The sequence below is a fragment of the Caballeronia sp. INML2 genome, assembly GCF_023631365.1.
GTDB lineage: Bacteria > Pseudomonadota > Gammaproteobacteria > Burkholderiales > Burkholderiaceae > Caballeronia > Caballeronia turbans.
In genome coordinates, this window is record NZ_JALQDH010000015.1 from 1 (window position 1) to 108374 (window position 108374).

Annotated in this window: 128 protein-coding genes, 3 tRNA genes and 2 pseudogenes (1 of these 133 running past the window's edge); 73 read left to right on the plus strand and 60 right to left on the minus strand. The window is 62.7% G+C overall.

Annotation, left to right across the window (positions count from 1 at the left end):
• Positions 1-174 precede the first annotated feature (174 nt).
• Entirely contained in the window at positions 175-1374 is a 1200-nt protein-coding gene (locus tag NCT32_RS04900) for an amino acid aminotransferase (protein WP_061120146.1), read from the minus strand.
• A 377-nt stretch (positions 1375-1751) separates the two neighbouring features.
• Here NCT32_RS04900 and uvrB point away from each other — a divergent pair, with 377 nt between their 5' ends.
• The 6 genes from uvrB to NCT32_RS04930 all read left to right on the plus strand — a co-directional run bounded on the left by uvrB (position 1752) and on the right by NCT32_RS04930 (position 7918).
• Entirely contained in the window at positions 1752-3848 is a 2097-nt protein-coding gene (gene uvrB / locus NCT32_RS04905; RefSeq protein WP_061120145.1) for an excinuclease ABC subunit UvrB, read from the plus strand.
• Positions 3849-4213: 365 nt separating this feature from the next.
• The gene (locus tag NCT32_RS04910; protein WP_061120144.1) at positions 4214-4759 is read left to right on the plus strand and encodes an iron transporter; all 546 of its coding nucleotides are present in this window, start codon (positions 4214-4216) and stop codon (positions 4757-4759) included.
• 55 nt (positions 4760-4814) lie between these two features.
• The gene (locus NCT32_RS04915) at positions 4815-5147 is read left to right on the plus strand and encodes a cupredoxin domain-containing protein (RefSeq protein WP_061120143.1); all 333 of its coding nucleotides are present in this window, start codon (positions 4815-4817) and stop codon (positions 5145-5147) included.
• 67 nt (positions 5148-5214) lie between these two features.
• Positions 5215-6066, plus strand: a complete 852-nt coding sequence (locus tag NCT32_RS04920) for an FTR1 family protein (protein WP_061120142.1) — start codon at positions 5215-5217, stop codon at positions 6064-6066.
• On the plus strand, positions 6063-7466 hold the full coding sequence (locus tag NCT32_RS04925) for a 4Fe-4S binding protein (RefSeq protein ID WP_250476517.1): 1404 nt from the start codon (positions 6063-6065) through the stop codon (positions 7464-7466). The genes NCT32_RS04920 and NCT32_RS04925 overlap by 4 nt, the downstream gene beginning before the upstream one ends.
• Positions 7467-7504: 38 nt before the next feature.
• A complete protein-coding gene (locus NCT32_RS04930) occupies positions 7505-7918 on the plus strand; it encodes a heme-binding protein (protein WP_061120140.1) in 414 nt (137 codons plus the stop codon).
• Between the two features lie 295 nt (positions 7919-8213).
• Here the strand turns inward: NCT32_RS04930 and hemP are convergent, their stop codons facing one another.
• The 4 genes from hemP to NCT32_RS04950 form a co-directional block, all read right to left on the minus strand.
• Positions 8214-8462 (minus strand): hemin uptake protein HemP, encoded by a 249-nt coding sequence (gene hemP / locus NCT32_RS04935; protein WP_061120139.1) that lies wholly within the window; start codon positions 8460-8462, stop codon positions 8214-8216.
• Positions 8463-8607: 145 nt separating this feature from the next.
• Complete coding sequence (locus NCT32_RS04940) at positions 8608-9096, minus strand: SRPBCC family protein (protein ID WP_061120138.1); 489 nt, start codon at positions 9094-9096, stop codon at positions 8608-8610.
• 40 nt (positions 9097-9136) lie between these two features.
• Positions 9137-9535, minus strand: a complete 399-nt coding sequence (locus NCT32_RS04945; RefSeq protein WP_061120137.1) for an OsmC family protein — start codon at positions 9533-9535, stop codon at positions 9137-9139.
• Between the two features lie 134 nt (positions 9536-9669).
• On the minus strand, positions 9670-10542 hold the full coding sequence (locus NCT32_RS04950) for a pirin family protein (protein ID WP_061120136.1): 873 nt from the start codon (positions 10540-10542) through the stop codon (positions 9670-9672).
• Positions 10543-10708: 166 nt separating this feature from the next.
• On the opposite strand from NCT32_RS04950, the gene NCT32_RS04955 reads away from it, so the two are divergent.
• Complete coding sequence (locus NCT32_RS04955) at positions 10709-11671, plus strand: LysR family transcriptional regulator (RefSeq protein WP_061120135.1); 963 nt, start codon at positions 10709-10711, stop codon at positions 11669-11671.
• Between the two features lie 326 nt (positions 11672-11997).
• Here NCT32_RS04955 and NCT32_RS04960 read toward each other — a convergent pair whose 3' ends face one another.
• The 9 genes from NCT32_RS04960 to NCT32_RS05000 all read right to left on the minus strand — a co-directional run bounded on the left by NCT32_RS04960 (position 11998) and on the right by NCT32_RS05000 (position 19520).
• The gene (locus tag NCT32_RS04960) at positions 11998-12420 is read right to left on the minus strand and encodes a biopolymer transporter ExbD (protein ID WP_061120134.1); all 423 of its coding nucleotides are present in this window, start codon (positions 12418-12420) and stop codon (positions 11998-12000) included.
• Positions 12421-12437: 17 nt separating this feature from the next.
• Positions 12438-13184 carry a MotA/TolQ/ExbB proton channel family protein gene (locus NCT32_RS04965; protein ID WP_061120133.1) on the minus strand — a complete coding sequence of 249 codons (747 nt, stop codon included), beginning with the start codon at positions 13182-13184 and terminating at the stop codon, positions 12438-12440.
• 34 nt (positions 13185-13218) lie between these two features.
• Entirely contained in the window at positions 13219-13959 is a 741-nt protein-coding gene (locus NCT32_RS04970) for an energy transducer TonB (protein ID WP_061120132.1), read from the minus strand.
• Positions 13960-14283: 324 nt separating this feature from the next.
• Positions 14284-14520: a bacterioferritin-associated ferredoxin gene (locus NCT32_RS04975; protein ID WP_061120131.1), complete on the minus strand. Its 237-nt coding sequence runs from the start codon at positions 14518-14520 to the stop codon at positions 14284-14286.
• 175 nt (positions 14521-14695) lie between these two features.
• A complete protein-coding gene (gene murI / locus NCT32_RS04980; protein WP_061120130.1) occupies positions 14696-15577 on the minus strand; it encodes a glutamate racemase in 882 nt (293 codons plus the stop codon).
• 4 nt (positions 15578-15581) lie between these two features.
• Positions 15582-16058: a bacterioferritin gene (gene bfr / locus NCT32_RS04985; protein WP_014190999.1), complete on the minus strand. Its 477-nt coding sequence runs from the start codon at positions 16056-16058 to the stop codon at positions 15582-15584.
• Between the two features lie 204 nt (positions 16059-16262).
• On the minus strand, positions 16263-17786 hold the full coding sequence (locus NCT32_RS04990) for a fumarate hydratase (RefSeq protein WP_061120129.1): 1524 nt from the start codon (positions 17784-17786) through the stop codon (positions 16263-16265).
• Between the two features lie 49 nt (positions 17787-17835).
• Positions 17836-18423 carry a TIGR00645 family protein gene (locus NCT32_RS04995; RefSeq protein ID WP_061120128.1) on the minus strand — a complete coding sequence of 196 codons (588 nt, stop codon included), beginning with the start codon at positions 18421-18423 and terminating at the stop codon, positions 17836-17838.
• Positions 18424-18593: 170 nt separating this feature from the next.
• On the minus strand, positions 18594-19520 hold the full coding sequence (locus NCT32_RS05000; protein WP_061120160.1) for a DMT family transporter: 927 nt from the start codon (positions 19518-19520) through the stop codon (positions 18594-18596).
• Between the two features lie 333 nt (positions 19521-19853).
• Here NCT32_RS05000 and acs point away from each other — a divergent pair, with 333 nt between their 5' ends.
• From acs to NCT32_RS05020, 4 genes are all read left to right on the plus strand, one after another.
• Positions 19854-21836, plus strand: a complete 1983-nt coding sequence (gene acs, locus NCT32_RS05005) for an acetate--CoA ligase (protein ID WP_061120127.1) — start codon at positions 19854-19856, stop codon at positions 21834-21836.
• Between the two features lie 77 nt (positions 21837-21913).
• Positions 21914-22237: a DUF4212 domain-containing protein gene (locus NCT32_RS05010; protein ID WP_061120126.1), complete on the plus strand. Its 324-nt coding sequence runs from the start codon at positions 21914-21916 to the stop codon at positions 22235-22237.
• Positions 22234-24258 (plus strand): sodium:solute symporter family protein, encoded by a 2025-nt coding sequence (locus tag NCT32_RS05015; protein ID WP_061120125.1) that lies wholly within the window; start codon positions 22234-22236, stop codon positions 24256-24258. Before NCT32_RS05010 ends, NCT32_RS05015 begins: the two co-directional genes overlap by 4 nt.
• 43 nt (positions 24259-24301) lie before the next feature.
• Positions 24302-24391 (plus strand) — tRNA-Ser (locus NCT32_RS05020).
• 494 nt (positions 24392-24885) lie between these two features.
• Here NCT32_RS05020 and NCT32_RS05025 read toward each other — a convergent pair.
• The 3 genes from NCT32_RS05025 to NCT32_RS05035 all read right to left on the minus strand — a co-directional run bounded on the left by NCT32_RS05025 (position 24886) and on the right by NCT32_RS05035 (position 26255).
• Complete coding sequence (locus NCT32_RS05025; protein WP_061120124.1) at positions 24886-25182, minus strand: hypothetical protein; 297 nt, start codon at positions 25180-25182, stop codon at positions 24886-24888.
• Between the two features lie 98 nt (positions 25183-25280).
• On the minus strand, positions 25281-25658 hold the full coding sequence (locus tag NCT32_RS05030; RefSeq protein WP_250476518.1) for a hypothetical protein: 378 nt from the start codon (positions 25656-25658) through the stop codon (positions 25281-25283).
• 120 nt (positions 25659-25778) lie between these two features.
• Positions 25779-26255: a hypothetical protein gene (locus tag NCT32_RS05035; protein ID WP_250476519.1), complete on the minus strand. Its 477-nt coding sequence runs from the start codon at positions 26253-26255 to the stop codon at positions 25779-25781.
• Between the two features lie 120 nt (positions 26256-26375).
• On the opposite strand from NCT32_RS05035, the pseudogene NCT32_RS05040 reads away from it, so the two are divergent.
• Positions 26376-26750: pseudogene (locus NCT32_RS05040) on the plus strand (inorganic phosphate transporter); the annotation flags it as partial.
• 11 nt (positions 26751-26761) lie between these two features.
• Here the strand turns inward: NCT32_RS05040 and NCT32_RS05045 are convergent.
• Together NCT32_RS05045 and NCT32_RS05050 are read right to left on the minus strand one after the other, a co-directional pair.
• Positions 26762-27253, minus strand: a complete 492-nt coding sequence (locus NCT32_RS05045; protein WP_061120120.1) for a hypothetical protein — start codon at positions 27251-27253, stop codon at positions 26762-26764.
• A 155-nt stretch (positions 27254-27408) separates the two neighbouring features.
• Complete coding sequence (locus NCT32_RS05050) at positions 27409-27684, minus strand: hypothetical protein (protein ID WP_061120159.1); 276 nt, start codon at positions 27682-27684, stop codon at positions 27409-27411.
• Between the two features lie 238 nt (positions 27685-27922).
• Here NCT32_RS05050 and NCT32_RS05055 point away from each other — a divergent pair, with 238 nt between their 5' ends.
• Together NCT32_RS05055 and NCT32_RS05060 are read left to right on the plus strand one after the other, a co-directional pair.
• Positions 27923-28495 (plus strand): hypothetical protein, encoded by a 573-nt coding sequence (locus NCT32_RS05055; protein ID WP_061120119.1) that lies wholly within the window; start codon positions 27923-27925, stop codon positions 28493-28495.
• A 295-nt stretch (positions 28496-28790) separates the two neighbouring features.
• Positions 28791-29528: a DUF2968 domain-containing protein gene (locus NCT32_RS05060; protein WP_250476522.1), complete on the plus strand. Its 738-nt coding sequence runs from the start codon at positions 28791-28793 to the stop codon at positions 29526-29528.
• Between the two features lie 63 nt (positions 29529-29591).
• Here the strand turns inward: NCT32_RS05060 and NCT32_RS05065 are convergent, their stop codons facing one another.
• On the minus strand, positions 29592-29816 hold the full coding sequence (locus NCT32_RS05065; RefSeq protein WP_061120117.1) for a hypothetical protein: 225 nt from the start codon (positions 29814-29816) through the stop codon (positions 29592-29594).
• A gap of 85 nt (positions 29817-29901) precedes the next feature.
• Between NCT32_RS05065 and NCT32_RS05070 the strand changes: the two genes are divergently transcribed.
• The gene (locus tag NCT32_RS05070) at positions 29902-30144 is read left to right on the plus strand and encodes a hypothetical protein (RefSeq protein WP_061120116.1); all 243 of its coding nucleotides are present in this window, start codon (positions 29902-29904) and stop codon (positions 30142-30144) included.
• A 52-nt stretch (positions 30145-30196) separates the two neighbouring features.
• Here NCT32_RS05070 and NCT32_RS05075 read toward each other — a convergent pair whose 3' ends face one another.
• On the minus strand, positions 30197-30703 hold the full coding sequence (locus tag NCT32_RS05075; RefSeq protein WP_061120115.1) for a PRC-barrel domain-containing protein: 507 nt from the start codon (positions 30701-30703) through the stop codon (positions 30197-30199).
• Between NCT32_RS05075 and NCT32_RS05080 the strand changes: the two genes are divergently transcribed.
• Positions 30695-31495, plus strand: coding sequence for a ribonuclease HI family protein (locus NCT32_RS05080; RefSeq protein ID WP_250476523.1), 801 nt, complete (start codon positions 30695-30697; stop codon positions 31493-31495). The genes NCT32_RS05075 and NCT32_RS05080 overlap by 9 nt on opposite strands.
• A gap of 59 nt (positions 31496-31554) precedes the next feature.
• On the opposite strand, the gene NCT32_RS05085 is transcribed toward NCT32_RS05080, so the two are convergent.
• The gene (locus NCT32_RS05085) at positions 31555-32304 is read right to left on the minus strand and encodes an SDR family oxidoreductase (protein WP_061120113.1); all 750 of its coding nucleotides are present in this window, start codon (positions 32302-32304) and stop codon (positions 31555-31557) included.
• Positions 32305-32593: 289 nt separating this feature from the next.
• Between NCT32_RS05085 and NCT32_RS05090 the strand changes: the two genes are divergently transcribed.
• The 4 genes from NCT32_RS05090 to NCT32_RS05105 all read left to right on the plus strand — a co-directional run bounded on the left by NCT32_RS05090 (position 32594) and on the right by NCT32_RS05105 (position 36576).
• The gene (locus NCT32_RS05090) at positions 32594-33691 is read left to right on the plus strand and encodes a porin (protein ID WP_061120158.1); all 1098 of its coding nucleotides are present in this window, start codon (positions 32594-32596) and stop codon (positions 33689-33691) included.
• Between the two features lie 66 nt (positions 33692-33757).
• Complete coding sequence (locus tag NCT32_RS05095; protein WP_061120112.1) at positions 33758-34390, plus strand: LysE family translocator; 633 nt, start codon at positions 33758-33760, stop codon at positions 34388-34390.
• Positions 34391-34915: 525 nt separating this feature from the next.
• Entirely contained in the window at positions 34916-36460 is a 1545-nt protein-coding gene (locus NCT32_RS05100; protein WP_061120111.1) for a peptide MFS transporter, read from the plus strand.
• Positions 36461-36499: 39 nt separating this feature from the next.
• Positions 36500-36576: transfer RNA gene (locus tag NCT32_RS05105), tRNA-Met, on the plus strand.
• A 315-nt stretch (positions 36577-36891) separates the two neighbouring features.
• On the opposite strand, the gene rpsU is transcribed toward NCT32_RS05105, so the two are convergent.
• The 4 genes from rpsU to NCT32_RS05125 form a co-directional block, all read right to left on the minus strand.
• The gene (gene rpsU, locus NCT32_RS05110; protein WP_006999077.1) at positions 36892-37104 is read right to left on the minus strand and encodes a 30S ribosomal protein S21; all 213 of its coding nucleotides are present in this window, start codon (positions 37102-37104) and stop codon (positions 36892-36894) included.
• 164 nt (positions 37105-37268) lie between these two features.
• Entirely contained in the window at positions 37269-37577 is a 309-nt protein-coding gene (locus NCT32_RS05115) for a 2Fe-2S iron-sulfur cluster-binding protein (RefSeq protein WP_086961388.1), read from the minus strand.
• 26 nt (positions 37578-37603) lie between these two features.
• A complete protein-coding gene (locus NCT32_RS05120) occupies positions 37604-38197 on the minus strand; it encodes a YigZ family protein (RefSeq protein ID WP_061120109.1) in 594 nt (197 codons plus the stop codon).
• A gap of 53 nt (positions 38198-38250) precedes the next feature.
• Positions 38251-38790 carry a GNAT family N-acetyltransferase gene (locus tag NCT32_RS05125; RefSeq protein WP_061120108.1) on the minus strand — a complete coding sequence of 180 codons (540 nt, stop codon included), beginning with the start codon at positions 38788-38790 and terminating at the stop codon, positions 38251-38253.
• Positions 38791-39065: 275 nt separating this feature from the next.
• Between NCT32_RS05125 and NCT32_RS05130 the strand changes: the two genes are divergently transcribed.
• The 13 genes from NCT32_RS05130 to NCT32_RS05190 all read left to right on the plus strand — a co-directional run bounded on the left by NCT32_RS05130 (position 39066) and on the right by NCT32_RS05190 (position 52996).
• Positions 39066-40652 carry an EAL domain-containing protein gene (locus NCT32_RS05130; protein WP_061120107.1) on the plus strand — a complete coding sequence of 529 codons (1587 nt, stop codon included), beginning with the start codon at positions 39066-39068 and terminating at the stop codon, positions 40650-40652.
• A gap of 49 nt (positions 40653-40701) precedes the next feature.
• The gene (locus NCT32_RS05135; RefSeq protein WP_061120106.1) at positions 40702-41100 is read left to right on the plus strand and encodes a hypothetical protein; all 399 of its coding nucleotides are present in this window, start codon (positions 40702-40704) and stop codon (positions 41098-41100) included.
• A 286-nt stretch (positions 41101-41386) separates the two neighbouring features.
• Complete coding sequence (locus NCT32_RS05140) at positions 41387-42076, plus strand: ABC transporter permease (RefSeq protein WP_061120157.1); 690 nt, start codon at positions 41387-41389, stop codon at positions 42074-42076.
• Between the two features lie 23 nt (positions 42077-42099).
• A complete protein-coding gene (locus NCT32_RS05145; RefSeq protein WP_061120105.1) occupies positions 42100-42834 on the plus strand; it encodes an ABC transporter permease in 735 nt (244 codons plus the stop codon).
• Between the two features lie 18 nt (positions 42835-42852).
• Entirely contained in the window at positions 42853-43680 is an 828-nt protein-coding gene (locus tag NCT32_RS05150; protein WP_061120104.1) for an ATP-binding cassette domain-containing protein, read from the plus strand.
• Positions 43681-43726: 46 nt separating this feature from the next.
• Positions 43727-44704 (plus strand): GlxA family transcriptional regulator, encoded by a 978-nt coding sequence (locus NCT32_RS05155; protein WP_250476537.1) that lies wholly within the window; start codon positions 43727-43729, stop codon positions 44702-44704.
• 131 nt (positions 44705-44835) lie between these two features.
• A complete protein-coding gene (locus NCT32_RS05160; RefSeq protein ID WP_061120155.1) occupies positions 44836-46062 on the plus strand; it encodes an aspartate aminotransferase family protein in 1227 nt (408 codons plus the stop codon).
• A gap of 16 nt (positions 46063-46078) precedes the next feature.
• On the plus strand, positions 46079-47125 hold the full coding sequence (gene aruF, locus NCT32_RS05165) for an arginine/ornithine succinyltransferase subunit alpha (protein ID WP_061120154.1): 1047 nt from the start codon (positions 46079-46081) through the stop codon (positions 47123-47125).
• On the plus strand, positions 47122-48153 hold the full coding sequence (astA, locus tag NCT32_RS05170) for an arginine N-succinyltransferase (RefSeq protein WP_061120103.1): 1032 nt from the start codon (positions 47122-47124) through the stop codon (positions 48151-48153). Before aruF ends, astA begins: the two co-directional genes overlap by 4 nt.
• A 12-nt stretch (positions 48154-48165) precedes the next feature.
• Positions 48166-49638 carry a succinylglutamate-semialdehyde dehydrogenase gene (gene astD / locus NCT32_RS05175; RefSeq protein ID WP_061120102.1) on the plus strand — a complete coding sequence of 491 codons (1473 nt, stop codon included), beginning with the start codon at positions 48166-48168 and terminating at the stop codon, positions 49636-49638.
• A 15-nt stretch (positions 49639-49653) separates the two neighbouring features.
• The gene (gene astB, locus NCT32_RS05180; protein ID WP_061120153.1) at positions 49654-51003 is read left to right on the plus strand and encodes an N-succinylarginine dihydrolase; all 1350 of its coding nucleotides are present in this window, start codon (positions 49654-49656) and stop codon (positions 51001-51003) included.
• On the plus strand, positions 50987-52003 hold the full coding sequence (gene astE, locus NCT32_RS05185; protein WP_061120101.1) for a succinylglutamate desuccinylase: 1017 nt from the start codon (positions 50987-50989) through the stop codon (positions 52001-52003). The genes astB and astE overlap by 17 nt, the downstream gene beginning before the upstream one ends.
• Positions 52004-52180: 177 nt before the next feature.
• Positions 52181-52996, plus strand: a complete 816-nt coding sequence (locus NCT32_RS05190; RefSeq protein WP_096031959.1) for an ABC transporter substrate-binding protein — start codon at positions 52181-52183, stop codon at positions 52994-52996.
• 116 nt (positions 52997-53112) lie between these two features.
• On the opposite strand, the gene NCT32_RS05195 is transcribed toward NCT32_RS05190, so the two are convergent.
• The 4 genes from NCT32_RS05195 to NCT32_RS05210 are packed head-to-tail and all read right to left on the minus strand — an operon-like array spanning position 53113 to position 57886.
• On the minus strand, positions 53113-53976 hold the full coding sequence (locus NCT32_RS05195; RefSeq protein ID WP_061120100.1) for an HlyD family secretion protein: 864 nt from the start codon (positions 53974-53976) through the stop codon (positions 53113-53115).
• Positions 53977-54016: 40 nt separating this feature from the next.
• Positions 54017-54220, minus strand: coding sequence for a DUF1656 domain-containing protein (locus NCT32_RS05200; protein WP_061120151.1), 204 nt, complete (start codon positions 54218-54220; stop codon positions 54017-54019).
• The gene (locus NCT32_RS05205) at positions 54207-56372 is read right to left on the minus strand and encodes an FUSC family protein (RefSeq protein ID WP_061120099.1); all 2166 of its coding nucleotides are present in this window, start codon (positions 56370-56372) and stop codon (positions 54207-54209) included. The genes NCT32_RS05200 and NCT32_RS05205 overlap by 14 nt, the downstream gene beginning before the upstream one ends.
• A 2-nt stretch (positions 56373-56374) precedes the next feature.
• A complete protein-coding gene (locus NCT32_RS05210) occupies positions 56375-57886 on the minus strand; it encodes an efflux transporter outer membrane subunit (protein WP_061120098.1) in 1512 nt (503 codons plus the stop codon).
• 168 nt (positions 57887-58054) lie between these two features.
• Between NCT32_RS05210 and NCT32_RS05215 the strand changes: the two genes are divergently transcribed.
• Together NCT32_RS05215 and NCT32_RS05220 are read left to right on the plus strand one after the other, a co-directional pair.
• The gene (locus NCT32_RS05215; protein ID WP_061120097.1) at positions 58055-58993 is read left to right on the plus strand and encodes a LysR family transcriptional regulator; all 939 of its coding nucleotides are present in this window, start codon (positions 58055-58057) and stop codon (positions 58991-58993) included.
• Between the two features lie 117 nt (positions 58994-59110).
• On the plus strand, positions 59111-59299 hold the full coding sequence (locus NCT32_RS05220; RefSeq protein WP_061120096.1) for a hypothetical protein: 189 nt from the start codon (positions 59111-59113) through the stop codon (positions 59297-59299).
• Positions 59300-59316: 17 nt separating this feature from the next.
• Here the strand turns inward: NCT32_RS05220 and NCT32_RS05225 are convergent, their stop codons facing one another.
• The 5 genes from NCT32_RS05225 to wrbA all read right to left on the minus strand — a co-directional run bounded on the left by NCT32_RS05225 (position 59317) and on the right by wrbA (position 63523).
• Positions 59317-60027, minus strand: a complete 711-nt coding sequence (locus NCT32_RS05225; protein WP_061120095.1) for an SOS response-associated peptidase — start codon at positions 60025-60027, stop codon at positions 59317-59319.
• 54 nt (positions 60028-60081) lie between these two features.
• A complete protein-coding gene (locus tag NCT32_RS05230) occupies positions 60082-60885 on the minus strand; it encodes a metallophosphoesterase (RefSeq protein ID WP_061120094.1) in 804 nt (267 codons plus the stop codon).
• Positions 60882-62336 carry an FAD-binding oxidoreductase gene (locus NCT32_RS05235; protein WP_250476527.1) on the minus strand — a complete coding sequence of 485 codons (1455 nt, stop codon included), beginning with the start codon at positions 62334-62336 and terminating at the stop codon, positions 60882-60884. The genes NCT32_RS05230 and NCT32_RS05235 overlap by 4 nt, the downstream gene beginning before the upstream one ends.
• Positions 62337-62495: 159 nt before the next feature.
• Positions 62496-62906: a DUF2069 domain-containing protein gene (locus NCT32_RS05240; protein WP_061120092.1), complete on the minus strand. Its 411-nt coding sequence runs from the start codon at positions 62904-62906 to the stop codon at positions 62496-62498.
• On the minus strand, positions 62903-63523 hold the full coding sequence (gene wrbA / locus NCT32_RS05245) for an NAD(P)H:quinone oxidoreductase (RefSeq protein WP_061120091.1): 621 nt from the start codon (positions 63521-63523) through the stop codon (positions 62903-62905). Before wrbA ends, NCT32_RS05240 begins: the two co-directional genes overlap by 4 nt.
• Positions 63524-63619: 96 nt before the next feature.
• Here wrbA and NCT32_RS05250 point away from each other — a divergent pair, with 96 nt between their 5' ends.
• Positions 63620-64927 (plus strand): YihY family inner membrane protein, encoded by a 1308-nt coding sequence (locus NCT32_RS05250; protein WP_061120150.1) that lies wholly within the window; start codon positions 63620-63622, stop codon positions 64925-64927.
• A gap of 28 nt (positions 64928-64955) precedes the next feature.
• Here the strand turns inward: NCT32_RS05250 and NCT32_RS05255 are convergent, their stop codons facing one another.
• The 3 genes from NCT32_RS05255 to NCT32_RS05265 all read right to left on the minus strand — a co-directional run bounded on the left by NCT32_RS05255 (position 64956) and on the right by NCT32_RS05265 (position 67580).
• Complete coding sequence (locus tag NCT32_RS05255) at positions 64956-65276, minus strand: Mpo1-like protein (protein WP_061120090.1); 321 nt, start codon at positions 65274-65276, stop codon at positions 64956-64958.
• Positions 65277-65403: 127 nt separating this feature from the next.
• Positions 65404-66246, minus strand: coding sequence for an alpha/beta fold hydrolase (locus NCT32_RS05260; RefSeq protein ID WP_061120089.1), 843 nt, complete (start codon positions 66244-66246; stop codon positions 65404-65406).
• The gene (locus NCT32_RS05265) at positions 66243-67580 is read right to left on the minus strand and encodes an O-acetylhomoserine aminocarboxypropyltransferase (RefSeq protein WP_061120149.1); all 1338 of its coding nucleotides are present in this window, start codon (positions 67578-67580) and stop codon (positions 66243-66245) included. The genes NCT32_RS05260 and NCT32_RS05265 overlap by 4 nt, the downstream gene beginning before the upstream one ends.
• Positions 67581-67820: 240 nt before the next feature.
• On the opposite strand from NCT32_RS05265, the gene NCT32_RS05270 reads away from it, so the two are divergent.
• From NCT32_RS05270 to aroC, 3 genes are all read left to right on the plus strand, one after another.
• Entirely contained in the window at positions 67821-68273 is a 453-nt protein-coding gene (locus NCT32_RS05270) for a CBS domain-containing protein (RefSeq protein WP_061120088.1), read from the plus strand.
• A 210-nt stretch (positions 68274-68483) separates the two neighbouring features.
• A complete protein-coding gene (locus NCT32_RS05275) occupies positions 68484-70421 on the plus strand; it encodes an MFS transporter (RefSeq protein ID WP_061120087.1) in 1938 nt (645 codons plus the stop codon).
• Between the two features lie 58 nt (positions 70422-70479).
• Entirely contained in the window at positions 70480-71586 is a 1107-nt protein-coding gene (aroC, locus tag NCT32_RS05280) for a chorismate synthase (protein WP_061120086.1), read from the plus strand.
• Positions 71587-71655: 69 nt separating this feature from the next.
• Here aroC and NCT32_RS05285 read toward each other — a convergent pair whose 3' ends face one another.
• The gene (locus NCT32_RS05285; RefSeq protein WP_061120085.1) at positions 71656-73329 is read right to left on the minus strand and encodes an electron transfer flavoprotein-ubiquinone oxidoreductase; all 1674 of its coding nucleotides are present in this window, start codon (positions 73327-73329) and stop codon (positions 71656-71658) included.
• 204 nt (positions 73330-73533) lie between these two features.
• Here NCT32_RS05285 and NCT32_RS05290 point away from each other — a divergent pair, with 204 nt between their 5' ends.
• Both NCT32_RS05290 and NCT32_RS05295 read left to right on the plus strand, forming a co-directional pair.
• A complete protein-coding gene (locus NCT32_RS05290; protein WP_061120084.1) occupies positions 73534-74307 on the plus strand; it encodes an SDR family oxidoreductase in 774 nt (257 codons plus the stop codon).
• Between the two features lie 41 nt (positions 74308-74348).
• Positions 74349-74786 carry a thioesterase family protein gene (locus tag NCT32_RS05295; RefSeq protein ID WP_061120083.1) on the plus strand — a complete coding sequence of 146 codons (438 nt, stop codon included), beginning with the start codon at positions 74349-74351 and terminating at the stop codon, positions 74784-74786.
• A 24-nt stretch (positions 74787-74810) separates the two neighbouring features.
• Here the strand turns inward: NCT32_RS05295 and NCT32_RS05300 are convergent, their stop codons facing one another.
• Complete coding sequence (locus NCT32_RS05300) at positions 74811-75356, minus strand: LuxR C-terminal-related transcriptional regulator (protein ID WP_061120148.1); 546 nt, start codon at positions 75354-75356, stop codon at positions 74811-74813.
• 220 nt (positions 75357-75576) lie between these two features.
• Here NCT32_RS05300 and NCT32_RS05305 point away from each other — a divergent pair, with 220 nt between their 5' ends.
• From NCT32_RS05305 to NCT32_RS05375, 15 genes are all read left to right on the plus strand, one after another.
• Complete coding sequence (locus NCT32_RS05305) at positions 75577-76281, plus strand: CoA transferase subunit A (protein WP_061120082.1); 705 nt, start codon at positions 75577-75579, stop codon at positions 76279-76281.
• Positions 76282-76283: 2 nt separating this feature from the next.
• Positions 76284-76925 carry a CoA transferase subunit B gene (locus NCT32_RS05310; protein WP_061120081.1) on the plus strand — a complete coding sequence of 214 codons (642 nt, stop codon included), beginning with the start codon at positions 76284-76286 and terminating at the stop codon, positions 76923-76925.
• A 212-nt stretch (positions 76926-77137) separates the two neighbouring features.
• Complete coding sequence (locus NCT32_RS05315; protein WP_061120080.1) at positions 77138-78058, plus strand: alpha/beta fold hydrolase; 921 nt, start codon at positions 77138-77140, stop codon at positions 78056-78058.
• A gap of 62 nt (positions 78059-78120) precedes the next feature.
• The gene (locus tag NCT32_RS05320) at positions 78121-78474 is read left to right on the plus strand and encodes a RidA family protein (protein ID WP_250489933.1); all 354 of its coding nucleotides are present in this window, start codon (positions 78121-78123) and stop codon (positions 78472-78474) included.
• A gap of 35 nt (positions 78475-78509) precedes the next feature.
• Positions 78510-80732, plus strand: coding sequence for a bifunctional (p)ppGpp synthetase/guanosine-3',5'-bis(diphosphate) 3'-pyrophosphohydrolase (locus NCT32_RS05325; RefSeq protein ID WP_061120078.1), 2223 nt, complete (start codon positions 78510-78512; stop codon positions 80730-80732).
• A 96-nt stretch (positions 80733-80828) separates the two neighbouring features.
• Positions 80829-80905: transfer RNA gene (locus NCT32_RS05330), tRNA-Val, on the plus strand.
• Positions 80906-81199: 294 nt separating this feature from the next.
• Positions 81200-83107 (plus strand): threonine--tRNA ligase, encoded by a 1908-nt coding sequence (thrS, locus tag NCT32_RS05335; protein WP_061120147.1) that lies wholly within the window; start codon positions 81200-81202, stop codon positions 83105-83107.
• A gap of 47 nt (positions 83108-83154) precedes the next feature.
• Complete coding sequence (gene infC / locus NCT32_RS05340; RefSeq protein ID WP_075583873.1) at positions 83155-83682, plus strand: translation initiation factor IF-3; 528 nt, start codon at positions 83155-83157, stop codon at positions 83680-83682.
• A gap of 235 nt (positions 83683-83917) precedes the next feature.
• Positions 83918-84115: a 50S ribosomal protein L35 gene (rpmI, locus tag NCT32_RS05345; RefSeq protein WP_006052501.1), complete on the plus strand. Its 198-nt coding sequence runs from the start codon at positions 83918-83920 to the stop codon at positions 84113-84115.
• 28 nt (positions 84116-84143) lie between these two features.
• On the plus strand, positions 84144-84503 hold the full coding sequence (rplT, locus tag NCT32_RS05350; RefSeq protein ID WP_008350196.1) for a 50S ribosomal protein L20: 360 nt from the start codon (positions 84144-84146) through the stop codon (positions 84501-84503).
• Between the two features lie 202 nt (positions 84504-84705).
• A complete protein-coding gene (pheS, locus tag NCT32_RS05355) occupies positions 84706-85719 on the plus strand; it encodes a phenylalanine--tRNA ligase subunit alpha (protein WP_061120077.1) in 1014 nt (337 codons plus the stop codon).
• Between the two features lie 79 nt (positions 85720-85798).
• Positions 85799-88231, plus strand: coding sequence for a phenylalanine--tRNA ligase subunit beta (pheT, locus tag NCT32_RS05360; protein ID WP_061120076.1), 2433 nt, complete (start codon positions 85799-85801; stop codon positions 88229-88231).
• Between the two features lie 65 nt (positions 88232-88296).
• Complete coding sequence (locus NCT32_RS05365; protein WP_061120075.1) at positions 88297-88701, plus strand: integration host factor subunit alpha; 405 nt, start codon at positions 88297-88299, stop codon at positions 88699-88701.
• An 87-nt stretch (positions 88702-88788) separates the two neighbouring features.
• Positions 88789-89169, plus strand: coding sequence for a MerR family transcriptional regulator (locus tag NCT32_RS05370; protein WP_061120074.1), 381 nt, complete (start codon positions 88789-88791; stop codon positions 89167-89169).
• A gap of 171 nt (positions 89170-89340) precedes the next feature.
• Positions 89341-89940, plus strand: coding sequence for a short chain dehydrogenase (locus NCT32_RS05375; RefSeq protein ID WP_061120073.1), 600 nt, complete (start codon positions 89341-89343; stop codon positions 89938-89940).
• On the opposite strand, the gene NCT32_RS05380 is transcribed toward NCT32_RS05375, so the two are convergent.
• From NCT32_RS05380 to NCT32_RS05395, 4 genes are all read right to left on the minus strand, one after another.
• Positions 89930-90286 (minus strand): hypothetical protein, encoded by a 357-nt coding sequence (locus NCT32_RS05380; RefSeq protein WP_143756384.1) that lies wholly within the window; start codon positions 90284-90286, stop codon positions 89930-89932. The two genes, NCT32_RS05375 and NCT32_RS05380, sit on opposite strands and share 11 nt — an antisense overlap.
• Positions 90287-90413: 127 nt before the next feature.
• Positions 90414-90668, minus strand: a complete 255-nt coding sequence (locus tag NCT32_RS05385) for a hypothetical protein (RefSeq protein ID WP_061120071.1) — start codon at positions 90666-90668, stop codon at positions 90414-90416.
• A 263-nt stretch (positions 90669-90931) separates the two neighbouring features.
• The gene (locus NCT32_RS05390; protein ID WP_250489934.1) at positions 90932-92059 is read right to left on the minus strand and encodes a tyrosine-type recombinase/integrase; all 1128 of its coding nucleotides are present in this window, start codon (positions 92057-92059) and stop codon (positions 90932-90934) included.
• Positions 92056-92304, minus strand: coding sequence for a DUF4224 domain-containing protein (locus NCT32_RS05395; protein ID WP_250489935.1), 249 nt, complete (start codon positions 92302-92304; stop codon positions 92056-92058). The genes NCT32_RS05390 and NCT32_RS05395 overlap by 4 nt, the downstream gene beginning before the upstream one ends.
• 180 nt (positions 92305-92484) lie before the next feature.
• Here NCT32_RS05395 and NCT32_RS05400 point away from each other — a divergent pair, with 180 nt between their 5' ends.
• Both NCT32_RS05400 and NCT32_RS05405 read left to right on the plus strand, forming a co-directional pair.
• Entirely contained in the window at positions 92485-92709 is a 225-nt protein-coding gene (locus NCT32_RS05400; protein ID WP_250489936.1) for a hypothetical protein, read from the plus strand.
• A gap of 4 nt (positions 92710-92713) precedes the next feature.
• The gene (locus NCT32_RS05405; RefSeq protein ID WP_250489937.1) at positions 92714-93322 is read left to right on the plus strand and encodes a DNA ligase; all 609 of its coding nucleotides are present in this window, start codon (positions 92714-92716) and stop codon (positions 93320-93322) included.
• Positions 93323-93327: 5 nt separating this feature from the next.
• Here NCT32_RS05405 and NCT32_RS05410 read toward each other — a convergent pair whose 3' ends face one another.
• The 9 genes from NCT32_RS05410 to NCT32_RS05450 form a co-directional block, all read right to left on the minus strand.
• Positions 93328-93603, minus strand: coding sequence for a hypothetical protein (locus NCT32_RS05410; RefSeq protein ID WP_250489938.1), 276 nt, complete (start codon positions 93601-93603; stop codon positions 93328-93330).
• On the minus strand, positions 93596-94510 hold the full coding sequence (locus NCT32_RS05415; protein ID WP_250489939.1) for a hypothetical protein: 915 nt from the start codon (positions 94508-94510) through the stop codon (positions 93596-93598). The genes NCT32_RS05410 and NCT32_RS05415 overlap by 8 nt, the downstream gene beginning before the upstream one ends.
• A complete protein-coding gene (locus NCT32_RS05420; protein ID WP_250489940.1) occupies positions 94507-95379 on the minus strand; it encodes a hypothetical protein in 873 nt (290 codons plus the stop codon). The genes NCT32_RS05415 and NCT32_RS05420 overlap by 4 nt, the downstream gene beginning before the upstream one ends.
• Positions 95376-96602 carry a DNA cytosine methyltransferase gene (locus tag NCT32_RS05425; RefSeq protein ID WP_250489941.1) on the minus strand — a complete coding sequence of 409 codons (1227 nt, stop codon included), beginning with the start codon at positions 96600-96602 and terminating at the stop codon, positions 95376-95378. Before NCT32_RS05425 ends, NCT32_RS05420 begins: the two co-directional genes overlap by 4 nt.
• A 201-nt stretch (positions 96603-96803) precedes the next feature.
• Complete coding sequence (locus NCT32_RS05430) at positions 96804-97001, minus strand: hypothetical protein (protein WP_250489942.1); 198 nt, start codon at positions 96999-97001, stop codon at positions 96804-96806.
• On the minus strand, positions 96998-97297 hold the full coding sequence (locus NCT32_RS05435) for a hypothetical protein (protein WP_250489943.1): 300 nt from the start codon (positions 97295-97297) through the stop codon (positions 96998-97000). Before NCT32_RS05435 ends, NCT32_RS05430 begins: the two co-directional genes overlap by 4 nt.
• Positions 97298-97326: 29 nt before the next feature.
• Positions 97327-97593: a hypothetical protein gene (locus NCT32_RS05440; protein ID WP_250489944.1), complete on the minus strand. Its 267-nt coding sequence runs from the start codon at positions 97591-97593 to the stop codon at positions 97327-97329.
• An 11-nt stretch (positions 97594-97604) separates the two neighbouring features.
• A complete protein-coding gene (locus tag NCT32_RS05445; protein WP_250489945.1) occupies positions 97605-97868 on the minus strand; it encodes a hypothetical protein in 264 nt (87 codons plus the stop codon).
• Positions 97869-97911: 43 nt separating this feature from the next.
• Positions 97912-98106, minus strand: a complete 195-nt coding sequence (locus NCT32_RS05450; protein ID WP_250489946.1) for a hypothetical protein — start codon at positions 98104-98106, stop codon at positions 97912-97914.
• A gap of 581 nt (positions 98107-98687) precedes the next feature.
• On the opposite strand from NCT32_RS05450, the gene NCT32_RS05455 reads away from it, so the two are divergent.
• A complete protein-coding gene (locus NCT32_RS05455; protein WP_250489947.1) occupies positions 98688-98984 on the plus strand; it encodes a hypothetical protein in 297 nt (98 codons plus the stop codon).
• A gap of 78 nt (positions 98985-99062) precedes the next feature.
• On the opposite strand, the gene NCT32_RS05460 is transcribed toward NCT32_RS05455, so the two are convergent.
• The 4 genes from NCT32_RS05460 to NCT32_RS05475 are packed head-to-tail and all read right to left on the minus strand — an operon-like array spanning position 99063 to position 99694.
• Positions 99063-99212 (minus strand): hypothetical protein, encoded by a 150-nt coding sequence (locus NCT32_RS05460; protein WP_250489948.1) that lies wholly within the window; start codon positions 99210-99212, stop codon positions 99063-99065.
• Between the two features lie 22 nt (positions 99213-99234).
• The gene (locus tag NCT32_RS05465; RefSeq protein WP_250489949.1) at positions 99235-99375 is read right to left on the minus strand and encodes a hypothetical protein; all 141 of its coding nucleotides are present in this window, start codon (positions 99373-99375) and stop codon (positions 99235-99237) included.
• Positions 99372-99542, minus strand: a complete 171-nt coding sequence (locus tag NCT32_RS05470) for a hypothetical protein (RefSeq protein ID WP_250489950.1) — start codon at positions 99540-99542, stop codon at positions 99372-99374. Before NCT32_RS05470 ends, NCT32_RS05465 begins: the two co-directional genes overlap by 4 nt.
• 11 nt (positions 99543-99553) lie before the next feature.
• Entirely contained in the window at positions 99554-99694 is a 141-nt protein-coding gene (locus NCT32_RS05475) for a hypothetical protein (protein WP_250489951.1), read from the minus strand.
• A gap of 501 nt (positions 99695-100195) precedes the next feature.
• On the opposite strand from NCT32_RS05475, the gene NCT32_RS05480 reads away from it, so the two are divergent.
• A complete protein-coding gene (locus NCT32_RS05480) occupies positions 100196-100420 on the plus strand; it encodes a hypothetical protein (RefSeq protein WP_250489952.1) in 225 nt (74 codons plus the stop codon).
• A 49-nt stretch (positions 100421-100469) separates the two neighbouring features.
• Here NCT32_RS05480 and NCT32_RS05485 read toward each other — a convergent pair whose 3' ends face one another.
• The 3 genes from NCT32_RS05485 to NCT32_RS05495 all read right to left on the minus strand — a co-directional run bounded on the left by NCT32_RS05485 (position 100470) and on the right by NCT32_RS05495 (position 102848).
• Positions 100470-101249: a DUF1828 domain-containing protein gene (locus NCT32_RS05485; RefSeq protein WP_250489953.1), complete on the minus strand. Its 780-nt coding sequence runs from the start codon at positions 101247-101249 to the stop codon at positions 100470-100472.
• Entirely contained in the window at positions 101246-101704 is a 459-nt protein-coding gene (locus NCT32_RS05490) for a hypothetical protein (RefSeq protein ID WP_250489954.1), read from the minus strand. The genes NCT32_RS05485 and NCT32_RS05490 overlap by 4 nt, the downstream gene beginning before the upstream one ends.
• A gap of 100 nt (positions 101705-101804) precedes the next feature.
• Entirely contained in the window at positions 101805-102848 is a 1044-nt protein-coding gene (locus NCT32_RS05495) for a S24 family peptidase (protein WP_250489955.1), read from the minus strand.
• Between the two features lie 53 nt (positions 102849-102901).
• Here NCT32_RS05495 and NCT32_RS05500 point away from each other — a divergent pair, with 53 nt between their 5' ends.
• From NCT32_RS05500 to NCT32_RS05555, 13 genes and pseudogenes are all read left to right on the plus strand, one after another.
• Positions 102902-103165 (plus strand): YdaS family helix-turn-helix protein, encoded by a 264-nt coding sequence (locus NCT32_RS05500; RefSeq protein WP_250489956.1) that lies wholly within the window; start codon positions 102902-102904, stop codon positions 103163-103165.
• Positions 103166-103243: 78 nt separating this feature from the next.
• Entirely contained in the window at positions 103244-103468 is a 225-nt protein-coding gene (locus NCT32_RS05505) for a hypothetical protein (RefSeq protein WP_250489957.1), read from the plus strand.
• The gene (locus NCT32_RS05510) at positions 103465-103659 is read left to right on the plus strand and encodes a hypothetical protein (RefSeq protein ID WP_250489958.1); all 195 of its coding nucleotides are present in this window, start codon (positions 103465-103467) and stop codon (positions 103657-103659) included. Before NCT32_RS05505 ends, NCT32_RS05510 begins: the two co-directional genes overlap by 4 nt.
• A gap of 144 nt (positions 103660-103803) precedes the next feature.
• The gene (locus tag NCT32_RS05515; RefSeq protein ID WP_250489959.1) at positions 103804-104025 is read left to right on the plus strand and encodes a hypothetical protein; all 222 of its coding nucleotides are present in this window, start codon (positions 103804-103806) and stop codon (positions 104023-104025) included.
• The gene (locus NCT32_RS05520; protein WP_250489960.1) at positions 104022-104210 is read left to right on the plus strand and encodes a hypothetical protein; all 189 of its coding nucleotides are present in this window, start codon (positions 104022-104024) and stop codon (positions 104208-104210) included. The genes NCT32_RS05515 and NCT32_RS05520 overlap by 4 nt, the downstream gene beginning before the upstream one ends.
• A gap of 23 nt (positions 104211-104233) precedes the next feature.
• Positions 104234-104908 carry a phage antirepressor KilAC domain-containing protein gene (locus NCT32_RS05525; RefSeq protein WP_250489961.1) on the plus strand — a complete coding sequence of 225 codons (675 nt, stop codon included), beginning with the start codon at positions 104234-104236 and terminating at the stop codon, positions 104906-104908.
• A gap of 1 nt (position 104909) precedes the next feature.
• A complete protein-coding gene (locus tag NCT32_RS05530; RefSeq protein WP_250489962.1) occupies positions 104910-106085 on the plus strand; it encodes a replication protein in 1176 nt (391 codons plus the stop codon).
• Positions 106082-106615, plus strand: coding sequence for a DUF1064 domain-containing protein (locus tag NCT32_RS05535; RefSeq protein WP_250489963.1), 534 nt, complete (start codon positions 106082-106084; stop codon positions 106613-106615). The genes NCT32_RS05530 and NCT32_RS05535 overlap by 4 nt, the downstream gene beginning before the upstream one ends.
• A 68-nt stretch (positions 106616-106683) precedes the next feature.
• On the plus strand, positions 106684-107022 hold the full coding sequence (locus NCT32_RS05540) for a hypothetical protein (RefSeq protein ID WP_250489964.1): 339 nt from the start codon (positions 106684-106686) through the stop codon (positions 107020-107022).
• Positions 107019-107387: a DUF4406 domain-containing protein gene (locus tag NCT32_RS05545; RefSeq protein ID WP_250489965.1), complete on the plus strand. Its 369-nt coding sequence runs from the start codon at positions 107019-107021 to the stop codon at positions 107385-107387. Before NCT32_RS05540 ends, NCT32_RS05545 begins: the two co-directional genes overlap by 4 nt.
• Positions 107384-107788: pseudogene (locus NCT32_RS05550) on the plus strand (hypothetical protein); the annotation flags it as partial. The gene NCT32_RS05545 and the pseudogene NCT32_RS05550, both read left to right, overlap by 4 nt.
• A 455-nt stretch (positions 107789-108243) precedes the next feature.
• Entirely contained in the window at positions 108244-108369 is a 126-nt protein-coding gene (locus NCT32_RS37235; RefSeq protein ID WP_284508488.1) for a hypothetical protein, read from the plus strand.
• Positions 108366-108374: the 5' end (the start) of a hypothetical protein gene (locus NCT32_RS05555; RefSeq protein WP_034474013.1), read on the plus strand. Its footprint extends 240 nt past the window's final position; only the first 9 of its 249 coding nucleotides appear in the window; its start codon is at positions 108366-108368; the stop codon falls past the right edge of the window. Before NCT32_RS37235 ends, NCT32_RS05555 begins: the two co-directional genes overlap by 4 nt.

The window sequence follows — 108374 nt, forward strand, 5'->3', positions numbered from 1 at the left end:
GCCCGCGCTTTCTCCTTGAGCAGCGCATCGAGCTTTTTTAGGTACGCCACCTCCGCGCGCAGGTATTCGTTCTCCTTCGCCATGAAAAACACCCCAAAGGTTGGATCGGTATCCAACTTTTGGGGTCAGTTCAGAAGGGCGCCATTTTTTATTTTGATGCTGCCTGGGCCGCTTTTACTTCAGCACAGCTGCGACGGCGTTCGCGACAGCATCGATGTTGCGCGTGTTCAGCGCGGCCACGCAGATACGGCCGGTGCTCACGGCGTAGATGCCGAATTCTTCACGCAGACGATCGACTTGCGCCGCTGTCAATCCCGAGTACGAGAACATGCCGCGCTGCTTGTTGACGAACGAGAAGTCGCGATCGACGCCGCTCGCCTTCAGGCGCTCGACGAGACCGTTACGCATCGCGCGAATGCGATCGCGCATTTCGCCCAGTTCCTGCTCCCAAGTGGCGCGCAGTTCCGGCGACGCCAGCACGGCCGCGACGATCGAGCCGCCGTGCGTCGGCGGATTCGAGTAGTTGGTGCGGATCACGCGCTTGAGTTGCGACAGCACACGGGTCGATTCCTCCTTGCCCGTCGTGATGATCGACAGCGCGCCGACGCGCTCGCCGTACAGCGAAAACGACTTCGAGAACGACGACGATACGAAGACGTTCAGATCGGCGGCTGCGAAGAGACGCACGGCGGCCGAGTCCGCATCGATGTTTTCCGCGAAGCCCTGATAGGCCATGTCGAGGAACGGCACGAGATTCTTCGCCTTCACCACTTCCACGATCTGCTTCCACTGGTCGTCCGACAGATCGACGCCCGTCGGGTTGTGGCAGCACGCGTGCAGCACGACGACGGTGCCCGGCGCGTAGCTGTTGAGCGCCGCGAGCATGCCGTCGAAGTTCACGCCGTGCGTGGCGGCTTCGTAGTACGGGTAGTTGACGACCTCGAAACCTGCGCTCTCGAACAGCGCGCGGTGGTTTTCCCAGCTCGGATCGCTGATTGCGACGATCGCGTTGGGATTCACGCGTTTCAGGAAGTCCGCGCCGATCTTGAGCGCGCCGGTGCCGCCGAGCGCCTGCGCCGTCACGACGCGGCCCGCGGCGATCAGCGGCGAGTCATCGCCGAGCAGCAGTTTTTGCACGGCGGCGTCATACGCCGCGATGCCGTCGATCGGCAGATATCCGCGGGGCAGCGCGGCGTCGACGCGTGCTTTCTCGGCTTCGCGCACGGCGCGCAAGAGCGGAATCTTGCCTTCCTCGTTCGTGTACACGCCGACGCCCAGATTGACTTTGGTCGTGCGCGTATCGGCGTTGAAGGCTTCGTTGAGGCCCAGGATCGGGTCGCGGGGAGCGAGTTCGACGGCAGAGAAAAGAGACATGATCTATCGGCAGTGAGGGAAGGACGTGCGGCAGGATGCAAACGGACGATGCGTGCGCCCCCGGTAACATCGCAAGAGGCGCAGAGCGCGGCGAAATACGGCTCGGGGCCGCTGCGCCCAGTCGCACATTGTAGCGAATCCAGCGAGGCTTTTTGGGCGATTATGGTGCGAATGCGCGTGCTTTTCGCCCTTTTTTGCACCGGAAGCCGTGCGAATGTCGACTAAAAGGGCGCGAATGGGCGCGCTTGAGATTGGTGATCGTTGCCCAATCTGTTGACGATCAGCCTTCCGAATCCCGGTCACGTCATGGCGAGCGCGCGTATTGCGTACGACGCTAAAATGCTTGTTTGCGCAGGCGTTGACTCTCTCGATCTCTCATGTCCGACACTCTCATCGCATCACCCGAAGAACTGGACGAATCGAAGTTCGTCACGTTCAAAGATTCGCCGTTTCAGCTCTATCAGCCGTATCCGCCCGCAGGCGATCAGCCCACTGCGATTGCGACGCTCGTCGAAGGCGTCGAGGACGGCCTTTCGTTTCAGACGCTGCTCGGCGTGACCGGCTCCGGCAAGACCTTCACGATGGCGAACGTGATCGCGCGCCTCGGCCGACCGGCGATCGTCTTCGCGCCGAACAAGACGCTCGCGGCGCAACTCTATGCGGAATTCCGCGAGTTCTTTCCGCGCAATGCCGTCGAGTACTTTGTCTCGTACTACGACTATTACCAGCCCGAAGCGTACGTGCCGCAGCGCGACCTTTTCATCGAGAAGGATTCGTCGATCAACGAGCACATCGAGCAGATGCGGCTTTCGGCCACGAAGAGCCTGCTCGAGCGGCGCGACGTGGTGATCGTCGCGACCGTGTCGGCGATTTACGGTATCGGCAATCCGTCCGAATACCACAAGATGATTCTCACGCTGCGCACCGGCGACAAACTCGGCCAGCGTGACGTCATCGCGCGTCTGATCGCGATGCAGTACACCCGCAACGAAGCCGATTTCCAGCGCGGCTCGTTCCGCGTGCGCGGCGACACCATCGATATTTTCCCGGCGGAGCACGCCGAAATGGCGGTACGCGTCGAGCTTTTCGACGATGAAATCGAATCGATGATGCTCTTCGATCCGCTCACCGGCCGCGTGCGCAACAAGATTCCGCGCTTCACGGTCTATCCTTCGTCGCACTACGTGACGCCGCGCGACACGGTCATGCGCGCGATCGAAACCATCAAGCTCGAACTGCGCGAGCGGCTCGAGTTTTTCCACGGCGACGGCAAGCTCGTCGAAGCGCAGCGGCTGGAGCAGCGCACGCGCTTCGACCTGGAAATGCTCCAGGAACTCGGCTTCTGCAAGGGCATCGAGAATTACTCGCGGCACTTTTCGGGCGCGGCGCCGGGCGAGCCGCCGCCGACGCTCGTCGACTATCTGCCGCCCGACGCGCTGATGCTGCTCGACGAATCGCACGTCTTGATCGGCCAGTTGAACGGCATGTACAACGGCGACCGCGCGCGCAAGGAAAATCTCGTCGACTACGGCTTTCGCATGCCGTCCGCGCTCGATAACCGGCCGCTCAAGTTCAACGAGTTCGAGCGCAAGATGCGTCAGGCGATCTTCGTCTCCGCGACGCCCGCCGACTACGAAAAGCAGAAGGCGGGGCAGGTGGCCGAGCAACTCGTGCGGCCGACCGGTCTCGTCGATCCGGAGATCGAGGTGCGTCCGGCGCGCTCGCAGGTCGACGACGTGCTTTCCGAGATCAATGCCCGCGTCGCCGTGCATGAGCGCGTGCTCGTCACCGTGCTCACGAAGCGCATGGCCGAGCAGCTGACCGAATTTCTCGCCGATCACGGCGTGAAGGTGCGCTATCTGCATAGCGATATCGACACCGTCGAGCGCGTGGAGATCATCCGCGACCTGCGGCTCGGCACGTTCGATGTGCTCGTCGGCATCAACCTGCTGCGCGAGGGTCTCGATATTCCCGAGGTGTCGCTCGTCGCGATTCTCGACGCCGACAAGGAAGGCTTCCTGCGCGCCGAGCGCTCGCTGATCCAGACGATCGGCCGGGCGGCGCGTAACGTGAACGGCAAGGCGATTCTCTACGCCGACAACATGACCGATTCGATGACGCGCGCCATCGGCGAAACCGAGCGGCGGCGCGCGAAGCAGATCGCGCACAACGAGAAGATGGGCATCACGCCGCGCGGTGTCGAGAAGCGCATCAAGGACATCATCGATGGCGTCTATAACGCCGACGATGCCCGCGCCGAGCTCAAGGAAGCGCAGGCGCGCGCGAAGTTCGAGGACATGTCGGAGAAGCAGATCGCGAAGGAAATCAAGCGCCTCGAAAAGCAGATGATGGATCACGCCAAGAACCTCGAATTCGAAAAGGCGGCGCAGACCCGCGACCAATTGGCGCTTCTTCGACAGCGCGTGTTCGGCGCGAACGTCGGCGATCACGTGAGCGGCATCGGCGGAAAGTAGTCGAGATGTAAGTGGTTTGCGCGGTGAAACGCGAAAAGACGCGGCGGAGCGGAAGATTCGCCGCGTTTTTTTATGTGCGCGGAAATCGCGATTTCGCGAAAAGCCTTACTGCGTCTAGGTCTGTAAGTTTGCTCAAATTGTTGAGCGTGTCGAACGATGCTAAACTGACGAACATTGAGAATGGTTCGTATTAACGTTCACAGTGTTGTGCTAACGCGCAACTGCGGCACTGCGATGCGGGCGGTCAATCGGCACGCATTGCCCCGGCCGGCGCGTCGCTTTCAGCCGTGGCGTGAAGGTTCGGAATCTCTGTGGCACGGCTCGCGTGGCACGCGCGCCAATCGATAACAACAAGGAGTTTTTTGATGGGTTCAACGTTGATGCGCGGCCTCGTCGCCGCCGCAGGTCTCACGGCGATGATGGCAGCATCGGCTGCCGAATATCCGATCGGCAAGCAGCACATCGAGGGCGGCATGGAAACGGGGGCCGTGTATCTCCAGCCGATCACGATGGCGCCGGAAGGCATGATGCGCAAGGCATCGGATTCGGACATCCACCTCGAGGCGGACATTCACGCGGTCAAGAACAACCCGACCGGTTTCGCCGAAGGCGACTGGATGCCGTATCTGAACGTGACGTATGAACTCACGAAGGTCGGCACGACGCAGACCCTCAAGGGCGACCTGATGCCGATGGTCGCGAGCGACGGCCCGCATTACGGCGACAACGTGAAGCTCTTCGGCCCGGGCAAGTATCACCTCAAGCTGCACATCTCGCCGCCTTCGCAGGACGGTCACATGGCGTTCGGCCGTCACACCGACAAGGAAACGGGCGTCGGTCCGTGGTTCAAGCCGTTTACGATCGAATACGACTTCCCGTTCGCGGGCATCGGCAAGAAGGGCGGTTACTGATCGTCGCAGGCGCCCGGCATCCCGGTCCGGGCGCACTCATCTTCAGGAAGTACGCATGAAACTGAAAATTCAGGTGGCCGCGCTCGCGATGTCCGTGTTCGCCTCCGGGATCGCATTCGCCGCCGACCTGCCGACGTTCAAGCTCGAAATGAACGACGGCAAGCTCAACCCGGCGCGTATCGAGGTGCCGGCGGGGCAGCGCATCAAGATCGAAGTGCACAACATCGGCAAGGGCGCAGCCGAGTTCGAAAGCGTGCAGTTGCGCAAGGAAAAAGTGCTCGCGCCGGGCGCCGATTCGTTCGTCGTGATCGCGCCGCTGGACCCGGGCGAATACAAGTTCTTCGACGACTTTCATCAGACCGCGCAGGGCGTGATCGTCGCGAAGTAACCGCCGTGCCGGCACGAGACGTGATGTCGCGCGCGGCCGATCGAACTGGAATTGCTGGAGGTTTGGAATGGGGCAGGTACTTTTCATCGTGTGGCGGGAGAGCGTCGAGGCGTTGCTCGTCGTCGGCATTCTCTACGCGTGGCTGAAGAACGGCGACCATCAGGCGCGCCGTGGCCTGCCTTATCTCTGGGCCGGCGTCATCATCGGTCTGCTCGCGGCCGTGGCGCTGGGCGCGGCGCTGATCGGCTTCACGGAAGTGCTGTCGGGCAATGCGCAGGATTATTTCCAGACCGCGATGGTGCTGGTCGCGTGCGTGCTGATCGTGCAGATGGTTCTGTGGATGAAGCGCCACGGCCGCACGCTCAAGCGCGACATGGAATCGTCGCTGCAAAAGAGCACGCAGGACGGGCACTGGTGGGGCATCGCGCTGCTCGTCGCACTCGCGATCGCGCGTGAGGGGAGCGAAACCGCCGTGTTCCTCTACGGCGTCGGGTTCGGCCAGTCGGGGCACGTCGACGTGTCGCAGTATGTCGCCATCATCATCGGTTTCGGCCTCGCGCTGCTGACCTTCTATGTGCTGCAGCTCGGCGGCAAGATCTTCTCGTGGCGCTCGTTCTTCCGCGTCACCGAAATCATGCTGCTATTCCTCGCTGCGGGCCTCTTCGAGACGGGCGTCGACAAGCTGATCGACATGGAAGTGCTGCCGGTCATCGTCAATCAGGTGTGGAACACGTCGTGGCTGCTCGACGATTCGAGTACCTTCGGTTCGCTCGTCGCGACGCTCACCGGTTATCGCGCGCATCCGGCAGGCATGAACCTCGTTGCGTATGCCGTGTACTGGATCGTCATCTATCTCCTCATGCGCCATTCGAACAGCCAGATGGCGCAGAAACAAAAGGCGGCGAGCCGTCCAGCATGAGCTCTGTAATGCCTAGACCGGGCCGGCTGCAACAAGTCGGCCACTGGATGCAACGTCACGGCAGTGCGATCCGCATGATCCAGTGGGTCGTCGTGGCCGTATATGCATTTCTGATCGTCGTGCCCGCCGTGATGCCGCTGCCCGACGGCTCCGCGCACCTCTGGAGCAATCTCACGCTCGCCGCGCAGTTCGTGTTCTGGGGCATCTGGTGGCCGTTCGTGCTGCTTTCGATGGTGATGCTCGGCCGCGTCTGGTGCGGCGTGCTGTGTCCAGAGGGCGCGCTGTCCGAGTTCGCGAGCAAGTTCGGCCGCGGCTGGGCAATTCCACGCTGGATGCGCTGGGGCGGCTGGCCGTTCGTCGCGTTCGGGTTGACGACGATCTACGGCCAGATGGTCAGCGTCTATCAGTATCCGAAAGCGGTGCTGCTCGTGCTTGGCGGCTCGACCGTGGGCGCGATGATCATCGGCGTGCTGTATGGCCGCGAGAAGCGCGTGTGGTGCAAGTATCTGTGCCCGGTGAACGGCGTGTTCTCGCTGCTCGCGCGGCTCGCGCCGTTCCACTACAAGGTCAGCGAAGACGCGTGGCGCCGCTCGTACAAAGAGGGCGAGCACGGGCATCGCGTCATTCCGATCAACTGCGCACCGCTCGTCCCGCTGCGCAACATGAAGGGCGCGGCCGACTGCCACATGTGCGGACGATGCAGCGGCCATCGCGATGCAATCGCTCTCACGTGGCGCTCGCCGTCGGAAGAAATCGTGAAGCTCGGCGACAAGGCCGCGAATCCGTGGGACACCGCGCTGATTCTGTATGGCCTGCTCGGTATCGCGATCGGCGCGTTCCACTGGACGGTGAGCACGTGGTTCGTCGATCTGAAGCAATATCTCGCCGCGTGGCTGATCGATCGCAACATTCTCTGGCCGCTCGATACAACCGCGCCGTGGTTCCTGTTCACGCACTACCCTGAGCAGAACGACGTCTTCTCGTGGCTCGACGGGACGATGGTCATCGGCTATATCGTCGCAACGGGGATCGTGTACGGCACGGCGTTGCTCGCGCTCCTCGCGATGAGCACGCGCATGCTCGGCAAGATGAACGCGACGCGCCTGCACCATCTGACGCTCGCGCTGATCCCGATTGCGGGTGTCGGCGTGTTTCTCGGCCTTTCCGCGACGACGGTGTCGCTCTTGCGTGCCGAGCATTTGCCGTTGTGGTGGGTGCCGGGGCTGCGCCTCGGTTTGCTCGGCGCGGCGAATCTCTGGAGCGCGTGGCTCGCGTGGCGCGTGACGAACCGCTACACGTCGACGCTTGGTTCCCGCGTCCTTGCGATGGTATGGTTTGTCTCGGCGCTGGCCGTCGCGGACAGCGCGTGGTACCTGATGTTCTGGGGCTTCACCCGATAAACCGTCCACGCCGTCACGTGCGGCAACGAGAGCGAGAAGTGAGAACCAAACCCGTACTGACCGACGAAGACGTCAAGACCATGGCCGCCGCCGCCGAGGCGCATGCCAGGGAGCACAACTGGAACGTGACGATTGCGATCGTCGACGATGGCGGACATCTGCTGCATCTGCATCGTCTCGACGGGGCGGGCGCGAGCACCGCCGAGATGGCGACGGGCAAGGCGCGCACCGCCGTGCTCGGCCGCCGTGAGACCAAGGTCTACGAAGACACCATCAAGCAGGGCCGCACGGCATTTCTCAGCGCGCCCATGACCGCGATGCTCGAAGGCGGCGTGCCGATCTTCGTGGGCGCGGATATCGTCGGAGCAGTGGGCGTGTCGGGCGTGAAGTCGGATCAGGATGCACAGATCGCGAAGGCGGGCATCGCGGCGCTGGGCATCGAGAACGTCTGATCGGCGGCAGCGCGCTTCCTTCCATCAGTCGCGGCAAACGAAAACGGCACGCCTTCCGTGGAAGCGCGTGCCGTTTGCTCGATCATCATTTGCGTGGCATGCCTGAGAGGCATATCGCACAAGCGCGGGAACCAAAAAAAGCGGCTTCGCTTGCTATCGACGACTGGCTGGTGTTTGCACGAAGGGGTCTAAATTCTCGCGTGCAAGTCGTCCTCGCTGGCTAAGGCCAAACACCTCTTGGCGAGGTGGTCCCCACAATACCCGGTAGTAACGCTGTTCTTGCCTGACTGCCGCCTTACTTCGTCAGGATCAGTTTGCCCAGACGTGTCGCGCGCAACTGATAGGTCTCCCCGTTATGCACGATGCTCACATGGCTGCGTCCCTGCAGCAGCGCGTCGCTCCTGAGCGAGCGTTCAACATTGCTGTCCGCTGCGTGGGCAACGTGAACCGTAGTCACGGTGGTCGCTTTAGGGCGGGTGATCGCGGCGTCGCGGACAGCCGGGCGGCGCAGCCTGAGCGTGGAGGATCGCGGCGTGTCAGTCATGTCGGAATGTGCGTTCGTTGATTCGATGGTCTATAGTAAATGATAACTATTCCTATTTGCAAACAGACTTTCCGATTGAAGCGCAAAACTCGATAGGCAATCTCGATGCAGCAGCGACACAGTCTCTGCCGCGTCGGAGAAACGCTCAATGCAGCGGGCTTTCGTCTTTGCGCGCGTGCACGAACTGGCGAATCAGCCGCACGGTATCGATATCCGATTCGCGATAAGCCGACTTCACGATCTCCTGCGTCTGACGCTCGTCGGGCGTCGCGTTCTCGTTCTCGGGCAGCGTCGTGCTGTAGGTGAAGCGCAGGAATAGCTGAAGCGCGTCAGGCTGCTCGATGGCCATCGTGAGCGAGCCGCCGACGTACTCCGCAGTCGGCAGGATGTCATAGCGCACGCTCGAACCGGGCGTGAGCGTTACGCGATCGCGCACGGTGGCCTGGCCGTAGTGCAGCTCGCGCTCCATCGTGTCGCCATCGCGCGAGAGGATGTCGCAGCTATCCAGCCCCAGCACGAACAACTGCGGCTGCTCCGCACGCAGGACGAGCCCTTCCCAAAGCTGTTCGGGCGTGAGCGACTCGACGAGCGGGTTGAGCGGATCGTTGATCTGGATAAGGTGTTCGAAATTCAAGACGACGGTTTCCTTGGACGTTCGTGGTGCCTGCGATGCATCACTGCGGCGTGAGCCCGGAGTCGATGCGAATCGCGCCGGACAGGACCTTGTGCATCGGGCACGCATTGGCAATTTGCAAGAGCCGTTCCCGCTGTTCACCGGACAACGCGCCCTGAAGCGCGATGCGGCGATCGATGTTCGTGCCTTCCGCTGTGCTTTTCATCGACAACTCGACGTGGACGGCTTCCAGCGGCCATTCCTTGCGCTTCGCGTACATCTTCAGCGTGATGGACGTGCACGCGCCGAGGCTCGCGAGCAGCAGTGAAGCCGGTTCCGGGCCAGTGTCGCCGCCGCCGATGCTGGCCGGCTCGTCGGCGATCCACGCGTGTGTGCCATCCGCGAGGCGGACCTGATAGTCGATATTGCCGATGTCGGCGGTCACGGAAGGTCCGGCCATGCGTTGCTCCTCGTTGTAATAGGGGACTGCAAGAATGACGAAAACGGTGCGGCAAGAACGGTCATTGTGACGCAATGTGTCCGTTCATGCCGCACCGTCTCGTTGATTCCGCTCCAGTACGTGGGCGACGGCGCTCAGTGCGTGATCGCGCCCATCCGGCCTGCCTGAAAGTCCACCACGGCCTGACGGATTTCGTCCTCGGTGTTCATCACGAAGGGGCCGTAGCGCACGACCGGCTCCTTCAGCGGCACGCCGCCGATCAGCAGAAGCTCGACCGGCTCATCACCGGCGGCGAGTGCGATCGTATCGCTGTCGTCGCGAAAGATCACCATTTGCTGCGCACGCACCGGCTGGCTTTGCGGGCCGTACAGCCCCGTGCCCGACAGCGGATAGGCGAACACGCGGTAATCGCGCGGCACGGCCAGCTCGATCTTCGCACCGGGCTTCAGCGAAAAGTGCTGATACAGGATCGGCGTGCGCGTTTCGATGGCGGCTTTCACGCCGAGTGCCTCGCCCGCAATGACCTTCACACTGACCTTTCCGTCTTCGCTCGTCGCGACGGGAATCTGCGTCGACGGAATCTCCTGATAGTGCGGCGCGATCATCTTGTCGCGGCGCGGCAGGTTCACCCAGAGCTGCAGGCCGTGTACGCGGCCGCCGCGGCGTGTGAATTCCTCGGCCGGCATTTCGCTATGCACGACGCCCGCGCCGGCGGTCATCCATTGCACGTCGCCGGGCCGCAGCGTGCCCGAATGCCCCGCCGAATCCTTGTGGCCGAACTCGCCTTCGAGCATGTACGTCACGGTTTCGAAGCCGCGGTGCGGGTGATCGGGTGCGCCCTTCGCCTCGCCGGGGGCATAGTCGGCGGGCCCCATCTCGTCGAGGAGAAGGAACGGGTCGAAATCCATCAGAAGACGGGTCGGAAACGGGCGATGCACGACGAACCCGCCGCCTTCGATGGTGCGGGTCGCCGGAATGATGCGTTCGATGCTGCGGCTGATGGACATGGTTGCCTCGCGTCGCGGATACAGAAGTAAGGGAATAGCGATGAATTTGAAACACTGGTCTATTATATGGGCCGCGTTTCGCGGTAAAAGACGCTGCGGCGCAATGGATTGTCGCGCTGGCGATAACGAACGCGTCAATCCGAATTCCCAGCCTCAACGAGCGACCATGAAAGCCGACTCGCATGACCTGAACGATCTGATGTATTTCTCGCACGTGGTCGAACACGGCGGATTTTCAGCTGCCGAGCGCGTGCTCGGCATCTCGAAGTCGCGACTGTCGCGGCGTGTGTCCGAGCTCGAGGCGTCGCTCGGCGTGCGGCTGCTGCAACGCTCGACGCGCAAGCTCGCGCTGACCGAAGCCGGACAGCTTTTCTACCAGCACTGTCAGGCGATGCTCGCGGAAGCGCAGGCGGCGGTCAATGTCGTGCAAAGCCTGCGCGATTCGCCGCGCGGAACGGTGCGCGTGAGCGTGCCGGTGACGATCGCGCAGACGTTTCTCTCCGCGGTGATGCCTGATTTCATGCATCGCTATCCGGAGGTGCGCATCGTTTTGCGCGTGACGAATCGTGTCGTCGATCTGTTCGAGGATGCGATCGATGTGGCGCTGCGCGTGCGCTCGGAGCCGCCCGCGAGCTCGAACGTCGTCGCACGGCCGTTGTGGCGCACGGAGCAGATGCTCGTCGCGGCGCCGTCGCTGCTCAAGTCGAATGCGCCGCCGATGACGCCCGCCGAGCTCGCCCAATACGACACGATCGACACGCCGTCCGCCGATGGCCGCCACGTCTACCGGCTGATCGCGCCTGACGGCACGCGCCACGAGTTCGAGCACGAGCCGCGGCTCGTCACGGCGGACCTGTCGATGATCCGTGAAGCCGTGATGCGCGGCGTCGGCATCGCGGCGCTGCCAGAAATGATGTACGGCGCGCCGCTGCGAACGGGCCAACTCTCGCCGGTGATGCCGGGCTGGACGTTTCCGTCGCCGCAACTCTATGCAGTCTTTCTGTCGCGCCAGGGCATGGTCCCGGCAGTGCGCGCGTTTGTCGATTTTCTCGTGGAGTCGATCGGCAGCGGCCAGCGCTTCCCAGGAGAATGTCCTGTTCAGGAAGCGCCCGAACGGGAAACAGTTTGACCGCATCGGCGTCTGTCATTGGTTTATGACATTGAAGCGCGCGTTTGCGATGGTCAGATTCAATTGATGGCGAGCAGTCGCAGCGGTATATTGAAGCTCCCTTCGCTAAGGAGCTCCTTATGCGAAAACTCACGGCTGCTCTGATAGTTAGCCTGATAGGGTTGATTGCGCTGTCCGTGTCGACCACGGCTGCCGCATGTGACGGGACTTCCGGTTCTGGCTACTCGAACCCAAAGTGACCGCCTCACCCGAATGCGCCGAGTGCGCACGAAAAAAGGCCTTCATCTGACGATGAAGGCCTTTTACTTTGAGGCTTGCGCGAGCGCTTACTTGCCGCTCTTCGGCTCCGTGACGAAACCGATCTTCGTGAGTCCGCCGGCCTGCGCCGCCGACATCAGATCGGCGACTTTCTCGTAGGCCACCTGACGGTCCGCGCGCAGATGGATCTCCGGCTGCGGATTCTGCTGCGATGCCTGCGCGATGCGCGCCTCGAGCGTCGCTTCGTCGATCGGCTGATCGTCCCACAGCGTCGTGCCGTCGGCTTTGATCGCGATATTTACGTGCGCGGGCTTCTCGTCCTGCGGCTGGCTGCTCGCGTGCGGCAGGTCGATCTTCACCGCGTGATGCATGGCCGGGATCGTGACGAGGAAGATGATCAAGAGAACCAGCATGACGTCGACGAGCGGCGTCATGTTGATCTCGCTCATCATGCCGTCGTCTTCATCTCCGGCGAAAGGGCTCATGGCCATGATGCGAACCTCCGCGCTTACGACGCGCGCGTCGCGAGACGCAGGCTGTCTGTCGAGGCGTTCGTCGCGCGCTTGGTCGACGAGAGCTTCGAGCCCGTGACGAAGAATGCGTGCAGGCCGTGCGCGAAGCGGTTCAGCTTCGTGACGATGCCCTTGTTCGCGCGGGTGAGGGCGTTGTAGCCGAGCACAGCCGGAATTGCGACGAAGAGGCCGAACGCGGTCATGATGAGCGATTCGCCGACGGGGCCCGCGACCTGATCGATCGACGTCTGGCCTGTCGCGCCGATCGTCAGAAGCGCGTGATAGATACCCCAGACGGTGCCAAAAAGACCGACGAACGGCGACGTGGACCCGATCGACGCGAGCACCGCGAGACCCGCCTGCATGCGGCCGACGCCTTCATCCATCACGTCCTTGAGGCAGCGCGTGATCCAATCCGACACGTCCATGCGGTCGTGCAGATGCGGCTGCGTCTGATGATGATGGTCGGCGGCTTCCTGTCCGGCGAGCGCGAGCGCGAGGAACGGGTTGTCCGCGGGGCTGGACGACTGGCTGCCGAGCTTCTTGATCCCGTCGTTGAAGTCGTCGGAATGCCAGAACGCCTGTTCGGCGTTCTTGGTCAGGCGCTTCAGGCGCACGACATTCCATGCTTTCACGATGATCACCGTCCACGAAAGCACCGACATGATGACGAGCGCGAGCGCGATGCCCCGCGTCACGAAGTCGCCTTGCGCCCAGACGTGCGCAATCCCGTAGTTTTGCATTTTCCCGTTCCTTCTCTGAATCTAAAAAAATCGATCAGTCGTTCAGACTGAAAACGAATGGCACCGTGGCGGTCGCGCGAATCGCTTCGCCATTTTCCTTATAGGGGCTGCACGCGCTGCCGCGTACGGCCTCGAGCGCCGCGTCGTCGAGCCGCGACGAACCGCTGCTCTTTTGCAGCGTGACGTTTTCGATTTTGCCGGACAGCCCCACCGTCAGCCGGATGACAGCCGTGCCGGTTTCGCCGCGGCGCCTGGACATCGACGGATAGTCTGGCTGCGCGATGTTACAACTGAGGTGCGCGACGTTCTTCGGCGCGGCGAGATCCATGCTCGGCTTGCCGATGGCGGGCGCGGCGGGCGCGGCGGGCTGCGGCGCGGGCTGCGGCGGGGCGGGCGGCGTGGGTTCGGGCGCAGGCGCGGCAATTTGCGAGGGCGCCTCGGCGACCGGCATCGGCGTGGGCTTCGGCTCGACTTTCGGCTTGACCTTCGGCTTGGGCTGCGGCTTCGGAACGGGCTGCGGAACCGGCTTCGGCGGCGGCGGCGTTTCGACGGCGACCGGCTGCGGCGCCGGCTGCGGCGTTTCGCTGATCAGTTGGGCGGTGATCGATTTGGCTTCGATCGGGCGCGGCAGCGGCTCGCGGTGCATCGTCAGCGCGACGCCCAGAAGCGCGGCGTGAATGATGACGACAGCGGCGCACGCCGCGACGACGCGCGGATTGGCGTTTGCGGCTGGCGCGGTCTGAAACGCGGCGGGAGTGGTGGTCGGGGACTGCATTGTTATTGGGTGCCTGCGGTACTGCGTGAATGCTTGCTGGTGAGGCTGCCTTTCAACTCAGAGTCCAACGACAGCGCAGGCACGGTGCAAAAGAAACCAAGCGACGTCATGTTCGAAAAATCAGCAGGGAAATGAACAGGGTGGCCACGAAACCGATCAGCAGTTCCATCTTTCCCTCCAGGGGTAAGGGGTTGCTCGGCTGGCTCGAAGTGACCGGAAGTTCGAAGGTAACCTGGCTTGCTGGAGACGAGAAACGACTTGACGGCGCGACCGGACAAGCCGCGGGCGCCGTCGTTGTGCTGCGTCACGGCCGCGCGGGACGCTTCAGGCGGCCTGGCGTTCGTAGAACGTGAGGGGTGCCACGTGTTCGCGCTGCTCGACCCCGCAGCGGGACGAACACACACCGCTTTCTGCCATCACGTCGCGAACGCTCGGCTCGCATTTTCCGCAGCACAGCGCCACGCCGAGCTCGAATTGCAGTTCGTCGAAAGAGTCCAGTCCCTCGGCGATAGCGGCGCGGATCTTTCGGTCGGACACTGATTTGCAGACACAGACAATCATGATCGTTCGCGATAGCTTGCGTTAATGCGAATTATTATCATTCGTTATGCGCGCCTTTGCAAGCGGGGTTCTGTGTTTTTTGTAACACAGCGCGCAAGTAGGCGGGTTTATTGCCAGGCGTCTTGTCCGGCGGGCGAAAGCGCGCGTGTGAAAGAGCGCGGCGCGAGGAAAACCCTCAGACGATGTCGGGTTCAGCGAGACGCGTTCGGCGTGATGGGATATCCACATGCTCGACTTTCGCGTCGAGTTGAAGCAGGGCCGCGGCGAGCTGGCGCTGAGTTTCGCCATCGGCGGTGGAATAGAAGCGGGGCAGGGTTTCGGGTGGCGTGCTCACGCTTTTCTGCGCATGCGCGTCCAGCAGGCGATCGAGTTGCCGAGCGATCGCCACGCTCGTATCGATGATCTGCAGTCGCTCCCCGGCGATGTCACGAATCGCGCGATCGAGAAAAGGGTAATGCGTGCAGCCGAGCACGAGCGTGTCCGCCCCGGCGTCGAGCATGGGCGCGAGATAGCTTTCGAGCAGCGCCATCAGCGCGGGCGACGACGTGTCGCAACGCTCGACGGCCTGAACCAGCCCATGTCCCGCCTGACAGATGAACCGGCAATCTCCCGCGTACCGGTCGAGCAGTGACTGAAAGCGCGCGGAGCGCAATGTGACGGCCGTGGCGAGTACGCCGACCACACGCGACTTCGACACAGCCGCCGCGGGCTTCACCCCCGGCTCGACGCCGACGAGCGGAATCGGCAGGCGCTCACGCACGAGCGCGATCGACTGGGCGGTGGCGGTATTGCATGCGACGACGAGCGCCTTCGCGCCTTGCCCGACGAGCCATTCGCCGATCGCCATCGTGCGGTCGACGATGAAATCGTCGTCGCGCTCGCCGTAGGGCGCGTGGCGCGAATCAGCGACGTAGATCAGACGTTCGTGCGGCAGCGTCGCGCGTACGGCGCGAAGCACCGACAACCCGCCGAGACCGGAATCGAAAATGCCGACCGGCGCGCTCGCGTCTGACGCGGCACGCCCGTTCGGCTTCTGGGAAGGCACTGCGCCGGGCATGCGGTTACTCGTGATCGCCCATCATGGTCTGCTGGTAGTTCTGGATGCCGACCTTGTCGATCAGATCGAGTTGCGTTTCCAGCCAGTCGATGTGCTCTTCGGTGTCGTGCAGGATCTTTTCGAATATTTCGCGCGAGACGAAGTCGCGCACCGACTCGCAATACGCGATGGCTTCCTTGCAGGTGGACTGGGAAATCTGCTCGAGCTTCAGATCGCATTCGAGGATTTCCTTGGTCTCTTCACCGATCAGCAGCTTGTGCAGGTCCTGCAGATTCGGCAGTCCGTCTAGCATGAACACGCGCTGGATCAGCCAGTCGGCATGCTTCATCTCGCCGATCGATTCGTCGTACTCGTGCTTGTTCAGCTTCTCGAGGCCCCAGTGCTGATACATCCGGGCGTGCAGGAAGTATTGATTGATCGCGGTCAGTTCGTTCTTCAACTGCGCGTTCAAAAATTCGATGACTTTCGCGTCGCCTTGCATGATTTTGATTCCTGTTCTAAACGTGGGGCTTTTGAAAAGATAAACCTTGAGCGTGGCAATGCCAAGGTTGAGAAGAAATTTTTTGTTTCGATGAAACCGGGAATGAAAACCTTTCTCAGCTGGCGGCGTTGCAAAGAAAAGAGCCGGGTGGATCGCCCGGCTCGTGCCCATCAGTAGCGGTGGCAAACCGCCGTCAAGCGGCAATCAAGCCGTCGCGACCGGAATTTTGCCGATCTTCGCCTGCCATTCTGCGGGGCCCGTCTTGTGGACCGACGTGCCGGTCGAATCGACGGCGACCGTCACCGGCATGTCCTGCACGTCGAATTCATAGATCGCTTCCATGCCGAGGTCTTCGAACGCGAGCACCTTCGCCTCGCGGATCGCCTTTGATACGAGATACGCCGCGCCGCCGACCGCCATCAGATACGCGGCCTTGTGATTCTTGATCGCCTCGATCGCGACCGGGCCGCGCTCGGCCTTGCCGATCATCGAGATGAGGCCGGTTTGCGCGAGCATCATCTCGGTGAACTTGTCCATGCGGGTGGCCGTGGTCGGGCCCGCCGGGCCGACGGCTTCGTCGCGCACCGGATCCACCGGACCGACGTAGTAAATCACGCGGTTCGTGAAATCCACCGGCAGCTTTTCGCCCTTGGCGAGCATGTCGGCGATGCGCTTGTGCGCGGCGTCGCGGCCCGTCAGCATCTTGCCCGACAGGAGCAGCGTCTGACCCGGCTTCCACGACGCGACTTCTTCCGGCGTCAGCGTGTTCAGATCGATGCGCTTGCTGGTTTCCGTGTTCGGCGCCCAGGTGACCTTCGGCCATGCGTCGAGCGGCGGCGCTTCGAGCTTCGCCGCGCCCGAGCCGTCGAGCGTGAAGTGCGCGTGGCGCGTGGCCGCGCAGTTCGGGATGATCGCGATGGGCTTCGACGCCGCGTGCGTCGGCGCCGCCATGATCTTCACGTCGAGCACGGTCGCGAGGCCGCCGAGACCTTGCGCGCCGATGCCGAGCGCGTTCACTTTCTCGTGCAGTTCGACGCGCAATTCTTCGATCCAGTCCTGCGGTCCGCGCGCGATGACGTCCTGAATATCGATCGGGTCCATCAGCGATTCCTTCGCCATGACCATCGCCTTTTCAGCAGTGCCGCCAATGCCGATGCCGAGCATCCCCGGCGGGCACCAGCCGGCGCCCATCGTCGGCACGGTCTTCAGAATCCAGTCGACGATCGAATCCGACGGATTCAGCATCGCGAACTTCGACTTGTTCTCCGAGCCGCCGCCCTTGGCCGCGACCTGGACGTCGACCTTGTCGCCCGGCACGATCTCGTAGTGGATCACGGCCGGCGTGTTGTCCTTCGTGTTCTTGCGGCCGCCTTCGGGCGGACTTACGATCGATGCGCGCAGCACGTTGTCCGGGTTCAGGTAACCGCGGCGCACGCCTTCGTTGATCATGTCGGTGACCGACATCGTCGCGCCGTCCCAGCGCACATCCATGCCCACTTTCACGAACACCGTGACGATGCCCGTATCCTGGCAGATCGGGCGCTTGCCTTCGGCGCACATGCGGCTGTTGGTCAGGATCTGCGCGATCGCGTCTTTCGCGGCGGGGCTCTCTTCCAGCTCGTAGGCGCGGCCGAGCGCCTGAATGTAGTCGAGCGGATGGTAGTAGCTGATGTATTGCAGCGAATCGGCGATGCTCTGAATCAGGTCTTCCTGCTTGATGACGGTCATGGCTTGGGCTCTGGGGGACGAAATTTTTGCGTGCGTTCTATCGGACGCTTCAGTCGAGCGCGCTTCGGGGCGCGATGGTCTCGCTGTGAAAGTGCTTCGGATGCGTGTGCGTGGTCAGCCGGTCGACGTACGCCATGATGAGCGCGGAAACGAGGAACGCGACGTGGATGACAACCTGCCACAACACCGTGTGGAACGTGTGCTGGTCAGGGTTGATGAAGGTTTTCAGCAGGTGGATCGACGAGATGCTGATGAGCGCCATCGACAGCTTCACTTTCAGCACGCCCGCGTTGACGTGATCGAGCCACTCGGGTTCGTCGGGATGACCTTCGACGCCGAGGCGCGACACGAAAGTCTCATACCCGCCGACGATCACCATGATGAGCAGATTGGAGATCATCACCACGTCGATCAGGCCGAGGACCACGAGCATGATGTTGGTTTCGTCGAGCGTCATTGCGTGCGTGACGAGGTGCCACACTTCCTTCAGGAACAGCACGACGTAGACGCCTTGCGCGACGATGAGGCCCAGGTAGAGCGGCACCTGGAGCCAGCGGCTCATGAAGATGACTTTCGGCAGCACTTTCATCGAGCCGGACTGAGGGGGCGAGGCGGGAGAATGCTTGGGAGCGGACATGGGCGGCTTTTCAGTCGAGGCAGGTCGGACCGGACACGATGACAGGCGAATATGACGAACAAAACGTGCGATGCGCCGGCAAACGCGCGCTTGAGCGCAATTGCGGTGTCAGGAAGCCCGTTATTGTAGCGCGTCACCCGGCGCGCCTGCCGAAAGCTTTCAGAATTCGCTTAACGGTTGAGCCGTTCCTGAAGGACCGTTTCCCGCGGCACGGAGCCGGCGGAGCGCGGTTTGAGGCTCGCGAGCGCGATGCCCGTCACGACACACGCGAGCGCGACGCCGTGCGCGAGCGTCGGCCGCTCGTCGAGGAAAGCGATGCCGTAGAGCGCCGCCGCGACGGGCAGAACGGCACAGAACACGCCGGCGAGACTGCCGTCGACGTGACGTATGCCTTTCATCCACAGCCAGAAGGAGAAGACACTGGCGGAGAGTCCATACCATAAGACGAGCGCCCACGTGTCCCAGGCGACGCTGGCCCAGTCGAAGTGCGCGAGCGAGGTCGCGCCCGATCCGACGACGGGCAGCATCAGCAGCAGACCGATGGCGTGCGTGTACGCGCAGATGTCGATGGCGGGCAGCGTCTGCGTGAGACGGCGCGACAGGATCACGTAAAGCGATTCGCAGCACACCGCGCCGAGCACCATCAGATTGCCGGGCAACGAGCTCGCGCCCGTGTCGCCGGCCTGAGCGACGTTGATGACGAGCACGCCCGCGATAGCCAGCCCGATCGACGCGAGCGCGCGGCCGCCCGGCTTCTCTTTCAGGAAGATCCACGCGAAGAGCGCGACCACGGCCGGGATCGTGCTCGTGATGACGCCCGCCGCGACCGCGCTCGTGCGCGCGACGCCGTTGAGCATCAGCAACGTGAATCCGAACGTGCCGAACAACGCCTGCAGGAAAAGATTGATCCACTCGCCGCGCGCGACGCGCTTCATCTTCGACCAGCGCAGGAGCGGCCAGAGCACCGCCAGCGCAATCACGAAGCGCAGCAGGGCGAAGAGCGGCACGGGAACGAAAGCGACGATCGACTTGCCGATGCCGACGTTGCTTCCGACGAGCAGCATGGCGCCGATGAGTAAGAGGGCGTAGCGATTCAAGCTGGATACCGCGCGCATAGTTCAGTTACGATTGTGGGGACGCATTGTAGAAGCCCCGCGGACTCCGTGTATACCCCGTGCCCGTTGGATCGGCCACGTAAGAAGCGGGTAAGTTCAACGGCTTATCTTGAAATCAATGCAGGATGTCATGGGCGCGCGAATGTGACCTGACATGCTGTTCGTGCCGCCCCGGCACGGTTCAAGGAGACAAGGTCGGACACGGGAACGCCGCGCGCATCCCGCGTTCGAACCTCATAAACATGCGGCGCACGCAACCCATTCAGCGATGTGCGCGCCGCCGGATTTTGGAAACACCATCAGGAGAGGTTGTCGATGTCTGCGATCGAATCGGTTCTTCAGGAAAAACGTGTGTTCCCGCCGTCAGCCAAGGCAACTGCGGGCGCCGCAATCTCCGGCATGGACGCCTACAAGGCGCTTGTAGCGGAAGCGGAGCGTGATTACGAAGGCTTCTGGGCGCGCGTCGCGCGCGAGACGCTCGCCTGGCACAAGCCCTTCACGAAGGTGCTGGACGAATCGAAGGCGCCGTTCTACACGTGGTTCGAGGACGGCGAGCTCAATGCGTCGTACAACTGTCTCGACCGTCACGTCGAAGCGGGGCGTGGCAACGAGAACGCGATCATTTTCGAAGCCGACGACGGCACCGTCACCAACGTCACCTATGCGGAGCTGCTCGAGCGCGTCTGCCGCCTCGCCAATGCGCTCAAGAAGCGCGGCGTCAAGAAAGGCGACCGCGTGGTGATCTATCTGCCGATGTCGGTGGAAGGCGTGGTCGCGATGCAGGCGTGTGTGCGCATTGGAGCCACGCATTCGGTCGTGTTCGGCGGCTTCTCGTCGAAGTCCCTCAACGAACGTCTCGTCGATGTCGGGGCGGTCGCGCTCATCACCGCCGACGAGCAGATGCGCGGCGGCAAGGCCCTGCCGTTGAAGAGCATCGCCGACGAAGCGCTCGCCGCGGGCGGCTGCGAGAAAGTGAAGGACGTCATCGTGTATCGCCGCACGGGCGGCAAGGTCGCATGGACCGAAGGCCGCGACGTGTGGCTGCACGAGCTCGTCGAGAACGAACCGGCGAAGTGCGAGCCGGAGTGGGTGAGCGCGGAGCATCCGCTCTTCATCCTCTATACGTCGGGTTCGACGGGCAAGCCCAAGGGCGTGCAGCACAGCACGGCGGGCATCCTGCTGTGGGCCGCGCAGACGATGAAGTGGACCTTCGACGTGAAACCGGGCGATGTCTTCTGGTGCACGGCGGATATCGGCTGGATTACCGGGCACAGCTACATCGCCTATGGACCGCTCGCGATCGGCGCGACGCAGGTGATGTTCGAAGGCGTGCCGACATATCCGCACGCGGGCCGTTTCTGGGAGATGATCGCGCGCCACAAGGTCACGATCTTCTACACGGCGCCCACGGCCATCCGCTCGCTCATCAAGGCGTCGGAAGCGGACGAGAAGGTGCATCCGAAGAGTTTCGACCTGTCGACGCTGCGCATTCTCGGCACCGTGGGCGAGCCGATCAATCCGGAAGCGTGGATGTGGTATCACGAGAACGTCGGCAAGGGGCAATGCCCGATCGTCGATACATGGTGGCAGACCGAAACCGGCGGCCACATGATCACGCCGCTGCCGGGCGCGACGCCGCTCGTGCCGGGATCGTGCACGCTGCCGTTGCCGGGCATCATGGCGGCGATCGTCGATGAGACCGGCCAGGACGTGCCGAACGGGCAGGGCGGCATTCTGGTCGTGAAGCGCCCCTGGCCGTCCATGCTGCGCAACGTCTGGGGCGATCCGAAGCGCTATCAGACGAGCTACTTCCCCGAGGAACTCGGCGGGAAGCTGTATCTCGCCGGCGACGGCGCGGTGCGCGACAAGCAGACCGGCTACTTCACGATCATGGGCCGTATCGACGACGTGCTGAACGTCTCCGGTCACCGTCTCGGCACGATGGAAATCGAGTCGGCGCTGGTCGCCAATCCGATGGTCGCGGAAGCGGCGGTCGTCGGCCGGCCGGACGATACGACGGGTGAAGCCGTGGTCGCGTTCGTCGTGCTGAAGCGCACGCGTCCGGAGGGCGACGAAGCGAAGCAGATCGCGACCGAGTTGCGCAACTGGGTCGGCAAGGAAATCGGCCCGATTGCGAAGCCGAAGGACATCCGCTTCGGCGAGAACCTGCCGAAGACGCGCTCGGGCAAGATCATGCGTCGCCTCTTGCGCTCGCTCGCGAAGGGCGAGGAAATCACGCAGGACGTGTCGACGCTGGAAAACCCCGCCATCCTCGATCAGCTCGGCGAAGCGCGCTGATCTCGCGACGGCCGCTGCCCGATGCGGGCGCGGTCGATCCTTATTGCCGATGCCATGCGGTTTTGTTAAAAAGCCGCATGTCCGATTTCTCCCCGACGCCCGCCGCACCGCCGCCCGTATCGGCGGCGATGGCGCGCGCGCATCGACGCTACTGGCGTTTCAACGTCGCGCTGATTGCCGTGCTGATGACGATCGGCTTTGTCGTCTCCTTCGGCGTGCCGCTTTTCGCGCAGCGTTTCCAGCACGCGCGCGTTGCGGGCTTTCCGCTGCCGTTCTACTTCGGCGCGCAGGGCGCGATTCTCGTCTATGTCGCGCTGATCCTCGTCTATATCGTGCTGATGCAAGTCGCCGATGCGCGTTTGCTGCGCGCCGCCCGATCGGAACAGGGCGACGCGGCATGAAGCTCACGAACCGGCTCATCCTTTCCTACGCGCTCTATACGCTCGGCTTTTTGCTTTTCATCTTCCTGATGGAGCGCATCGAGCGCACGACGGGGCCGGGCATGTGGATCGGCTACGTGTTCCTGTTCGTGCCGATCGCGGTGTATGCGGTGATCGGACTCCTGTCGCGCACGTCCGATCTCGTCGAATACTATGTGGCCGGGCGGCGCGTGCCGTCCGCGTTCAATGGCATGGCGACCGCCGCGGACTGGCTCTCGGCCGCGTCGTTCATCGGTCTGGCGGGCTCGATCTACGCGAGCGGCTACGATGGCCTCGCCTATGTGATGGGCTGGACGGGCGGCTACTGCCTCGTCGCGTTCCTGCTCGCGCCCTACGTGCGCAAGCTCGCGCGCTACACGATCCCCGATTTTCTCGGCACGCGCTTCTCCAGCAATCTCGTGCGCGCGCTCGCGGCGGTCGCGGCGATTCTCTGTTCGTTCGTGTACCTGGTCGCGCAGATCCAGGGCATCGGATTGATCGCGTCGCGCTTCATCGGCATCGAGTTTTCGATCGGCATCTTCTGCGGCCTCGCGGGCATTCTCGTGTGCTCGTTTCTGGGCGGGATGCGCGCGGTGACATGGACGCAGGTCGCGCAATACATCATCCTCATCAGCGCGATGCTGATTCCGGTGTCGATGATCGCCCATCGCGAAGGGCTGGGCTGGTTTCCGCAATTCAACTATGGGCGCGTGATGGAGCGCGTCGAAGCGCTCGAGCGGGCCGTCGCCGTCTCACCCGAGGAAGCGCGCGTGCGTGCCGATTATCAGCGTCAGGCCGCGCGGATTCAGCAGCGCATCGACGCGTTGCCGCGGTCGTTCCACGACGAGCATGCGCGGCTCGTTGCCGAGATTGCCGAATTGCGGCGGCACAACAGCCCGCTGCGCGAGATCAACGAGCGTGAGCGCGAGCTCGCGGCGTTTCCGCGCGATCCCGCCGATGCGCAAGCCAAATGGTCGCGCGAACGCGACGCGCTGATCGATCGCCTCGCCGCGCCCGTGCCGATGACCGAGGCGTTCGCGCCCGGCTCTTCCGTCGACGAAAGTCCGCGCGTGCATCAGGTGAACTTCCTGTCGTTGCTCTTGTGCCTGTCGATCGGCACGGCGAGCCTGCCCCACATCCTGACGCGCTATAACACGACGACGTCGGTCTCGTCTGCGCGGCGTTCGGTCGGCTGGACACTGTTCTTCGTCGCGCTCTTTTATTTGACGGTGCCGGTGCTCGCCGTGCTGATCAAGCACGAGATATTGACGGGACTGGTCGGTCATCGCTTCGCGGATCTGCCGCAGTGGGTCACGCAGTGGCGGCGCGTGGAGCCGTATCTGATCCGTATCAGCGATGTGAACGGCGACGGCATCGTGCGCTGGGCCGGCATCCAGATGCAGCCGGACATGGTGGTGCTCGCGGCGCCCGAGATTGCCGGATTGCCGTATGTGATCTCCGGCCTGATCGCGGCGGGCGCGCTGGCGGCCGCGCTCTCGACGGCGGACGGCCTGCTGCTCACGATCGCCAACGCGCTGTCGCACGACGTTTACTACTGCATGGTCGATCGCCACGCAACCAGCCAGCGGCGCGTGACGATCTCCAAGATTCTGCTGCTGGGCGTGGCTTTGCTGGCTTCGTATGTGGCGTCGCTCAATGAGGGCAACATTTTGTTTCTCGTGGGCGCGGCGTTTTCTCTTGCGGCGTCGAGTCTCTTTCCGGCGCTCGTGCTCGGCGTGTTCTGGAAGCGGACGACGCAGCGCGGCGTCGTCGCGGGGATGATTGCGGGGCTCGTCGTGTGCGTGTACTACATCGTGTCGACGTATCCGTTCTTCGTGCAGCTGACGGGTTTCGCGGGGCCACGCTGGTTCGGCATCGAGCCGATCAGTTCGGGCGTATTCGGCGTGCCGGCGGGGTTCGCGGTGGCGATCGCGGTCAGTCTTCTGGACCGCAAGCCCGATGCGTACACGCGCGCGCTCGTCGATTACATTCGTCATCCATAGGGGCTGGCGCACGCGCGGGAAGTTGGTATAATCGCGGTCTTCCGGAGAGATGGATGAGTGGTTTAAGTCGCACGCCTGGAAAGCGTGTATAGGGTAAAACCTATCGGGGGTTCGAATCCCCCTCTCTCCGCCAGAATCTTAAGCCCTTGATCATCAAGGGCTTTTTTACGCGCATTGATTTCGATGTGCATAAGCCAGACGCGAACACAGACGCGACCCATCAGCACAGCAGCGTTCGCTTGGTTCCCACCTGCAACCCTGCCCACTTTCATCGTTTTCTTGGCTCGTCCCCGCATCTGCGAGCGCGCATTATCGACGACTCACTTGATAATTCGAAAATTCGGATAACTACGCAAGACGAACGGCGCGCGCGGTCATAGCAAGGCGGGCACGCTATTGACAAGGACTGGGGGAAAGAGAGAAAGGCCGAAAATCGATGTCGTAAGAGTAGTGGGCGCCGGTATGGCTGCGCCTCTAATAATGCTCGATGAACTCTCGCACATGGCAGGGCGCAGCGGCCCATGCAACCCACCTCTTACGACATTCAGAAGGATAGTCGATGCGGGGAAGAAAGGAATCGGATTAGTCGCGTTATGTGAGCGACGAACCTTTCAGCCGCGGTACGACTCAGCGGCGCGCCGGTTTCCGGGCGAACGCCGCAATCGGATCGTCGTCCGGTGTGTTCACTGCGGTCTGAACGGGTGCCTTGTGCGCCGTGTGCTTGATTTTCTGCGGTGCAACAGACTTTTGCGGGTTGCGGACGACTTCCGCGCTGGATACCCAGTGCTCGGTGTATCGCGCGCTGGCGGGTGCGGCGCTCGAAAAGAGCGCCACGGCGACCGGTATCAGGATAATGCTGGGTGTTCGCATGGCTGTGATGTTGGTTTGACGGTACGGCATCGCGAAACGGTGCAGGCGCGGCATGCCGTGTGCCCGGTGTAGAGGAAAAGCCCGTGCGGGGCACGGGCATCGGATCGATCCCGTTCGCGTCCCTGGCGACACGCGAGCGAGGTGAAAAAAGCTCAGTGCGAGGTCATGATCATCTGAGCGGTCTGGTTTTCGGCGTCGTAGTGCAAGGCGGCGTTCGCGGCCTGCGCCTCGTGAATCAGAACTTCGCGCGCGGCTTGGGCGCCTCGCTCATAATCCGATTTCGCCGCGTGTTCCTCGAGGGCGGCGATGAGCGGCAACTGCTCCTCCGCGACCGAACGCATCAGATTCAGAATGTCGCGGCGCATCGATTCGGGATACGAGCAGAGTTGTTCGAAACCGCCGGGCGCCGAAACGATATTCACGAGCGACATGAGCAGCCGGGCGCGGTTGGCGCAATGCTCGCTGATCTGCACCGATTGCGAAAGCGTGACGTAGCCGTTTGCGTCGACGGAAATCTGCAGTTCCTTCATCTTGTGAGTCTCTTGCAAAGAACAGAAGGGCTGCATTTAAGCGGCTTCAGCGGTAAAAAACGCTCGGACGAATCCTATTACCCCTGCGCGCGACGATCCTTTACCTTCGTATGCGATTGCTCACGCAAAGCGTCGCACGAGCGTACGCCAGAAAGCGCGCCAGCGGCCCGGCGCGACGACGCGCGACGCATCCATGTCGCGCTGCCAGGTCGCGTTTTCTCGATCGTCACGCGCCGACGTGACCAGTGTCCCGAAGTACATGGCGAAGCTCCTTTGCGGGTATCGATGACGGAAGGCGTCGCCCTGCGCGACAGCCATCCGCTCAGGATGCCGATGCATCGGCAGCCGCGAAACCCCGATGACGGCGGCCGCCGGATGGATGGGGCGCAGCCGCCGCGCGGAGATGGACGAAAGGACGGCGCGCGAGGCCGAACGAGGCAGCGAGCGCAGGCGCCTGAGCGCCGCGCGCGATTCGTCGCGGGCTGTCTTGTCGAGCCAGCGCACCGCTTCGTCGACGGCGTCCTTGTCTTGCAGCGCCGGCGCGACACGCCGCAACGCTGCCTCGCCCGCGGGCACGTCGTGGAGTCGCACAAGCACGGCCTGCGCCGCGAGCAGTTGCGCCATCGTTGCCTGCTCGAGCTTTTCGCGCCGGTGCTCGAGCGCGGGCATCGTCATAACATTGCGCGGCATCAAAGAAGCGGCGACGAAATTGCATTCGATCACGCAACGAAGTTCATTCCCACGTGGGTGAAGGTCGCGGTGGCGATCGCGCTCGGCCTCGGCACGATGGTCGGCTGGAAGCGCATCGTCGTAACCGTGGGCGAGAAGATCGGCAAGCAGCATTTGACGTACGGGCAGGGCGCGTCGGCTGAAATGGTGGCGATGCTAACGATTGGCGCGGCGGATGCCTGCGGCCTGCCGGTCTCGACGACGCACGTGCTGTCTTCGGGCGTCGCGGGGACGATGGCCGCCAACGGGTCGGGGCTGCAATGGAGCACTGTGCGCAGCCTCGTGCTCGCGTGGGTGTTGAGGCTCCCGGCCTCGATCGCGCTGGCGGCCGGCCTTTACTGGGCCTTCCGACATCTCTTCTGAGGCCTGGAAGTTCAGGCGTTCGCAGGGCGGCCGGTCTTGACCGTTTCGAGCGCTTTGATCGCTTCGATGAGACGCTTTTCGGGCGCGGCGTCGAGCATAGCCAGCGCGGCGCGCAGAAGTTCGCTCTTCTTCACGCGCACGCCGTTCTTCTGGCACTTCTCCTTGAGCGTGGCGATCTTCGCGTAGTCCGATTTAGGCATCGTGAAGCTGTCGCGCACGACCTTTTCCTTTTTCACGCGTCTGGGTTTTGCGTCGGACTTGGGCTGACTCTCGACGGTCTTCTTCGCTGCGGCGGCTTCGACCGAAGAGGTCTTCGCGGCCGGCTTTGCGGCGGGCGCTTTCGCGGGTGGTTTCTTCGTAGTCTTCGGCGTCGCGGCGGCCTTTGTATGCGTTTTCTTGCCTGTGTTTTTGTCCACTTTCCCGGGAGCCTCGGTCTTGTCAGCGGCGCGGTTCGGGGAAGGGAACGCCTTCCTGGTCGGTGCCTTGACTTGCGGTGTACTCATCCGTTTTCTCCTCATGTGTGGAGAAAACAGTATATACGGTTTTTAGGCGCGCATTCCCGGTCGCACGGGGGAACGCGGGTCGCCCGGACAGTGGACCGCGTCCCCGCAAAAGCGCCGGCGCGCGGCCGGCGTCGTGGACAAAAACATCTGCCGGGTTATTGCTTTATCGTCCCGGTCGATTGCGACCCCTGCGACTGATTCGGCGACATGCCTTGTTCGCGTTGCTGCATGAGCGTGCCGCTGCCCGATGTGCCGGACTGCACGCCGCCTTGCGACGCATCGCCCGTGCGCGGACTCGGCATCGGCTCGCTCTTGCCTGGCTGCATTTGCTGCTGGCGCTGCATCAACTGATCGCGTGACATTTCCTGCGAAAGCGCCGCAGTGCTGGCGAGCGCGAGAAGCGCGCCGGCGATCATCATGGGGGTTCTCATATCCGTCTCCTTTGAGGTCGGCGCCAGTCGCGCCGCTTGCATTCTTGTTAGCATCGAACGTGCCGCGCTGAAGTCGCATTAGGATTGTCCTTATTTATGTCTGAAACGACGATAAAGGCCGATAAACGGATAGCATATTCAACAGGCAATCAAGGGCGCGGTCTATTACAATTCGCGATCCAAACAATCTCGAACTCACTGAATCCGACTCAAAGGGCTGAACGCCACGGAGTATTTCATGTCGATCACATTGAACGATTTACTGGAATGGCGCGATCGTTTGCCCGAACCGTCGGGCGAAGAAGCGCAGATGGTGGGCGCGTTGATCACGCGCCGCGAGGCGGAGTTGCGTATCCGTATCGCGGATTTGATCGCGTCGGTCAGCCAGCGAGAAAACTGGAAACTGCAACGCTGCGCGGCAATTGCCCGGCGCGCGGAGCAGGCGCCGATTCACTATCTCGAATCGATTCACAAATTTTTTCAGGATCGCGACGAAGGAACGCATCGTTTCGAAACGCCCGCTGTTCTTTCCGACTTCTTCACGGAAAATCGACCGGAGCCGCAGGTGCCTCGTGCGCCCGTGCAGAAGTCTTTCGTGGCCACTGGCAGAGCCGGCACGCCCGCCCCGATCATCGACCTGCACGGCGTGATGGGCACGCTGGAATCCCGGGTCGCCAATACGCCGGGCATTGCGTGCGGCATACAGGGCATCAGGATCATGCGCATGGTCGCGCTGATGTCGAAAGCGCGCTCCGCCCAGATCGCAAAGTTGAGAATGAGCGGCACGCAGGCGTCTTATCGTCACTCGTGAAGTTCGGCCATTATTCGTCGCGTTCTGATTTCGTCGCTTTAGGTTTTATGGTGTATTACTTGTCGGACCCGCATACCGCATCGGCGTTTCATTGCACTTCGTTTGAAACGGCGGGGGTATTGCCTATACTTCATTCGACGGCTTACTGGATCGAAAACTAATGGCCGTCGTTCGTCATGCAGAATAATCGCGTTCTGCATTCAGGAAACTCGAATAACACATGTTGCGGTCCTGTTTTCCGCCAAGGTCACTGCATGACGGCGGGTCCTGAAAATGGATCTGCCAGGGAGCCATCGTGAAAAGTCTGCTGAGCAGAAGAGGGAGCTTGCTCGACAATGCGCCATCGTTTCTGGTGCGCCAGAAAGCGCACAATCCAATCCGCTTCCCCGCGCCTGAAATTCACGCGGAAGACGTGCCCAAGAACGAAGAGGTCCCGTTAGCCCCGTCTTCGACGCGCGTGACGCCGCTGCGGCCTGCCGCGGTTCCGCTTCAGCAATCCGGCAAGCAGGCGTTGCAAGCTGCGCAACTCGCCGAGGTCGAATGGCTCGTTCAGCAAGGCTCGCTTTCGACGTTTCGCACATTTCAGAGCTTTGGATATTCCGCGAGTCTGATGTTTTATCCGCGCGAGCTGATTTATTACGCCGTGCTGTATCACGAGGGCGCCGTCTGGCGGGTGCTCAAGGCCGGCGACATCGACGCGGCGGAGCCGGCGTTCCGGCATTTCGTCGAACAGGCAATGCGTCTTGCCGACGCCGAAATGCGGCGCGCGCATCTCGAGGCCCAGAACGAGCAGTTCTCGCGTCTCATTGCGGAGTCCGAGGCACAGATCGAACGCGTGCGTGTCGATCTGCATCGAGGCGGCGAGCAGGATCAGGAAGTCGCGCTCAAGCAGCAGGAAGTGCGCAAGGCGCTCGCGCAACTGGAAGGGCGACGCGTCGCCGCGCAGACGCAACTAAACAAACTACAGCGCCAACGTCATCAACTCGATGCGACCATCAACGAGAGCGTGCCGCATCTGCCGCCCATACGGTGACATTCCGTCAGATTCATCCGAAGAAAACGTTCCGATCTCGCGTAGAATCGCCCCTTCGTGCAGCTAGTCGATTCTTTCGGCATACTCCGCAACGAACTTCGCAATGTATGTGCTGAGCCCGCGTCCGGCGCGGGCGAGTTGCTTCATTTCCTCGACGCGCGTGCGACCGGGCACGCGATAGTCATACAAGTATGTCCCGCCGCTGACGAAGCGCACCTTGATGCCGTCGCGCAGGATGTCGAATGCTTCGACGCCCGAATTGCCGGCTAGATTTCGATAGGGTTGCATGGCGTCTTCAAGCCGAAACGTGCGCAAACGATTGCGCGTTCAAGGCTGGCCTAAAGTTTCATCGGCCGGGACCGTTAAGGGTGTCATGGATAAAGATCAATTCCCGTTCCTCGACTCGGACGACCCACACTTTCAGCACGCACGCGCGCTGAGCCTCTCGGTGGGTGCGATTCGACGTGCGCAGGGCAAGTGCAGTCCCAACGACTTCCCGGTCGGCTCGCTCGAATGGCACTTCGCCATCGAGGACTTCGCGGGCGACGTCCTGCGCGCGCTGATGGACGAGACCGAAAACATCGACATTCAAGTCGGAGAGCGTCCGCGCGATTGAACGCGCGCACGCCCTTTGCACCTTCCTGCCGCCATTGCGCGGCGATCCGCGTTTATAGCTTCACGCCGCCCGCTTCCGGCGCATCCACGCCGCCTGGCGGAATTGCGCCGCTCGGGCCGACGTCGCTCACGCGGTCGTTCGACCAGTACGGCTCGCGTCCGTAGTGCTGATGCACGGTGCTCGCCCAGACGCGGTCGGCCATCGACGGCCACGAATCCTTGTCGAAGCCCGGCGAGTTGCGCACCTGTTCGGCTGTTGCGTCGATCCGGAAGCAGCGGTTATCGGTATCGAGCGTGAGCGCGCTCCAGGGCACGGCCAGCAGCTTGTCGCCGATGCCGAGAAATCCGCCGCTCGACAGCACCGCATACGCCACGCGTCCGCTCGTCACATCGAGCATGATTTCCTTGAGCGAGCCGACGTCGTGGCCGTCGCTGCTCATCACTGAATTGCCGTCGAGCGTGCTCGCCGCCATGACGTCGGGTCCGGGGCCCGCGGCTGTCGCTGCGCCCTTGCCAACGATCTTCGCGCCTGCCGAAGACGGCTCGGTCGATTGAATCATGATCCGCTCCTTGACCGGTTGTGTAGACGCATTCCGATCAGCAACGGCCGTACCCATGACGCGTCGCGCGTGTCTGCTAAGCTCCGGGTTCGTTCAATCCTGCCGCTGCCCATGATTGCTTTCGAGGAACTGCTCGCCGTCGCGTACAAGAAGGAGCGCATGCAGAGCCGGCGGCTCGCCAGGGGCGCGGGAATATCCGAGCACGCGGCGCTCGTCAGGACACTGGAGAAAGCGGCGGACGGACAGTCCTTGCGCAATCTGATCGATGCGCGCCGCGCCGCGCAAACCCGACACGCGGATGCGCTGCGTTCGCGCGAAAGCCTTCGGGCCGAGCGCGCGGGCCAGGCGAAGCGGCGTAATGCCGAGGTCGACGCCGACGGATGGCGCGGCTGGTTCGACGGCTCTGCGCTGCCGAACCCGGGTCGGCTCGGGATCGGCGGCGTGCTCGTCGGGCCGCGGGGAGAAACCATTGAGATCAGCGTCGCCGCCGGCACGGGCGACAGCAGCGCGGCGGAATATCTCGCGCTGATCGCCGTGCTGGAGGCGGCAGCGCGCGCAGGCGCCACGGATGCGGTGATCTACGGCGACAGCCGTGTCGTGATCGACGACGCAAGCGCGCCGGACGGCGCGGGCATTCGGTCGCTTGCGCACCATGCGGGGCGCGTCCGCGAGCTTGTCGCGCGGATCGGCGATGTGCGGCTGCAGTGGATACCGCGCGCCCGCAACGTGCGCGCCGACGCGCTATCGCGCGGGGCGCTCGGTTCGTCGCGCGCGGCGGTCGAAGCGGCCTGATGGCGGTTCAAGTCCGCCATAAGAAAGTCATAAGCTGCGAAATTCAATAATCGCTTAAGTCAGTTCAGATCGCGGACATCCGCTGTCGGCGTATCGCCGAATGCATCGCTCAATAGATAGTCGGCGACCTTGCGCGCGGACTCCTCGGGCGTCGCGAGCTGGCCATCGCGCTTGAGTGCGTCGAAGCGTTCGCGCATCGGAAAGCGGTCGAGGCCCGTGCCGCGGATTTCGGCTTGCATGTCGGTGTCCACGACGCCCGGCGCGACGCTGCAGATGCGCAGCGCGCGATTGCCGTCGAGTGCGACCGCGCGCGCGTGATGATCGAGCGCCGCCTTAGTCGCGCAGTAGATGCTCCAGCCGGGATAGGCGTTGCGTGCCGCGCCGCTGGAAACATGGACGATGCGCGTATCCGTGGCCTGCGCGCTCGCCTGGACCACGGCCGCGGCAAGCATCAGCGGGGCGGCCACATTCACGCTGACCGCGCGCGCGACGGCGGCCGGCTCTTGATCCGCGAGACTGCCGACCGGCGCGAGCATCCCCGCGTTGTTGACGAGCAGCACGCGCGCCGCTCCGGAGACGAAGCCCGACAAAGTTTCACCCGACAGCCATTCGGTGAGTTTCGGCAGATCGGCCAGATCCAGTTCGATTTCGTGAAGCCGGCCGGGATGGCGCGCGGCGAGTTCGTCGTTGCGCTTTCGGGAAATCGCAAGCACGTCGGCGCCTTGCGCGAGCAAAGCTTCCGCGAGCGCGGCGCCGAGTCCGCGGGTGTGGCCGGTGAGGATGGCGCGAATCTGACTGGACATGGGCATGGGCGTGATGAGGTTGGCTGAAGTCGTCCGATTCTAGCGGCATGCGCCTGCACGTGCCGTCTACGCCCAATCGCGACGATCCGGCAACATGAAAACGCGTCGAGAACGGTCGAACGTTGGTTCCAGGACACAGCGGCGGGACGGGACTTTTTTCTGACTGACAAACCCTGTCGCAAAATTGACAATCCACTTGAAACGAAAACCGCTGGAGACTTTCATGCCGAACCGCCCCAAAGCGTCCCGAACTGCGTCGTCGATCGCCGAGGGCCGCCATGCCGCCGCGCCCGACATGCGCTCGCTCGCGTTTTCGGTCGCGGTATGCGCGATGCTCATCGGCTCGCCGGCGGCGGTCTGGGCACAGAGCTCGGTGCAGCTCTACGGCGAACTCGACGCCGGCGTCGCTTATACCAGCAACGTGGGCGGCCACTCGCAGTATCGTCTGACGAGCGGCACCATCGACGGCAGCTACTGGGGACTGCAAGGTTCCGAGGACCTGGGCGGCGGCGCGCGCGCAATCTTTCGGCTCGAGCGCGGCTTGTCGGTCGCGACGGGCGAAGGTCTCAACGACCATCCGATGTATGTCGGCATCGGCACGGATACGCTCGGAACGGTCACCTTCGGCAGCCAGTACGATTCGATTCACGATTATTTCCAGACCTTCACGCTCACCGGCAACACGGGCGGCACCGCGTTCGCCCACGTGCTCGATAACGACAACGCGAATAACTCGTTCCTTGCCTCGAACTCCGTCAAGTACACCAGCGCGAATTACGGCGGCTTCAGCTTCGGTGGCCTCTACGCGTTCTCCAACGAGGCGGGCGCGTTCTCGGACAACCGCGCGTACAGTGTCGGGGCGAACTACTCGATCGGATCGTTCAATGCGGGCGCGGCCTACTTGCACAACAACGGGCGCGGCAACACGACGATCGGCGCATACGATTCGCTTACGCTGCCCGGCTCCGGCAACACGGTCTTCAACGCGAACGTACAGCGGCAGAACACGTTCGGCATTGGCATGAGCTACGAGTTGGGCGAATTCACGCTGAGCGGCGCGTTTTCCCGCGCGATCAACTCCGGCGTGACCGATGCGGACACCGGCGACGCGATGCCGTCGCTCGCGCTCAACAACTACGAGATCAATGGCATCTACAAGCTGACGCCGGCCATCCAGTTGTCGGGAATGTACGTCTACACCAGCGGCGGCGGAGCGCACTGGCACGAGGGGGCGTTGCAGGTCGACTATCTGCTGTCCAAGCGCACGGACGTGTATCTCGAGTCGATCTATCAGCGCGCGTCGTCGGGCGCGCCGGCGATCATCAACACCAACGATCCGTCGAGCGGCCGCAATCAACTGATGCTGAGCACGGGCATCCGTCATCGTTTCTGAGACTTTTGAGGGCGTCGTGCGCGTGATAACTTAGCCGTCTGTTTTCCGCTGGTCAGCAGGTGCCCCATGTCGCTCCAGACCTTTTCGATCTTCCTGCCCGCATGCTTCGCTATCAACATGGCGTTCGGGCCGAACAACGTTCTGTCGCTGTCGAACGGCGCGCGCGATGGCGTGCGCGCTTCGGTGCTGGCGTCGTCGGGACGGATCGTCGCGTTCGCGATCATGATCGCCATCGCGGGACTGGGGCTCGGCGCGCTGCTGCTGGCGTCGCAGACCCTTTTCACCGCGATCAAGCTGGCCGGTGCGGCCTATCTCGTCTGGATCGGCGTGAAGCTGATGCGGTCGGGGCCGTCGCTCGTCGTCAAGGAAGAGGGTGTGGCGCGCGGCCCTGTGAGTCTCGCGCGGCTCACCAAGCAGGAGTTCTGGGTCGCTGCCGGAAATCCGAAAGCGATACTCGTGTTCACCGCATTCTTCCCGCAGTTCGTCGATCGCAGCGCGTACGCGACGAGCTTCGCGATCCTCGGCGCGACGTTCCTTCTGCTCGAACTGGTGGCGATCGTCATTTACGCCGCCCTGGGTGCGCGCCTGGGTTCGCTTTCGCGCGGCGCGCGTAGCTTCGTCTGGTTCAATCGCGTAAGCGGGGCGCTCATGATCTGTTTCGGTGTCATGCTCGCATTCGTACGCCGCCCTGCGACTTGATTCCCGTGTATCGAAATCGCATTAATCGCGCCGATTATTACGTTGACTCATGGAGAATGACGACGTAATAAGTCCTTAGCGCTATCCGCGAGTGACCCGAATCACAAATAACAACAAAATGCGTCGCTCGTGAATCGCAATACGCTTGCTTTTCGCTGAACCCAGCGACGCGCGTGAAGCGACCCTTCGGTGCGTTCGATATCTGCAACGATCGATTCTCGCCACACGCGAGAATCGCGTCAGGAAAATAGAAGTTCAATGAAAAGTTCAACCACTTGCATATGCGGCCAGGCCGCGTCGCGCGCGCAACTCTCGCACCTCCCCGATATGCTTCACCGCCACGTCTCTTGATTGCAAGCAGACATTCGTCTGCAATCTGCGATAATTTTGAGTTTTACTCGCGGATAATCGCACCCGCGATCGCCACATGCCCTGATCCGCGCGTCTCGTTCATTTGGTTATTTCTTGCGATCGGAAGCTTGGTTTGCGCCGATTCGCTTATTGTTGTCCGAAGGATTTTCTCCGATGCTTACTCACTCGTCCGGCACCTCGCAGACGCGCTCGTTCACGACTGTTTTTCTGATCGAAATGTGGGAGCGCTTCGGCTATTACGGCATGGCTGCGTTGCTCGTGCTGTTCATGGTCGACAAGATCGGGTTCGCCGATGACCACGCCAACCTGACCTGGGGCGCGTTCACCGCGCTCGTGTTTTCGGCGCCGTCGATCGGCGGCTGGATCGGCGACAAGGTGCTCGGCGCGCGCCGCACCATGACCGCCGGCGGGATCGTGCTCGCGCTCGGCTATCTGATGCTCGCGCTGCCCATCGACACGCTCGGTTTCATGTATGCGTCGCTCGGCGTGATCGTCGTCGGCAACGGGCTTTTCAAATCGAACGCGGCGAATCTCGTGCGCCGCATCTACGAGGGCGACGATGCGCGCATCGACAGCGCGTTCACGATCTACTACATGGCCGTGAACATCGGCTCGACCTTCTCGATGCTCGCGACGCCGTGGATCAAGGATCACTGGGGCTGGCACGCCGCGTTCGCCGTGTGCTGCGGCGGCATGGCGCTCGGCCTGCTCAATTTCGCGTTGATGCGTCGAACGCTCGCGCACATCGGCTCCGCGCCGGACGATCAGCCCATTTGCTGGAAGCACGCGTTCGCGGTGGCGGCGGGCGGCATCGCGCTCGCGGCATCGACCGTGTTCGTCCTGCAGCACAAGGCGGTGGCCGTCGCGTGCGTCTACGCGGCGGGCGTCGCGATTCTGGGCATCTTCGGCTACATGCTCACGAAGTGCGACCGCAGCGAGCGCGCCGGGCTCGTCGCCGCGCTGATCCTCACGCTCCAGGTCATTCTGTTTTTCGTCTTTTATCAGCAGATGTCGACGTCGCTCACGCTGTTCGCGCTCCGCAACGTCGATCCGTCGTTCGCGATCGGCGGCGTCGAGCTGTTCACATGGAGCGCCGCGCAGTTCCAGGCGCTCAACCCGATCTGGATCATGCTGCTGAGCCCGATCCTCGCGTTCGTCTACACGCGACAGGCGCGCCGCGGCCGCGATATTCCCGTGGCGGCGAAGTACGCACTGGGCTTCGTCGTCGTCGCGGTCGGTTTCTTCGTCTTCGGTCTGAGCGGACGTTACGCGATCGACGGGCGCGTGTCTTCGTGGTTCATGGTGGCGGGCTACGGTCTTTATTCGCTTGGCGAACTGCTCGTGTCGGGCCTCGGCCTCGCGATGATCGCGCGTTACGTGCCGGTCCGCATGAGCGGTTTCATGATGGGCGCGTATTTCGTCGCGACGGGCGTTTCGCAGTATCTCGGCAGCGTCGTGGCCAACTTTGCGCGCATGCCGTCGGGCAATCTCGAGCCGCTGCAATCGCTGCCGCTCTACACGCATCTGTTCGTCGGGCTCGGCTGGCTTGCGGCGGGCGGCGCGGCGGTCGCCGTGGCACTCCTGCCCGTGCTCGGCAGACTGTCGCGGGCGCATCAGCGTGCTGTGGAGGAGGCCGTGAACGCCGTAGCGAAAGAGCGTGCGCAGCCGGCGGCACGATTGAGTGCAAACAACGTTTGACTTCGATGAATGCTTCGGTCTATAATTTAATTCTTCAGACGCGGGGTGGAGCAGTCTGGCAGCTCGTCGGGCTCATAACCCGAAGGTCGTAGGTTCAAATCCTACCCCCGCAACCAAATCGTCAAGCAAAGAGCCCGGTTCATCCGGGCTCTTTGCTTTTCCGCGCTCGTTTTTTTCGTGCCTAGCACCGGCTAACCTATTCGCGCGAGCTCTCCAACAGAAAATTCATCCCCAAGCACGAAAAGCCTGCATGAGCTTTCACTCATGCAGGCTTTGTGCGATCTTGCCAACTTGTTTCGACTGGGGCGCAACCGAAAGTGCGCAAATCCGCGAGCTTTCACGCGACCTGCGCGCGAAACCGCGACCCGATCGATCTCAGGTTGCGATGCCGATCCTGTCAGGATGGACGAGGGCAGTATGCCCTGCGTCGATCAATAGAATTTCTTCGGCAGTTGCGCGCGACGAATCTGCTTGCGCAGGCGAGCGACAGCAGCAGCTTTCTTGCGCTTGCGCTCGGTCGTCGGCTTTTCATAGGCCATGCGGGACTTGAGCTCTTGAATCAGGCCCGTGCGTTCGACGGTACGGCGGAAACGACGCATGGCGACGTCGAAAGGCTCGTTCTCTTTCAACAGTACTTTAGTCATTGAAATCTCGGTTGATCTGGCCCTGCCAGAATTTAGGGCAAAACGCAATTGTACACTTTTTGAGAGTCGGCCTGCACGCACTTTGTACGAAGACATGCACGCGCGGACTCGGGAATCACATCGTAGGTCGTTGAATCGAGACGACAATCCCGGAATACCCGGGTTCAGAAGCCGCGCGAGCGCACAGGGCGCGAATCGGGTACGGCCTCGCGCGCGTCGGGCTGTTCGATCGTCACGTCCGATTGCGCGAGCGCCACGCACGGCAGAATCCATCCCTCGGCCTGTTCCTCCGACGTCAGTCCCGGCCATTCGACGCGATACGCGATGTCACCATCGACGAGCCGGCACATGCATGCGCGGCACGTGCCGTTGCGGCACGATCGCGGCAGCGACAGTCCCGCTTGCAGCGCTGCTTCGAGCAGCGTGACGCCGTCTCTCACCGCGACGAAGTGCCCGGCGGGCTCGATGACCATCGCGAAGGCGCGCGGCGCGTCGTCGGTCACGCTTTCACCTCGACACCCGCGCGGCCATGGGTGAGATCGCGCAGTTCGGCGGCCGCCGGTTCGCGCGCCGCCGCTGGCATGCGCACGACGAGGCGCACGGTCATGCCGTATTCGCTCTGCACGAGTTCCGCGTCGTGCTGCTCGATCCAACGCCGCACGCGCGCTTCGTCCGCGTAGTCGATGTCGATGCCGATCAACCCGCGCTCGATGCGCTCGATGCGTTCGGCCAGTTGCATCGCGCTGGCGATCGCGTCCGTATAGGCACGCACGAGCCCACCCGCGCCCAGCTTGATGCCGCCGTAATAGCGCACGACGGCGGCCAGCACGCCGTCGACTTCGTGATGCCGCAGCACTTCGAGAATCGGCCGGCCGGCGGTGCCGGAAGGCTCGCCGTCGTCGGACATGCCCGACTGACCGCCCGCGAGCAGCGCCCAGCAGACGTGCGTGGCGGCCGGGTGCTCGGCGCGCAGGCGCCCGAGTTCGCGCATGGCTTCATCGCGGTCCGCAACCGGCAGCGCGAGCGCGATGAAGCGGCTCTTGCGGATGTCGATTTCGGCGCTGACGGCAGAGGCGAGGGTGTACGTTGGCAAAGCAGAAAATGCGCAGAGGCAAAAGGCGAATCATAGCCGCTCAGCGCGACCGGTCATGCCGGGGCGTGCGGGGCCGCGTTCAGCGCGCGCTGCATGAGCACGGTGTCGACCCATCGTCCGTGCTTGAAGCCGACATCGCGCAGCACGCCGGCATGCTCGAAGCCGAGCTGCGCATGCAGCGCGATCGATCCCGCGTTGCCGCTGTTGCCGATCACCGCGATCATCTGCCGCCACGGGCCGCGCCCGCATCGTTCGATGAGCGCCGTGAGCAGCGCGCGCCCGATGCCGCAGCGGCCGAAACCCTCGGCAACATAGACCGAATCCTCGATCGTATGGCGGTAAGCCGAGCGCGGCCGGTAGGCCGACGCATACGCATAGCCCGCCAGTCGGCCATCGAGTTCCGCGACGAGATAGGGCAAACCCGCCGCCGCGATTGCCGCGTGACGCGCGCGCATCTCGTCGACGGAAGGAGCGATCTCCTCGAAGGTCGCGAGCGCGTGCTCGACGTAGTGCGAATAGATGCGCGCGATGGCGTCGAAGTCCCCGGGCGCGGCGTCGCGCACGAGCGGACGGGGGCGGTCGTGTGAGTCCATAGATATCGTTCGATGCAAGGAAAACGCCGTTTCTGGTCATGCCATTTTCGCACGGCGCGCAGTCGGCAAAAAAAGGGCCTGCGGGCCGTGCGGAAGCCCACCAAAAGGTTGAGTTTTCGGGCAAAGAATTCGTTGAACCGGGCGATGCCCGGCCCCTACACTAGGTCGTTTGTCCGAGACTCTCGCATGAGCGGCGCAAGACGAGCCGACGCAGTCGAGCAGGAAACGAAAAACGCGGCGCGCGACATGGCTCGCGCCGCGGTCCATCACACGCAATGAACAACATTCAACGTGGTGCCTTGGCGGCGCTTCTGATCGTCATCGTGGTAATCGCGGCGCTGGCGCCGGCGGGGATCGGCTTTTTGTTCGCGCAGCGCAGCCAGCGGCATGACGAGGCCGAGCGCCTGAACATGGTCGCCGAGGCCGCGCTCTATCGCGCCGAGGAGCTCACGCGGCGTCTTTCCGGTGCGCTCGGGGAGATCGGCAAGGTGGCGGCGACGCCATGCTCGCCGCCGTATCTGAAAGAACTGCGGCGTATCGCGCTCACGCATGAGCAAGTGCGCGATGCGGGCGCATACGATCACGCTGGCCGCTGGCAGTGCTCGTCGCTGCTCGGCGCGGTGTCGGCGGGCGTGCTCGACGGTCTCACGTTGCCGCCGCCGGACTGGCGCTCGCGCGACGGCGTGATGGCGTGGTATGGCCTGTCGCGCCTGCCGGGCGGCAAGTCTTCGCTCGTGATGGGCCGAAACGGTTTTTACATCGCCGCCGATCCATCGCTTTACATCGACGCGCTCGATGCGAACGACGACGTCGCGAGCGGCGTCGCCGTCATCAACACGGACGTGAGCCGCGTGATCGCGACCACGCCCGCCACCGATGCCAACGCCATCCTCGCCGCGTATCGCACCGCGCCGCCCGTGCGCGACTGCGCGCCGTACGTCGTGCGCCGCTCCGTGTCGATGCCGCTCGCGGTCGTCGTGAGCGCGCCGCATCAGACGCTGCATCAGCGCCTGCGCACGCTGCCCTGGGGCTGGCTGCTCGGCGGCGTCGTGGCGGGGCTCCTGTTCGCGAGCTGGGCGGCGTTCTTCGTCGTGCGCCGGCTTTCGCCGCGCGGCCAGCTGAGCGACGCGGTGCGGCGGCACCAGTTCATCGTCGCGTATCAGCCGATCGTCGATCTCGCCACGCGACGCTGCGTCGGCGCCGAAGCGCTCGTGCGCTGGAAATATCACGATCGCATCGTGCGGCCCGATCAATTCATCCCGCTCGCGGAGCATCGCGGGCTGATCCAGGCAATCACGGATCAGGTGCTCGACACGATCCTGCTGGAACTCGGCGACTTCCTCAGGCGCTATCCGGAGTATTACGTGTCGGTGAACCTCTCCGCGCAGGATCTCACGACGCGTCGCTTTCTCGACGTGCTCGGCCCGGCGATCGCGCGGCAAGGCGTGCGGCCGGCGCAGATCCGCATCGAGGCGACCGAGCGCAGCTTTCTCGACGCCGATGCCGCCAAGGAAGTCATCAGCGCGTTCCGGGAAGCAGGCCACGCCGTCTATCTCGACGATTTCGGCACCGGCTATTCGAGCCTCTCGCACTTGCAGAACTTCCGCATCGACGGCCTGAAGATCGACAAGTCCTTCGTCGATACCGTCGGGCAGGACGCGGCGTCGAGCAGCGTCGCCTCGCACATCATCGACATGGCCGTGACGCTCGATGTGCAGGTGATCGCCGAAGGCATCGAGCGCGAGGAGCAGGCCGCGTATCTGCAGGCGCGCGGCGCGCAGTACGGACAGGGCTGGTTCTTCTCCGCGCCGCTTTCGGCGGCGGAATTCATCCGGTATGCGGGCAGGACGCGCGGCGCTTGATCGATACCGAAACGTCCTCACTTAAGTCGTTTCCAGACGAGGCACGATCATGAACGACCAGACAGCCACCGCTTTCCTGCGCGACGTGCGCCATCCGCTGCTTGCGCTTCATCGCAGCGTTCTTGCGCATCTGCGCGCGCGCCACGAGGCCGAGTTCGGGCCGGTGTCGCCGGGCGAATTCCTGCAGATCGTGATCAACGGTTCGGCGTATCGCTGGCTTACGCCGCTTTCGACATTGATCGCCGCCATCGACGACGTGCTCGACGACGACGAAGCCACCGCCGACGCGCACATCGCACATGCGAAGGCGGTTGCCGACATGTTCAGCGCCGGGACGCGCGATCCTGTTTTCGCGGAGCAGTTCCTGCCCTTGCTGCAGGATAGCCCGGAGGTCGCCGTGGCGAACGGGCAGGTCGCGCAGCACGTGCGGAGCGTCGCGCGCGCGTAGAGCGCCTGCGCGCGGTCTATCGAAAATGCGACCTGAAAAATGCAAATTTCGTCGGCCGCGCATGTGCGGGTTTTCCTGTCTGTCGCACGCGGACAGCATTGCGCGGCGGGCAGATGACGGCGCCGCCGCGCGCTTCGTTCTCATGCTGCGTCGCAGCAAACATGGTCCAACGTCATTGAGCGATTGATTTTCGCTTGCGAGTATCGCCGCCAATCGCCGGAGCGCGCCTTTGCATCGCGCGCTCCGTTTCTTTCCGGTCAACACGAAAAGACGTTGGAGGCGACTCTTGAACCTGTACGGCTTTGCTCCGCTCCTCTGGGCGGGCGCCAAAGAGACGCTCGCGCTCGCGGTGCTGTCTCTCGCGGTATCGGTGCTGCTCGGCCTGGCTGGCGCATCCGCGAAACTTTCGCGTCACGCTCCGTGGCGCGCCATCGCGACCGCGTACACGACGCTCATCCGCTCGGTGCCCGATCTCGTATTGATGCTGCTGCTTTTCTACAGCATCCAGATCGCGGTGAACAATCTGACCGATGCGTTCGGCTGGGATCAGTTCGATATCGACCCGTTCACGGCCGGCGTGCTCACGCTCGGCTTCATTTACGGCGCGTACTTCACCGAAACGTTTCGCGGCGCGTTTCTCGCCGTGCCGCGCGGTCAACTGGAAGCGGGCAGCGCATACGGCATGAGCGGCATGCGCGTGTTCGCCCGCATCCTCTTTCCGCAGATGATGCGTTTCGCGTTGCCCGGCATCGGCAATAACTGGCAAGTGCTCGTGAAGGCGACGGCGCTCGTGTCGATCATCGGCCTCGCCGATGTCGTGAAAGCCGCGCAGGACGCGGGCAAGAGCACGTTCAACATGTTCTTCTTCATTCTGATCGCGGCGTTGATCTATCTCGCGATCACGAGCGCGTCGAATCTCGTGCTGATGGCGCTCGAGCGCCGCTATTCGATCGGCGTGCGCCATGCCGAACTCTGATCTCTGCTAGCGAGCGACAAGCCATGATCCAGATCTTCGCCGAATACTGGCGCCCGTTCCTGTACTCCGACGGCATGCGCGCGTCGGGCCTCGTCGTCACGTTATGGCTGCTCGCGACGTCGATCGCGCTCGGCTTCTGCGCGGCGGTGCCGCTCGCCTGCGCGCGGGTGTCGCGCAACCGCTGGCTCTCGACACCCGTGCGCATCTACACCTACGTGTTCCGCGGCACGCCGCTCTACGTGCAACTGCTGCTGCTCTACACGGGCATGTACAGCCTGGAATTCGTGCGCACGCAATCCTTGCTCGAAGCGTTCTTTCGCAGCGGCTTCAACTGCGCGATTCTCGCGTTCGCGCTGAACACCTGCGCCTACACGACCGAAATCTTCGCCGGCGCGATCCGCGCAATTCCGCACGGCGAAGTCGAAGCCGCGCGCGCCTACGGCATGAGCACGTTCACGATGTATCGACGCGTGATCCTGCCGTCGGCGTTGCGCCGCGCCTTGCCTTTGTACAGCAACGAAGTGATTCTGATGCTGCACGCGACCACCGTCGCGTTCACGGCGACCGTGCCGGACATCCTGAAGGTCGCGCGCGATGCGAATTCGGCCACCTATCAATCGTTCGAATCGTTCGGCATCGCGGCGCTCCTCTACGTGGCGATCTCGTTCGCGCTCGTCGCGGCATTCCGGCGCGCGGAGCGGCACTGGCTCGCGTACCTGCGGCCGGCGGGCCCGGCGCATGGGGCGCGGCGTGCCTGAGCGGTAGAATTCGAAACCATGCATCAGTCCCTGTCATCACCCGAGGAGAAAGCGTTGGAGCCAACCGCCAAAGACGTCGCGACCAAGCTCGTCGCCGAGGACATTCACAAGCGCTACGGCGACAACGAAGTGTTGAAGGGCGTCTCGCTCGCCGCTCGCGCCGGCGATGTCATCAGCATCATCGGCGCGAGCGGCTCGGGCAAGAGCACGTTTTTGCGCTGCATCAACTTTCTCGAGCGGCCGAACGCGGGGCAAATCATCGTCGATGGGGAAACCGTGCGCACGAAGGCCGACCGCGCCGGCAATCTCGAAGTCGCGGATCACAAGCAGTTGCAGCGCGTGCGCACCAAGCTCGCGATGGTGTTTCAGCATTTCAATCTCTGGTCGCACATGACGGCCATCGAGAACGTGATGGAAGCGCCGATCCACGTGCTCGGCGTGTCGAAGAAGGAAGCGGAGGATCGTGCGCGCACGTATCTGGAGAAAGTGGGCCTGCCGCCGCGCGTCGAGAAGCAGTATCCGTCGCACTTGTCGGGCGGGCAGCAGCAGCGCGTCGCGATTGCGCGCGCGCTCGCGATGCATCCCGATGTCATGCTCTTCGACGAACCCACGTCCGCGCTCGATCCCGAACTCGTCGGCGAAGTGCTGAAGGTGATGCAGAAGCTCGCCGAGGAAGGCCGCACGATGATCGTCGTCACGCACGAGATGGGCTTTGCGCGCAACGTGTCGAACCACGTGATGTTCCTGCATCAGGGGCGCACGGAAGAAGAGGGCGCGCCTGCGGAAGTGCTGAGCGTCCCAAAGAGCGAGCGTCTTCGGCAGTTCCTGTCGGGCAGCCTGAAATAACGTGGCAGGCGCGCCGCTGCAGGTTGCGATCGTCGCGCTCCCGCCGATGTCGATGAGCGGCATCGGCACGATCATCGACTGTCTCTCTCTCGCCAACGAGATCGACGGCCATCGTCTCTACGAATGGCGCATCTGTTCCTGGGACGGCCGGCCCGTGCCGCTTTCGGGCGGTGCGCAACTCCCGGCCGATTGCGCATTCAACGACGCGGTGCGTTGCGACTGGCTCATCGTCGTGTCGGAGCGCTATCAGCAGTTCGCCGACTACCGCCTCTTTCTCGCGAGCCTCGCGCGCGTCGCGCCGCGCACGCCGCTCGTCACCGGCATTCATCACGGCGTATGGTGGCTCGCGATGGCCGGCCAGCTCGCGCAATACCGCGTCGCGGTGAACTGGGAAACGTATCAGCAATTCACCGAGCAGTTCGAGCGCGCGATCGTCAGTCAGCAGATTTTCGAAATCGACCGCGACCGCGCCACATGTTCCGGCGGCCAGGCGAGCATCGACTTCATGCTCGCGATGATTGCGCGCGATCACGGCCCGGATCTCGCGGAGCGCATCGCGGATTCGCTCGGCATCGGCACCTTGCGCGCGGGCACGGAGCGTCAGCGCATCCCGTTCGTCACCGCGCCGGGCGAGCGTCACCCGCGCCTGAACGATGCGCTGCAACTGATGGAAGCGAACATCGAAGATCCGCTCGCCACCGATGAAATCGCGAGTCTCGTCGGCATTTCGCGGCGGCAGCTCGAGCGGCTCTTTCGCCAGTACCTCGGCGCAATGCCCTCGAAGTACTACCTCAACCTGCGCCTCACGAAAGCGCGCACGCAGTTGCAGCGCACGAGCAAATCCGTGGTGCAGATCAGCCTCGCGTGCGGCTTTTCCTCGGCGGCGCATTTCTCCAATGCGTACCGCGACCGCTTCGGCGTGACGCCGCGCGAGGAGCGCCGCAACTGGATCGAAAAGCAGCGCGGCGGCGCCATCGACGAGCCGCGCGGCGGCGCGCTGATCGAGCCGCCCGAACCCGCCTGAAGGCTGCGAAAAAACCCCATCGAAGCATGTCGCGAACGCGCAAGACGGAACGCGCGCGATTGCCTAATATCGAAGCTGATTGCCAAGAACCGGTGCTGACACCGATGCACGAACCTGACGAGGAGTGGCTCATGACCGACATCACAGTGAATCGCGGTACATTCGACGAAGTAATGGTCCCGGTATTCGCACCGGCCAATTTCGTGCCCGACCGGGGCCGCGGCTCGCGCGTATGGGACACCGAAGGCCGCGATTATGTCGATTTCGCCGGCGGCATCGCGGTAACGGCGCTGGGCCACGGTCATCCCGAATTACTGAAAGTGCTGCACGAGCAGGGCGAAAAGCTCTGGCATATCGGCAACGGCTACACCAATGCGCCGGTGTTGCGCCTCGCGAAACGCCTGACCGATCTGACCTTCGCCGATCGCGCGTTCTTCGCGAACTCGGGCGCGGAAGCGAACGAAGCGGCGCTCAAGCTCGCGCGCCGCTATGCGATCGACAATCACGGCGAGGACAAGATCGAGATCATCTCGTTTACGCAGTCGTTCCACGGCCGCACGTTTTTCACGGTGAGCGTCGGCGGCCAGCCGAAGTACGCCGAAGGCTTCGGCCCGCAGCCGCAGGGTATCCGTCATCTGCCGTACAACGATCTGCCAAAGGCGCTCGAAGCCATCGGCCCGAAGACGTGCGCGGTCATCGTCGAACCGGTGCAGGGCGAAGGCGGCGTGCTGCCCGCCGATCCCGCGTTCCTGAAGGGCCTGCGCGAAGCGTGCGACAAGCACGGTGCGCTGCTCATTTTCGATGAAGTGCAGACGGGCGTCGGCCGCACGGGCACGTTCTACGCGTACATGCAGTACGGCGTGACGCCCGACATCCTCACGAGCGCGAAGGCGCTGGGCAACGGCTTCCCCATCGGCGTGATGCTCACGACCAGCGAGATCGCCGCGCATTTCAAGGTCGGCGTCCACGGCACGACGTATGGCGGCAATCCGCTCGGCGCGTCGATCGCGGAGAAGGTCGTCGAGCTCATCAGCGATCCGAAGCTGCTCGAAGGCGTGAACGAGCGCAGCCGCGCGATCAAAACGCATCTGGAGCGTCTCAACGAGCGCTTCGGCATGTTCAAGGAGATTCGCGGACGCGGTCTCCTGATCGGCGCGGAGCTGAACGACGCATACAAGGACCGCGCGAAGGACGTGCTCAATGCGGCGGCGGCGAACGGCGTCATCATGCTGATCGCCGGGCCGAACGTGCTGCGCTTCGCGCCGTCGCTCATCATGCCGATGGCCGATCTCGACGAGGGCTTCGCGCGCATCGGCAAGGCGATCGAGCAGGTCGTCGGCACCGCGGCCGTCAAGTGATCAACAGGACCCGATGATGCTATTCGTTCGTCCCGCAAGACTCTCCGATCTCGACGAGCTCGAACGGATGGCGCGCGCAGCGCTTCCCGTGCTGCACTCGCTGCCGCGCGACCGGCGCGCGCTCGAAACGCGCGTCGCGTTGTCGGAAGACTCGTTTCGCGCCGAAGTCGAATTCCCCGGCGAGGAGTTCTATCTCTTCGTGCTCGAAGATGCGCAAACGGGCCGGCTGCTCGGCACGTCGAGCATCGTCGCGTCGGCGGGGTATTCCGAGCCGTTCTACGCGTTTCGCAACGACGCGCTGATTCACGCGTCGCGCGAGCTCAAGGTGAACCGCAAGATCCACGCGCTCACGATGTCGCACGAACTGACGGGCAAGAGCCGTCTGACGGGTTTCTACATCGATCCGTCGCTGCGCAACGAAGCGAACGAAGCGGCGGCACATCTGCTGTCGCGCGCACGCATGATCTACATCGCGGCGAACCGCAAGCGCTTCTCGAGCGAAGTCTTTTCGCTGATGCTCGGCGTCACCGACGACACCGGCGCCTCGCCATTCTGGGATGCGGTGGGCCGCAAGTTCTTCGGTCGCGACTTCGAGCAGGTGGAAGCGGAATCGGGCGGACGCAGCCGCACGTTCATCGCGGAAGTGATGCCGAGCTATCCGCTCTATGTGCCTTTGCTGCCAGGCGAAGCGCAGCGCGTGCTCGGCGAGCCGAACGAAGGCACGCTGCTCGCTTACGACATCCATCTCGAAGAAGGCTTCGAGCCGGATCGTTTCGTCGATATCTTCGATGCGGGCCCGGTGCTCACCATCGCCGTCGGCAAGAGCGCATCGGCGAGTTCGAGCGAGCTGCGCACGGTGCGCGAGGGCGCATCCGAAAGCGGCGCGCCGTATATCGTCGCCGCAGGCGGGGCGCATGAGTTCCGCTGCATCGTCGCCGGACTGGCGGGAACGCGCGCCGACGGCGCCGCATTGACCGCCGCCGCGCGCGCCGCGCTCGGCGTGGAGGACAAGGACACGGTGCGTTGCGTGCCGTTGCATCAGGCATCGGGAGAATTGCAATGATCGTCGTGCGTTGCACGCAGCCGGGCGATGTCGATGCGCTCGTCGCGCTCGCCCAGGAAACGGGTCCCGGACTCACCACGTTCAAGCCGGATCGCGGCGCGCTCGCGGCACGCGTCGAACGTGCGCGCCGCACGCTCGCCGGCGAGGCGCAGGCCTTCGAAGCGGGCTACTTCTTCGTGATGGAAGACACCGCGACGGGCGATGTCGCCGGTGTGTGCGGCATCGAAACGGAAGTCGGGCTGGAGCAGCCGTTCTACAACTATCGCGTGTCGACGGTCGTGCATGCGAGCAAGGACATGGGCGTATGGACGCGCATGTCGCTGCTCAACATCTCGCACGATCTGACGGGTTATGCGGAAGTGTGCTCGCTGTTCCTGAGCCCGCGTTATCGGACGGCGGGTGTGGGCGGCTTGCTGTCGCGCTCGCGCTTCATGTTCATCGCGCAGTTCACGGATCGCTTTCCGCAGCGCCTGTGCGCGGAACTGCGCGGACACTTCGACGAGAACGGCGAGTCGCCGTTCTGGGACGCGGTCGGCTCGCACTTCTATCAGATCGATTTCAACGAAGCGGATTACCTGAGCTCGCACGGCAAGAAGTCTTTCGTCGCCGAGTTGATGCCGCGCTACCCGGTGTATCTCGACTTGCTGCCGGATGCGGCGCAACGCGCGGTCGGCGTCACGCACAAGGACACGGCGCCCGCGCGCAAGATGCTCGAAGCGGAAGGGCTGCGTTACGAGAACCACGTCGATATCTTCGATGCGGGCCCGGTGCTCGAATGCCATACGACAGACTTGCGCACCGTGCGTGAGAGCGTGGTCGCCCGCGTGCGCATCGGCGATCGCACGCAGACGGACAGCGACGCGAAGAGCCTCGTATCGAACACGCTGCTCGAAGACTTCCGCTGCGGCGCGACGACGGGCGCGGTCGAGAACGGCGCGTTTGTGCTGACGGCGGAAGAAGCCGCCGCATTGCGCGTGAAGGAAGGCGACAACGTGCGCGTGCTGACGTCTTATCCGCGCGCGAAGTGAACGAGAGAGAACATGGATATTTCTAACCAGTTGTATATCGGCGGTGATTGGCAGGACGGCAAGGGCGCCGCGTTTGCATCGCGCAATCCGGGCTCCGACGAGATCGTATGGCAAGGCCGGGGCGCATCGGCGCAAGACGTGGATCGCGCGGTGTCGTCGGCGCGGCGCGCGTTCGCTTCCTGGTCCGCGCTGTCGTTCGATGAGCGTGTCGCGATCGCCAAACGCTTCGCGGCCCTGCTCAACGAAAACAAGGACGCGCTCGCGAGCGCGATCGGCCGCGAGACCGGCAAGCCGCTGTGGGAAGCGCGCACGGAAGTCGCATCGATGGCCGCCAAAGTCGATATTTCCGTGCAGGCGTATCACGAGCGAACCGGCGAAAAGCGGGCGCCGATGGCCGATGGCGTCGCGGTGCTACGGCATCGTCCGCATGGTGTCGTCGCCGTGTTCGGGCCATACAACTTTCCGGGCCACTTGCCGAACGGGCATATCGTGCCTGCGCTGGTCGCCGGCAATACGGTCGTGTTCAAGCCATCGGAACTCGCGCCCGGCGTGGCGGCTGCGACGCTCGCGCTGTGGATTCAGGCCGGACTGCCGGCTGGCGTGCTCAATCTCGTGCAGGGCGAGAAGGATACGGGCGTCGCGCTCGCGAATCACCGGCAGATCGACGGGCTGTTCTTCACCGGCAGCTCCGACACGGGCACGCTGCTGCACAAGCAGTTCGGCGGGCGTCCCGAAATCGTGCTTGCGCTGGAGATGGGCGGCAACAATCCGCTCGTCGTCGCGAACGTCGAGGACGTCGATGCAGCCGTACATCACACGATCCAGTCGGCGTTTCTGTCGGCGGGGCAGCGCTGCACGTGCGCGCGCCGTCTCTTCGTTCCCGACGATGCCTTCGGCGAGCGCTTCATGCAGCGCTTCACCGAGGTGAGCGCCAACATCCGTGTCGGCAAGTTCGACGACGAACCGCAGCCGTACATGGGCGCCGTGATTTCGGCGCGTGCGGCGGCGCGCCTCGTCGATGCGCAGGCGCGCCTCATCGAAGCGGGCGCGAAGCCGGTGCTGGAAATGGTGCAGCGCGCGGCGAATCTCGGCTTCGTGTCGCCCGCGATCCTCGACGTGACGAACGCCCGCGACGTGCCCGACGAAGAGCACTTCGGCCCGATGGTGCAGGTGACGCGCTACCAGACCTTCGACGAAGCGATCGAGCGCGCGAACGATACCGCGTACGGCCTTTCCGCAGGCCTGCTCGCCGACGACGAAGCCGCATGGAAGCACTTCCAGCGCACGATCCGCGCGGGCATCGTCAACTGGAACCGGCCGACCAATGGCGCATCGTCGGCGGCGCCGTTCGGCGGCATCGGACGCTCGGGCAATCAGCGGCCGAGCGCGTATTACGCGGCGGACTACTGCTCCTATCCGATGGCATCGGTGGAAAGCGCGCAATTGCAGATGCCCGCGAGCGTGTCGCCGGGACTCACGTTTTAAGTACGGGAAATGACCATGCAGGCATCGAAAGCATACGAGGCGAACTTCGACGGGCTGGTCGGCCCGACGCACAACTACGCGGGACTTTCGTTCGGCAACGTCGCGTCGCGCAGCAATGAGAAGTCGGTGGCGAACCCGAAGGCCGCCGCGAAGCAGGGCTTGCGCAAGATGAAGCGGCTCGCGGATCTCGGTTTCCAGCAGGGCGTGCTGCCGCCGCTGGAACGCCCGTCGATCAGGCTGTTGCGCGATGTCGGCTTTTCCGGCGACGACGCGAGCGTGATCGCCCGCGCCGCGCGTGAAGCGCCCGAACTGCTCGCCGCGGCAAGCTCGGCATCGGCGATGTGGACCGCGAACGCTGCGACCGTGAGCCCGTCGGCGGACACGGAAGACGGCCGCGTGCATTTCACGCCCGCGAATCTCGCGGCCAAGCTACATCGCGCGATCGAGCATGGCGAAACACGCCGCTCGCTCGGCGCGATCTTCGCCGATGAGTCCCGCTTTCGCATCCATCACGCGCTGCCCGGCACGCCCGCACTCGGCGACGAAGGCGCGGCGAACCATACGCGCTTCGCTCGCGAGTACGGCGACAAGGGCGTCGAGTTTTTCGTGTATGGCAAGAGCGAGTACGGACAGGGTCCGCAGCCGCAGCGCTATCCCGCGCGTCAGACGCTCGAAGCGAGCCGCGCGGTCGCGCGCCTGCATGGCCTGTCCAATAGTGCAACCGTGTTTGCGCAGCAATCGCCCGGCGTGATCGACGCGGGCGTGTTCCATAACGACGTGATCGCGGTCGGCAATCGCACGACGCTCTTTTGCCATGAGCGCGCGTTCGTCGATCAGCACAAGGTCTACGACGAACTGCGCGCGAAGCTCGAGGCGCTCGGCACGCCGTTTACCGCGCTCGAAGTGCCGGAAAGCGAAGTGAGCGTGGAGGACGCGGTCTCGTCGTATCTCTTCAACAGCCAGTTGCTGTCTGGCGCGGATGGCAGGCAGTTGCTCGTCGTGCCGCAGGAATGCCGCGAGAACGCGCGCGTGGCGGCTTATCTCGATTCGCTCGCGTCGCGCGTAACGCCCATCGACGAAGTGCTCGTCTTCGATTTGCGCGAAAGCATGAAGAACGGCGGCGGCCCGGCCTGCCTGCGTCTGCGTGTCGTGCTCAACGATGCCGAGCGCGCCGCGGTCAATGCGCGTGTATGGATGAACGACGCGCTCTTCACACAGCTCGATGCGTGGATCGACAGACACTATCGCGACCGTCTCGCGCCCGCCGATCTCGCCGATCCGACGCTGCTCGCCGAATCGCGCGCGGCACTCGACGAACTGACGACCATTCTCGGACTCGGTGCCGTCTATGACTTCCAGCGCTGATTCACCCTTGCTCGAAGACTTCCTTGCTTTCACGCTCGAAGGCAGGCGTCCCGCGGCGAACGTGGGAACCGCGCCTTCGGGCGTGCGCTGGACGTGGCAGGGCGAAGGGGTGTTATCGCTCGAACCCGGCCAGGAACCGACGCACAGCGTGCTCGTATCGGCGGGCATTCATGGCGATGAAACCGCGCCGATCGAGATGCTGTCTTCGCTCGTCGCGGATATCGCGCGTGGCCGGGCGCCGCTCGCCGCGCGCGTGCTGGTCGTGCTCGGTAACATCGGCGCGATGCGCGCGGGCGACCGGTATCTCGACGACGACCTCAATCGCCTGTTCAGCGGCCGTCATGCGCGTTTCGAAACGAGCCGCGAAGCGCCGCGCGCCGGCGAACTCGAACGCGCCGCACTGAACTTCTTCGATGCGACCGCGCATCCGAAGTGGCACATCGACATGCATACCGCGATCCGCGCATCGGTGTTCGAACAGTTCGCGTTGTTGCCGCACACGGGCGCGCCGCTCGCGCGCGCGATGTTCGACTGGCTGCGCGATGCGCGTCTGCAGGCCGTGCTTCTGCATCGCGAGAAGGGCAACACCTTCACGCATTTCACGGCCGAGCAGGCAGGCGCGCTCGCGTGCACGCTGGAGCTGGGCAAAGTGCGGCCGTTCGGCCAGAACGAGCTTGCGCGCTTCGCGGCATCGGATGCGGCGTTGCGTCGCCTGATCGCGGGCGAGGGGCCAACGGAGGATGCGCCGTTGCGCGTGTTTACGGTCGTCGCGCAGATCGACAAGCAGAGCGACCACTTCGTGCTGAATGTCGCGAGCGATGTGCCGAACTTCACCGCGTTCCCCGCAGGCACCGAGCTCGCGCACGATGGCGATTATCGCTATCGCGTGTCGCACGATGAAGAGCGCATCGTGTTTCCGAATCCGAAGGTGAAGCCCGGGCTTCGTGCCGGCCTGATGGTCGTCGACACGACCGATTCGACGCTCGCCTCTCTCGATTGAGTCAATCGGCTGCCGAATCGCTTACCGGGATTCGTCCGAAGCCCCCGGGATTCGTGCACGCTACAATCGCGCCCCGGTGTCGGATGCGAGTGGGGAATTTTGTGCCGCAATGCTTCATCGGATGTGCGAAGCCGCATCATGACACCCGTATCGAACCGCAATGGAAGGAGATGGAAGTTGAAAAAATCGCATCTGGTCGGTCGCAAGTTCGCCGCGTTCGCTGTGCTGGGCGCCACTATCGTCACGGGCATCGCCGCGTTGAACGCGCAAGCAGCCGATAACATGAAGGAACTGCGTTTCGGCGTCGAAGCGTCTTACGCGCCGTTCGAATCGAAGTCGCCGAGCGGCGAGCTGACGGGCTTCGATATCGACATCGGCAACGCGGTGTGCGCAAGGTTGAAGATGAAGTGCGTGTGGGTCGAGAACTCGTTCGACGGCCTCATTCCCGCATTGCAGGCGCGCAAGTTCGACGGCATCAATTCGGACATGACGATCACCGACAAGCGCAAGGTCGCCATCGACTTCACGGATCCGATCTACACGATCCCCAATCAGCTCATCGCGAAGAAGGGCAGCGCGATCCAGCCGACCGTCGATGGTCTGAAGGGCAAGCGCGTGGGCGTGCTGCAAGGTTCGATCCAGGAGACGTACGCGAAGGCGAAGTGGGCGCCGGCGGGCATCGATGTCGCGTCGTATCAGGCGCAGGACCAGATCTATGCGGATCTGGCGTCGGGTCGTCTGGATGCGGCGTTCCAGGATGCCGAAGCTGCGTCGAAGGGATTTCTGAAGCAGCCGCAGGGCGCGGGCTTCGCGTTCGCGGGACCTGCCGTGTCGGATGACAAGCTGCTGGGTTCCGGCGTGGGTTTCGGTGTGCGCAAGAACGATAAGGCGCTCAAGGAAGCGCTCAATCGCGCGTTGAAGGAATTGAAGGACGACGGGACGATCGAGCGCTTCGCGCAGAAGTATTTCGATGTGAAGGTCGTGCTCAAGTAAGGCGGCGTCGACGCTGTATGCAAGAAGCCCGCTCAGGGAATTCCGGAGCGGGCTTTTTGTTCGTCTGGCTGGCTCAAAAGCGCATAAACCATATCGCGAATGGCACGGAAAATCGCTCAACTCGACGGCGCAATCACCACCGTACACGTCGTCCCCGCGCTCAGCAGCACCCCCTGCGGCACGTCATCGATATGCAAGCGCACCGGCACGCGCTGCGCGAGTCGCACCCAGTTGAACGTCGGGTTCACGTCCGCGAGGAGTTCGCGGCTTTGCGGATTGTCGCGGTCATAGATGCCGCGCGAAATGCTCTCCACATGTCCCTTCAACTCGCCGCCGCTCATCAGGCGAATCGACGCCTTGTCGCCGATGCGCACACGCGGCAGCTTCGTTTCCTCGAAATAGCCGTACACCCAGAACGAATGGCTGTCGACGATCGCAAGCTTGGCTGCGCCCGCCGTCGCGTAATCGCCGCGAAACACGTTCAGGTTCGTCACGTAACCATCGACCGGCGAGAACACCTTCGTGCGTTCGAGATTGAGCTTCGCGGCATCGAGCGCGGCCTGCGCCTGTTGCAACTGCGCTTGTGCGGTCGATGCGGTCTGCATCGCGTTTTCACGCGCTTCCTTCGACACGACCTGACTGTCCATATCGGCGCGGCGCGCGGCATCCGCACGGCGCATGCGCAATTCGGCCGCGCGCGCCGCAACGTTCGCCTGCGCCTGCTCGACCGCGATCTGATAGTGCGACGGATCGATCTCCATCAGGAGATCGCCTTTCTTCACGAGCTGGTTGTCGCGAACCGGCAACTGCACGACCGCGCCCGAGACATCCGGCGCGACATTGACGACATCCGCGCGCACGCGGCCATCGCGCGTCCACGGCTCATCCATGTAATGCACCCAGAGCACGCGCCCGATGATGAGCGCGACGGCGAAAATGGCGATCGTCAAAACGACGCCGATGATTTTCCGAAGAATCATGATGCAACTCTTTTTCAGCTTGTATGAAAAGTGATGCCGCTTACGCGTAAGCGACGAGTCCGAGCGTGCCGCAGATGCACACGAGCAGGCTTGCGCGAAAAAGCGCCGGATGCCAGACCACGCGATAGAGTCCGGTCAGCGCGAGCACGCGGTCGACGACCCACGTGATCATCGCGCCTGCGATGAAGAGCAGCAGGATCGTCGGCACATAGGCTTCGAAAATCGCGACGTTACGCGCAAACATGGAGCGCTCCTTCATGCGTGTGTTTCCCGGCAGGCGCAAACCGGGCGAACGGTGATTCGTGATCGAGCAGCGCGGTGCGGATGAAATGCAGATGACTCGCGATGCGCTCTAACCGATGTCTTTCCTCGCGCGGCCGCTCGGCCAGGACGAGCAGCGCCTGGATATCGGAGATCGCGCGTTCCGTGGCGGCGAGCGCGGCGTCGAAGCGCTTCGCCTGCGGTCGATCGAAGAGCCGCGCGACCGCATCGAGCGTCGCATCGACCGAGCCGCGCCCGATCGGTAAGTTCCCGGTTTCCCGCCGCAGGTCGATCACCGCATTGCCGAATTCGAGCACCGCGAAGAGCCATTGCAGCGCATCGCGTTGCAACTCCGGACGGCCGTTGGCGAGCGCGTTGATCTGGGAGAGCAGATCGCGCGTGCGGCTCTCGAAGTGCGTCGTGAGGGTCGCGAGACGTCCGCGGCGCGCGTTCACGACTTCGCGCCGCAAATCGCCGAGCAGCAGATGACGCAGCCACGGCGCATCGGTCGGCAGGAGCACGGCGAAGGCGATCGCGGCGACGATCATCGACAGCACGAGCGCGATCGCATCGTTCATGAAGCCGGTCGGATCGTAGTGGACCAGGTTGTCCGGCCCCGCGAGAAAGCAGAAGAAGATGCAATAGCCGATGCCCACGCCCGCGAGCGTGCGCCGCGTGCTCAGATACGCGCCGAGCAGCAGGGCGGGCGCGAGCGCGGCGCACATCATCGCGAAGCCGTCGATATGCGGAAACACGCCGAACACGACGATCATGCCGGCGACGGCCGCGAGCATCGTGCCGATGGCCATTTGCGCCGACATGAGCGTCGGGCGCGGCGAGGACGAGGCGAGCGCGCACACGGCCGCGGCGTTGAGCACCATCGTGCCGCCGCTCGGCCATGCGGTTTCGATCCAGAACGCGGAGAGGACGAACATCACGACCGCGCCGCGCAAGCCCGAGATGGCCGCCGCGAGCAGGTTGGTCTTAGGCACGTAGCGCGCGATCCAGCGCTCGCGTTCGTGCGAGGGCGATGTCAGCGACGCGTACGTTTCGGCATACGCGAGCATGTCGTCGACGAAGCGGTAGAGCAGTTCCGCCGCGGTATCGAACTCCAGTTGCGCGAACTCCGGATTCGTTTCGAGCGCGGCACGCGCCGCACGCACGCGCTTCGGCAGGGCGGCCTTGTATTCGCGCAACTGCGCGGCGGCGTGGGCGGCGTCGGCGGCGTTGCGCACCGGCTCGCCCGACAGTGAGAAGAGCGGCGGCACTTCGCGAAAGAACGGCTCGAGCGCGGCGATGGTCGTCGCCGACGCGTTCTCACGCAGCCGGTTCATCAACTGATGCAGCGCATGAAAGCGCGTCGATGCGCTCATGAACTCGCTGTTCAGACGTGCGAGCCGCCCGCCGCGCATGCGCGATTCGGGGTTTTCGAACACGGCCACACTGCGCGCGGCCTCGAAGCCGACGATATCCGACACGAACGCGAGATTCGTCCGCTCGATCTGCGCGCGTTCCATCTTGCCCGCCAGCGCGCGGCACACATAATCGACGAACTGCGTGAAGCGCCGGCGCACGGTTGTGCGGACCTGCTCGCCCGCATGCTGCGGAAAGATGAGCGCGCTTACCGCGCCGGAACACACGATGCCGAGCGTCACTTCGCCGACGCGCGTGAGCGCCGACAAATATGCGGCCTCCGGATGCTGCGCCGCCGGAATGCCGATCAGCGCGGCCGTGTAGCCCGCGAGCACGAAGCCGTACGAGCGAAAGTTGCGGTTGCGCGCCGCGCCCGCCGTGCAGATGCCGACCCAGAGCGCCGTCGCCGAAAGAAACAGCACCGGCTGCTGAGAGAACAGGCTGATGAAGACCATCATCACGACGAGGCCGACCATCGTCCCGCAGAAGCGATAGAAGCTCTTGGCGAGCACCATGCCGCTTTGCGGCTGCATCACGACGAACACGGTGGTCATCGCGGTGCGCGGCTGCTGCATGTCGAGGCGCATCGCGATCCACAGCGCCAAAAGTGCGGCGAGCACGGCCTTGAAGATGTAGACCCACGCGAGGCCGTCGGTGCGCGCCCAGTCGAGCACAGCCAGCTTGAGCGACGGTCGTTCGGTGAAAGTAGCGGGCGTCGACATGCTCAGTTCCGCGCCTTGCTGAACGGCCCGATGTGCTTCGACGGCGCGAGCGCGGTCTGTTCGGGCCCGTTCGACGGATCGTCGATGCCGCCGCCGAGCGCCGACGTGAGCGTCGCGTAAGAGGCGAGCCGTTGCGCGCGCACGCGCGCCTGGCCGTCCTGCGCCTTGAGCAACTGCGACTGTGCAACGAGCACGTTCAGGTAATCGGTGAGCCCGCGCTTGTAGCCTTCGTTCGCGAGATCGTAGTTCTTGCGCGCGGCGGCGACGGAGCGGCCGGACGCTTCGAGCTGCGTGTCGAGCGAATGCACGCGCACGACCTGATCGGCAATGTCCTTCAGCGCCGCGACGAGCGTCGCGTTGTAGTGATCGACGGCCTGATCGTACTGCGCCGATGCCGCACCGAGCTGCGCGCGCAGGCGTCCGCCTTCGAAGATCGGCAGCGAGATCGCCGGGCCGAAGCTGTAGCCCGACGCATCGCGCGTCAGGAAGCTGAGCAGCGCACCGCCCGCGAATGCCTGTGTCAGCGACGCGGCGAGATTGATGTTCGGGTAGAAACCGGCCTTCGCCACGTCGATGCCGCGCGCCTGCGCCGCGACCATCCAGCGCGCCGCGACGATATCGGGCCGATGCCCGACGAGCTCCGCCGGCAGCGCGGAGGGCAGGGGCAGCGGCGTCGCAAGCGACAACGCCGGACGCGTGAGCGCTTCACCCGCGCCCGGACCCTCGCCTGCGAGCGCGGCCAGTTGATTGCGCGCGAGCTGGATTTCTTCCTTGTAGACATCGACCTGACGCTCGTACTCGGGCAGGGGCGCTTCGGCCTGGCTCACTTCGAGCTGCGTGCCGAGGCCGCCCTTCAGACGCCGACGCGCGAGTTCGGCGATGCGTTCCTGCTGCGCGAGCGTGTCCTCCGCGATATCGAGCAGCGCGAACGACTGCGAGAAGCCGATGTACGCGCGCACCACGTTCGTTTCGAGCTCGAGCTGCGCGGCGCGCGCATCGGCGGCCCGCACATGGGCGACGTCGAGCGCGCGTTCGGCGTTGTTGTCGTCGCGATGCCAGAGGTCGAGGTTGTAGGACAGCGAGAGGCCGGCAATGTTGTCCCAGGTCGTCGTGTCGGCGAACGGGCCGGGGCCGTAGAAATCGTTATTGGGCCAGTTCTTGCGGGAGACGCTCATCGCACCGTCCACGTGCGGCAAGAGCTCGGAGCGCGCGACGCCCGCCTGTTGCTGCGCTTCGCGCACGCGTGCAGCGGCCATCGCGAGTGTGGGACTGCCGTGGGTCGCGCGTGAAATCCAGGCGTCGAGCTGCGGGTCGCGATAGGCGCGCCACCATTGATCGTCGGGCCACCGGGCGTCGGCATTGGCGGCGCGAATGGCGCTGCCGGCGTCGAGCGTGGATGCGTCCGTGAGCGAGTCTTGCGGCGCGATCCTGCCCGTGCTCGCGCACCCGGCAATTGTTAATATGGCTGTAAGAACGGCGGCGCAACCAGCGCTTCCGAAGACTCGCCCTCCCACGATTCACTCCCGAATTGGAATTAGATTCAAGGAAGTGATTATATTTTTGCGTGGATTGTCGAATAACCCGTAAGGATGCAAAGCATTTTTACGATGGATGTGATAATCGTTGTTACCTGACGTGCAACAATTCGACCCACGAACAGTTCTTGAAGACGGAAAAGCGCCATGGACACGCTCCAGAACATGCGCGTATTTGTGCGGGTCGTCGAAGCGGGCAGCTTCACCGCGGCCGCGCAGCATCTCAATACGACGACGGCCTACGCTTCGCGGGCCGTATCGGACCTCGAAGCGCACCTGCGCGCGCGCTTGCTGAATCGCACGACGCGGCGCATCGCGCTCACCGAAGCCGGAGAGCGCTATCTGCAACGCTGCGAGCAGATCCTGGCCTATGTCGATCAGGCGGAAGCCGAGGCCGGCGACGCCCACGCGCGTCCCTCGGGCAAGCTCAAGGTTCATTCGATGACGAGCTTCGGCCAGCACTACATCGTGCCGATGATCTCGCGCTATCAGCAGCGCCATCCTTCCGTGCAGGTCGATCTGACGCTCGCGCAGCGCGTGCCGGATTTGCTCGACGAAGGCTACGACGTGTCCGTCGTGCTCGCGTCCGATCTGCCGGACTCCGGACTCGTGTCGGCGCGGCTCGGCTCGGTGTTCAGCATCGCGTGCGCTTCGCCGGCTTATATCGAGCAGCACGGCGCCCCGCACGTGCTCTCCGATCTCGTGCGCCATACCTGCCTGCATCTGATGACGCCGGTGTTTCCGCCGGATCGCTGGGTGTTCGACGGCCCGAACGGGCAGGAAACGGTGAGTCTCGGCCCGTCGACGTTCACGGTGAACGTCGCGGAGGCGATGGTCGTGGCGATCCGCGAGAGCATGGGCATCGGCGTGCTGCCGACTTCGTCCGCGCTTCCCGGCCTGCGCGCGGGCACGCTCGTGCGCGTGTTGCCGCAATACACGATGCAGGAGCTGAACGTATACGCGCTTTATCCGTCGCGCCAGTATCTCGACGCGAAGATCCGCACGTGGGTGGAGTTCCTGCGCGAGGCGCTGCCCGACACGCTCGCCGCGGACACCGAGTCGTTGAAGGAATTCGTCGTCGCCTGAAGCGGTGCGCGGTCAGTTACCAAAAAGTCCGGAGCGCAACACTTGCTTACGCACGATGTGCCCGCAGCTTGATACTTTCTGCACTGGTTCCACCGCATTTCTACCGGGATAAATCACATGAGTACGCCACTTCTGCTCGCACTCGCCGCGCTTCTGGTGTTGATCGCCGTTCCGGCGTCGCGCGATCTCTTCAACGCCACGCGCGCCCAGTCGGAGCGCAACGCGAAGCGGCGCCTCGTTCCGGTGCGCATCGACGACGATCGGGAGGCGCTTGCGCGGCGCATGCGCGACCCTTACGATCGCTGATCTTCGCGGGACGGTGGTCAGAGCTGCGTTTCGAGCGGCTCGATGAGTCGCGGCTCGTCGTTCGTTGCGCGATTGACGTCGCTCGAAACGCGATGCCACACGAAGTGCGACGCCGACACGCCGTCCGCCTTGACGAGCGCCGCGAGATCCTCGAGTGATGCGCCGGGATCGAGCCAGCGTCGCGCGACGGCGGGCGAAAACACGAGCGGACGGCGGTCGTGCACATCGATCAGGCCTTCGTCCGCCGCCGCCGTCACGATGACGAAGCCCGCGCCGGGGGCCGCGGCGTCCTCGTCGCGCGTGATGCTGGTGAGCGCCGCGAGGTACATCGGCTCGCCGTCGGCGCGCTGGATGAAATACGGTTGCTTGAAGGGCTTCGTCGCCGGATCTGTCGGACGCGGCTCGATGCGCCATTCGAACCAGCCATCGGCCGGCACGAGAATGCGCGCCTTCCTCCATAAATGCTTGTAATACGCGCTCGTCGCGGCGGTTTCGACGCGCGCGTTGATGGTCTGCGGCAGCTTCTTCTGTATGGCCCACGGCGGGCAGTAGCCCCAATGAACCGCGCGGATGGTTTCGTCGGGATAGATGGCGAGCGGATGCGTGCCCGGTGCGAGGTTATAGCCCGGACGCCTGTCGGCGGCGTCCACGAGGACGAACGGATTTTTCAGATGCAGGCGTTGCGCGTAATGCATCGGCAGTCGGTACTGGCTGATTCGGCCGCACATGGCGTTCCTCCGCAAAGTCCAACACGGTTTCCGTGCTTCTGACGCGTTGCTGCGCTAGATCTCGACGACCTTGTCCCACGCGAACTCGGGATTCTCCCATTGCTGGCGGCGGCGGTGGAAATAGCCGCGCGGATTGCACACGACGCGCGTGCCCTCGACGACGTAATCGAACGATGTATGCGTATGACCGTGAATCCACAGCGATGCGGGCGCACGCGCGAGCGATGGCAGATGATTGACGAAGCCCGCCGATACGAGATCTTCCGCGTAGCGCCGCGCGAGGCTTTCGCGCATCGGCGCGTGGTGCGTGACGACGATCGTCTGGCCCGCGAACGGCTTCGCGAGTTCGCCTTCGAGCCAGGCGCGAGCCTGTTCGTGCAGGGCGAGGGAATCGTCGGGTGTGAACTCGCGGGGCTCGCCGTCGGGCTCGGGCCATGCGAGCTGGATCAGGCCTTTGTAATCGAGCATGACCTTCGTGCACGCCTCTTTGGCGTTTTCGATCTCCGCGTCACTGGATCCGAACAGCGCGAAGTCCGTCCAGAGCGTCGTGCCGAGCACACGCCATGCCCCACGGCGATCCACCAGCGACGCATTGTTCAGATAGTGCACGTTGTCGACGCTGCGCGCGGCGTCCTGCATCGCTGCTTCCATTGCGCCGAACTCGGCGTCGTAGTACTCGTGGTTACCGGGCACGTAGATGACGGGCACATCGGAACCGAAATTTTCCGCGGCCCAGCGCAAGCCTTCGGCGTGATTGTGGATATCGCCCGCCAGCACGACGAGATCGGCCTCGGCGTAGGGGATCGCCAGCGGCTCGTCGCATTCGAGATGCAGATCGGATAGCACGCGAATCTTCATGCGATGTTCTCCTTCGCGGACGACGCGCGCGAGCGCACGACCTTGCCGGGATTCATCAGGTTGTCCGGATCGAGCGCGGCCTTGATCGTCTGCATGAGGCGCACTTCGACCGGCGACTTGTAGTGCATCGCTTCATCGACTTTCAACTGCCCGAGACCGTGCTCGGCGCTGATGCTGCCGCGATGCCTGTGCACCTGGTCGTACACGAGCGCGTTGATCGGCGTCTGGAACTCGTCGAGGAACTGTTTCGCATCGACGCCTTCGGGCGCCTGCACGTTGTAGTGCAGATTGCCGTCCCCGAGATGGCCGAACGTCACCATGCGCACGCCGGGCACCGCGTCCGCGATGATCGCATCGGTTTCGTCGATGAAGCGGCCGATGCTCGAAATGGGCACGGCAATGTCATGCTTGATGTTCAGGCCCTCTTCCGCCTGCGCGAGCGGAATATGCTCGCGCAAGCTCCAGAAGGCCTGCGACTGCGCGAGACTCTCCGCGACGACGGCGTTCTCCACGATGCCCTTTTCGAGCGCTTCTTCCATCAGCCGCTCGAAAAGGGCGCGCGCGTGCGCATCGCTTTCGCTGTCGGAGAGTTCGAGCAGGACGGTCTGCCCGTGCGGCTCGTCGAACGGATAGCGCAGTTGCGGGAAATGCTTGCCGACGAGGCGCATCGAGAAGTCGGACATGAGCTCGAAGCCTGTCAGCAGCGCGCCCGCGTGGTGTAGCGCCAGCGAGAGGAAATCGAGCGCGGCGTGCGGCGTCGCAAGTCCGGCCAGCGCCGTGACCCTGGCGACCGGCGCCGGATGCAGCTTCATGACCGCCGCCGTGATGATGCCGAGCGTGCCTTCCGCGCCGATGTAGAGATCGCGCAGATCGTAGCCGGTGTTGTCCTTGCGCAGTCCGCGCAGGCCGTCCCAGATTTCGCCTTGAGGCGTCACGACTTCGAGTCCGAGGCACAGCTCGCGCGTGTTGCCGTAGCGCAGCACGCCGGTGCCGCCCGCGTTCGTGGAGAGATTGCCGCCGATCGTGCAACTGCCTTCGGCGGCGAGACTCAAGGGGAAGAGCCGTTGCGCGCTTTGGGCGTGCGCCTGAATTTCGGCGAGCACGACGCCCGCTTCGACGGTCATCGTGTTGTTGTGCGGATCGACGTTGCGAATGCGATTAAGCCGCTTCAGGCTCACGACTGCTTGCGCGCCGCTCGCATCGGGCGTTGCACCGCCGACGAGACCGGTGTTGCCGCCCTGCGGCACGATCGCGATGCGATGCTCGCGTGCGAGCCGCACGACTGCCGCGACCTGCATCGTGTCGGCGGGCAGCAGCACGGCGCATGCACTGCCGCGATAGCGCTTGCGCCAGTCTACGAGGTAGGGCTCGGTATCGTGGGCGTCGGTGAGGACGTGCGGCGTGCCGAGAACGTCGGCGCAGGCGGCGATGAAAGCTTCAGTTGCGGTCATGTCAGATGAGCAAGGAATCCGATGGAGCGTAGTGCACAGTATCGCGCAGTGATGCGGCGCGCCACCCTCGTCCGAATGGCATAGGCACGCGCGTCGGCACGCGTTTCGTGCTAAAAAGCATCACGTCCTGGCGATGCAGACTTCAGAAAAGCGGCTGGATCAGCTTTTTTTCGAACGTGCGTTCAACCGGGCCGCGCGTTTGAAAGGCGCGACGTAAGCGAGCGCGCAAACGAAGAAGGCAAGGGCGAGGAGCGCTTCGAGCCAGGCGAGCGAAGCGGACAGACCCGCGTCGGTCATGCCGCGCACGACGCCTTCGGCCAGATAAAGAAGTACGAGCATCGACGCCCATTGCAGCGTGTAGACGTTCTTGCGCGCGACGCCCGGCAGCGCGCACGCCAGCGGCAGCCCCTTCAACGCGAGCGCCCATGCGCCGGGCCGCAGCGGTGCGAGCCAGAGTTCCCAGGCGAGCGCGAGCGCAATGAGCGCCACAAGGCTCGCGAGCGCGGCCAGTGCGAACGCGGCGTTCGATCGCGGATTCGCGGCGGCGGGTGCGTTCAGCGGCAAGTTCATGCCGAGCGAGCGCCGCGCACGAGATTGAGCGCGGTGCGCGCAAGCCGGGCGCCGAGCGCGATGGCCAGCGCCTTCTCGTCGGCGGAAATGCCGTGGAGCTGGTTTTCGTCGCTGCCCGCGCGCGCGTGATGCGACGCGCCGTAGGGCGTGCCGCCGCTTTGCGTCGTGGTCAGCCGCGACTCGGTGTACGGGATGCCGACGATCAACATGCCGTGGTGCAAGAGCGGCAGCATCATCGAGAGCAGGGTGCTTTCCTGACCGCCGTGCAGACTCCCGGTCGACGTGAAGACGCTCGCGGGCTTGCCCGCCAGCGCGCCGGAAAGCCACTGCGGCGTCGTGCCGTCGAGGAAGTATTTGAGCGGCGCGGCCATGTTGCCGAAGCGCGTCGGCGAGCCGAGCGCGAGGCCCGCGCATTCTTCGAGATCGCGCAGCTCGGCGTAAGGCGGGCCGTCGGCGGGAATGTCGGGGTGGGTGGCTTCGCAGACGGCGGAGACCGGCGCAACCGTGCGCACACGGGCTTGCATGCCGGGCACGCTGTCGACGCCTTGGGCAATCGCGAGCGCAAGCTCGCGGGTCGCGCCGTGGCGGCTGTAATAGAGCACGAGGATGTCGTTCATAAGGCTTTTTTAGTGAACGGCCATTATAGGTATTGGGTGATTTTCGTGGCGAGACGCGGCTTTGCGCAGGCGCTTCGCCATGACGGGAGAATGCGTTTGCAGCACGTTTCCATCGATCTCGCGGCGGTCAAGCGGCTCGCCAGCTTCGTCGCGCGACGCATCGGCGAAGATCGCGTCGCGCAAGTGGCGGGCAGCCTCACGTTCACGAGCGTGCTGTCGCTCGTACCGCTCGCCACCGTCGCCTTCGCGCTCTTCACTGCGTTCCCGATCTTCGGTTCGTTCCAGGCGTCGCTGCAGGATTTCCTTGCGGTGCATCTGATGCCGCCGCAGATCAACGATCAGATCTTCAAGTATCTGAACCAGTTCGCGTCGAAGGCCAAGGGGCTCACGACCGTCGGCATGATCATCCTGTTCGTGACCTCCGTCATGACGATGATGACGGTCGAGTCCGCGTTCAACGTGATCTGGCGCGTGAAGAAGGCGCGTCCGATCGCGCAACGCGTGCTCGTCTATTGGTCGATCATCACGCTCGGGCCGATTCTCTTCGGCTGCAGCCTGTCCATCTCGTCCTACGTGTTTGCGCATTCGGTCGCGTTCGCGGGCTCGCACAACCTGATGCCGCCGATCGTCGAATGGGCGCTGACGGGCCTCTCGCTGCCGGTCACGGCGCTCGCCTTCACGATCATTTACGTCTACATGCCGAACTGCAAGGTAGAGTGGCGCGATGCGATCGTCGGCGGATTGATCGCGGCGGTCGCTTTCGAACTCGGCAAGCGCGGCTTCGGCTATTACGTGCGGCGCATTCCGACCTATACCGCTGTCTATGGCGCATTCGCCGCGCTGCCGGTGTTCCTGCTGTGGGTCTATCTGTGCTGGATGTTCGCGCTCATCGGCGCGATGGTCACGTCCGCGCTGCCTGCCATTCGCACGGGCCAGTATCATCGGCGTGATTTTCCGGGCAGCGATCTGCTCGACGCACTCGAAATCCTCGCGCGGCTCGTCGAGGCGCGCGACGAAGGCAAACCAGGCCACACCGCATTGCAGCTTTCCAGCATGGCGCGCTGCGATCTGGATACGTCGACGCGCCTGATCGCACGGCTCGACGCGCTCGGCTGGATCGGCCGGCTGGAGGATTCGCGCATGCCGCGCTACATCCTCATCGCCAATCCGAGTCAGATCACGGTGACGATGCTCTTCGAGCAGTTCGTGATCGACCGCGCCGAGCTGGAATACCAACTGAAGCTGGACGCGGCGCAGGTCGATTGCGCCGCGCTCATGAACGCGCTGGAGAACGAAAAGCTGGAGATCACGCTCGGCTCGCTAATCGCCGCGCGGGTGTCCGCGCTCACGAATCCGCGCCTGCGCGAGGCGCCGCGCTCGTCGATGCCGGAGCAGCCCGCCTGAGCGAATGCCGGCGTTTGTCGCGCGCGGATCAAAGCGAGATCTTGCCGACGCAGATGTCCTTGAACATCACCCAGTCGCCCATCAGGCTGTAGACCGGATGGCGAAACGTCGCGGGGCGGTTCTTCTCGAAAAAGAAATGGCCGATCCACGCGAAGCCGTAGCCGCAGACGACGGCCGCGGGCAGCCAGAGCCAGTCGCCGGTCGCGACCGCCATCGCGACGCAGCCGATCACGCCGAGTGAGCCGATGAAATGCAGCCTGCGCGAGACCAGGTTCCGGTGTTCGTCGAGGTAATAGGGATAGAACTCGGCGAAATTCGCGAAATGTTCACCGTGTGCGGTGTGCGCCATGGCGGCCTCCCTGATGATGCAGCCGGTGTCGCGCAGGCGGTGTGCGCCTGTCTGACGATTGGCCGGCAAGAATCATTCTGCGACTGCGACGCGCGCCATGCAAGCGGCCGCAGCGAGCACGCGCGGTTCAGCCGGCCTTCGTGTCCGTTTTGAGGCAGGCGAGTGCGAACGCGAACAATGTGTCGAGCGTCGCGTCGGGCTGCTCGGACATCAGCGCGTGCCCGGCGTCGAGTTCCACCGATTGCACCGTGGCACCGGCCTTCCTGAGCGCATCGACGAGCGGTCGGGCGGCGCGCGGCGGCGTCATCATGTCGCGCTTGCCGCTCACGACGCACACCGGGCAGCGCACGGCGGCCGCGCGTTCGAGGGCATCCGCGTAAGTGTTGCAGGCGCTGAAATCGGTATGAAACAGGAGCGCTTCGCCGCGCAGGCTCACGCGCTCCATGAGCCGCTGGTTCACGCCTTGCAACCAGAAACCGGGCGCGGGACTGGACGGCTTCGCGGCGATCGTGGAATGCGACCACTGATTGACCATCGCGATCGCCTCGGGCTCGTGCTCGCGCGCGGCGTCGAGCAGCGTGTCGGAGACGGCCATCGGCGCGGCGGTCGCGAGCAGGGCTAGGCCTGTCGCGCGCGCGGGATAGCGGCCCGCGACGTCGAGCGCGATCAGCGAACCCATGCTGTGGCCGACGAACATCGCCTTTTGCACATTCGCCGCGTCGAGTACGGCGATCACCCAGTCGGCAAGCTCGCCAATGGTCGGCAGCGCCGGCCCGTCGCTTCGTCCGTGACTCGGAAGGTCGAGCGCCAGCACGCCGAAGCCGTGATGCGCGAAATAGCGCGTCTGCAGCGCCCATACGCTGTGGTCGTGCTCGGCGCCGTGGATGAATACGATGGCGGGCCGGGCGGCGTCGAGCGATTTGCCGCCGGTGTAGGCGTAGGCGGCGCGGCCGTGCACGTCGAGGATCATGCGCGGCTCCCGAGCGGCGCGGCCGCGCCGGCGTCCTGACCGCTTTCAGCGGCTTTCTGGGCGGCCTTCAGCCCGCGCTTGAGATCGTCGATGAGATCGTCCGGGTCCTCGAGTCCGATCGAAAGACGGATGCGCCCCGGCCCGATGCCTGCGGCTTCGAGCGCGGCGGCGTCCATGCGGAAGTGCGTGGTCGAGGCGGGATGGATCACGAGCGAGCGCGCATCGCCGACGTTCGCGAGATGCGAAAACAGCGTGAGCGTTTCGATGAACTTGCGCGCCGCCGGCACGCCGCCCTTCAAATCGAAGCTGAACACCGCTCCCGCGCCGCGTGGCAGCAGACGCGCGGCGAGCGCGCGATCGCGGTGCGTCGGCAGTTCCGGATAGGCCACGCCTTCAACTGCCGGCGAGCTCAGCAGGAACTCGATCACCTTGCGCGTATTCGCGACATGCCGGTCCATGCGCAGCGGCAACGTCTCGATGCCTTGCAGCAGTTGCCAGGCCGCTTGAGGATGCAGGCACGCGCCGAAATCACGCAGGCCCTCGCGCCGGGCACGCAGCAGGAACGGCGCGACCGTGCTCTCTTCGGCGAACACCATGCCGTGAAAGCCGTCGTAAGGCTCGGTGAACTCCGGAAAGCGCCCGCTCGCGGTGAAATCGAAGGTGCCGCCGTCGACGAGCACGCCCCCGATCGTCGTCCCGTGGCCGCCCAGAAATTTGGTGGCGGAGTGATAGACGAGGTCCGCGCCATGCTCGAACGGGCGCAACAGATAAGGCGTGGTGAAGGTGGAATCGACGAGCAGCGGCGCTGCGTGCTCGTGCGCGATTTCCGCGACGCCCGCGATATCGAGCACGTCGAGGCCCGGATTGCCGAGCGTTTCGCCGAAGAAAAGCCGCGTGTTCGGCCGCGCGGCGGCGCGCCACGCGTCGAGATCGTGCGGCGGGACGAAAGTCGTCTCAATGCCAAAGCGCCGCAGCGTGTAATGCAGCAGGTTGTGCGAGCCGCCGTATAGCGCGCTCGACGCGACGATATGCGAACCCGCGCCCATCAGCGTCGCGATGGCGAGATGCAGCGCGGCCTGGCCGCTCGCCGTGCCGATGGCGCCGACGCCGCCTTCGAGCGCCGCGACGCGTTCCTCGAACACCGCGACGGTCGGATTCGAGATGCGCGAATACACATGCCCCGAACGCTCCATGTTGAAGAGCGCCGCGGCGTGATCGCTGTCACGGAAGGTGAACGAGGTGGTCTGATAAATCGGCGTCGCGCGCGCGCCGGTGGCGGGGTCGGGCGCGGCGCCCGCATGCAGCGCGAGCGTGTCGAAACGATTGGCTGGCATCATAGGCGGCCGGCGCGCGAGGCGGCGCCGGCATGCGGCAAAAATGAGGGTCAATCATCGTAACATCGGAAGCGCGTGCCCAAACCTAGGGCGAACGCTTGTCAAAAAACGCGCAAAGCCTTGTCCGTTCGGCTGATGCGGGCCTTGTTCGCTTTCTTTTTGCGAGCCTTTCCGATAGCATCGACCTATGGTTTCATCACCGTTTGAGCATCCGAACAGGCATTTCGCGAGGAGACAGTCATGCGAGTCAGCGACATTCTGAAAGTAAAGGGCAACACGCTCTTTACGGTGACACCCGATACGCCGCTCTCCGACGCGATCGACACGATGGCTGCGCACGATATCGGCTCGCTCGTCGTGATGGAGTACGGCGACCTGGTCGGCATGCTGACCTTCCGCGAGATCATCCTGACCTTGCACAACAACAGCGGCTCGGTCGGCGCCACGACCATCCGCAAGATCATGGACGACCATCCGCTCACGTGCACGCCGGAAACGGATGTAAACGAAGTGCGCCGCATGATGCTGGAGCATCACGTGCGCTATCTGCCTGTCATGGAGAATCGTCAGTTGATGGGCGTCATCTCGTTCTACGACGTGGCCAAGGCCGTCGTGGAAGAGCAGGGCTTCGAAAATCGCATGTTGAAGGCTTATATTCGCGACTGGCCCGAGCAGCAGGAAGAAGCCCGCTGAGCGTCGATGTCGTGCCGCGAGGCGTCGCGCTTCGCGGCATGATGTACGAGCCGATGCTTCGCGCAGAATGCAGTGTCCGCAGCGCGCCCTCATGGCGCGCTTTTTTTCGTCTGGCCGGCAGCAAGGCGAGCCTTCGGCCTGGTTCTCGTTTCATTCGGATTCGATCGCCCTATGCACGGATCAACGCCGAACTCAACCTGTACACAAGACATGAGTGACAAACCGATGCGCGCCTCGTCGCGCACTTCCCGACGTTCGCACGAAGGCGAAAGCCAGTTCCGCCTCCTGCGCGAGCGCCGTTTCGCGCCGTTCTTCTGGACGCAGTTCCTCGGCGCGATGAACGACAACATCTTCAAGGTCGGCTTCACATCGCTCGTCACCTTCCAGGCCGCACGTTTTTCCGGCGTCGATCCGAAGACGGCCGCGTTCCTGATTTCCGCGATCTTCATCGTACCGTTCGTGCTGTTCTCCGCAACCTCCGGGCAGATCGCCGACAAGTATGACAAAGCCGTGCTCGCGCGCCTCGTGAAGACCTTCGAGATCGTCGTGATGCTGATCGGCGGCGCGGGCTTCCTGATGCACAGCGCGCCGCTTCTTTACGCATGCACCTTTCTGATGGGCGTCCACTCGACCGTCTTCGGGCCGGTGAAGTATGCATATCTGCCGCAGCATCTCGATTCGCATGAACTCGTCGGCGGCAACGGGCTCGTCGAAATGGGCACGTTCGTCGCGATCCTGATCGGCACGATCATCGGCGGGGCGGCGGCGGGCGCGATGGAGCACGGCGCGATGCTCCTCGCCGTCGCGTGCGTCGCGTTCGCGATCATCGGGCGCGTGGCCTCGGCGTTCGTACCGAAGTCGGACGCGTCGCAGCCGGACCTGCGCATCAACTGGAATCCGTTTTCCGAGACGTGGCGCAATCTCAAGCTCGCGCGGGCCGATCGCACCGTGTTTCTCAGCCTGCTCGGGATTTCGTGGCTCTGGTTCGTCGGGGCGACCTTTCTCACGTCTTTCTTTAATTTCGCGAAGGATGTGCTGTCTGCCGATCCTGATGTCGTGACCATTCTTCTCGCGACGTTTTCCATCGGCATCGGTACGGGATCGCTGTTGTGCGAGCGGCTGTCGAAGCGCCGCGTCGAGATCGGGCTCGTGCCGCTGGGCTCGATCGGCATCAGCGTGTTCGCGATCGATCTTTTCTTCGCGAGCCACCGCATCGCGCCCGCGGGGCACTTGCTCGACGTCGGCGAATTCCTGCTCGCGCTGCCCCACTGGCGCATTCTCGCGGACCTGTTCCTGCTCGCGATGTTCGGCGGTTTTTACAGCGTGCCGCTCTATGCGCTGATTCAGGCGCGCAGTCAGCCCACTCACCGGGCGCGCATCATCGCGGCGAACAATATCCTCAACTCGTTTTTCATGATCGTCTCCGCGCTGATGGCGCTTGCGCTCACGTCGTTCGGCGTCGGCATTCCGGGGCTCTTTCTGGCCACGGCGCTCCTCAATGTCGTCGTCGCCGTCTATATCTATTCGCTCGTGCCCGAGTTTCTGCTGCGCTTTATCGCGTGGATTCTGGTGCACACGTTCTACCGCATTCGTCTCGTCGGCGCCGAGCGTATTCCCTCGCATGGCGCGGCCGTGCTCGTGTGCAATCACGTGAGTTTCGTCGACGCGGTCGTCATCATGGCCGAAAGCCCGCGTCCGATCCGCTTCGTGATGGATTACCGCATTTTCCGGACGCCGTTCGTCGGCTGGATGTTCCGGCATGTGAAGGCGATCCCGGTCGCGCCCGCGCATGAAAACGCCGACATGCTCGAACGCGCCTACGCTGCATGCGGGCAGGCGCTCAAAGCGGGCGATCTCGTCTGCATCTTTCCTGAAGGCAAGCTGACGCGCACCGGCGAGATCAATCCGTTCCGGCATGGCGTCTCGGAGATTCTGCGGCGTCATCCCGCGCCCGTCGTGCCGATGGCGCTGCGCGGGCTCTGGGGCAGCGTGTTCTCGCGCCACGAGGATGCGCAATGGCCGCGTCCGATTCAGCGCGGCGCGATGACGCGGCTGACGCTCGCGGTCGGCGAGCCGATCGCGCCCGAGGACGTGACGCCGCAACATCTGCAGGACGTGGTGAGCGCGCTGCGCGGCGCAAGGCGCTGAGCGCGGCGGCGCTGGCATAATATCGGTTTCCCCCGACACTTCTTTCAGGTCGACGCTCATGTCCGGCAATACCCTTGGCACGCTCTTCACCGTCACGAACTTCGGCGAGTCGCATGGTCCGGCGATCGGCTGCGTGATCGACGGCTGCCCGCCCGGCATGGCGCTCACCGAAGCCGATATCCAGATCGAACTCGATCGCCGCCGCCCCGGCACGTCGCGTCATGTCACGCAGCGTCAGGAAGCGGACCAGGTCGAAATTCTCTCCGGCGTGTTCGAAGGCGTGACGACCGGCACGCCCATCGCGCTCCTGATCCGCAATACCGATCAGCGCAGCAAGGACTACGGCAACATCGCTCAGACGTTCCGGCCGGGTCATGCGGACTACACCTATTGGCAGAAGTACGGCGTGCGCGACTATCGCGGCGGCGGCCGTTCGTCGGCGCGTCTCACTGCGCCGACCGTCGCCGCGGGCGCGGTCGCGAAGAAGTGGCTGCGCGAGAAGTTCGGTCTCGAGACGCGCGGCTGCATGAGCGCGCTGGGTGAAATCGAGATTCCGTTCGTCGACTGGCAGCACGTGCCCGAGAACCCGTTCTTCTCGCCGAATGCCGAAATCGTGCCGCAACTCGAAGCGTACATGGACGGACTGCGCCGTGATGGCGATTCTGTGGGCGCGCGCATCGAGGTCGTTGCGACGGGGGTGCCCGTCGGACTCGGCGAGCCGCTGTACGACCGGCTCGATGCCGACATCGCTCACGCGATGATGGGCCTCAATGCAGTGAAGGCCGTCGAGATCGGCGCGGGCTTCGCAAGCGTCGCGCAACGCGGTTCGCAGCACGGCGACGAGATGACGCCCGAAGGCTTCGCGGCCAACAACGCGGGCGGTATTCTCGGCGGCATTTCGAGCGGACAGGACATCAGGGTGTCGATCGCGATCAAACCGACCTCGAGCATTCGCACGCCGCGTCAGTCGATCGACAAGCAAGGCGCGAGCGCGACCGTCGAGACCTTCGGGCGTCACGATCCGTGCGTCGGCATTCGCGCTACGCCGATCGCCGAAGCGCTACTCGCGCTCGTGCTGATGGATCACGCGCTGCGTCATCGGGCGCAATGCGGCGATGTCGTGGTCGACACGCCCAAGATAGCGGCGCAAGCACCGACGGAATAAGTCGAAGCATTAAGAAAACGGGCGCCGGTCTCAACGACCGGCGCCCGTTTTCTTTCGGCGAAGCAGAAATCACATGTTCGGATAGTTCGGCCCGCCGCCGCCTTCCGGCGTAACCCACACGATGTTCTGCGTCGGGTCCTTGATGTCGCACGTCTTGCAGTGCACGCAGTTTTGCGCGTTGATCTGCAGGCGCTCGTTGCCGTCGTCGGACTTGACGAACTCGTACACCGCGGCCGGGCAGTAGCGGCCTTCCGGACCGGCATAGGTGCGCAGGTTCACGTTGACCGGCACGCTCGGATCCTTCAGCGTCAGATGCGCTGGCTGATTCTCTTCGTGATTCGTGTTCGAGATGAACACCGACGAGAGACGGTCGAACGTGAGCTTGCCATCGGGCTTCGGATAGACGATCGGCTTGCACTGCGACGCCGGCTTCAGCATCTCGTGATCCCAATGCTGATGATGCAGCGTCCACGGCACGTTGCCGCCCATCACCTTTTGCTCGAGGCCGACCATGAAGGTGCCGAGGTAGAGGCCCTTGCTCATCCACTGCTTGAAGTTGCGCGCGCGATACAGCTCGGTCTTGAGCCACGAACTGTCGAACGCTTCGGGGTAAGCAGTGAGTTCGTCGTTCTGGCGGCCCGCCTGCACGGCTTCGAACGCGGCTTCGGCAGCCATCTTGCCGGACTTGATCGCCGCGTGACTGCCCTTGATGCGCGATGCGTTGAGAAAGCCCGCGTCGTCGCCCGCGAGCGCGCCGCCCGGGAACGCGAGCTTTGGCAGCGACATGAGGCCGCCCGCGGTGATCGCCCGCGCGCCGTAAGAAATGCGCTTGCCGCCTTCGAGGAACGGTCGGATCGACGGATGCGTCTTGTAGCGCTGGAATTCCTCGAACGGCGACAGATACGGATTCGAATACCCCAGCCCGACGACAAAGCCCACCACCACCTGATTGTTGTCCATGTGGTAGAGGAACGAGCCGCCGTAGGTGTCGGGTTCGAGCGGCCAACCGGCTGTGTGGATCACGAGTCCCGGCTTGTGCTTGACCGGATCGATTTCCCACAGCTCCTTGATGCCGATGCCATACACCTGCGGATCGGAATTCTGGTTGAGCTTGAACTTGTCGACCAGTTGACGGCCGAGATGCCCGCGCGCGCCTTCGCAGAAAAGCGTGTATTTCGCGTGCAGTTCCATGCCGAGCTGGAAATTCTCGGTCGGCTCGCCATCCTTGCCGACGCCCATGTTGCCCGTGACGACCCCGCGCACCGAACCGTCCTCGGCATAGAGCACTTCGGCGGCCGGAAAGCCCGGAAAGATCTCCACCCCGAGCGCCTCGGCCTGCTGGCCGAGCCATCGCGTCACGTTCGCGAGGCTGATGACGTAGTTGCCGTGATTCTTGAAGTTGTCGGGAAGCAGCCAGTTCGGCACCTGCTTCGCGTCGCTCTGCGTCAGGAAAAGGAACCGGTCCTCGGTCACTTCGACGTCGAGCGGAGCGCCTTTTTCCTTCCAGTCGGGAATGAGTTCGGAGAGGCCGCGCGGGTCCATCACCGCGCCGGACAGAATGTGCGCGCCGATCTCGGAGCCTTTCTCCAGCACGCACACGCCGATTTCGACGCCTTTCTCCTCCGCCAGTTGCTTCAACCGGATGGCCGCCGACAAACCGGCTGGTCCCCCGCCAACGATGACGACGTCGTATTCCATCGATTCGCGGGGACCGTACTGCTCGATGAGGCTCGCCGGGGTCATCAATGCTCCTATGTACCGTTAGAATGCCCTTTCGGGATCGCGTATTTTCAGGGAAGGCGAAGCGGGCTGCAACCAAAAGCTCGCCAATTTAGCACGACCGTACTATTATCCACGACACCCGCGCTATCGGTGTTGATGCTTATAGCCCGCATCGGCGCGTCTGTGCGCCCGTCAGGGCTGAGCCAACCATAAAAAGGAAGCACAATGGGCCGTTCGATCAACCTGGAAGGCAAGGTCGCGCTGATCACCGGCGCGTCCAGTGGTTTGGGCAAGCGTTTCGCACAAGTGCTGTCGCAGGCAGGCGCCAAGGTGGTGCTCGCGAGCCGTCGCACCGAGCGCCTGAAGGAACTGCGCGCCGAAATCGAGGCGTCGGGCGGCGCGGCGCACGTCGTCTCGCTCGATGTGACGGATTACCAGAGCGTCAAATCGGCGGTTGCGCATGCGGAGACCGAAGCGGGTACCATCGACATCCTCGTCAATAACTCGGGTGTGTCGACCACGCAGAAGCTCACGGAGGTCACGCCCGCTGACTTCGAGTTCGTCTTCGGCACGAACGTGCGGGGCGCGTTTTTCGTCGCGCAGGAAGTCGCGAAGCGCATGATCATGCGCGGCAACGGCGCGGCCAAGCCGGCGTATCGCATCATCAACGTGGCGTCCGTGGCCGGCTTGCGCGTGTTCCCGCAGATTGGCCTCTATGCGATGAGCAAGGCCGCCGTCGTGCAGATGACGAAGGCGATGGCGCTCGAATGGGGCCGCCACGGCATCAACGTCAACGCGATCTGCCCGGGTTACATCGACACCGAAATCAATCATCATCACTGGAAGACCGAGCAGGGACAGAAGCTCATTTCGATGCTGCCGCGCCGCCGCTTGGGTTCGCCTGACGATCTCGACGGTCTGCTGCTGCTGCTCGCAGCCGACGAATCGCAGTTCATGAACGGCTCGGTGATCTCGGCGGACGATGGCTTTTCGCTCTGAGCGGTTTTCTCTTTTTTACACTTGCAACTGTAGAGCAGTCCATGAGCACCGACAGCCAATTTCACACCGTCATCGATGTGTCCATGCCGATCCGCTGGGGCGACATGGACGCGTTCGGCCACGTCAACAACACGGTCTTTTTCCGCTACATGGAACAGGTGCGCATCTCGTGGTTCGAGCGACTCGGCATCGCGGGCGGCAATGGCGAGGGGCAAGGGCCGGTGATCGTGAATGCGTCGATGGAGTTTCTGAAGCAGCTCCATTATCCCGGCGACGTGATCGGCCGGATGTCCGTCGGCAAGCCCGGACGCAGCAGCTTCGACACGCGCTTCGAGCTCTATCGCGCCGATGCGCCCGGCGTGCTCTACGCGCGTGGCGCGGCGAGGATCGTGTGGATCGACTATGCCGCGGGCAAGTCGCTGCCGATTCCGGATTTCATGCGGCAGACCATCGAGAAGGCCATACCGGTGGCGTCGTGATCGCGCGCGGTCGGTCTGAATGCCTCAGGTGCCGAGCAGCCGCTGTAGAAGTTCGGTGGCATTGCCCGTGTCGTACTTCCTCATGAGCCGCGCCCGGTAGATATCGACCGTGCGCGGGCTGATATCGAGCACGCGGCCGATCTGCTTGCTCGTCTTGCCTGTCACGAGCTGCGCGGCAATCTCCCGCTCGCGCGGCGTCAGTTCGATCGCCACCCGCCGCGTCGCGCTCAAGTCTTCGAACGTCCAGACGCCCGCCGCATGCGGCGCGGCCCGATCGAGGGCGCGCCCGGTCACGTGGCACCAGAAGAGTTCACCGTTTCTCCGCTTCATGATCCGGTCGTCGCTGTAAGTGCCTTCCTTGCTGATATGCGCCGCGATGCGCTCACCGATGCGCGCGAACTCGTCCGGCGACGGATATAACACCTCGAACGACTTGCCGATGAGCGCCTCACGCGCGAAACCGAATATCGCGCAGAGCTGCTCGTTGCAGTCCTCGATGATGCGCTCGCGCGAAAGCACGAGCCCGACGGGCGCGAGGTGAAACGCGGTTTGATAATCCAGTGCACGCATGTGAAATCGGGCGCGCGGGCGCTTGCGTTTCGCGGCGAAAAAGGCGCCGGGAACCAAACGCGCGCGGGCAAAGACTTATGTATTTTTGCGTATTGTGCCGGATCACCGCGCCAAAGTACTCTTTCGCCATGCGAAAAGGCCGTGCGACGCGCTCCTGACAGCGCGAACGCGGCGTCAAAAAACCGATTTTCAGTTGGTTCAACATGGAAGGGACATTGAGATGAACAAGGTCTATCCCAGCGCGAAAGCCGCGCTCGAGGACATCGTCAAGGACGGGCAGACGTTCGCCGTCGGCGGTTTCGGGCTGTGCGGCATTCCCGAGGCGCTGATCGAAGCGCTGCGCGACACGGGCGTGAAGGGCATCACCTGCATCAGCAATAATGCGGGCGTCGACGGTTTCGGGCTGGGTCTGCTTCTCGAGACACGCCAGATCAAGAAGATGATTTCGTCGTACGTCGGCGAAAACAAGGAGTTCGAGCGGCAATATCTCGCTGGCGAACTCGAACTCGAATTCACGCCGCAAGGCACGCTCGCCGAGAAACTGCGCGCGGGCGGCGCGGGCATCCCGGCGTTTTTCACGAACACGGGCTTCGGCACGGTGATCGCGGAAGGCAAGGAAACGCGCCAGTTCGGCGAGAACCACTACGTGCTCGAACATTCGCTGACGGCCGATGTCGCGCTCGTGAAAGCCTGGAAGGCGGACAAGTCCGGCAACCTGATTTATCGCCGCACGGCACGCAACTTCAACCCGAACTGCGCGATGGCCGGCAAGATCACCGTGGCCGAAGTGGAAGAGATCGTCGAGACGGGCGAACTCGATCCGGACATGATTCATACGCCCGGCATCTTTGTGCAACGCCTCGTCCTGAATGCGCATCCGGAAAAGCGCATCGAACAACGCATCGTCCGCGCGAAAGGAGAGTAATCATGGCTTGGACTCGAGACCAGATGGCCGCGCGCGCGGCGAAGGAACTGCAGGACGGCTTCTACGTGAACCTCGGCATCGGCTTGCCGACGCTCGTCGCCAATCACGTGCCGGAAGGCATGGAAGTGTGGCTGCAGTCGGAAAACGGCTTGCTGGGCATCGGCCCGTCGCCGTATGAAGACGAAGTCGACGCCGATCTCATCAACGCCGGCAAGCAGACGGTGACGACGCTGCCCGGCTCGTCGATCTTTTCGTCGGCGGATTCGTTCGCGATGATCCGCGGCGGCCACATCAACCTGGCGATCCTCGGCGCGATGCAGATCAGCAAGAAGGGCGATCTGGCCAACTGGATGATCCCCGGCAAGATGATCAAGGGCATGGGCGGCGCGATGGACCTCGTCGCTGGCGTGAAGCGCGTCGTCGTGCTGATGGAGCATGTCGCGAAGGGCGATCAGCACAAGATCCTCGAAGAGTGCTCGTTGCCGCTGACGGGCGTGGGCGTCGTGGATCGCATCATCACGGATCTCGGCGTGATCGACGTCACCGACACCGGGCTGAAGGTGGTCGAGCTGGCCGACGGCGTGACCGCCGAGGAAATCCAGCAGAAAACGGGCGCGCCGCTCGATGTGACGAGCGTGAAGTGATGGCGATCTGACAGAACGCCGCTTGCGCGGCGTGAGCGCGGCTCGGAGCCGATTGCAGGCGGGCGAAGCTTTTGCAGCTTCGCCCGTTTTCTTTTTTTGCCCGATCGTCGGTATTTGCTGCGTGCAGGCGGGTCGTCCATCCGGCCAACGTCCGCTCGAACCCACGGGATGCGCTTTACAATCGTTTCGACACTTGCCACGAGGAACTCTCTATGACCGCACCCATCGTCGTCGAACCCGTGCATTCCGATTTGAGCGATCCGCGACAGCGCTTCGTGCAATGCGCGAGCCCGGCGGGTCTGCATCGCATTGCTTACACGGAGTGGGGCGATCCGGCGAATCCGCGCGTGCTGCTTTGCGTGCACGGATTGACGCGTTCGGGCCGTGACTTCGACAAGCTCGCGCAGGCGTTCGCACGCGACTATCGCGTGGTGTGCCCGGATGTGGTGGGACGAGGGCTCTCCGACTGGCTTGCCGACCCGCGTTATTACGGGGTGCCGCAATACGTCGCCGACATGGTCACGCTGATCGCACGTCTGAACGTCGAGACGGTGGACTGGTTCGGCACGTCGATGGGCGGGCTCATCGGCATGGCGCTCGGCGGGTTGCCGAATACGCCCATCCGGAAGATGCTGCTCAACGATGTCGGGCCCCATATCGAGCCGATCGCGCTACAGCGCATCGGCGACTATCTCGGCAAGCCAGCGCGCTTCGCATCGCTCGATGAAGGCGTGCGGCATGCGGCGGCGCTCGCGGCGTCGTTCGGGCCGCTGACCGATGCGGAGTGGACGAGCATCAATACGCCGCTGCTGCACGAGCGCGACGGCGCGTGGGGCTTCCGCTACGACCCGGGCATCGCGACGCCGTTCACGTCGGCAACGGACGAGCAGAATGCGGCCGGCGAGGCGTTCCTGTGGCGCTCTCTTGCGTCGATCAGGACGCCGGTGCTGGTCGTGCGCGGCGAGACGTCGGATCTGCTGTCGCGCGAGACGGTCGCGCAAATGGTCGAAAAAGGTCAGGCCGTGACGAGCGTCGAGATTCCCGGCGCGGGACATGCGCCGGCATTTCTTGCCGAAGATCAAATCGCTGTCGCCAGGGGGTTCTTTCTCGAAAATAGCGACAGCGGGGCATAATATCGGGCTGGGCGCACGTCGCTTGTGCCCGTTTTTCACCCTTCATCGATCAGGAACACACAATGGCAGTCATTCGTCATCACGTCGGTCCGCGCCTCTCCGAAACCGCCATCCACAACGGCACGGTATATCTCGCGGGCCAGATCGCAGAAGACACGGACCAGGACATTACGGGCCAGACGCGCGAAGTGCTCGGCCACATCGACCGCTTGCTCGAGGAAGCGAACAGCGACAAGTCGCACCTGCTTTCGGTGCAGATCTATATCTCGGACATGATTCACTTCCTCGGCATGAACGCCGTGTGGGACTCGTGGGTCGCGGAAGGCAACACGCCGCCGCGCGCGACGGTCGAGGCGAAGCTCGCCAATCCGGCGTGCCTCGTCGAAATCGTCGTGATCGCCGCGCAACGCAGCTGATTCATCGCTTCGCCTGAAGTAGTGGCAATACCCGCATGACCGCGACCGCCGTCCCCGCCCAAACGCTGCCCGAGCCGTCCATCGACGACGCGCTCGCGTTCGTGCGCGAGCACGCGAAGGATGCGCGGGTCTCGACGGGCGAACTGCTGGCGGATCATGCGGCGGGCACAGCGCGCATCATGCAGACGCTCAACGTCGATTCGCATGCGATCGCGGCGGCGGCGTTGTTCGTGCTGGTGCCGCATCTCGATGATCCGGAGAAAGTCATTGCCGAGCGCTTCGGCCCGGAAGTGCAGCGGCTCGTCGGCGATGTGCGCAAGCTCTTGCGGCTCGGCTCGGTCAGTTCCCGTGCGACGCTCGCGGCATTGCCCGAGAACACGCGCGATGCGCAGGCCGCGCGCCGCGCGCAGGTCGAGGCGCTGCGCAAGATGCTGCTCGCGTTCGCTCAGGACATACGCGTCGTCTTGATCAGGCTCGCGTCGCGCGTGCAGACGTTGCGTTATCACGCCGCGCACAAGACCGATCCCTCGCCGGACGTGCCGCGGGAGACGCTCGAGATCTACGCGCCGCTCGCCAATCGCCTTGGTATCTGGCAACTGAAGTGGGAACTGGAGGATCTGTCGTTCCGCTTCGAGGATCCGGTCACGTACAAACGCATCGCGAAGCTGCTCGACGAGCGGCGCGTCGAGCGCGAGACGTATGTGACCGAGGCAATCGCTCGATTGCAGAAAGAGCTCGACACCGCGCACATCAAAGCGGAAGTCAGCGGGCGGCCGAAGCACATCTACAGCATCTGGAAGAAGATGCGCGGCAAGCATCTCGACTTCTCCGAACTGAACGACGTGCGTGCGTTTCGGGTGATCGTCGGCGACATCAAGGACTGCTACACCGTGCTCGGCATCGTGCACAACCTGTGGCAACCGGTGCCGCGAGAATTCGACGACTACATTTCACGTCCCAAGCCCAATGGCTACAAGTCGCTGCATACGGTCGTGATCGGCGATGACGGGCGCGCGTTCGAAGTGCAGATCCGTACCCACGAAATGCATCAGTTCGCCGAGTACGGTGTGGCTGCGCACTGGCGTTACAAGGAAGCGGGCGCGCGCGGCTATGCGGGGCAGGTGACGGCGAGCGAGAAATACGACGAGAAGATTGCATGGCTGCGTCAGCTTCTCGCGTGGAAGGATGACGTCGAAGGCGAGCCGCCGGGCTGGCAACATCTGCGCGACGCCACGCTCGACGACGATCATATTTACGTGTTGACGCCGCAGGCGCGCGTGATCGCGCTGCCGCAGGGCGCTACTGCCGTCGATTTCGCGTATCACCTGCACAGCGAGCTTGGGCATCGCTGCCGCGGCGCGCGTGTCGACGGCGCGATGGTGCCGCTCAACACGCCGCTGCAGAACGGGCAGACGGTCGAGATCGTCGCGGTAAAGGAAGGCGGGCCGTCGCGCGACTGGCTCAATCCGCAGCTCGGCTATTTGCACAGCGCACGGGCGCGGCAGAAGGTGCGCTCGTGGTTCCTCGCGGCCGATGCCGCGGAGCACATCGCGGCGGGGCGCACGATCGTTGAAAAGACTTTGCAGCGCGAGGGAAAGACGTCGGTGAGCCTGGAGCAGCTCGCGACGAAGCTTGGCTTCAAGACACCCGAAGATCTCTATGCGGTCGTCGCGAAGGAAGAGTTCAGCCTGCGCAACATCGAGCAAGCGCTTTCGGACACGCCGCCGCCCGAGCCGGAGCCGGAGGCGCCCGAGCAGTTCGAGAAGCGCAGCAGCGGGCAAAGCGTCGCGCACGGCGCGTCCACGGGCGTGCTCGTCGTGGGCGTGGATGCGTTGCTCACGCAACTCGCGCGCTGCTGCCGCCCTGCGCCGCCCGATCCGATCGCGGGCTTCATCACGCGCGGCAAGGGCATGTCGGTTCACCGCAGCGATTGCGCGACGTTCAAGCGCATGGCCCAGCGCTCGCCCGAGCGCGTGTTGCACACGACCTGGTCCGCCGATGTGATGAACGGACGCGGTTCGTCGGTATATCCGGTGGATCTTTCGGTGGAGTCCGCGGACCGGCAGGGTTTGCTACGCGATATCTCCGAAGTGTTCGCGCGCGAGAAGATCAACGTGATTGGCGTAAAGAGCCAGAGCCGCAGGAATATCGCCTATATGCAGTTTACGGTGGAAGTGTCGAGCGCGGCGCAGATTCAGCGCGCGTGCACGCTGCTCAATGAAGTGCAGGGTGTGATTCGCGCGTCGCGTCGCGCGTAATCGCTGGGCGTTGAACGGATCGGCGAATATTTTAGATTTTTCTGAAGATAACCACTTGCCAAGATCCGAAACGCTCCATATAATCTCACTTCTTTCAGGCTCGTAGCTCAGCTGGTTAGAGCACCACCTTGACATGGTGGGGGTCGTTGGTTCGAGTCCAATCGAGCCTACCAACGAAAACGAAATTCGGCGAACTCTGGTTTGCGGAGTTTCAAACCGCAAGAAGCGCTTAGCGCAAAAGGCGAATATAAATGGCACTTCGAACGTTGACCGAAACAAATTCGGAGCGACGCTAGTCGAGGACCTATTTCGCCTTCTGCCAAATTGTTTCGCGGTATGTGTGAAAAGTGAATGCGGCCCCTCGATAGCGGGGCCGCATTTTTTTTGCCTTGCGATTTTTGAAGTGAAATCGCGCGGCAATGCTTAAATCGAATCGCTCGGCATGCGCCAGCGTCTTGGAGAACGATATGGTTTCGGTACGTTTGCCTGATGGGTCGGTCCGACAATACGACCACCCGGTGACCGTCGCGGAAGTCGCGGCATCGATCGGCGCGGGCCTTGCCAAGGCAGCGCTCGCCGGCAAGCTCAATGGCGAACTCGTCGATACCTCGTTTCTGATCGACAAGGATTCGTCGCTTGCCATCGTCACTGACAAGGATCCGGAAGGCGTCGATGTCGTGCGCCACTCTACCGCGCATTTGCTCGCTTATGCGGTCAAGGATCTGTTTCCCGAGGCGCAAGTGACCATCGGGCCGGTCATCGACAACGGCTTCTATTACGACTTCTCGTACAACCGTCCCTTCACCCCCGAAGATCTCGAGAAGATCGAAAAGCGCATGCAGGAACTCGCGAAGAAGGACGAGCCGGTGTCGCGCCGCGTCGTCTCGCGCAACGAGGCGGTGGAGTACTTCAAGAGCATCGGCGAAAACTACAAGGCAGAGATCATCGAGTCCATCCCGGAAAGCGATGAAATCCGTCTGTACGGGCACGGCAACTTCATCGACCTGTGCCGCGGTCCGCACGTGCCGTCCACCGGCAAGCTGAAGGTCTTCAAGCTGATGAAAGTCGCCGGCGCCTACTGGCGCGGCGATTCGAAGAACGAGCAGCTTCAGCGGATCTACGGCACCGCGTGGACCAAAAAGGAAGATCAGGACGCCTATCTCCACATGCTCGAAGAAGCCGAGAAGCGCGATCATCGAAAGCTCGGCAAGCAACTCGACCTGTTCCATCTGCAGGACGAAGCGCCGGGCATGGTGTTCTGGCATCCCAAGGGCTGGTCGCTGTGGCAGCAGGTCGAGCAGTACATGCGCCGCCGCGTGAACGAGGCCGGTTACCTCGAAATCAAGACCCCGATGGTGATGGACCGCTCGCTCTGGGAAGCGTCGGGCCATTGGCAGAACTATCGTGAAAACATGTTCACGACCGAGTCGGAAAAGCGCGACTACGCGATCAAGCCGATGAACTGTCCGGGTCACGTTCAGGTGTTCAACCATGGTCTGCGTTCGTATCGCGATCTGCCGCTGCGTTACGCGGAGTTCGGCTCATGCCATCGCAACGAGCCGTCGGGCGCGCTGCATGGCCTGATGCGCGTGCGCGGTTTCGTTCAGGACGATGCGCATATCTTCTGCACCGAAGATCAGTTCATCGCGGAATCGATCGCCTTCAATACGCTCGCGATGAGCGTGTACAAGGATTTCGGGTTCGATCACATCGACATCAAGCTGTCGCTGCGCCCCGATCAACGTGCCGGCACCGATGAAATCTGGGACCGCGCGGAGCAGGGCTTGCGCGAGGCGCTGACCGCGTGCGGTCTCAAGTGGGAGGAACTCGCCGGCGAAGGCGCGTTCTACGGTCCGAAAATCGAATATCACATCAAGGACGCGCTCGGCCGCTCGTGGCAATGCGGCACGCTGCAGCTCGATATGGTGCTGCCGGAGCGTCTGGGCGCCGAGTACGTCGCGGAAGACAACAGCCGCCGCCGTCCGGTGATGCTCCACCGCGCAATCGTCGGATCAATGGAGCGATTCCTCGGCATCCTGATCGAGCATCATGCCGGCGCAATGCCGCCGTGGCTCGCGCCGATCCAGGCCGTCGTGCTGAATATTGCCGAAAGTCAGGCTGAATATGCGGGTAATCTGGCCCAATCGTTGCAAAAACAAGGGCTTAGAGTCGAGTCGGATTTGCGCAACGAGAAGATTAGCTATAAAATACGCGAGCACACGCTGCAAAAGGTGCCGTATTTGCTGGTCGTCGGCGACAAGGAGCGTGATGCGCAAACCGTAGCCGTGCGTGCTCGTGGCGGTGTCGATCTGGGCGTGATGCCGGTCGACGCATTCCTCGAACGTCTGCAGCAGGAAGTGCGGGCGTTCAAGTAAGTCACTCGCAGCGCGGCTTGTTTTTTCATTTTTAGAGGAAACGTAACATCGCTACTGATAAGTCGTCACATCGCATCAACGGTGAAATTACCGCGCCGGAAGTGCGCTTGGTCGGAGTGGACAACGAGCCGCTCGGAATCGTGAAGCTCGCCGAAGCGTTCCGTCAATCGGAACAGCTCGACGTGGATCTCGTCGAAATCGCGCCGCAGGCGTCACCGCCTGTCTGCCGTTTGATGGACTACGGAAAGTTCAAGTATTCGGAAGCGAAGAAGCAACACGAAGCGAAGTTGAAGCAGAAGATCGTGCAGGTGAAGGAAGTAAAATTCCGCCCCGGCACCGATGACGGTGACTACAACGTCAAGCTGCGCAACCTTACGCGCTTCCTCGAAGACGGCGACAAGACGAAGATCACGTTGCGTTTCCGCGGCCGTGAAATGGCGCACCAGGAAATCGGCATGCGTATGCTCGAACGCCTGAAGTCCGATCTGGACGAATTTGGCCAGGTCGAGCAGATGCCGAAGATGGAAGGGCGCCAGATGATCATGGTGCTTGCCCCGAAGAAAAAGGGTAAGTAAGCGCAAAAGCGGTAAGGCGATGGATCGCGCGCCGTCACAAGGCGGCTGGCGCGGCATTGTCGGAAGTTTCAGGGCGTCGCCGCTTCGGTGGCGGCGCTCATGAAAGGCGGCGGTTCTTCACTGAGCCGTTTGCACATAAGTGGAGCGTGGGTTTCGAAGGGCGGGAAGGGGTTCGTCGGCCGCATCGACGGATCAGCCGCACACCCATGACCATCTAATAAACTGGAGTTGTTTCATGCCGAAGATGAAGACCAAGAAGAGTGCTGCAAAGCGCTTCGTGGTGCGTCCGGGCGGTACCGTCAAGCGCGGTCAGGCCTTCAAGCGCCACATTCTTACCAAGAAAACCACCAAGAACAAACGCCATCTGCGTGGCTCGACGGCCGTTCACGATTCCGATCTGAACTCCGTCCGCGCGATGCTGCCGTTCGCCTAACCTCAACTTAAACTCATAGGAGCGCAACATGCCTCGAGTAAAACGTGGGGTTACCGCACGGGCCCGTCACAAGAAGATCATCCGTCTGGCCAAGGGTTACCGCGGCCGTCGCAATAACGTCTATCGCATCGCCAAGCAGGCGGTCATGCGCGCAGGCCAGTACGCCTACCGCGATCGCCGCAACAAGAAGCGTGTGTTCCGCGCACTGTGGATCACGCGTATCAACGCGGCGGTGCGTCAGCACGACATGACCTATAGCGTGTTCATCAACGGCCTGAAGAAGGCATCGATCGAACTCGACCGCAAGGTTCTGGCTGACATGGCTGTGTTCGACAAGGCTGCTTTTGCTGCGATCGTGAAGCAGGTGAAAGCCGCCGTTGCAGCCTAATTGCGAAATTAGTACTGCGTGGTTCGCCTCTTCGTCGCCAGGTCGTTGACGGCGGCGGAAGGCAGAAAACGGGGCTCTCACCGAGCCCCGTTTTTGTTGGTCGGACGGTTTTGCTTATCCTCGCGATTGGCACGCGCTTCGTGAAGCGTGGATGAGCAAAACCGAACCTCAGATTGAATTTCGACGTTAAAAGATGGGATCAATGGATCTGGACCAGATTGTCGCCGACGCGAAGAGCGCCTTTGAACACGCCACCGATACCACCACGCTCGAAAACGAGAAGGCCCGGTTTCTCGGCAAGTCCGGTGCGCTGACCGAGTTGCTGAAGGGATTGGGCAAACTCGACCCGGAAGCGAAGAAGACCGAAGGCGCGCGCATCAATCAGGCGAAGCAGCAGGTCGAAGCCGCGTTGAACGCGCGCCGTCAGGCGCTCGCGGACGCGTTGCTGAACCAGCGTCTCGCGGCCGAAGCGATCGACGTCACGCTGCCGGGACGCGGCGCGGGAGTGGGCACGCTGCATCCTGTGATGCGCACGTGGGAGCGCGTTGAGCAAGTGTTCCGCACGATCGGCTTCGACGTGGCCGACGGTCCAGAGATCGAAACCGACTGGTACAACTTCACCGCACTGAACAGCCCGGAGAACCATCCGGCGCGCTCGATGCAGGACACGTTCTACGTTGACGGCAAGGACGCCGATGGCCGGCCGCTGCTGCTTCGCACGCACACGAGCCCGATGCAGGTGCGCTACGCGCGCATGAACAAGCCGCCGATCAAGGTGATCGTGCCGGGCCGCACGTATCGGGTGGATAGCGACGCTACGCACTCGCCGATGTTCAACCAGGTCGAAGGCCTGTGGATCGAAGAAAACATCAGCTTCGCGGACCTGAAGGGCGTCTACACCGATTTCCTGAAGAAATTTTTCGAGCGCGACGACATTCTCGTGCGCTTTCGTCCGTCGTACTTTCCGTTCACGGAGCCGTCTGCCGAAATCGACATGATGTTCGAGCATGGCAAGAACGCGGGCAAATGGCTGGAAATCTCCGGCTCGGGTCAGGTTCACCCGACCGTCATCCGCAACATGGGCCTCGATCCTGAGCGCTATATCGGCTTCGCATTCGGTAGCGGGCTCGAGCGCCTGACGATGCTGCGCTATGGCGTGCAGGATCTGCGTCTGTTTTTCGAGAACGATCTGCGTTTCCTGCGCCAGTTCGCGTAACGCGGCGGCCTTGCCTGCGGCGTCCGGCGCTCCAACGGGAAGCCGGACGAGACTCCAAACATTTCGAACGTAGACACACATGCAATTCCCAGAATCCTGGCTCCGCAGTTTCGTCGATCCCAAGCTCTCCACCGATGAACTCGCGCACGCGCTGACGATGGCCGGTCTCGAAGTCGAAGACCTGCGCCCGGTCGCGCCGCCGACCACGAAGATCGTCGTCGGGCAAGTGCTCGAAGTCGCCAAGCATCCGAATGCCGACAAGCTCAATGTCTGTCAGGTCGACGTTGGCACGGGCGAGCAGTTGAACATCGTGTGCGGCGCGCCGAATGTGTCGCCGGGCATCAAGGTGCCAGTGGCGCTCATCGGCGCGGTGCTGCCTCCGGCGGAGCCGGGCGGCGAGCCGTTCGCGATCAAGCCCACGAAGCTGCGCGGTGTCGATAGCCAGGGCATGTTGTGTTCGGCGCGCGAGCTGAAGCTATCGGAGGATCACAGCGGTTTGCTGATCCTGTCCGCCGATGCGAAGGTCGGTCAGGATATCCGCGAGGCGCTCAACCTCGACGACACCGTGTTCGAAATCAAGCTCACGCCGAACAAGGCGGATTGCCTGTCGGTGTTCGGCGTCGCGCGCGAGACCGCCGCGATCACCGGCGCACCGCTGAAGCAACCGGACATGCCCGCGGTCGAAACGAAGCTCGACGAAAAGCTGCCCGTGAAGATCATGGCGCCCGATCTGTGCGGCCGCTTCTCCGGCCGCGTGATCCGCGGCGTGAACGCGCACGCGAAGACGCCGCAATGGATGGTCGAGCGCCTCGAGCGCGCGGGCCAGCGCAGCATCTCCGCGCTCGTCGATATCTCCAATTACGTGATGCTCGAGCTCGGCCGTCCGTCGCACGTGTTCGATCTCGACAAGATCCACGGCGCGATGGAAGTGCGCTGGGGCAAGAAGGGCGAGTCGCTGAAGCTCCTGAACGGCAATACCATCGAGGTCGATGAAACCGTCGGCGTGATCGCGGACGATCACCATCTCGAAAGCCTCGCGGGCATCATGGGCGGCGACAGCACCGCCGTGTCGCTCGACACGACCAACATCTATCTCGAAGCCGCTTTCTGGTGGCCGGATGCAATCCGCGGCCGCGCGCGCAAGTACAACTTCTCGACCGATGCGGCGCATCGCTTCGAGCGCGGCGTCGACTACTCGACGACCGTCGAGCACATCGAACGCATCTCGCGCCTGATCCTCGACATCTGCGGCGGCGCAGCCGGTCCGGTCGACGACCAGATCATCAACGTACCCGAGCGCAATCCGGTGTCGATGCGCGTGTCGCGCGCGCATCGAATCATCGGCGTGGAGATTGGCGCCGAAGAAATCGCGCAGATCTTCACGCGCCTGAGCCTCGCATTCGAGCGCGACGGCGATACTTTCAGGGTTACGCCGCCGCCGTATCGTTTCGACATCGAGATCGAGGAAGATCTGATCGAAGAAGTCGCGCGCATCTACGGTTTCGAGAAGATTCCGGCGCGCCCCCCGGTTGCGCGCAGCGAGATGCGCATCACGAACGAAACGAAGCGCTCGATCCACACGCTGCGCCATGAAGTGGCCGCGCGCGATTACTCGGAGACGGTCAACTTCAGTTTCGTCGATGCCGAGTGGGAGAAAGACTTCGCCGGCAACGACAATCCGATCAGGCTGCTCAACCCGATCGCGAGCCAGCTCTCGGTCATGCGCACGACGACGTTCGGCAGCCTGATCGAAGTGCTGCGCTACAACCTGAATCGTCGCGCGGACCGCATCCGCGTGTTCGAGGCGGGTCGCGTGTTCCATCGCGATGCATCCGTGAAGGCGGGCGAACTGACGGTCGAAGGCTTCGCGCAGCCGAAGATGATCGGCGCTCTTGCGTATGGTCCGGTGATCGAGGAGCAGTGGGGCGCGGCTTCGCGCAATGTCGACTTCTTCGACGTGAAGGGCGATGTCGAAGCGCTCTTCGCGCCGGTCGTGCCGCGCTTCGTGAAGGCGGAGCATCCGGCGCTGCATCCGGGGCGCAGCGCGCGCATCGAAGTGGCGGGGCACGCGGTCGGCTGGATCGGCGAACTGCATCCGCGCTGGCTGCAGAAGTATGACCTGCCGAACCCGCCGATCCTCTTCGAAATCGACGCGGACGCGCTGATGGATCGCGCGCTCCCCGCGCCATCCGAGGTGTCGAAATTCCCGCCCGTGCGACGCGATATCGCAATTGTCGTGGATCAACACGTCCCGGTTCAGGCGCTCTTGGACGAGCTCGAAAGTGCCCGCTCGGAGGACGCTTGCAGGCACGTTACGCGGGTTGCGCTTTTCGATGAATTTCGTCCAAAATCAAATACTTCCGGTGGCTTGGGAGTGCATGAGAAAAGTCTTGCCTTCCGTGTAACGTTGCAAGATACTGGCGGCACGCTTCAGGACGAAACGGTCGATACGGCCATCAAAACGCTGGTGGATCGCCTGGCTCGAGTACACGGCGCGCGGTTACGCGGATAGCCTGCAGTTGGCCCTTTCCGTCTCAATCGCCAAGTCTTCAATGTGGCAAGCGCCGTTCTACCGATATGAACCAAATGAACTCGAGTGATTTCGAAGCCCTTCTTTCGGCGCAGCGTAGCGCCATGAACCGAGATACCCCGACCTCGAGCGCGCCCGGCGACACGCCGACGCTCACCAAAGCCGAACTGGCGGAGATGCTGTTCGACCACGTCGGTCTGAACAAGCGTGAAGCCAAGGACATGGTCGAAGCCTTCTTCGAAGTCATCCGCGATGCGCTGGAGAGCGGCGAGAGCGTCAAGCTGTCGGGCTTCGGCAACTTCCAGCTGCGCGACAAGCCTCAGCGTCCGGGCCGCAACCCGAAGACGGGCGAGGCCATTCCTATTGCCGCGCGGCGGGTCGTCACGTTTCATGCAAGTCAGAAGCTGAAGGCGCTGGTCGAAACGGGAGCGGAGACCGATCTCACTCGCTGATCTCCCGGCGGCGCGCGAATGACCCGCGCCGCGCTGCATGACCGCCGCGCTTCAATCGACATCACTTATAACGATGGTTGATCGACGATGGAAAAAGTCGTCTTGCCTCCGATCCCCGCCAAGCGTTACTTCACGATTGGCGAAGTCAGCGAGTTGTGCGGCGTCAAGCCTCACGTGCTGCGCTATTGGGAGCAGGAGTTCACGCAACTGAGGCCGGTCAAGCGGCGGGGCAATCGCCGCTACTATCAGCATCACGAAGTCTTGCTGATCCGGCGCATTCGTGAGTTGCTGTACGAACAGGGTTTCACGATCAACGGCGCGCGCAACCGGCTCGATTCACAAGGACGCGCGAATGGCGACGAAGCCGAGCTCGATGAAACGCAGGCGTCGGCGCAAGCGCAACCGGGCGTCGATGTCGATCAGCTTCGCAAGGATATTCTTCAGGTGATCGATCTTCTCGGCGGATGAACGCCGCTGTGATCCACGCCATGATGCCGCGATTCGTCGCGGCATTTTTTTCGTCCCTACGACGCGCGCTGCGCGCCGCCAGCGACGGCAGTAGCATGGTTCCTTGCTTTTTTCTCGTTGCCGCACGGGACGTGTTCGCGGCGGCTTCATCACATCGACTCAGGAGGGCTTATGCGAGTGTTGCTCGTTGGCGCAACTGGAATGTTGGGCACGGAGATCAAGCGGATTCTCGAACCCGGGCACGAAGTGATCAGCGCGAGCCGCAAGGGCTCGGACGTAGCGGTCGATTTGTCGGACAAGGCGAGCATGGTCGCGATGTACGAGAAAGTCGGGAAGGTCGGCGCTGTCGTGTGTGTCGGCGGCGCTGCGAAGTTCGCGCCGCTCGACGCGCTCGCCGATGACGACTATGCCTTCAGCCTCGCGAACAAGCTCATGGGGCAGGTGAATCTCGTGCGCTGCGCGGTCGGTCACGTCGATGAAGGCGGATCCGTCACGCTGACGAGCGGCACGCTCGCTCAAGCACCGATGATCGGCAGCGCGGCCGTGAGCCTCGTGAACGCGGGCGTCGAAGGATTCGTGCGTGCGGCCGCGCTCGAGTTGCAGGGCATGCTGCGTGTGAACGTCGTAAGTCCCGGATGGGTCTCTGAAACGTTGGTCTCGATGGGGAAGGATGGATCGCAAGGCATCGCGGCTGCGGAAGTCGCCAAAGTGTATAGGCGTGCCGTCGACGAGACAATGACCGGGCAGACGCTGGCCGCGGCTAAGACTTGATGCCCGCGCGAATGCGCCGCTTCGGGCCGACCGTGGCCTCGGAGCGGGAGACAGGCATCTTCACGTTGATTGACCAATAGACGATGCTCGGCCCGACGCCCCAGGGCGGATAGATGCGCCAGTCGTCAGTGCCGTGGTGGAAGAAGTAGAGCGCGAAGCATCGGCCTGGCCTGGTGGCGCTCACACACACATAGCGGCTGCCGCCGGGATAGATGCGCCCGAACCTCGTGACGCGTGCGCGGCTCGCCGGATCGAACCAGCGAGCGACTTCCGCGTGCAAGGCGGAGCAGGGTCGACCGGATTGGATGCGCCGCTGTTGCGCGGACGTCGAGACAGACGAAGGCATAAGCGCCGTTCCTTATGTGGCACCTTAACATTAGGCCTTAAATCACTGACACACAAGTGTTTTTTCCGTTTTTACGTCTGAATAAAGGGTGGGCTGAGCGCCGGTAATCCCCATGTGACGAGCGGTGTCAGATGCTTAAGCCCATCATCGCGGTCGCGTTGGTCAAAGTCTCCTCTTCGGCGCGGACCTTGAGCATTGCATCAGCCAGACGGTAGTAGAGTTGGGCGCGCTGTTCGAGGACCGCGGGTGACGCGTCGCCGGAAAGTCTTTCGCCAGCCATTTCGCCAGCCAGCGCCTGGCCCGCGAAGTAGTCTCGCAATGACATGCCGTAATTGCTGTTGCCGGGAAATGCGCGTGGGTTGTTGAGCTTGTTGTATGCCATTGTTCTTGCTCGTTTTATGAATACGATGGCTTGGGACGGACAAAGAAAAAGGCTCTCCGGCCAGAAGCCGGAGAGCCTTTGATTCCTGGTCGGGGCGAGAGGATTTGAACCTCCGACCACCTGCACCCCATGCAGCAACGTTCAGACGATTTATCGCTTTACGCTCAATGAGTTGCAAACCAGCTTTCTAAGGAAATGCTCAAGAAACGAGCAAGCTCTGGCGCGGCTCTGCGGCTAGCCAGCCACAAAATATTAGAAAAATTTCAGGCGGATTTTACAGCGGGTAGGGCGAGGCGGATAGTCGAAACGGGCACCTCGCGCTGCTTGATGTAGCCCTCGGTCGTCGATCGATCCGTGTGCGCTGCGGCGGTCTGAAGAGCGTCGATGTCATACCCAGCTTTCTTCGCGTCGGTGATCGCTTTCGCGCGGATGTCCTTGATCGTGTAGGGCGCCTTCGCGAGGCCTACGCGCTCCATTGCGCCTTCCCATGCATCGCGCACGGACTGGTCGGTCTTGGCGTTGCCGCGCTTGTCGCGGATCACGTACGTCTGCCCGAACGCTGGTTCGAGCAGCTTCGCGCGTTGGAGCACGGCGTCAATCTCAGGCGTGATTGGCCAGTCCACCATCTCGCCGCTTGAGTCCTCCGTCTTGGACGGCACGAAGTGAATAACGCCGTTCTCGCGGTCGACGTAGCTGCACCCGAATGGATTGCTCTCGTCGAACGACCAGCGAAGATTGCGAATTTCCGTCGAGCGCTGGGCGGTGAGATAGCAGAGGTCGATGAAGCACTGCATCATCGGGCCAGTCGGGACAATCGCGCGCTTGCCGGTGTTTGGATGCGGCTTCGATAGCATCAGCGCGTCACGGATCGCGAGGAAGGCGGCGTCGGGGATATACACCTTCCGCGTCTTCGGCTTCTTCACCTCGACCTCGCGGCACGGATTCACCGCTATCTCGCGCTTGCGCACAGCCCAGCCGCAAAACTTCGAGAGCCACGCCTTCATCGCGCGCTGCGTCGGCAGCTTGTCCGGCCAGTTCGTCGTCAAAAACTCTTCCACGGCGGCCGCGTCGAGCTGCTGCACATCCCAGTCTCGGAAGTAGCTGCGCACGCCTTCGCCGCGGCGGGTCCACTCGTCTCGGAAGGTCTCGGCGTACTTGCCTGCTGTCTTGTCCATGTACTCGCCGACGAGGCGCGGCATGTTGCCAGACCCGATGGACGGCTCGTACCTGCGCTTCTCTTCGATGAGTCGCTCGAGCATGCGCCGCTCACCCTCGTCGGCGCGGCAAAGCTTCAGCCACTTGTTGTCTTTGCGCACCCAGTAGAACGAGCCGGACTTTTCATAGACGCGGTTCGGCAGGCCATCGATGCGGTCGCGACGGCGCGCCATCATGCTGCTGCCTTACCGCGGAGCGGATACACGCGCGGCTTCGCCGCAGCTGTCGACACGTCACCAGCGACGCCCGCGCGCTTCGCGTTGAGCGCCTCGAACGTCTGCCACGTCATGACGATGGCGCCATTGCCGTCGCGCGGCACGTCGACGCCGAACGTCGTCTTGAACCACTCTGCCTGCTTCGAATAGCGCGTCTTCCCGGTGACGCGCTTCAGGTCGGCCAATTCCATCAATCGGCTATGCATTTGGGCACTCCAGGTATTCGCGCGAAACGCGCAGGAACTCGTTGATGTGTTGCGTCATACTTGTAGGGCGAACCCCATGAAAAAGCGCGCCGTGGCGCGCGTGAATTCTTCGGTGCATTTTTACGGGCTAAACCTGGCCCGCGCGTTGCTGAGAGGCAGTCAAGGTCGTAGGAGACAGCCATGAGCTACGGAAACCCTCACGAACTGCTCGAACTCGTTTCAAGCGCGCTGCCGCCGCGTAACGAACGTGGCCACACAGGGCAAGAGGACTTCGAATACTTCTGCGCATACACCGGCCTCCGGAAGGAGAATGTCGGGGCCGATGCGTTTGCATGGGCGAAGCTCGCCTTCCTGTCTGCGTGGAGACGTCGAACCGATGCCCTTGCCGAGCATTCAATGCAGTGACTTGATGCTGGCCACGCTCGGGAAGCGCCCGTTCAAAGATGCGAACTGGATCTTCGAGCTCAAATACGACGGATACCGCTGCCTCGTGCGCAAGTCGGGCGGCCTGGTTGAACTCTTGAGCCGAAACTGCAATCAGCTGGGCGGCTCGTTTCCCGACGTGGTTGATGCGGTGGCGGGCATCCCAGGCGATTTCGTTCTCGACGCTGAGCTGACGGTCGACGAGCCAAACGGCAGGTCGTCGTTCGAATGGCTGCGCCGCCGCGCTGTCACGAAGACGCCCGGCGCCGTGCGCGCTGCTGCTGCCCGCCATCCGGCGCGGCTCTATTTCTTCGATGCGCTCTGTATCGGCGACGAAGATCTCCGCGGCCTGCCGCTCGACGAGCGCAAACGTCACCTTCGCGACCTGTTCGACGATACGAAGACGATGATCGTCGCCACCGGCATAGTCGGCGAAGGACGCTGGGTGTTCGAGCAAGCTGCCGCGCATGACCTCGAAGGTATGGTCGCCAAGCGGCTCGACGCGCCGTATCAGTCCGGCCGGTCCCGCGATTGGATCAAGGTCAAGAACCCGGACTACAGCCGCCGCGAGGCGCTCGGTTGGGGCAAGAGTTAGGTGCGTCACCCTCGCTTCTCCTCGCCGCTCTGCGCGTCTTGCAGCGGGACGATGACGCACTTGTGCGTCTTCGCGCAGTTCTTGCACAGCACCGCCCAGTCGCCGAGATATTGGAGCTTGTAGCCGAAAAACTCTGTGGGCGGCTCTCCAACTACGCGGGTGCAGTCGTCAGGCGTGATCTTCTCTCCGCCGCAACTGCTTTGCCCGACGAACTCATAGTCAAGATTCGAGTCGTAGAACGCTTTCCCGTCGCACACATCGCACAGTCGATAGTCAGCCATTGCCATTTGATTCCTCCCCGGATTGCCTTGCTCGGTCGATGGCGGCGTCGAGCATCGATTCAGCAGACTTCATGTATGAGACGCTCAGACCTAGATCACCGGCAACGACGATTGCAATGTCTTGAAGCTCATCATCTGGCAAGCCATTTTTTATGATCCGATAGCGCGCCGCGTCCTTTGCATCATCCGGCGTGGGGTGGGCGAGAGCACGGTTGATCGCGGCGGCAATGAACTCGGCGTGCTGGCGATCGATCGCGTCGTCTGCGTGGTAGCCAAGTTTCAGCGCGTGCATGTTCGGGAGCACGACATACCACGGGTCATGCTCACCAGCGTCCGGCGCTTTGAAGGCATACGACTTGCGGTCGCCAAAGTCCTGCGGTGCTTTCGTCGGTTCCGCAATTTCGACAGGCATCCACAGATGCGCGCCGACGCTCGGCTTCCTCTCCGCCAATACGCTGACATTCGCGCGAATCCAGTCATCCATTCGAACGCCGTCCGGACAGCCCGCGTCCGTGCATGCACTCATCAGGCGTTCGCAACATGCATTGGCGATTAGGAGGCGGTTTGACTCTTCAGCCCACATTTTTTCGTACCCGCCGGATACGTTTTTCCAGTACAAAGCATGAGCTTTCCACCGCTTGCAAAGCTCCGCTTGATCTGCGCCACATGTGCAAAACGTTTCGTCTTGCCACCACCTGCAGTTGTCTTCATGCTTCAGTTTCGACACATCGAAGCCTTCCGTTACTTTGGCTTCGAGTGAACGCTCTTGATCTTCGGGCTTGTTCCTCTCCGCCAATACGCGGGATTCGAGGGCGCGGGCGAAGTCTATCTGCACCTGACGCGGCGTATTCGTCTCGTCGTTTGACCAGCATTCATTCCAGAGCGCGTCGATTTCTTCGTTTGTCATTTGCTCGCTCCCTTGGCTCGTTGCCTGTCGATATAAGCGTCGTATTCATCCGGTCGCCGCTGAAGCTGGCGGGCATTTCGCCACCGCTCCGCATCAATCCTGTCTTGCTCTGCGGACTGACGGGCTGAATTCCAGATAAAACGAGCCATTGTTTTAGTCGTCTCATCCATTACACGCGCCTTTTCCCACACTGATTCGAAGTCTTGCTCTGCGGACTGGGCGAGAGGTGCGGGAGGGGTGGCGTAAATCGGCACATAGCCATCTTTCCGATTCTTGAGAAGCTCCGTCCCCGCCGAATAGGCAATTGTGCTTTTAAGACGGTCGAGTACATCAGGTCGCATCCATGCAAATGGTTCTTGCTTGTCGCTCGGTTTGATGAGGCGCTGACTGCACGACTCATTAGCCATCCAGTCCTTGTCGCCGCACTTAATGCACCGATCGCCGTCTCGGCCCCAATGATGCGAAGCCTCTTGCTTGTCGCTCGGAGTGGCGGGAGGGGCGGCGTAACCGCTGTGCTTGTCCGCGTCGTAGTCGAGAATCCACGGTTCCTTGTCAAGTTCCCCGATCAGCCAACGCACCCGGTCTGCCTCATAGCGCACGCGGTCGGGGTATTCCGAGCGGTCAAGCGTGATGCCTCGACTAATGTCGCCGTTATGCAGAATCGCCGTCCAATTGCTCTTACCGTTGCTTTCAGGCATCGAGCCATACCAAACCGCGAGCTTCGCCACCGGTTCATCTGAGAGAGGTGCGGGGGTGGCGAGAGCGGCGCGGGCGTTCCAAGCTCCGCGAGCCATCACGAGCTCGTCCTGCGTCATGTCGCGCGCGAATCGAAGCCGCCATGCATCGAATTCTTCCTGTTCGTTCGTCATTGCATCTCCACTTGGTCAATTCGATTCCCGATCCAGCGCATCACCGGCACGGCCATGCTGTTGCCGAGCGCCTTGTAGCGCGGACCGTCTGCGGCAGACTTGCCGCGCACGTTGATCAGCGTGTAGTCGTCGGGGAAGCCTTGCAGGCGCTCGCATTCGCGCGGCGTCAGGCGGCGCACGGCCGATCCATGAAAGACCGGATTGATGACGCCTGCGTTGTTTCCGGCGCTTGCGCCGTTCGAGTTGTGCCACGAGCTCGTCAGGGTATCGGCGATCGCGTGCAAAGCACTTCCTTTCGTCAGCGTCGGCGTTGGGCCGGGCGCAACGCGCGACCGATTCTCGGCGCTGGTGATCTGCTGAAGGTCGAAGGCGACTGCTCCAACTCCGATGCCGCCGCGCCCGCCGTTTGGCGTCAGGATCGCGTTCGCCGTGCCGTCTTGGAGGTACTCAAGTTGATGGCCATCGTCACGACCGCGAATAGCAAGCGTGTATGGCTGGCATGGCACGAGCGGCGTGCCGCGTCCAGTTCCGTCCTCGCTGGCATCGAACCCTTCACCGCGCAGCGAGTGAGCGATCAGGCCGCCATCGCATTCGAAGTCGGTACCGAGTCCGCCACCGCCCTTAGTGCGTGCGCTAAGGGTCTTGGCAATTCCTTGCCGCGATTCCCGGCGCGGCGCAGGATGCCCGAGCAGGCTTTCGCGCTCAAAAAGTACCGCTGCGGCACGTCGCCAGTCTCCAAGATGTCCGACAACGAACACACGGCGGCGTCGCTGGGCCACTCCGAAGAATTGAGCGTCAAGAATGCGGTAGGCGAACCCATACCCGAGTTCTGCCAGCCCTCCGAGCAGGGTGCCAAAATCCCGTCCGCCGTTTGAAGACAGGACACCGGGGACGTTTTCCCAGACCAGCCAGCGGGGAGCGAATCGTGCAGCAATGGCAAGATAGGTGAGCATGAGGTTGCCACGCGGATCAGCCAGTCCCTTTCGGAGTCCGGCGACGCTGAAGCTTTGGCAGGGAGTTCCGCCGACGAGAAGATCGAGAGTTGCATCAGGCCAATCCTTGAACTTGGTCATGTCGCCGTGATTCGTCACGGTCGGATAGTGGTGCGCGAGCACGGCGGACGGAAACGGCTCGATCTCACTGACAAACTGCGTTTGCCAGCCGAGCGGATGCCAGGCGCAGCTCGCTGCTTCAATGCCGCTGCACACGCTTCCAAATTTCATTTCGATCCTCGTGCAATAACAACCTGTCCATGTAACGCGGAGTACAGCGCGCGCTCCAAATCAAGAACCCGTTGTTCGAGCATCTCGATTCGCTCTTCCTGATCGCGTTTCTTCTTGGCGGTGCATGATCCAAGGCACCTTCCTGCCGTGAAGCAATCCCCGCTCGGTACGGTGCAGTGCGAGTGCGGGTAGAACTCGCCGTTATGTTTTGGCATGCGAACCCCGTGCAATAACAGCCTGTCCAATAACGACCGTGACGCGCTCTCCTGTTATGTTCGAGAGCACTTCCACGAAGGCCACGCAAGCGGCGTGAACCAGTGCGTCAGTGGCTTTCTTCGCGCGGCCGAGCTTGTCGAGTGCTTCGAGCAGCGCGAGGTAGGGGTGGGATAGGCGAATCATGCGGGCTGCGCGCCGCGTTCCTCACGTGCGCGCCGAAGTGCTCTCTGCCAGCCCGCCGCACCTTTGTCGATGAGCTTTGCCGTCGCGCGCTCAATGGCCTCGTCGATCGTGTCTCCGCCGGCCACTCGAAAGCCGGTTTCAACGTGAGTCACGCGGAACAACTCGGACTCGCTGGCGGGTACGGCGACGACGTACTCATCCGAGAAGTCATTCCTGAAGAGCGGGTTGAAATGCACGACAAAGAGTTCGCCGTCTGTGTTCGGCAACTCGATCGGGTCGCCGACCGTCTCGAACAATTCACCGCGTCTGCACGCAATCTTGAATCTCATGCTTTCTCTCCGGTTGCCTTGGCGACGGGATGCCCGAGGCAGCCATGCTCTCTATGGTCGAAGTTGTCGCAGGTTCCGAACGGAATGAAGTTGTGGCCTTGCGATAGCTCTTCGAGCAGTTCGGCCTTTGCTTCGGCCGGCGTCATCGTTCGGCCGTCGTCATGCTTGAACATGCCGCGGAAGTCTTTGTTCTTCCAGTTCGTCAGCGCGCCACGCACGTCGAGACAAAGGTGAAAAGACTTCGATTCGGTTGTGATGCTCACGCTACCTCCTATCAGTCGAGTCCCGTTTCGCTGCGTGCATTGCGCACGAGCTTCGCCATGTTTTCGAAGGCCAGCGCGAGAGCTTCGCGGCGGTGCTCGGACTTCGGCAGCCAGAACGTGACGGCGCTGCGATCGTCGTCCTGCGGCGGATGGTGCAGCTTGTCGCTGCTGTGAAGGATGATCTGCACGGCGCTGTACACTAGGCCAGTGTTCGATTCCTTCTCAATCAGCAGAACCTCGTCGGTGAGTTCCTGCGAGTAGACGTTGATACGCATGCTGTCCTCTTTAATCGTTATCCGGCGCAGGGCCGGGGGTGTGTCAGTCTTCGGCGGGATCGGCGAGACCGGCCATGATTCGCGCCTGATAGCGCGGATAGCCTTCCGCGACGAGCATTTCGTACCTCGCCCAGTCCTGATCGATGCCCGGGTAGTGGCAGTCGGCGCACCAGCGCGAGCCGAACACCTGCGTTTCCTTCCGGCACTTCTGGCAGCGGCAGACAATGCGCTCCGTCATGACCGTTGCTCTTCGAACATGTCGATCGTCTTCGTGTCGCGCTCGGGCATTGCGGCCAGCGCAGCGATGATGTCGTCCGGTCCCTCAATGTGAAGCATGCGAAAGTCGTTTTCGCTCACAATTGCCTCTTTATCAGCTGTTCGACGCCGAAATAACGGCGGCCTTCCTAATCTCTCGTTTCTGGCCTTCCGAAAGAGCGCACAATGGATTTCTCGTCGTGTATGTCTACCGCAGGAAATCGCCATGGCGCGCTTGATTAAGGTCGGAAATCATGAGTACCACGTCGTGGTACATCCGCTTCAGATTGGCGGCTTCGCCTTCACTGTCGTTGATATAGACCTGACCGGCCCCAAAGTTACCGAGGCCCGCCACGACAGTGCGGTTAGATTTCCTACCGAAGAGGACGCTTATAGTCGCGGTTCTGCCTACGCTCGTCGGCGCGCTAGGTTGCTTAGACGTTGACTTGCGCAAGCCGCGTTACCTGCTGCGCCATTGGATCCACCGGCCCAATGCGGCATCACTGTTTAACGGTCTCGTGTAATCTCTTCCGCTATTTGATAACCGACTTAGGACGTTCCTTCATGAATGCACCACCTCAATTACCCGTGCTGCGCTTGGAAGGCGACCTCTTCTTCAATCAACGAATCGCCAACAAGACGTTTCGAATTCAGGTGACACGCGAATGCTTAGGCGACGTTTTTGGTTCGGACGGTTCCCTTTCAGGCGACAATCAAGCGTTGCAAGTCAATTTCCAAAGAATCGTTTCCATGGCGACCGGGAAGGTAATGACCGGCATGAATTCGCCAATTAAAGTCCTTCGGGCCGACTTCAGGAACTTCTATTCGGTCGGCGAAGACAGCGTCCGTCGTTCTCAGTAGGCCTACCCATCACGGTCAGGGTGCGACGTCATCAAGTCAGACGGCCGGATTACGCGCCGGCACGCGGGTGGTTGGAACTCATTGCGCCGCCGGCCAGCGGATGCGCTTCTTCTTCTGCTCGATCTCGTCGAAGTGACGCTTGGCGCGGAGATCTGCGCCGCGCACTAGCGCGATTGCGGCAACCATCGACACCACAAACAGAAGGACTACTACCTGATAAATGTTCATGGTGAGCCTTTTCGGGATCACGTTACGCGCAGTGAACGACTGCGCAGCGTTCGAAGTGAGCCGCGCGATAGTCGAGCTCCGCGCAGACTGCGAGATAGACGCCGGCGACGATCACGCTGATCGCCCAGATCTTCCAGAGCGCCATTGGCTTGATCGGCTTCATGCGAAGACTCCAGCTCGAAGGGCGACGACGAGATACCAGAAGCAGCCGACTCCGCCGCCGGTCAATCCGGCGATCATCGACGTCTTCAGGATGCTGCTGTAGAGTTGGTCGACGCGCTCCAGCCGCGCGACGTGCAGCAGGGCGTTGTCGTTGAGTGCGCGGTTCATCGTCGATCCCCTTATCCGCCGATCCGTTCGTCTTCGACGCCCGGCGCGATGATGTTTAGCGCGGTCTCGCGCAACAGGTGTTCGGTGAGAGCGCCAGCGCCGCCTTCGGCGAGTCGGCGCAGCTCGAGCAGATCTTGTGCTGCTTGGGACATTTTTGGTCTCCATGTGCTTGGCCACGGCGCTCTCATTGAAAGCGCCTTGGATAAGCTACTGCGACCTTTACCGCGCCAAGGTCACTGGGCGCCTTTCGGAATCAACGTCGGGCTCTCCGACGTGACATTTCTGCACTTTCAGCTACTCATGCGGCAGGATGGACATGCGTGCGCTCGGGCCTATTGGCCGTGACACCTTTTATCCGCGAATTGTCAAAGAGCATCGCCACGCGGGCGCCGCGCCGGTCATTCGGCGCATTATTTAGCGGGAGAGAAACCCTGAGTACAAGGCACTGCGAGTGACACTCAGTGCCCTGAGATCAGGGCTCCCCGGTTACCACGGAGCGCTTCGTTCAGCGCATGGTCGAATCATAAACATACGTTTAGACAATGTCAAAACAAATGTTTATACGGATGCGAATAAATTTGTAACAGCGCGGGGCACCGCTTGTTGAGCGCGGCGCCGAGGTCGATACAATCGGACGAAACAGTGGAGGGAATATGTGGACCGCGATATGGATTGCCGTCGGCGTCGCACTATTTGCGGTGCTGCTCCTGGCGTTGCGGGAGTTCTTGCTATGGGTACGCGAGGGAGTGCTCTGGTACTGGCGGATCCCTGACCGCATCCAACTTATGGAAGAGATCCGCGACGAGCTGCGTGCGTTGAACGCTAAACGCGTGGCGGTTGAGGAGCCGGTCGTGTTTTCGTGGCGTCAGGAAAGGTAGAAAAGAAAAGACCCGCCGAAGCGGGTCTACAAGAATGGAGTTCGATCGATCAGCCGGAAGCCTTAGACTGAGCCGCCGCGTGTATAAGCTTGGTCATCGGCCAAGTTTCAGCGTACTGTCCGATGACTGCTAGTTCTTGCTTGGCTTGCTCTGCAGCGGTTCCCCTGTCGTCAATAACGACAGTGACCTTGGTAGCAGTGGTGCTGCTTCTCTCACTAAGGTCGACGAGTTTGTACAACTCGGCGGAGGCCGCGTTCGGGTGGGCGGAGATGGCGTCGATCTGCGTTCCATCTTGGTCTAGATCGAAGCCATACACCTTTCCGGACAGCCCCTTCATAGTCACCAAGCTCGGAGCAATCGGTTTGCCCGGGAAAAGAAGTGCCATGTACATCTTGGTTTCATTGACCAACTGACCGTCACGCTCAGATAAATCGACGCCAACGTACTCATCCTCCCACTTTGCGAAGTCCAGGAGGGCGCTGATGTATCGTGCGAATCCGAACGCCATTTTGTCCGGGGGGAAGTAACCCTCGATTTCGCCAGACTCGTTGACGAACACACCGTGCTTTTTCGCAATCGACTTGAGCGGTTGATACCTCCGTACGTGGAAGGATTTGATGCCACGCCCCATTGCGTGGAAGAGAGTCTCGCTCGAGTCAAAGAATCTAACGGTGTTTACGAGCTTCTCGGCATAGATGACGAACGGGGCGCCATCTGAGAATCCAAACGGCGTTTCAAGCGCCATGATCGCGTCGGGCCCCGTCCCCAATACCTCGCAGCCGAAGCCAAGGTCTTCACATATGCTCTGACATTGAGAGGAGGTGTTCATGACAGTACGAGTTCAAAAGGATCCGGAAGTTCTGGCGCCAGACAAAGGTTAGTCCGGGTGCAGAACAACTGCAAGGCATCGCAGTAACGGAAATCGATCCATTGTGAATCGCCTGGACGGCGTTCCTGCCCTACATGTTCATGCGGGAGCCCATGTGCGTCTCTTCGCTTCCGGCCGTTCTGGAGGATGTCGAGCTGATATACACGCCTCCGGACGCGATACTCTTTCTTGAAGATCGTGAACCTGAAATGCGTGGAAGGCGGTCGGCTTCCGTATTTGACGAAGAGTTCGGCTGTAACGCCTTGGATCCGACGACCGTCGGAGTCCGTTACTCCGAACGCACAGGTCGCAACTCCGGCAATTTCCTCTGCCCATTCCCAGCCAGAAGTCGTGTCGCCGAACTTGATGAGGTTCAGTAAAGCTTCGGCTTCGTCAGTCGGGAGATCGTCGACCATACGTCAAATTTTCTTAGTCTTTTAGACGAAGCATCACAGAGAGCTCCGCGCTGCCTCTACGCACCTACGGTTTCCGGTATGACAAACGCGCCTGAACTGGTCAGTCCGGGCGCCACATCGCTCGTTTGGCGATGCCGGCCACGTAATGCATCTTCTCGATTTCTTCGTCCGTGAAGGCTACTGGAGGATGCGCGTCGTTCGTGGAGATGAGGTGCGTCCGGCCTGAGCGGCGATACAAAAACTCCTTGACCATCACTCGCCCATCGATGGACTTCACAAGCACCTCGTCGCCGGGCTCGATTTCATGGTTGGGTTCAACGACGACAAACTCTCCGGCTTTGATGCGGGGACGCATCGAGTCTCCCTCGCAGCGAAGCGCATAGGCGTCCGGGTCATTTGTCGGGAAAGTAACGTAGCCTTCGCCGTGACCGACCGGGTATTCCAAGTCGGCCCAGTAGCCGTTATCTCCAAGTTGTGCCATGCCAACCACAGGTATCGCCTTCCAATTCGTTATAGGGATCGGCTGAAACTCGTCCGCGAAGCGAACGGTGACGCCTGGATCTCCCTTTCCCTTTGTTAGCCAGACAGCATTGATCCCGAACTTGTTTTGGAGCGCAACAGCCTGTTCCAAAGTTGGGGGATCGCCTTCGCCGCGTAGCCAACGCCCGGCCACTCTTTGGTCGACGTTTGCGGCCTTCGCAATATCGATTGCTGAGAGCCCGAGGGAGTTGCCGGCCGCCTGCACCCGCTGCAGGGCTTCCGTCCGCCCAAGTTCTGTTCGGGAATGATCCGCCTGCGGTGACGCTGTCGATTGCTCGATCTGGCCGCTTTTCTGACTGTTATTCGGTGGATTGGAATGATAGTAGGCGCTGCGGATCGCCAGCCACTCGTCCTTTGTGAGGCTGGTTAGGTCTTCAGAGAGCAGTCGTTCGACAGGAAAGCCAAAGTATCTGGCGAGATCGGACGCGATGTCCGACTTTCGGCTCTCGCGCTTTTCCAGCGCATAAATTTTTTGACGGCCGGCAGCACGCTCTAAGCCCAGGGCTTCCGCCAAGGGCTCCAGTGCGATGTCAGCTAAGGCGCGAAGGTGCTTGACGTTCTTTCCCAGACTCATGGTGCGCATCGTATAAACAATTGTGTTCATGCGCCATAAACAAGAGTTTGATTTTCTTTAAACAAAGGTTTATGATGGTGGCTATGGATACCGCCGCCCAAAACCTCGCCCTCGACACCCTGAAGCTCGCTGTCTCCCTGTGCGACAGCCAGGCCGATTTTGCGCGCCGTATAGGAAGCAGCACGCAGGCCGTCTGGCAGTGGATCAATCGGGATAAGCGTGCTCCGGTCGAGGCGTGCCCGTTCATAGAGGACGCGCTGAAAGACGAACGCATCACATGCGAAAAGCTTCGGCCGGACTATCGAGGTTTCGAGATATTGCGTGTTTCTCGGGCAGCCGAAATCTAGGTTGAAGAAAAGGAGGTTGGTCTCACCCGCGGTAAAGATGGTCATCGTTCAACTTTTTCTTTTTGTTAGGGAGGTTCTATGTCGCGTCGCACCGAGTTTCGAAATGAAGTTAAGACCCGCCTCGAAGACCCCGTCTACGAGGGATTGCAGGCCTACAAGGCTCTGCATGGGATCGATCACGATTCCGCTGCGCTTGCTCGAATTGCCAAGCTGTTTCTGTTTGGCACGGTTGGCACTTTGCCAGCGAACCTTTTGGGCGTCAGTGTCGGGTCGTCCCAAGTTGGGAGCGCTGTAACGGCATGAAGGAAGGGAAAACCAGCTTCCTCGTTGAACTTCCGATTCCTGAAGCTGGGGAGTTGGCTGCTTTGGCGGCGAGTCTGGGCGTTTCAACTCAGAAATACCTCGGGTATCAAGTCCTGCGCTCTGCATACGGACCGCTGCACCCCGAAGTTACCGCGTTTGAAGTGGCCCACATTGGGCGGCGCGGGGAATAAAACGTCAGACAACTGACGGAGCAAGTCGGTTACGAGGCCGACACCTGCATGGATGAGTCGATACACAAGCAGCTTGATCGCCAGGCTTCTTCTGTTCCGATTCAGTACTACTGACCGGCCTACCGGCGGGAGGCGGGAGATCCCATGCAAAACAACTCAAATCCGGTTCTCTCCGTGCCGGAGCTGCCGCCGGAACTTCCGGCTGCGCAGCAGAAGCAGATCCGCGACGCCCTGTGTGCGGTTGCGGCGCGCGGCGAGCGCTTTCCGGGCGAACTCGCTGCTGTTCGCGTCGGGCTTTCGCGCGAATTCGCAAGCTTCAACGCCGACTGCTCGCGGGCGGCCAAGGCTTCGAAGGTGAAGGCATGAGTGCTCGCGACCTTCAGCCCTCGCTCGGCGGCGCGGATCTTCTTCACACGGGCCGCTTCTTTCTCGGTCCGATGACGACGGATCAATCGGCAACACCGGACGTCGCGCCGAAGATCTGCATCGGCTGCGGCGCACGCCAATCGTCCGACGGCTCGCTGCCGTGCGGCCACGACAACGACCTGTGAGCTCATCCATGAACGATCTGACGATGCCCGGCGCACCGACGATGTCGAGCCGCGAAATTGCCGAGTTGGTCGAGTCACGCCACGACAAGGTAAAGCAGTCGATCGAGCGCCTGGCCGCGCGCGGCGTGATCGTCCAACCCCCAATGGGGGTTGAGCAGCTCGCCGACTCGCTGGGTCGTCCGCGATCCGAAACTGTGTACCGAATCGGCAAGCGCGACAGCTATGTGATCGTCGCGCAGCTCTCGCCGGAATTCACCGCGCGCCTCGTCGATCGTTGGCAAGAACTCGAATCGCGCGCAGCGCAACCGGCCGTCAATCTCGACGATCCGGCATTTCTGCGCGGTGCGCTGCTTCAGTACACGGAACGCGTCATCGCTCTCGAGCAGAAGGTTGCCGAGCAGGCGCCGGCCGTTGAGTTCGCGCATGCGGTGCGCGACACGAACGACGCAATATCCATCGGGCAGATGTCAGCTGTTCTCGGCATCGGCCGGAATCGATTCTTCGCCCGTCTCCGCGCCGACCACATCCTGATGGCGGACAACCTGCCATATCAAATCTACAAGGATCGCGGCTATTTTCGCGTGATCGAGAGCGTCTGGATCGATGAGGCGAAGGAGCCGCACCCGACGTTCAAGACGCTTGTGACGGGGCGCGGGCAGGTATTCCTGCAGCGCAAATACGGCGCAGAGGCTGCGTGAGATGGCACTCGCTGACGTCATCCACATGCCCGAGCAGCGCGCCGTCCAGGTAGAGGACGGGTTCACGCGCATCGCTCACGGAATCCTCGAAGCGCTGGCGCTCGCGGACCTTGGCAAGCGCCACTACAAGGTGCTGATGGTCCTGCTGCGCCAGACCTATGGCTACAACAAGAAGGCCGACGAGATCAGCCTGACGCAGTTCCGCGACAAGACTGGCGTGCTGCCGCCGAACGTTTCAACGGCGATCGACGAGCTGGTCGAGATGCGCGTCATCGTGCGCACGCCGGGCAAGCACGCGTTCTGCCTCGCTGTGAATAAGTCGTATGGCCAGTGGACTGGTAAGGCAAAAGTGGATGTGTCGAAGCTCTGGGGTTATCGAAACGATAACAGCACTGTTATCGAAACGATCATCGAGGGTTATCAAAACGATAACGATGGTGTTATCGAAACGATAAACACAATAGACAACTCCAAAAGAAAAGACCAAAAGACAACTCCAAAAGAAACCCTTTCGCGCTCGCTTCGCGAACGCTTTGAGATTTTCTGGGCGAGCTACCCGCGTAAGCGATCGAAGAAAGCAGCAGAAAAAGCATTTGCCAAGGCCAACCCGGACGAGCAGCTCTTCAACGACCTGATGAAAGGTCTAGAGCGGGCCAAGACTTCGGAGCAGTGGCAAAACCCGCAGTACCAACCGCACGCGGCCACCTGGTTGAACGACGGCGGTTGGATGGACGAGTACCAGACCGCGTACAGCGATGCGGAACTTGCCGTGATCCGAGCCTTCAACGAGGCGCTCGGGGAGCGAGTCGGCACTGTGGACGAGGCTGCATTCGTCGAGGCGCGTGCCGGCGCAATCCGCGCGTTCCTCACGAAGCTCGCGGCCGATCCGGAGGCGTGGAAGCGCTATTTCCCGGCTGTGCGCGACAAGGTCGAACTGCCGCCGCACGCGGGTTTCGATTATCTGATCAGCCCGAAAGGCTACGGCGACGTGCGCGGCCGCATGGCGATCAAGCGCAATCCTGACGGAACGCGGGTTCATGCGGGCGATTGGGACAAGTCGGCGAGCGGCATCAAGGCCAAGGCGAAGGAAATGGGCATTGCATTCGACGACGAGGAGCCGGTCCCGGCGATCGCCGCGCGCGTGCGGGCCGTGATTGCAAAGCAGGAGGAACAGTGAAGCGCACCGCAGCCCTCCATTACCCGGAAGGAACGACGCGGGTCGGCACCGCGCGCGTGCGCGAGGACCGCACGGTCGGCCGCAGCTTCGCCGAGCGCGAATTGATGCGCCGCACCGGACAGAAGCCGGCGAGCGAGTTCGACGACATCGCCTCCGGATATGACCCGTTCGCGACGGCTGCGAAGGTTCCGGTCGCGAAGAAGAAGCCGGCGAAGTACCGCAACGAGAAATGCGAGAGCGGCGGCGTGAAGTTCGACAGCAAGCGCGAGATGAAGCGCTGGCACGAGCTGCTGCAGATGCAGGTGCGAGGCGAGATCAGCGAATTGGAGTTGCAGGTGCCGTTCGTCCTGGCCGAGCCGGTGGTGATCGATGGCCGTAAGCGTCCGGCGCTGCGGTACGTGGCGGATTTTGTTTACGAGAAGGGCGGCGAGACGGTCATCGAAGACGTGAAAGGCCGCGTAACCGAGGGATACCGCATTAAGCGCCATCTGATGGCGGCGCGCGGGCTGACCATTGTCGAGGTGAAGTGATGCGATGCAATGAGAACTACGCGCGGCAGGATCTGAGTGAGCGCCCGCCGAGGAAGAAGACGCACAAGGTGATGCCGCTGAACCAGCGCCTCGTGCTCGAAACCCTGAAGCGCCGCCGGCACGCGACGCTGCGCGCGGTCGTCGAGGATCTGGCGATCTCGCGCGACATCCTGAAAAACGTCTTCGTGACGCTCGAAGCGCAGGGATACCTCGAACGAGTCGGAAAGGGCCATCACGTTCACGGCGGCCATCCGCCGGTCATGTACCGATGGACTGGGAAAGCGTTCCCGTCGTCGGCTGACTTTGAGCAGCGCCGGATCGCTCGCGCCGCACCTGCTTCGCCTCACGTTGCCGCGTTGATTGCTGGCATCTACGCCATGTGCAGCCGGGGAGGCGTCGCGGCATGAAGCTCTATATCGCCGGACCCATGTCCAATCTGCCAGAACTGAACTTCCCTGCGTTCCATGCCGAGGCGGCGCGCCTTCGCGCTATGGGCTTCGAGATCGTCAATCCCGCAGAGATCGACGTCGGCCCGAACCCGGACTGGCTCACGGCCATGCGCGCGGACATCCGCGAGCTCGTGACGTGCGACGGCATAGCGTTGCTTCCCGGCTGGGAGCAATCGAAGGGCGCGAACGTCGAACACACGCTCGCACGCGGGCTCGGCCTGCGCGTCATGCAGGCAGCGCACATCGTCGGGTTGGCGGCCGACATGCCGGTCATATCGCAGGAGGCGGTGATCGAGCTGCTCGACGAAGCGGAGGCCGCGTGAAGCGCTCGACGCCGCTCGTGCGAAAGACGCCGATGAAGCGCTCGCCGTTCAAGACAGCCGATCGCGCGACGTCTTTGCGCCGCTCGGAGATGAAGCGGCGCGTGAAGAAGCCGACGGTGGCAGACGGCTCGAAGTATTTGGCGGCGTGCCGTGGCGAGCCCTGCTACCTGAACGTGAAGTGCCCGTGGACAGATTGGGCTGATCCGACTGTCGTCGACTGCCATTCGAATCAATCGAAGCACGGAAAGGCCGGCGCGCTGAAGGCGAAGCACTGGTTCACGGTGCCGGGCTGCGCGGCCTGTCACGAATGGCTCGACCGCAGCGGCGCGCCATGGGAGCAGAAATGCGCGGCATTCGACGATGCGCTCGCGCGCTGGGAGCCGGTGCGCGCTCGAAAGATGAATTTGAAGGGGGAAGAAGGTGCGGTGCTTGATTCGAATACCGACGGACACGCGCTGGCGCACGCCGCGCGGCCGCAACGGGAAGCGGTATGCGCTGGAGCCGTTTCAGCTGACGGCAGCACTGGAGACGACGGTGTACAGGGTTGCGCTTCCGAAGGTGCAGAACACGATCCGGCCGTTTGTCTGGGTTGATGCATGGATTCCCGAGGATCGGCGGAGCGGCATTCCGGTCCTCGACGATGCGTGGGTGAGGGCGGGCGTGTATCGCACTCGAGCCTTTATCGACGACAACAAAAAGACTTTGGCCCCGTTCCTTGAGAGCGGATTAAACGAGATGGAAGTGGGAGATTGAGCATGAACACGACGATTCCGGACAACTTCGATGCGCTCTGGGTGGCGCTCGGCATCAAGCGCAAGAGCTGGACTGCTCCCATCCAACCGCAAAAGGTGACGAAATGATCGCCGCCGTCTCTCTCGCATCGCCGAGCACGACCGCCGCCGGCATCGTTTTCGTGTTTATGTGGACCGCTCTGTCTGTTCTCGCTGTCGCCGCTTATTCGCGCACGGAGGTGCAGCAGTGAGCGCA

Bases quoted from the DNA above. Each gene is read 5' to 3' on its own strand.
- NCT32_RS04900 (WP_061120146.1), bottom strand. From the start codon at position 1,374: ATGTCTCTTTTCTCTGCCGTCGAACTCGCTCCCCGCGACCCGATCCTG.
- uvrB (WP_061120145.1), top strand. From the start codon at position 1,752: ATGTCCGACACTCTCATCGCATCACCCGAAGAACTGGACGAATCGAAG.
- NCT32_RS04910 (WP_061120144.1), top strand. From the start codon at position 4,214: ATGGGTTCAACGTTGATGCGCGGCCTCGTCGCCGCCGCAGGTCTCACG.
- NCT32_RS04915 (WP_061120143.1), top strand. From the start codon at position 4,815: ATGAAACTGAAAATTCAGGTGGCCGCGCTCGCGATGTCCGTGTTCGCC.
- NCT32_RS04920 (WP_061120142.1), top strand. From the start codon at position 5,215: ATGGGGCAGGTACTTTTCATCGTGTGGCGGGAGAGCGTCGAGGCGTTG.
- NCT32_RS04925 (WP_250476517.1), top strand. From the start codon at position 6,063: ATGAGCTCTGTAATGCCTAGACCGGGCCGGCTGCAACAAGTCGGCCAC.
- hemP (WP_061120139.1), bottom strand. From the start codon at position 8,462: ATGACTGACACGCCGCGATCCTCCACGCTCAGGCTGCGCCGCCCGGCT.
- NCT32_RS04945 (WP_061120137.1), bottom strand. From the start codon at position 9,535: ATGGCCGGACCTTCCGTGACCGCCGACATCGGCAATATCGACTATCAG.
- NCT32_RS04950 (WP_061120136.1), bottom strand. From the start codon at position 10,542: ATGTCCATCAGCCGCAGCATCGAACGCATCATTCCGGCGACCCGCACC.
- NCT32_RS04955 (WP_061120135.1), top strand. From the start codon at position 10,709: ATGAAAGCCGACTCGCATGACCTGAACGATCTGATGTATTTCTCGCAC.
- NCT32_RS04960 (WP_061120134.1), bottom strand. From the start codon at position 12,420: ATGGCCATGAGCCCTTTCGCCGGAGATGAAGACGACGGCATGATGAGC.
- NCT32_RS04965 (WP_061120133.1), bottom strand. From the start codon at position 13,184: ATGCAAAACTACGGGATTGCGCACGTCTGGGCGCAAGGCGACTTCGTG.
- NCT32_RS04970 (WP_061120132.1), bottom strand. From the start codon at position 13,959: ATGCAGTCCCCGACCACCACTCCCGCCGCGTTTCAGACCGCGCCAGCC.
- NCT32_RS04975 (WP_061120131.1), bottom strand. From the start codon at position 14,520: ATGATTGTCTGTGTCTGCAAATCAGTGTCCGACCGAAAGATCCGCGCC.
- murI (WP_061120130.1), bottom strand. From the start codon at position 15,577: ATGCCCGGCGCAGTGCCTTCCCAGAAGCCGAACGGGCGTGCCGCGTCA.
- bfr (WP_014190999.1), bottom strand. From the start codon at position 16,058: ATGCAAGGCGACGCGAAAGTCATCGAATTTTTGAACGCGCAGTTGAAG.
- NCT32_RS04990 (WP_061120129.1), bottom strand. From the start codon at position 17,786: ATGACCGTCATCAAGCAGGAAGACCTGATTCAGAGCATCGCCGATTCG.
- NCT32_RS04995 (WP_061120128.1), bottom strand. From the start codon at position 18,423: ATGTCCGCTCCCAAGCATTCTCCCGCCTCGCCCCCTCAGTCCGGCTCG.
- acs (WP_061120127.1), top strand. From the start codon at position 19,854: ATGTCTGCGATCGAATCGGTTCTTCAGGAAAAACGTGTGTTCCCGCCG.
- NCT32_RS05010 (WP_061120126.1), top strand. From the start codon at position 21,914: ATGTCCGATTTCTCCCCGACGCCCGCCGCACCGCCGCCCGTATCGGCG.
- NCT32_RS05015 (WP_061120125.1), top strand. From the start codon at position 22,234: ATGAAGCTCACGAACCGGCTCATCCTTTCCTACGCGCTCTATACGCTC.
- NCT32_RS05025 (WP_061120124.1), bottom strand. From the start codon at position 25,182: ATGCCGCGCCTGCACCGTTTCGCGATGCCGTACCGTCAAACCAACATC.
- NCT32_RS05030 (WP_250476518.1), bottom strand. From the start codon at position 25,658: ATGAAGGAACTGCAGATTTCCGTCGACGCAAACGGCTACGTCACGCTT.
- NCT32_RS05045 (WP_061120120.1), bottom strand. From the start codon at position 27,253: ATGAGTACACCGCAAGTCAAGGCACCGACCAGGAAGGCGTTCCCTTCC.
- NCT32_RS05050 (WP_061120159.1), bottom strand. From the start codon at position 27,684: ATGAGAACCCCCATGATGATCGCCGGCGCGCTTCTCGCGCTCGCCAGC.
- NCT32_RS05055 (WP_061120119.1), top strand. From the start codon at position 27,923: ATGTCGATCACATTGAACGATTTACTGGAATGGCGCGATCGTTTGCCC.
- NCT32_RS05065 (WP_061120117.1), bottom strand. From the start codon at position 29,816: ATGCAACCCTATCGAAATCTAGCCGGCAATTCGGGCGTCGAAGCATTC.
- NCT32_RS05070 (WP_061120116.1), top strand. From the start codon at position 29,902: ATGGATAAAGATCAATTCCCGTTCCTCGACTCGGACGACCCACACTTT.
- NCT32_RS05075 (WP_061120115.1), bottom strand. From the start codon at position 30,703: ATGATTCAATCGACCGAGCCGTCTTCGGCAGGCGCGAAGATCGTTGGC.
- NCT32_RS05085 (WP_061120113.1), bottom strand. From the start codon at position 32,304: ATGCCCATGTCCAGTCAGATTCGCGCCATCCTCACCGGCCACACCCGC.
- NCT32_RS05090 (WP_061120158.1), top strand. From the start codon at position 32,594: ATGCGCTCGCTCGCGTTTTCGGTCGCGGTATGCGCGATGCTCATCGGC.
- NCT32_RS05095 (WP_061120112.1), top strand. From the start codon at position 33,758: ATGTCGCTCCAGACCTTTTCGATCTTCCTGCCCGCATGCTTCGCTATC.
- NCT32_RS05100 (WP_061120111.1), top strand. From the start codon at position 34,916: ATGCTTACTCACTCGTCCGGCACCTCGCAGACGCGCTCGTTCACGACT.
- rpsU (WP_006999077.1), bottom strand. From the start codon at position 37,104: ATGACTAAAGTACTGTTGAAAGAGAACGAGCCTTTCGACGTCGCCATG.
- NCT32_RS05115 (WP_086961388.1), bottom strand. From the start codon at position 37,577: ATGGTCATCGAGCCCGCCGGGCACTTCGTCGCGGTGAGAGACGGCGTC.
- NCT32_RS05125 (WP_061120108.1), bottom strand. From the start codon at position 38,790: ATGGACTCACACGACCGCCCCCGTCCGCTCGTGCGCGACGCCGCGCCC.
- NCT32_RS05130 (WP_061120107.1), top strand. From the start codon at position 39,066: ATGAACAACATTCAACGTGGTGCCTTGGCGGCGCTTCTGATCGTCATC.
- NCT32_RS05135 (WP_061120106.1), top strand. From the start codon at position 40,702: ATGAACGACCAGACAGCCACCGCTTTCCTGCGCGACGTGCGCCATCCG.
- NCT32_RS05145 (WP_061120105.1), top strand. From the start codon at position 42,100: ATGATCCAGATCTTCGCCGAATACTGGCGCCCGTTCCTGTACTCCGAC.
- NCT32_RS05150 (WP_061120104.1), top strand. From the start codon at position 42,853: ATGCATCAGTCCCTGTCATCACCCGAGGAGAAAGCGTTGGAGCCAACC.
- NCT32_RS05155 (WP_250476537.1), top strand. From the start codon at position 43,727: ATGTCGATGAGCGGCATCGGCACGATCATCGACTGTCTCTCTCTCGCC.
- NCT32_RS05160 (WP_061120155.1), top strand. From the start codon at position 44,836: ATGACCGACATCACAGTGAATCGCGGTACATTCGACGAAGTAATGGTC.
- aruF (WP_061120154.1), top strand. From the start codon at position 46,079: ATGCTATTCGTTCGTCCCGCAAGACTCTCCGATCTCGACGAGCTCGAA.
- astA (WP_061120103.1), top strand. From the start codon at position 47,122: ATGATCGTCGTGCGTTGCACGCAGCCGGGCGATGTCGATGCGCTCGTC.
- astD (WP_061120102.1), top strand. From the start codon at position 48,166: ATGGATATTTCTAACCAGTTGTATATCGGCGGTGATTGGCAGGACGGC.
- astB (WP_061120153.1), top strand. From the start codon at position 49,654: ATGCAGGCATCGAAAGCATACGAGGCGAACTTCGACGGGCTGGTCGGC.
- astE (WP_061120101.1), top strand. From the start codon at position 50,987: ATGACTTCCAGCGCTGATTCACCCTTGCTCGAAGACTTCCTTGCTTTC.
- NCT32_RS05195 (WP_061120100.1), bottom strand. From the start codon at position 53,976: ATGATTCTTCGGAAAATCATCGGCGTCGTTTTGACGATCGCCATTTTC.
- NCT32_RS05200 (WP_061120151.1), bottom strand. From the start codon at position 54,220: ATGTTTGCGCGTAACGTCGCGATTTTCGAAGCCTATGTGCCGACGATC.
- NCT32_RS05205 (WP_061120099.1), bottom strand. From the start codon at position 56,372: ATGTCGACGCCCGCTACTTTCACCGAACGACCGTCGCTCAAGCTGGCT.
- NCT32_RS05215 (WP_061120097.1), top strand. From the start codon at position 58,055: ATGGACACGCTCCAGAACATGCGCGTATTTGTGCGGGTCGTCGAAGCG.
- NCT32_RS05220 (WP_061120096.1), top strand. From the start codon at position 59,111: ATGAGTACGCCACTTCTGCTCGCACTCGCCGCGCTTCTGGTGTTGATC.
- NCT32_RS05225 (WP_061120095.1), bottom strand. From the start codon at position 60,027: ATGTGCGGCCGAATCAGCCAGTACCGACTGCCGATGCATTACGCGCAA.
- NCT32_RS05230 (WP_061120094.1), bottom strand. From the start codon at position 60,885: ATGAAGATTCGCGTGCTATCCGATCTGCATCTCGAATGCGACGAGCCG.
- NCT32_RS05235 (WP_250476527.1), bottom strand. From the start codon at position 62,336: ATGACCGCAACTGAAGCTTTCATCGCCGCCTGCGCCGACGTTCTCGGC.
- NCT32_RS05240 (WP_061120092.1), bottom strand. From the start codon at position 62,906: ATGAACTTGCCGCTGAACGCACCCGCCGCCGCGAATCCGCGATCGAAC.
- wrbA (WP_061120091.1), bottom strand. From the start codon at position 63,523: ATGAACGACATCCTCGTGCTCTATTACAGCCGCCACGGCGCGACCCGC.
- NCT32_RS05255 (WP_061120090.1), bottom strand. From the start codon at position 65,276: ATGGCGCACACCGCACACGGTGAACATTTCGCGAATTTCGCCGAGTTC.
- NCT32_RS05260 (WP_061120089.1), bottom strand. From the start codon at position 66,246: ATGATCCTCGACGTGCACGGCCGCGCCGCCTACGCCTACACCGGCGGC.
- NCT32_RS05265 (WP_061120149.1), bottom strand. From the start codon at position 67,580: ATGCCAGCCAATCGTTTCGACACGCTCGCGCTGCATGCGGGCGCCGCG.
- NCT32_RS05270 (WP_061120088.1), top strand. From the start codon at position 67,821: ATGCGAGTCAGCGACATTCTGAAAGTAAAGGGCAACACGCTCTTTACG.
- NCT32_RS05275 (WP_061120087.1), top strand. From the start codon at position 68,484: ATGAGTGACAAACCGATGCGCGCCTCGTCGCGCACTTCCCGACGTTCG.
- aroC (WP_061120086.1), top strand. From the start codon at position 70,480: ATGTCCGGCAATACCCTTGGCACGCTCTTCACCGTCACGAACTTCGGC.
- NCT32_RS05285 (WP_061120085.1), bottom strand. From the start codon at position 73,329: ATGACCCCGGCGAGCCTCATCGAGCAGTACGGTCCCCGCGAATCGATG.
- NCT32_RS05290 (WP_061120084.1), top strand. From the start codon at position 73,534: ATGGGCCGTTCGATCAACCTGGAAGGCAAGGTCGCGCTGATCACCGGC.
- NCT32_RS05295 (WP_061120083.1), top strand. From the start codon at position 74,349: ATGAGCACCGACAGCCAATTTCACACCGTCATCGATGTGTCCATGCCG.
- NCT32_RS05300 (WP_061120148.1), bottom strand. From the start codon at position 75,356: ATGCGTGCACTGGATTATCAAACCGCGTTTCACCTCGCGCCCGTCGGG.
- NCT32_RS05305 (WP_061120082.1), top strand. From the start codon at position 75,577: ATGAACAAGGTCTATCCCAGCGCGAAAGCCGCGCTCGAGGACATCGTC.
- NCT32_RS05310 (WP_061120081.1), top strand. From the start codon at position 76,284: ATGGCTTGGACTCGAGACCAGATGGCCGCGCGCGCGGCGAAGGAACTG.
- NCT32_RS05315 (WP_061120080.1), top strand. From the start codon at position 77,138: ATGACCGCACCCATCGTCGTCGAACCCGTGCATTCCGATTTGAGCGAT.
- NCT32_RS05320 (WP_250489933.1), top strand. From the start codon at position 78,121: ATGGCAGTCATTCGTCATCACGTCGGTCCGCGCCTCTCCGAAACCGCC.
- NCT32_RS05325 (WP_061120078.1), top strand. From the start codon at position 78,510: ATGACCGCGACCGCCGTCCCCGCCCAAACGCTGCCCGAGCCGTCCATC.
- thrS (WP_061120147.1), top strand. From the start codon at position 81,200: ATGGTTTCGGTACGTTTGCCTGATGGGTCGGTCCGACAATACGACCAC.
- rpmI (WP_006052501.1), top strand. From the start codon at position 83,918: ATGCCGAAGATGAAGACCAAGAAGAGTGCTGCAAAGCGCTTCGTGGTG.
- rplT (WP_008350196.1), top strand. From the start codon at position 84,144: ATGCCTCGAGTAAAACGTGGGGTTACCGCACGGGCCCGTCACAAGAAG.
- pheS (WP_061120077.1), top strand. From the start codon at position 84,706: ATGGATCTGGACCAGATTGTCGCCGACGCGAAGAGCGCCTTTGAACAC.
- pheT (WP_061120076.1), top strand. From the start codon at position 85,799: ATGCAATTCCCAGAATCCTGGCTCCGCAGTTTCGTCGATCCCAAGCTC.
- NCT32_RS05365 (WP_061120075.1), top strand. From the start codon at position 88,297: ATGAACCAAATGAACTCGAGTGATTTCGAAGCCCTTCTTTCGGCGCAG.
- NCT32_RS05370 (WP_061120074.1), top strand. From the start codon at position 88,789: ATGGAAAAAGTCGTCTTGCCTCCGATCCCCGCCAAGCGTTACTTCACG.
- NCT32_RS05375 (WP_061120073.1), top strand. From the start codon at position 89,341: ATGCGAGTGTTGCTCGTTGGCGCAACTGGAATGTTGGGCACGGAGATC.
- NCT32_RS05380 (WP_143756384.1), bottom strand. From the start codon at position 90,286: ATGCCTTCGTCTGTCTCGACGTCCGCGCAACAGCGGCGCATCCAATCC.
- NCT32_RS05385 (WP_061120071.1), bottom strand. From the start codon at position 90,668: ATGGCATACAACAAGCTCAACAACCCACGCGCATTTCCCGGCAACAGC.
- NCT32_RS05390 (WP_250489934.1), bottom strand. From the start codon at position 92,059: ATGATGGCGCGCCGTCGCGACCGCATCGATGGCCTGCCGAACCGCGTC.
- NCT32_RS05395 (WP_250489935.1), bottom strand. From the start codon at position 92,304: ATGCATAGCCGATTGATGGAATTGGCCGACCTGAAGCGCGTCACCGGG.
- NCT32_RS05400 (WP_250489936.1), top strand. From the start codon at position 92,485: ATGAGCTACGGAAACCCTCACGAACTGCTCGAACTCGTTTCAAGCGCG.
- NCT32_RS05405 (WP_250489937.1), top strand. From the start codon at position 92,714: ATGCTGGCCACGCTCGGGAAGCGCCCGTTCAAAGATGCGAACTGGATC.
- NCT32_RS05410 (WP_250489938.1), bottom strand. From the start codon at position 93,603: ATGGCTGACTATCGACTGTGCGATGTGTGCGACGGGAAAGCGTTCTAC.
- NCT32_RS05415 (WP_250489939.1), bottom strand. From the start codon at position 94,510: ATGACAAACGAAGAAATCGACGCGCTCTGGAATGAATGCTGGTCAAAC.
- NCT32_RS05420 (WP_250489940.1), bottom strand. From the start codon at position 95,379: ATGACGAACGAACAGGAAGAATTCGATGCATGGCGGCTTCGATTCGCG.
- NCT32_RS05425 (WP_250489941.1), bottom strand. From the start codon at position 96,602: ATGAAATTTGGAAGCGTGTGCAGCGGCATTGAAGCAGCGAGCTGCGCC.
- NCT32_RS05430 (WP_250489942.1), bottom strand. From the start codon at position 97,001: ATGATTCGCCTATCCCACCCCTACCTCGCGCTGCTCGAAGCACTCGAC.
- NCT32_RS05445 (WP_250489945.1), bottom strand. From the start codon at position 97,868: ATGCGTATCAACGTCTACTCGCAGGAACTCACCGACGAGGTTCTGCTG.
- NCT32_RS05450 (WP_250489946.1), bottom strand. From the start codon at position 98,106: ATGACGGAGCGCATTGTCTGCCGCTGCCAGAAGTGCCGGAAGGAAACG.
- NCT32_RS05455 (WP_250489947.1), top strand. From the start codon at position 98,688: ATGAATGCACCACCTCAATTACCCGTGCTGCGCTTGGAAGGCGACCTC.
- NCT32_RS05460 (WP_250489948.1), bottom strand. From the start codon at position 99,212: ATGAACATTTATCAGGTAGTAGTCCTTCTGTTTGTGGTGTCGATGGTT.
- NCT32_RS05465 (WP_250489949.1), bottom strand. From the start codon at position 99,375: ATGAAGCCGATCAAGCCAATGGCGCTCTGGAAGATCTGGGCGATCAGC.
- NCT32_RS05470 (WP_250489950.1), bottom strand. From the start codon at position 99,542: ATGAACCGCGCACTCAACGACAACGCCCTGCTGCACGTCGCGCGGCTG.
- NCT32_RS05475 (WP_250489951.1), bottom strand. From the start codon at position 99,694: ATGTCCCAAGCAGCACAAGATCTGCTCGAGCTGCGCCGACTCGCCGAA.
- NCT32_RS05480 (WP_250489952.1), top strand. From the start codon at position 100,196: ATGTGGACCGCGATATGGATTGCCGTCGGCGTCGCACTATTTGCGGTG.
- NCT32_RS05485 (WP_250489953.1), bottom strand. From the start codon at position 101,249: ATGAACACCTCCTCTCAATGTCAGAGCATATGTGAAGACCTTGGCTTC.
- NCT32_RS05490 (WP_250489954.1), bottom strand. From the start codon at position 101,704: ATGGTCGACGATCTCCCGACTGACGAAGCCGAAGCTTTACTGAACCTC.
- NCT32_RS05495 (WP_250489955.1), bottom strand. From the start codon at position 102,848: ATGAACACAATTGTTTATACGATGCGCACCATGAGTCTGGGAAAGAAC.
- NCT32_RS05500 (WP_250489956.1), top strand. From the start codon at position 102,902: ATGGATACCGCCGCCCAAAACCTCGCCCTCGACACCCTGAAGCTCGCT.
- NCT32_RS05505 (WP_250489957.1), top strand. From the start codon at position 103,244: ATGTCGCGTCGCACCGAGTTTCGAAATGAAGTTAAGACCCGCCTCGAA.
- NCT32_RS05510 (WP_250489958.1), top strand. From the start codon at position 103,465: ATGAAGGAAGGGAAAACCAGCTTCCTCGTTGAACTTCCGATTCCTGAA.
- NCT32_RS05515 (WP_250489959.1), top strand. From the start codon at position 103,804: ATGCAAAACAACTCAAATCCGGTTCTCTCCGTGCCGGAGCTGCCGCCG.
- NCT32_RS05520 (WP_250489960.1), top strand. From the start codon at position 104,022: ATGAGTGCTCGCGACCTTCAGCCCTCGCTCGGCGGCGCGGATCTTCTT.
- NCT32_RS05525 (WP_250489961.1), top strand. From the start codon at position 104,234: ATGCCCGGCGCACCGACGATGTCGAGCCGCGAAATTGCCGAGTTGGTC.
- NCT32_RS05530 (WP_250489962.1), top strand. From the start codon at position 104,910: ATGGCACTCGCTGACGTCATCCACATGCCCGAGCAGCGCGCCGTCCAG.
- NCT32_RS05545 (WP_250489965.1), top strand. From the start codon at position 107,019: ATGAAGCTCTATATCGCCGGACCCATGTCCAATCTGCCAGAACTGAAC.
- NCT32_RS37235 (WP_284508488.1), top strand. From the start codon at position 108,244: ATGATCGCCGCCGTCTCTCTCGCATCGCCGAGCACGACCGCCGCCGGC.